Origin of the sequence: Microbacterium meiriae, assembly GCF_025143875.1 — a bacterium.
Classification (GTDB): Bacteria; Actinomycetota; Actinomycetes; order Actinomycetales; family Microbacteriaceae; genus Microbacterium; species Microbacterium meiriae.
Genome location: NZ_JAMBDU010000014.1, coordinates 1 through 92163, shown reverse-complemented (window position 1 = coordinate 92163; position 92163 = coordinate 1). Strand labels below are relative to the sequence as shown.

83 protein-coding genes and 1 pseudogene are annotated in these 92163 nt (G+C 70.9%); 37 read left to right on the top strand and 47 right to left on the bottom strand.

Translation table 11 applies throughout. The annotated features are described in order from the left end of the window. From M4D53_RS10405 to M4D53_RS10395, 3 genes are all read right to left on the bottom strand, one after another. The coding region (locus tag M4D53_RS10405; RefSeq protein ID WP_259953898.1) for an ABC-F family ATP-binding cassette domain-containing protein at window positions 1-1675 on the bottom strand (1675 nt) is incomplete at its 3' end. A gap of 272 nt (window positions 1676-1947) precedes the next feature. Next, entirely contained in the window at window positions 1948-2679 is a 732-nt protein-coding gene (locus tag M4D53_RS10400) for a hypothetical protein (RefSeq protein ID WP_259953897.1), read from the bottom strand. A 1-nt stretch (window position 2680) separates the two neighbouring features. Further along, window positions 2681-4066: a glycine--tRNA ligase gene (locus M4D53_RS10395; protein WP_187662571.1), complete on the bottom strand. Its 1386-nt coding sequence runs from the start codon at window positions 4064-4066 to the stop codon at window positions 2681-2683. Window positions 4067-4182: 116 nt separating this feature from the next. Here M4D53_RS10395 and M4D53_RS10390 point away from each other — a divergent pair, with 116 nt between their 5' ends. Further along, window positions 4183-5652, top strand: coding sequence for a peptide MFS transporter (locus M4D53_RS10390; protein WP_259953895.1), 1470 nt, complete (start codon window positions 4183-4185; stop codon window positions 5650-5652). 15 nt (window positions 5653-5667) lie between these two features. Here M4D53_RS10390 and M4D53_RS10385 read toward each other — a convergent pair whose 3' ends face one another. Both M4D53_RS10385 and M4D53_RS10380 read right to left on the bottom strand, forming a co-directional pair. After that, window positions 5668-6357: a GNAT family N-acetyltransferase gene (locus tag M4D53_RS10385; protein WP_259953894.1), complete on the bottom strand. Its 690-nt coding sequence runs from the start codon at window positions 6355-6357 to the stop codon at window positions 5668-5670. 48 nt (window positions 6358-6405) lie between these two features. Next, the gene (locus M4D53_RS10380) at window positions 6406-7026 is read right to left on the bottom strand and encodes a hypothetical protein (protein ID WP_187662574.1); all 621 of its coding nucleotides are present in this window, start codon (window positions 7024-7026) and stop codon (window positions 6406-6408) included. 56 nt (window positions 7027-7082) lie between these two features. Here M4D53_RS10380 and M4D53_RS10375 point away from each other — a divergent pair, with 56 nt between their 5' ends. Beyond that, window positions 7083-8525 carry an MFS transporter gene (locus M4D53_RS10375; protein WP_259953893.1) on the top strand — a complete coding sequence of 481 codons (1443 nt, stop codon included), beginning with the start codon at window positions 7083-7085 and terminating at the stop codon, window positions 8523-8525. An 87-nt stretch (window positions 8526-8612) separates the two neighbouring features. Here the strand turns inward: M4D53_RS10375 and M4D53_RS10370 are convergent, their stop codons facing one another. From M4D53_RS10370 to M4D53_RS10350, 5 genes are all read right to left on the bottom strand, one after another. Beyond that, window positions 8613-9011, bottom strand: a complete 399-nt coding sequence (locus tag M4D53_RS10370; protein WP_187662576.1) for a hypothetical protein — start codon at window positions 9009-9011, stop codon at window positions 8613-8615. 122 nt (window positions 9012-9133) lie between these two features. Beyond that, the gene (locus M4D53_RS10365) at window positions 9134-10099 is read right to left on the bottom strand and encodes a serine hydrolase (RefSeq protein WP_187662577.1); all 966 of its coding nucleotides are present in this window, start codon (window positions 10097-10099) and stop codon (window positions 9134-9136) included. 112 nt (window positions 10100-10211) lie between these two features. Next, window positions 10212-12197, bottom strand: a complete 1986-nt coding sequence (locus M4D53_RS10360) for a M13 family metallopeptidase (protein WP_259953892.1) — start codon at window positions 12195-12197, stop codon at window positions 10212-10214. A 45-nt stretch (window positions 12198-12242) separates the two neighbouring features. Continuing rightward, window positions 12243-13400 carry a sensor histidine kinase gene (locus M4D53_RS10355; protein ID WP_259953891.1) on the bottom strand — a complete coding sequence of 386 codons (1158 nt, stop codon included), beginning with the start codon at window positions 13398-13400 and terminating at the stop codon, window positions 12243-12245. Then, entirely contained in the window at window positions 13400-14095 is a 696-nt protein-coding gene (locus M4D53_RS10350; RefSeq protein ID WP_259953889.1) for a response regulator transcription factor, read from the bottom strand. Before M4D53_RS10350 ends, M4D53_RS10355 begins: the two co-directional genes overlap by 1 nt. A gap of 157 nt (window positions 14096-14252) precedes the next feature. Here M4D53_RS10350 and M4D53_RS10345 point away from each other — a divergent pair, with 157 nt between their 5' ends. Together M4D53_RS10345 and M4D53_RS10340 are read left to right on the top strand one after the other, a co-directional pair. Further along, window positions 14253-14702 carry a DM13 domain-containing protein gene (locus tag M4D53_RS10345; protein WP_259953888.1) on the top strand — a complete coding sequence of 150 codons (450 nt, stop codon included), beginning with the start codon at window positions 14253-14255 and terminating at the stop codon, window positions 14700-14702. After that, window positions 14699-15175 (top strand): DoxX family protein, encoded by a 477-nt coding sequence (locus tag M4D53_RS10340; protein ID WP_259953886.1) that lies wholly within the window; start codon window positions 14699-14701, stop codon window positions 15173-15175. Before M4D53_RS10345 ends, M4D53_RS10340 begins: the two co-directional genes overlap by 4 nt. Before the next feature lies 1 nt (window position 15176). Here the strand turns inward: M4D53_RS10340 and M4D53_RS10335 are convergent, their stop codons facing one another. Further along, window positions 15177-15722, bottom strand: coding sequence for a DnaJ family domain-containing protein (locus tag M4D53_RS10335; RefSeq protein ID WP_187662582.1), 546 nt, complete (start codon window positions 15720-15722; stop codon window positions 15177-15179). A gap of 94 nt (window positions 15723-15816) precedes the next feature. Between M4D53_RS10335 and M4D53_RS10330 the strand changes: the two genes are divergently transcribed. Together M4D53_RS10330 and M4D53_RS10325 are read left to right on the top strand one after the other, a co-directional pair. Next, window positions 15817-17139, top strand: coding sequence for an MATE family efflux transporter (locus M4D53_RS10330; RefSeq protein ID WP_259953875.1), 1323 nt, complete (start codon window positions 15817-15819; stop codon window positions 17137-17139). Window positions 17140-17258: 119 nt separating this feature from the next. Next, window positions 17259-17576, top strand: a complete 318-nt coding sequence (locus M4D53_RS10325; RefSeq protein WP_187662584.1) for a hypothetical protein — start codon at window positions 17259-17261, stop codon at window positions 17574-17576. Between the two features lie 22 nt (window positions 17577-17598). On the opposite strand, the gene M4D53_RS10320 is transcribed toward M4D53_RS10325, so the two are convergent. Next, window positions 17599-18264, bottom strand: coding sequence for a TrmH family RNA methyltransferase (locus tag M4D53_RS10320; RefSeq protein ID WP_259953873.1), 666 nt, complete (start codon window positions 18262-18264; stop codon window positions 17599-17601). Window positions 18265-18369: 105 nt separating this feature from the next. On the opposite strand from M4D53_RS10320, the gene M4D53_RS10315 reads away from it, so the two are divergent. From M4D53_RS10315 to M4D53_RS10290, 6 genes are all read left to right on the top strand, one after another. Continuing rightward, the gene (locus M4D53_RS10315) at window positions 18370-19653 is read left to right on the top strand and encodes an Nramp family divalent metal transporter (RefSeq protein ID WP_259953871.1); all 1284 of its coding nucleotides are present in this window, start codon (window positions 18370-18372) and stop codon (window positions 19651-19653) included. Window positions 19654-19673: 20 nt separating this feature from the next. Then, the gene (locus M4D53_RS10310; RefSeq protein ID WP_136052938.1) at window positions 19674-19973 is read left to right on the top strand and encodes a hypothetical protein; all 300 of its coding nucleotides are present in this window, start codon (window positions 19674-19676) and stop codon (window positions 19971-19973) included. A gap of 44 nt (window positions 19974-20017) precedes the next feature. Continuing rightward, window positions 20018-20650, top strand: coding sequence for a metal-dependent transcriptional regulator (locus tag M4D53_RS10305; RefSeq protein ID WP_259953869.1), 633 nt, complete (start codon window positions 20018-20020; stop codon window positions 20648-20650). A 95-nt stretch (window positions 20651-20745) separates the two neighbouring features. Further along, a complete protein-coding gene (locus M4D53_RS10300; protein WP_025104898.1) occupies window positions 20746-21555 on the top strand; it encodes an HAD-IIA family hydrolase in 810 nt (269 codons plus the stop codon). A 1-nt stretch (window position 21556) separates the two neighbouring features. Further along, window positions 21557-22126, top strand: coding sequence for a YdeI/OmpD-associated family protein (locus tag M4D53_RS10295; RefSeq protein ID WP_259953866.1), 570 nt, complete (start codon window positions 21557-21559; stop codon window positions 22124-22126). After that, a complete protein-coding gene (locus M4D53_RS10290) occupies window positions 22123-22287 on the top strand; it encodes a hypothetical protein (RefSeq protein ID WP_259953864.1) in 165 nt (54 codons plus the stop codon). The genes M4D53_RS10295 and M4D53_RS10290 overlap by 4 nt, the downstream gene beginning before the upstream one ends. Before the next feature lie 21 nt (window positions 22288-22308). On the opposite strand, the gene M4D53_RS10285 is transcribed toward M4D53_RS10290, so the two are convergent. The 8 genes from M4D53_RS10285 to M4D53_RS10250 form a co-directional block, all read right to left on the bottom strand. Further along, window positions 22309-23940 (bottom strand): ABC transporter ATP-binding protein, encoded by a 1632-nt coding sequence (locus M4D53_RS10285; RefSeq protein WP_187662589.1) that lies wholly within the window; start codon window positions 23938-23940, stop codon window positions 22309-22311. Further along, the gene (locus M4D53_RS10280) at window positions 23937-25019 is read right to left on the bottom strand and encodes a serine hydrolase domain-containing protein (protein ID WP_259953861.1); all 1083 of its coding nucleotides are present in this window, start codon (window positions 25017-25019) and stop codon (window positions 23937-23939) included. Before M4D53_RS10280 ends, M4D53_RS10285 begins: the two co-directional genes overlap by 4 nt. Continuing rightward, on the bottom strand, window positions 25016-26143 hold the full coding sequence (locus tag M4D53_RS10275) for an enolase C-terminal domain-like protein (protein ID WP_259953859.1): 1128 nt from the start codon (window positions 26141-26143) through the stop codon (window positions 25016-25018). The genes M4D53_RS10280 and M4D53_RS10275 overlap by 4 nt, the downstream gene beginning before the upstream one ends. Further along, window positions 26140-27330 (bottom strand): anhydro-N-acetylmuramic acid kinase, encoded by a 1191-nt coding sequence (locus tag M4D53_RS10270; protein WP_259953857.1) that lies wholly within the window; start codon window positions 27328-27330, stop codon window positions 26140-26142. The genes M4D53_RS10275 and M4D53_RS10270 overlap by 4 nt, the downstream gene beginning before the upstream one ends. After that, window positions 27330-28235 carry an N-acetylmuramic acid 6-phosphate etherase gene (murQ, locus tag M4D53_RS10265; protein ID WP_187662592.1) on the bottom strand — a complete coding sequence of 302 codons (906 nt, stop codon included), beginning with the start codon at window positions 28233-28235 and terminating at the stop codon, window positions 27330-27332. The genes M4D53_RS10270 and murQ overlap by 1 nt, the downstream gene beginning before the upstream one ends. After that, a complete protein-coding gene (locus tag M4D53_RS10260; protein WP_187662593.1) occupies window positions 28232-29119 on the bottom strand; it encodes an ABC transporter permease in 888 nt (295 codons plus the stop codon). The genes murQ and M4D53_RS10260 overlap by 4 nt, the downstream gene beginning before the upstream one ends. After that, window positions 29116-30087: an ABC transporter permease gene (locus tag M4D53_RS10255; RefSeq protein ID WP_187662594.1), complete on the bottom strand. Its 972-nt coding sequence runs from the start codon at window positions 30085-30087 to the stop codon at window positions 29116-29118. The genes M4D53_RS10260 and M4D53_RS10255 overlap by 4 nt, the downstream gene beginning before the upstream one ends. A gap of 67 nt (window positions 30088-30154) precedes the next feature. Continuing rightward, window positions 30155-31705: an ABC transporter substrate-binding protein gene (locus M4D53_RS10250; protein ID WP_187662595.1), complete on the bottom strand. Its 1551-nt coding sequence runs from the start codon at window positions 31703-31705 to the stop codon at window positions 30155-30157. A 164-nt stretch (window positions 31706-31869) separates the two neighbouring features. Here M4D53_RS10250 and M4D53_RS10245 point away from each other — a divergent pair, with 164 nt between their 5' ends. From M4D53_RS10245 to M4D53_RS10235, 3 genes are all read left to right on the top strand, one after another. Continuing rightward, window positions 31870-32772 carry a MurR/RpiR family transcriptional regulator gene (locus M4D53_RS10245; RefSeq protein WP_085605640.1) on the top strand — a complete coding sequence of 301 codons (903 nt, stop codon included), beginning with the start codon at window positions 31870-31872 and terminating at the stop codon, window positions 32770-32772. 1 nt (window position 32773) lies between these two features. Continuing rightward, window positions 32774-33916: an MFS transporter gene (locus M4D53_RS10240; protein ID WP_259953850.1), complete on the top strand. Its 1143-nt coding sequence runs from the start codon at window positions 32774-32776 to the stop codon at window positions 33914-33916. A gap of 122 nt (window positions 33917-34038) precedes the next feature. Then, a complete protein-coding gene (locus tag M4D53_RS10235; RefSeq protein ID WP_259953849.1) occupies window positions 34039-34374 on the top strand; it encodes an apolipoprotein A1/A4/E family protein in 336 nt (111 codons plus the stop codon). Between the two features lie 8 nt (window positions 34375-34382). Here the strand turns inward: M4D53_RS10235 and M4D53_RS10230 are convergent, their stop codons facing one another. Together M4D53_RS10230 and pyrE are read right to left on the bottom strand one after the other, a co-directional pair. Then, window positions 34383-35285 (bottom strand): ROK family protein, encoded by a 903-nt coding sequence (locus M4D53_RS10230; protein ID WP_259953848.1) that lies wholly within the window; start codon window positions 35283-35285, stop codon window positions 34383-34385. After that, window positions 35282-35842: an orotate phosphoribosyltransferase gene (gene pyrE, locus M4D53_RS10225; RefSeq protein ID WP_187662600.1), complete on the bottom strand. Its 561-nt coding sequence runs from the start codon at window positions 35840-35842 to the stop codon at window positions 35282-35284. Before pyrE ends, M4D53_RS10230 begins: the two co-directional genes overlap by 4 nt. 37 nt (window positions 35843-35879) lie before the next feature. Between pyrE and M4D53_RS10220 the strand changes: the two genes are divergently transcribed. Both M4D53_RS10220 and M4D53_RS10215 read left to right on the top strand, forming a co-directional pair. Next, window positions 35880-36725, top strand: a complete 846-nt coding sequence (locus tag M4D53_RS10220) for an exodeoxyribonuclease III (protein ID WP_259953845.1) — start codon at window positions 35880-35882, stop codon at window positions 36723-36725. A gap of 28 nt (window positions 36726-36753) precedes the next feature. Beyond that, window positions 36754-37611 (top strand): Cof-type HAD-IIB family hydrolase, encoded by an 858-nt coding sequence (locus M4D53_RS10215; protein ID WP_259953844.1) that lies wholly within the window; start codon window positions 36754-36756, stop codon window positions 37609-37611. Between the two features lie 133 nt (window positions 37612-37744). On the opposite strand, the gene M4D53_RS10210 is transcribed toward M4D53_RS10215, so the two are convergent. From M4D53_RS10210 to M4D53_RS10200, 3 genes are read right to left on the bottom strand one after another with little or no spacing between them, the layout of a single operon-like run. Next, window positions 37745-37939: a hypothetical protein gene (locus M4D53_RS10210; RefSeq protein WP_259953843.1), complete on the bottom strand. Its 195-nt coding sequence runs from the start codon at window positions 37937-37939 to the stop codon at window positions 37745-37747. A gap of 25 nt (window positions 37940-37964) precedes the next feature. Continuing rightward, window positions 37965-38603, bottom strand: coding sequence for a hypothetical protein (locus M4D53_RS10205; RefSeq protein ID WP_259953842.1), 639 nt, complete (start codon window positions 38601-38603; stop codon window positions 37965-37967). Continuing rightward, entirely contained in the window at window positions 38600-39829 is a 1230-nt protein-coding gene (locus M4D53_RS10200) for an MFS transporter (protein WP_259953840.1), read from the bottom strand. The genes M4D53_RS10205 and M4D53_RS10200 overlap by 4 nt, the downstream gene beginning before the upstream one ends. 79 nt (window positions 39830-39908) lie before the next feature. Here M4D53_RS10200 and M4D53_RS10195 point away from each other — a divergent pair, with 79 nt between their 5' ends. The 5 genes from M4D53_RS10195 (at window position 39909) to M4D53_RS10175 (ending at window position 45138) form a co-directional block, all read left to right on the top strand. Continuing rightward, a complete protein-coding gene (locus tag M4D53_RS10195; protein ID WP_259953838.1) occupies window positions 39909-41162 on the top strand; it encodes a sensor histidine kinase in 1254 nt (417 codons plus the stop codon). Beyond that, the gene (locus M4D53_RS10190; protein ID WP_259953832.1) at window positions 41159-41848 is read left to right on the top strand and encodes a response regulator; all 690 of its coding nucleotides are present in this window, start codon (window positions 41159-41161) and stop codon (window positions 41846-41848) included. The genes M4D53_RS10195 and M4D53_RS10190 overlap by 4 nt, the downstream gene beginning before the upstream one ends. 38 nt (window positions 41849-41886) lie before the next feature. Then, window positions 41887-43068 carry a benzoate/H(+) symporter BenE family transporter gene (locus M4D53_RS10185; protein ID WP_259953831.1) on the top strand — a complete coding sequence of 394 codons (1182 nt, stop codon included), beginning with the start codon at window positions 41887-41889 and terminating at the stop codon, window positions 43066-43068. Between the two features lie 106 nt (window positions 43069-43174). Continuing rightward, window positions 43175-44059 (top strand): ABC transporter ATP-binding protein, encoded by an 885-nt coding sequence (locus tag M4D53_RS10180; RefSeq protein ID WP_187664243.1) that lies wholly within the window; start codon window positions 43175-43177, stop codon window positions 44057-44059. Further along, window positions 44056-45138 carry an ABC transporter permease gene (locus M4D53_RS10175; RefSeq protein ID WP_187662608.1) on the top strand — a complete coding sequence of 361 codons (1083 nt, stop codon included), beginning with the start codon at window positions 44056-44058 and terminating at the stop codon, window positions 45136-45138. The genes M4D53_RS10180 and M4D53_RS10175 overlap by 4 nt, the downstream gene beginning before the upstream one ends. Before the next feature lie 85 nt (window positions 45139-45223). Here M4D53_RS10175 and M4D53_RS10170 read toward each other — a convergent pair whose 3' ends face one another. After that, a complete protein-coding gene (locus M4D53_RS10170) occupies window positions 45224-48718 on the bottom strand; it encodes a bifunctional proline dehydrogenase/L-glutamate gamma-semialdehyde dehydrogenase (protein WP_259953830.1) in 3495 nt (1164 codons plus the stop codon). Between the two features lie 139 nt (window positions 48719-48857). Here M4D53_RS10170 and M4D53_RS10165 point away from each other — a divergent pair, with 139 nt between their 5' ends. Continuing rightward, window positions 48858-49766, top strand: a complete 909-nt coding sequence (locus tag M4D53_RS10165; protein WP_259953824.1) for a LysR family transcriptional regulator — start codon at window positions 48858-48860, stop codon at window positions 49764-49766. 99 nt (window positions 49767-49865) lie between these two features. Continuing rightward, on the top strand, window positions 49866-50453 hold the full coding sequence (locus M4D53_RS10160) for a nitroreductase family protein (protein WP_187662611.1): 588 nt from the start codon (window positions 49866-49868) through the stop codon (window positions 50451-50453). A 68-nt stretch (window positions 50454-50521) separates the two neighbouring features. On the opposite strand, the gene M4D53_RS10155 is transcribed toward M4D53_RS10160, so the two are convergent. Next, entirely contained in the window at window positions 50522-52732 is a 2211-nt protein-coding gene (locus M4D53_RS10155; protein ID WP_187662612.1) for an ATP-dependent Clp protease ATP-binding subunit, read from the bottom strand. An 85-nt stretch (window positions 52733-52817) separates the two neighbouring features. After that, window positions 52818-54017, bottom strand: coding sequence for a bifunctional phosphopantothenoylcysteine decarboxylase/phosphopantothenate--cysteine ligase CoaBC (gene coaBC, locus M4D53_RS10150; protein ID WP_259953821.1), 1200 nt, complete (start codon window positions 54015-54017; stop codon window positions 52818-52820). Window positions 54018-54110: 93 nt separating this feature from the next. Between coaBC and M4D53_RS10145 the strand changes: the two genes are divergently transcribed. Beyond that, window positions 54111-54809 carry an NRDE family protein gene (locus M4D53_RS10145; protein ID WP_259953818.1) on the top strand — a complete coding sequence of 233 codons (699 nt, stop codon included), beginning with the start codon at window positions 54111-54113 and terminating at the stop codon, window positions 54807-54809. Window positions 54810-55523: 714 nt separating this feature from the next. On the opposite strand, the gene M4D53_RS10140 is transcribed toward M4D53_RS10145, so the two are convergent. After that, window positions 55524-56492 carry a GlxA family transcriptional regulator gene (locus M4D53_RS10140; protein ID WP_259953816.1) on the bottom strand — a complete coding sequence of 323 codons (969 nt, stop codon included), beginning with the start codon at window positions 56490-56492 and terminating at the stop codon, window positions 55524-55526. An 86-nt stretch (window positions 56493-56578) separates the two neighbouring features. Between M4D53_RS10140 and M4D53_RS10135 the strand changes: the two genes are divergently transcribed. Both M4D53_RS10135 and M4D53_RS10130 read left to right on the top strand, forming a co-directional pair. Next, window positions 56579-56740, top strand: a complete 162-nt coding sequence (locus tag M4D53_RS10135) for a hypothetical protein (protein WP_259953815.1) — start codon at window positions 56579-56581, stop codon at window positions 56738-56740. Between the two features lie 37 nt (window positions 56741-56777). Beyond that, window positions 56778-57374, top strand: a complete 597-nt coding sequence (locus M4D53_RS10130) for a hypothetical protein (protein ID WP_259953813.1) — start codon at window positions 56778-56780, stop codon at window positions 57372-57374. 4 nt (window positions 57375-57378) lie between these two features. Here M4D53_RS10130 and M4D53_RS10125 read toward each other — a convergent pair whose 3' ends face one another. Together M4D53_RS10125 and M4D53_RS10120 are read right to left on the bottom strand one after the other, a co-directional pair. Beyond that, window positions 57379-58605, bottom strand: coding sequence for a glycosyltransferase (locus M4D53_RS10125; protein ID WP_259953902.1), 1227 nt, complete (start codon window positions 58603-58605; stop codon window positions 57379-57381). A 5-nt stretch (window positions 58606-58610) separates the two neighbouring features. Continuing rightward, window positions 58611-59840, bottom strand: a complete 1230-nt coding sequence (locus M4D53_RS10120) for a glycosyltransferase (RefSeq protein ID WP_232089256.1) — start codon at window positions 59838-59840, stop codon at window positions 58611-58613. A 121-nt stretch (window positions 59841-59961) separates the two neighbouring features. Here M4D53_RS10120 and M4D53_RS10115 point away from each other — a divergent pair, with 121 nt between their 5' ends. Continuing rightward, complete coding sequence (locus M4D53_RS10115; RefSeq protein ID WP_187662619.1) at window positions 59962-60549, top strand: hypothetical protein; 588 nt, start codon at window positions 59962-59964, stop codon at window positions 60547-60549. A gap of 12 nt (window positions 60550-60561) precedes the next feature. Continuing rightward, window positions 60562-61329 carry a hypothetical protein gene (locus tag M4D53_RS10110; protein WP_187662620.1) on the top strand — a complete coding sequence of 256 codons (768 nt, stop codon included), beginning with the start codon at window positions 60562-60564 and terminating at the stop codon, window positions 61327-61329. Between the two features lie 75 nt (window positions 61330-61404). Here the strand turns inward: M4D53_RS10110 and M4D53_RS10105 are convergent. Further along, window positions 61405-64419: pseudogene (locus M4D53_RS10105) on the bottom strand (alpha-mannosidase). 135 nt (window positions 64420-64554) lie between these two features. On the opposite strand from M4D53_RS10105, the gene M4D53_RS10100 reads away from it, so the two are divergent. Then, window positions 64555-65580, top strand: coding sequence for a LacI family DNA-binding transcriptional regulator (locus M4D53_RS10100; protein ID WP_259953811.1), 1026 nt, complete (start codon window positions 64555-64557; stop codon window positions 65578-65580). 78 nt (window positions 65581-65658) lie between these two features. Here the strand turns inward: M4D53_RS10100 and M4D53_RS10095 are convergent, their stop codons facing one another. After that, entirely contained in the window at window positions 65659-66963 is a 1305-nt protein-coding gene (locus M4D53_RS10095; protein WP_259953810.1) for a glycoside hydrolase 5 family protein, read from the bottom strand. A 178-nt stretch (window positions 66964-67141) separates the two neighbouring features. Between M4D53_RS10095 and M4D53_RS10090 the strand changes: the two genes are divergently transcribed. The 4 genes from M4D53_RS10090 to M4D53_RS10075 are packed head-to-tail and all read left to right on the top strand — an operon-like array spanning window position 67142 to window position 73498. Further along, window positions 67142-68443, top strand: coding sequence for an ABC transporter substrate-binding protein (locus M4D53_RS10090; protein WP_187662624.1), 1302 nt, complete (start codon window positions 67142-67144; stop codon window positions 68441-68443). A 41-nt stretch (window positions 68444-68484) separates the two neighbouring features. Continuing rightward, window positions 68485-69372, top strand: a complete 888-nt coding sequence (locus M4D53_RS10085; protein ID WP_060922295.1) for a carbohydrate ABC transporter permease — start codon at window positions 68485-68487, stop codon at window positions 69370-69372. Further along, a complete protein-coding gene (locus M4D53_RS10080; protein WP_259953807.1) occupies window positions 69369-70301 on the top strand; it encodes a carbohydrate ABC transporter permease in 933 nt (310 codons plus the stop codon). The genes M4D53_RS10085 and M4D53_RS10080 overlap by 4 nt, the downstream gene beginning before the upstream one ends. After that, window positions 70298-73498 (top strand): GH92 family glycosyl hydrolase, encoded by a 3201-nt coding sequence (locus tag M4D53_RS10075; RefSeq protein WP_259953806.1) that lies wholly within the window; start codon window positions 70298-70300, stop codon window positions 73496-73498. The genes M4D53_RS10080 and M4D53_RS10075 overlap by 4 nt, the downstream gene beginning before the upstream one ends. A gap of 1 nt (window position 73499) precedes the next feature. Here the strand turns inward: M4D53_RS10075 and M4D53_RS10070 are convergent, their stop codons facing one another. Continuing rightward, on the bottom strand, window positions 73500-74378 hold the full coding sequence (locus M4D53_RS10070; RefSeq protein ID WP_259953805.1) for an endo-beta-N-acetylglucosaminidase H: 879 nt from the start codon (window positions 74376-74378) through the stop codon (window positions 73500-73502). A gap of 190 nt (window positions 74379-74568) precedes the next feature. On the opposite strand from M4D53_RS10070, the gene M4D53_RS10065 reads away from it, so the two are divergent. Next, on the top strand, window positions 74569-76431 hold the full coding sequence (locus M4D53_RS10065) for a heavy metal translocating P-type ATPase (protein WP_259953804.1): 1863 nt from the start codon (window positions 74569-74571) through the stop codon (window positions 76429-76431). A gap of 115 nt (window positions 76432-76546) precedes the next feature. Beyond that, window positions 76547-76825: a hypothetical protein gene (locus M4D53_RS10060; protein ID WP_060922290.1), complete on the top strand. Its 279-nt coding sequence runs from the start codon at window positions 76547-76549 to the stop codon at window positions 76823-76825. 12 nt (window positions 76826-76837) lie between these two features. Here M4D53_RS10060 and M4D53_RS10055 read toward each other — a convergent pair whose 3' ends face one another. Continuing rightward, window positions 76838-78472: a fucose isomerase gene (locus M4D53_RS10055; RefSeq protein ID WP_187662628.1), complete on the bottom strand. Its 1635-nt coding sequence runs from the start codon at window positions 78470-78472 to the stop codon at window positions 76838-76840. Further along, window positions 78469-79986, bottom strand: a complete 1518-nt coding sequence (locus M4D53_RS10050) for an FGGY-family carbohydrate kinase (RefSeq protein WP_259953799.1) — start codon at window positions 79984-79986, stop codon at window positions 78469-78471. Before M4D53_RS10050 ends, M4D53_RS10055 begins: the two co-directional genes overlap by 4 nt. Window positions 79987-80188: 202 nt before the next feature. Here M4D53_RS10050 and M4D53_RS10045 point away from each other — a divergent pair, with 202 nt between their 5' ends. Then, on the top strand, window positions 80189-81001 hold the full coding sequence (locus tag M4D53_RS10045; RefSeq protein WP_259953797.1) for a hypothetical protein: 813 nt from the start codon (window positions 80189-80191) through the stop codon (window positions 80999-81001). Between the two features lie 10 nt (window positions 81002-81011). Here M4D53_RS10045 and M4D53_RS10040 read toward each other — a convergent pair whose 3' ends face one another. From M4D53_RS10040 to M4D53_RS09990, 11 genes are all read right to left on the bottom strand, one after another. Beyond that, window positions 81012-81995, bottom strand: a complete 984-nt coding sequence (locus M4D53_RS10040; protein ID WP_187662631.1) for a LacI family DNA-binding transcriptional regulator — start codon at window positions 81993-81995, stop codon at window positions 81012-81014. Window positions 81996-82023: 28 nt separating this feature from the next. Continuing rightward, window positions 82024-82935, bottom strand: a complete 912-nt coding sequence (locus M4D53_RS10035; RefSeq protein ID WP_259953796.1) for a dihydrodipicolinate synthase family protein — start codon at window positions 82933-82935, stop codon at window positions 82024-82026. After that, a complete protein-coding gene (locus M4D53_RS10030; protein ID WP_259953795.1) occupies window positions 82929-83756 on the bottom strand; it encodes an SDR family oxidoreductase in 828 nt (275 codons plus the stop codon). The genes M4D53_RS10035 and M4D53_RS10030 overlap by 7 nt, the downstream gene beginning before the upstream one ends. Window positions 83757-83770: 14 nt before the next feature. Beyond that, on the bottom strand, window positions 83771-84856 hold the full coding sequence (locus M4D53_RS10025) for a mandelate racemase/muconate lactonizing enzyme family protein (RefSeq protein WP_259953794.1): 1086 nt from the start codon (window positions 84854-84856) through the stop codon (window positions 83771-83773). 42 nt (window positions 84857-84898) lie between these two features. Continuing rightward, complete coding sequence (locus M4D53_RS10020) at window positions 84899-85753, bottom strand: carbohydrate ABC transporter permease (protein WP_259953792.1); 855 nt, start codon at window positions 85751-85753, stop codon at window positions 84899-84901. Next, window positions 85750-86703, bottom strand: coding sequence for a carbohydrate ABC transporter permease (locus M4D53_RS10015; protein WP_259953791.1), 954 nt, complete (start codon window positions 86701-86703; stop codon window positions 85750-85752). The genes M4D53_RS10020 and M4D53_RS10015 overlap by 4 nt, the downstream gene beginning before the upstream one ends. Before the next feature lie 8 nt (window positions 86704-86711). Next, window positions 86712-87959: an ABC transporter substrate-binding protein gene (locus M4D53_RS10010; RefSeq protein ID WP_187662637.1), complete on the bottom strand. Its 1248-nt coding sequence runs from the start codon at window positions 87957-87959 to the stop codon at window positions 86712-86714. Window positions 87960-88046: 87 nt separating this feature from the next. Continuing rightward, window positions 88047-88763, bottom strand: coding sequence for a FadR/GntR family transcriptional regulator (locus M4D53_RS10005; RefSeq protein WP_187662638.1), 717 nt, complete (start codon window positions 88761-88763; stop codon window positions 88047-88049). Between the two features lie 182 nt (window positions 88764-88945). Beyond that, complete coding sequence (locus M4D53_RS10000; RefSeq protein ID WP_259953790.1) at window positions 88946-89815, bottom strand: dihydrodipicolinate synthase family protein; 870 nt, start codon at window positions 89813-89815, stop codon at window positions 88946-88948. Then, a complete protein-coding gene (locus M4D53_RS09995) occupies window positions 89812-91482 on the bottom strand; it encodes a tripartite tricarboxylate transporter permease (RefSeq protein ID WP_259953789.1) in 1671 nt (556 codons plus the stop codon). The genes M4D53_RS10000 and M4D53_RS09995 overlap by 4 nt, the downstream gene beginning before the upstream one ends. Beyond that, window positions 91479-92018, bottom strand: coding sequence for a tripartite tricarboxylate transporter TctB family protein (locus M4D53_RS09990; protein ID WP_259953788.1), 540 nt, complete (start codon window positions 92016-92018; stop codon window positions 91479-91481). The genes M4D53_RS09995 and M4D53_RS09990 overlap by 4 nt, the downstream gene beginning before the upstream one ends. Window positions 92019-92163: the final 145 nt, after the last annotated feature.

Below are 92163 nucleotides of genomic sequence, written 5' to 3'. Positions count from 1 at the left end.
TGGTGGCCACCCCCTCCTCGACCTGCACGCGCCGCGCGTGCTCCGCGTGACGCCGCCACCGGCGGTCGTGCGTCACTGTGACGACGGCGGCGGGGTGATCGACGAGGGCGTCCTCGAGCTGCTCCACGAGCTCGGGGTCGAGATGGTTCGTCGGCTCATCGAGCAGCAGCAGGTCGAACCGCGACGCCAGGGCGACCGCGAGATCCAGCCGGCGACGCTGCCCGACCGAGAGTGTCCGCACGTCGCGGTCCGCCTCCGGCCCGCGGAAGAGTCCATGAGCCAGGAGAGCGTCGTGCGCATCCGCCGGCGGCGTCCCCGTCGGCGCCGCGAAGACCTCGATGGCCGTGCCTCGCAAACGGGTATCGACCTCCTGCCGGAGGAACGCGATCCGCAGCCCGTCCGCGTGGCGGATCGTCCCGGACGCGGGGATCAGCTCGCCGACGAGGAGGCGGAGGAGCGTCGTCTTCCCGGCGCCGTTCGGCCCGGTCACGAGCCACCGCGAACCGGCCTCGATCGTCCACTGCGACACGTCGAGCCGTCGTCCCGGTTCACGGAACGAGACGGCATCGAGGGTCAGGAGTGGGTCGTCGAGCGGTGCCCGATCCTCTGCTGCGACCACGAACCGCAGGGGCTCGGGCGGCGCCGGGCACGGGTTCTCCCGCAGCCGCGACAACCTCTCCTTCGCCATGCGGATGCGTCCGACGGCACCGTGGTCGCGGCTCCGCGCCCGGAACGCGCCATGACCGAAGCCGTCGAGCTCGAGCTTCCGCGGGATCGCCTGCAGCCGGAACGCGTTGGCGGCGAGCAGCGACTCGGCCCGGGCGACCTCGGCCTTCCACTCCTCGTGGCGCGCGACCGCCGCACGTCTCTCGGCCTCGCGCGCTCGCAGGAACCCGGCGTAACCATCGCCGTAGCGGCGGATCCGACCGTCCTCCACCTGCACGACAGCCGTCGCGAAACGGTCCAGGAAGTCGCGGTCGTGGGTCACGACCACCAGCGCTCCGCGGTGCGCCGCGAGACGGTCCTCGAGCCAGGTCAGCGCCCGATCGTCGAGGTCGTTCGTGGGCTCGTCGAGGAGCAGCATCTCGGCTCCGGAAGAGAGGGCGACCGCGAGAGCGAGCCGCGCCCGCTCTCCGCCCGACAGCGCGGCCACCGGTCGCGCGCGGTCCACTCCGCCCAGCCCGAGCTGTTCCAGGGCGGTGTCGATGCGACGGTCGACGTCGTATCCCTCGCGGGACTCGAAACGGTCCTGCAACAGGGCCACAGCGGCCATCTGCTGCGCACGCTCGGCGGAGCCCCCGGCGGCGAGGAGCTCGTACGCGTGGCCGAGGTCGCGCTCCAGCACGCGGAGGTCGCCGAGGAGATCGTCGATGGCATCGGCCATCGTCGCTCCATCCGCGAACACGGGGTTCTGCCGGGCATGAGCGATCCCGCCGGGGAGGTCGAGCCGCACCTCCCCGGATGTCGGTGCGAGAACACCGGCGAGCAGATCGAGCAGCGTCGACTTCCCGGCGCCGTTGTCGCCGATGACGGCGAGGCGGTCGGCGGGTCCGACGGCGAGATCGATGCGGTTCAGCACGAGACGGTCGGCGAACCGGACGGAGGCGGCCTGCAGCGCGCACTCGCGATGAACGCGGGCCGGAGTGTCGGAAGGGGGCGAGGGTACAGGGAACATGAGGGGTCCTCTCCGGCGGCGCACGCGCACCGCCGGGATCTGCGTCGATGACGCGGGGAACAGGAACCTCGACCGCACCCTGCTCGGGTGCGGGTCGCTCAGGACCCACCGCGGAGAAGAGCTCTCGACGCGGCGTCCCGATCTAGCGAATCAGAGTACCCACGAGGAGCGACCATAGCAGGGTCACTCCGCGCCCGCCAGACCCCGCTTTCTCGGCGAGACCCCGACCTACCCCCACACGCAGCCCGGGGTCTCGGCGGGAACCCGGGGGCTCAGCGGGAGCGGAGGCGGGAGGAGAGGCGGGCGTGGGCGGCGGGGACGGCGAAGAGGAGGATGATCGCGAGGACGATGCCGCGGACGATCCAGAGTCCGGGCTCCCAGATCACCTCGTAGTTCCCGGGAAGACCGAGGAACGCGGCGATGATCGATCCCCACGACGCGCGGCCGCTGCTGTCCGTGTCGATCGAGAGTCCGCCCACGATGCTCAGCACCCCGAGGCTCAGCAGCACGATCGGCATGATGAGGGCGCCGGGCTTCGCCTCCCCGCGGGCGATCAAGCGGATCACCGTCACGAGCGACACGAGGGGGAACACGAAGAAGAACCAGACGAGGGCGCCGAGCAGCAGCCCCACGACGATGAAGATCGGCACCCAGATCAGCATCCAGGGGCCTTCGTCCGCGATGAAGTAGTCCGGGTCGCGGAGGATCGCGACGACGAAGCCCGCAAGGGTCCCCAGCGGCAGCACCGCGAGCACCCACCAGAACACGGCCTTCGGCACCCGCTTGCGCTCCCCCAGCCGCGCCATCACGATCTGGATGATGACCGCCGCCGCGAGCGCCGGGATGCCGAACATCGCGATGATCGGGCCTGCGCCGTCGTTCTCGCGCAGGTCGAGCACCGTGAGGATCATCCACGACACGGCGAGCGCGCCGAGCACGATGGCCGCGACCGGACGCACGGGCGAGGATTCCACCCGCGCGTCGGCTCCCCCCGGTGCCGTCATGTCAGGCGCCGCGGAGGCGCTCCGCCAGGTAGGCGTGCAGCTCGTCGATCGGGACGCGCTCCTGTGCCATCGTGTCCCGGTCGCGCACCGTCACGGCGCGGTCGTCGAGTGAGTCGAAGTCGACCGTGACGCAGAACGGCGTGCCGATCTCGTCCTGGCGGCGGTAGCGCCGGCCGATCGCACCGGCGTCGTCGAAGTCCACGGCCCACGAGCCGCGCAGCGTGTCGGCCACCTCGCGGGCGAGCGGCGACAGCTTCTCGTTGCGCGACAGCGGGAGCACGGCGGCCTTGACCGGAGCCAGGCGCGGGTCGAGCTTGAGCACGGTGCGCGTGTCGGTGCCGCCCTTGGCGTTGGGCACCTGCTCCTCGACGTACGCGTCGACGAGGAAGGCCATCATCGCGCGAGTGAGTCCGAACGAGGGCTCGATCACGTACGGGGTGTAGCGCTCGCCCGTGGCCTGGTCGAAGTACGTCAGGCTCTGGCCGGAGGCCTCGCTGTGGCTGGAGAGGTCGTAGTCGGTGCGGTTGGCGACGCCCATGAGCTCGCCCCACTCCTTGCCGGCGAAGCCGAAGCGGTACTCGACGTCGATGGTGCCGGCCGAGTAGTGCGCGCGGTCCTCCTCCGGCACGTCGAACTGCCGCATGTTCTCCGGGTCGATGCCGAGGTCGATGAACCAGTTCCAGCACGCCTCGACCCAGTGGTCGAACCACTGCGGCGCCTCGGCGGGCGGCGTGAAGAACTCGATCTCCATCTGCTCGAACTCGCGGGTGCGGAAGATGAAGTTGCCGGGGGTGATCTCGTTGCGGAACGCCTTGCCGACCTGGCCGATGCCGAACGGCGGCTTCTTGCGGCTCGCGGTGAGCACGTTCGCGAAGTTCACGAAGATGCCCTGCGCGGTCTCGGGGCGCAGATAGTAGAGGCCGGACTCGTCATCGACGACGCCGAGGTACGTCTTCACCAGACCGGAGAAGGCCTTCGGCTCGGTGTACTGCCCCTTGGTGCCGCAGTTCGGGCAGGGGATGTCGGCCAGACCGTTCTCGGCCTTCCGCCCCTTGCGCGCCTCGAAGTCCTCGATGAGGTTGTCGGCACGGAAGCGCTTGTGGCACTGCAGGCACTCGACCAGCGGGTCGGTGAAGGTCGCGACGTGGCCGGAGGCCTCCCACACGCGCTTCGGCAGGATGATGCTGGAGTCGAGGCCGACCATGTCACCGCGACCGCGCACGAAGGTCTGCCACCACTGGCGGCGGATGTTCTCCTTCAGCTCCGTGCCGAGGGGTCCGTAGTCCCAGGCCGACCGGGAACCGCCGTAGATCTCACCCGCCTGGAACACGAACCCGCGGTGGCGGGCGAGGGCGATGACCTTGTCAAGACGGGACTGTTCGGCCACGGTGGCTCCAATGGTCGGATGCGGAGAATGCCCGTGAGCACGGGCACCCCCAGTCTATCCGGGGCCGGAGCGCAACCCCTGGCCGCGGGACCCGCGGGAGGAGTACCGTCCCACGCATGAGCACCACCGCGCACCCGCCCGCCTCCCGCGACGAGGACACCCGCTTCTTCGGGCAGCCGTGGTCGCTCGTGCACATCTTCGGCGTGGAGATGTGGGAGCGGTTCAGCTTCTACGGCATGCAGGGCATCCTGCTCATCTACCTATACTTCTCGGTGACCGACGGCGGCCTCGGGCTTCCGGAGGCGGTGGCGGGCGGGATCGTCGGCGCGTACGGCGGCTCCGTGTACCTGTCCACCATCCTCGGGGCCTGGCTCGCCGATCGGCTGTTCGGCTCCGAGCGGGTGCTGTTCGTCAGCGCCATCGTCATCGTCTCGGGCCACCTCGCCCTCGCGCTCCTGCCGGGGTTCGTCGGCGTCGGGGTCGGACTCGTGCTCGTGGCCCTGGGCTCGGGAGGCCTGAAGGCGAACGCCACGTCGGTCGTCGGGACGCTGTACCGTCCGGACGACGAACGACGCGACGCCGGGTTCTCGCTGTTCTACCTCGGCATCAACCTCGGCGCCTTCCTCGGACCGATCCTCACCGGGCTGCTCCAGTCGACCCTCGGCTTCCACTGGGGGTTCGGCCTCGCCGCCCTCGGCATGACGCTGGGTCTCGTGCAGTACTCGTTCGGCCGCCGCGGCCTGCCCGCCTCCTCGCGCGAGGTGCCGAACCCGCTCCCCCGCACGCGCTACCCGCTGGTCGCCGGCATCGCGGTCGGTGCGGTCGTCGTGATCGCGGTGCTCGTGCTGACCGGAGTCATCCAGGCCGACAACCTCGCCACGATCGTGATCGGGGTCACCGTGGTCGCCGCGGTCGCCTACTTCGCGGTGATCCTCGGCAGTCGCCGCATCGACGCCACCGAGCGCTCGCGGGTCTGGGGGTTCCTGCCGCTGTTCCTCACGAGCGTCGCGTTCTGGTCGCTGTACCAGCAGCAGTTCACGGTGCTGACGATCTACTCCGACAAGCGGCTCGACCGCGACCTGTTCGGGTGGGAGATGCCGGTGTCGTGGGTGCAGTCCATCAACCCGGTGTTCATCATCATCCTGTCCGGGGTCTTCGCGGCGATCTGGACGAAGCTGGGGAAGCGCCAGCCGTCGACCCCGGTCAAGTTCGGACTGGCCGCCATCATCATGGGCTCCGCGTTCCTGCTGTTCCTGCCGTTCTCCGGCGGCGGTGCGAACTCGACGCCGCTGCTCGCGATCGTCGGCATCCTGTTCGTGTTCACCGTCGCCGAGCTGCTGCTCTCGCCGGTCGGGCTGTCGGTGACGACGAAGCTCGCCCCGGCCGTCTTCCACACGCAGATGGTCGCACTGTTCTTCCTGTCCATCGCCCTCGGCACCGCCATCTCGGGCGAGCTCGTGAAGTTCTACGATCCGGGGAACGAGGTGCCGTACTTCTCGATCCTCGGCGGCATCGCGATCCTCGTCGGCATCGGACTGCTGCTGAGCGTGAAGCCGGTGCTGCGGCTCATGCGCGGCGTGCGGTGACGGCCGCGTCGCCGATCACGCGGTGAAGAGGTAGCCCCGACCGGCCTCGAAGCCGCCGATCGTGAGACCGCTGCCGAGCAGGCCCTCCATCTGCGCGCGCAGGCGCAGCCGCCACTCGTGCGCGGCCGCGGGGTCGGACTCCCGCATGCCCTCGATGTCGTCCGGGATCTCCAGCGTCTCGACGACCGCATCGTCCGCCGGGGGCTTGGCGATGTCCGCGAGGGCCCACTCGACGTCGAGGCGGTCGCTCTCGTCGCCCGCATCGCCGCCGCCGAAGATGCCGTAGCGGTTCACCGAGTAGCCCGTGGCGCGGGCGCCGAGGACGGTGAGGAAGAAGTGCGCGTTGCGGGCGACCAGCGGGTCGAAGGTCCACGTGATGCGGCCGACCTCGCGGGAGAAGGCCCACTGCCGCTGGTGCTCCTTGAGCTCCCGCCCCCATCCGCGCCCTCGGTACTCGGGCAGCAGGGCCGTGATGTGCGAGTGCATGGCACGGCGGGCCGGTTCGCCGAAGAAGGCGATCGAGGCGCCGACCATGCGCTCCTCGTCGCCCTCGCCGTCGAAGAAGCCGACGACGTAGTTGCCCGACTGCTGCAGGGCGCGCAGGGTCCCGGCGTCCACCACGCGCTGCGGACCCCGGATGGAGTCGAGCAGGCTCTGGGCGTCGAGGATGAGTTCAACGGTGTCGAGATCGCGGATGGTTCGCACGATCCCAGTCTGCCCCTCCTCCGCCCGTTCGCGGAAACCGACCCCGGGTCACCGGTGCGGAAAGGCCTGTCCCCCGCCCGCGGCGAGCGCCTCCGCGACGATGCGGAGGTGGTCCTCGGCCATCTCCGCCGGCAGCGGCGGCAGGATCCCGTCCCAGAACGCGAGCACCGCGCCGCGTCCCTGCATCATGCCGGCCGGACGGCCCAGCGCCCACATGTGCATGTGCGCGGAGCCGTCATTCCAGCGGCCGAAGTGACAGCGGGCGACGCCGGGGATGCTCTTGACCGCCTCCGACACGCGCTGCATCAGCGGTCCGAGAGCGGCGAGCACCTCCTGCGGGGCGTTCTCGAGGAGCCAGTGCTCACGCGGCGCGACCCCGCCGATGAACGGCAGGCCGCCGACATCCCACCCGGCACGCACCTGCCAGAGGTCGTCGTGCCAGATGGTGTGCACGCTCGGACCGCAGTGGCCGCACTCGGCCGGGTCCTGCTCGCCGGCTCGGGGTTCCTCCGGCACGAGCATCGGCTCCAGCGGTCGCATCGTGATGCTCTCGAACGCCCAGGGCAGGCCTTCCGCGAGCGCCGAAGCGTCGAGCACCTCCCCGATCGGGAGCCGTCGGTGGTACGCGGAGTCGGCGGGGTGCTGCACGGGCGCGGAGTCGTCGGTCATCCGGCCATGCAACCACATCGGCCCCTCCACTCCGGGAACGCCGATAGCCTGAGCCGGTGGGTGCGAACGACGACAGAGCCAGGAAACGCCTCTCCCGTACCCCTCCGCGGTGGGCGGTCATCGCCGTGCTCGCGTTCGCGGGCCTGTGCTCGTCGTTCATGTTCACCCTCGTCGTGCCGCTGCAGGCCGAGCTGCCGCAGCTGCTGAACTCCTCCCGCGAGGACACCACCTGGGTGGTCACGATCACCCTGCTCGTGGCCGCCGTCGCGACCCCCATCTCCGGCCGTCTCGGCGACATGTACGGCAAGCGCCGCGTCGTCATCGTGCTCCTCGCGACCCTCATCGTGGGCTCGGTCATCGCCGCGCTCTCCGGATCGATCGTCGGCGTGATCATCGGCCGCGCCCTCCAGGGGGCCGTGACCGGCGTCGTCCCCCTCGGCATCGCCATCATGCGCGACGTGCTGCCGCCGGAGCGCCTCGGCACCGCGGTGGCCCTGATGAGCGCGACCATGGGCGTCGGCGGGGCGATCGGCATGCCCGTCGCCGCACTGCTCGCCGAGAACGCCGACTGGCACATGCTGTTCTGGCTCGCCGCCGCCCTCGGAGTCCTCGGGCTGCTGCTGGTGCTCGCCGTGGTGCCGGAGGACGTACTCCGCTCCCCCGGCCGCCTCGACGTGCTCGGGGCCATCGGACTCGCGATCGGCCTCACGGGCCTGCTGCTGTTCGTGTCGCGCGGCGCCGAGTGGGGCTGGACGGCACCGCTCACCCTCGTCTGCGTGATCGGCGGCGTCGCGGTCCTGCTGCTGTGGGGCTGGTATCAGCTCCGCGCGAAGGATCCGCTGCTCGACCTGCGGGTCGCCGCTCGGCCCGCCGTCCTCTTCACGAACATCGCCGCGATCGGCATGGGCTTCGCCCTGTTCGCCTCCAACGTCACCTTCCCGCAGATGCTGGAGATGCCGGCGGTGGGCGGCGCCGGGTTCGGGCTCGACATGGTGGCCGCCTCGCTCGTCATCATGCCGGCGGGTCTGGTCATGATGGTGATCTCGCCGCTGTCCGGATGGCTGGAGCGCACCGTGGGGCCGCGTCCGCTCTTCACCGTCGGCGCCATCGCGATCGTGCTCGCCTACGTCTTCGTGCTGCTGTGGTCGACCGAGGTGTGGCACATCTTCGTCGCCAACATCTTCATCGGCGTCGGCATCGGGTTCACCTTCGCCGCGATGCCCATGATCATCATGCGCTCCGTGCCCGCAAACGAGACCGGGGCATCGAACGGGCTCAACGCGCTGTTCCGCTCCGTGGGCACCTCGACGGCCTCGGCCGTGATGGGCGGGGTGCTCGCGGCGATGAGCGTCGACGTCGGAGGCGTGGCCGTGCCGACGCGGACGGCGTTCGAGGTGTGCTTCTGGCTCGCGATCGCCGCCGGCATCGTGGCCGTGATCCTGTCGCTGTTCATTCCGCGGCGCCGTGCCACGGAGCAGCACCCCTCGCTCCCCGGCTGACTCGGCTCGTCGCAGATTCGCGTCGGGGTCGCAGGGATTGCCGCAGAACGTGCGACGTGCGGCGGATCTGCGACGCGGCGCCGGGTCTCAGCGGGAGATCGTGCGCGGATCCGGGTCGTCGGCACGCGGGGGCCGGAGGCGGGCGGGCAGCGGCCACGGCAGGGTGAACCGTGCGGTCGCGGGTCGGGTCATGTCTCCGAAGTCGTCGACCTTCACGACGATGCGCCCCGGAACACCTTCTTCGTCTGGTGTCACTTCGAGGATGCGCACCCGGAGCGGGCGGTCCCCCTCGCCCTCGAGCATCCACGGATCGGCGAGCCACGCGATGCCGTGCTCCTCCAGCGCGGCCTCCGCGTCCAGCCACTCGCCGGGGGTGGAGACCCTGCGTCCGAGCACGTCGACGGCGACCCAGTCCGCGCCCTCCGGATGGATCCAGCCGAGCAGCTCCCCGTCGTCGCGGCGGTGCGGAGTCCAGGCGTGAGGCATCCCCCGATGCTAGCCACCCCTGCTCCCGATCAGGCGCTCGCGCGAGACCAGGCTCACTGCCGTTCCAGAAGCCTGATGCCGCGCGGATGCCTGCGTTGACGCGCGGGGACAGGCGTGCGGAGTCAGTGCGTGTACTCCATGAGCTCGACCCCGAGCACGCGGAAGGCGTCGTGCGCACGGAGGCGGTGGCTGATCGAGAGGTCGTCGAAGCACACGATCATCGAGTAGGCGACACCGGCCCGCGGCCCCGCGAGCACACCGGCCTCGGCGCGCACCCCCCGATCGCGGCCGGTCTTGTTCACGAACAGCAGGCCGTGGGCATCGTGCTCGTGGGCGAAGGGGTCGAGCCCCGTCGAGGCGGCCACGAGACTGAGGTCCTGGTTGAGGCTGAGCCACTCCGACACCTGGGCGCTGACCGCGGCATCCACCACCTGGGAGTTGACGAGCGCGGAGAACAGACCCGCGAGCTCGCGCGCCGATCCCACGGCGACCTGCGGGGCGTCGTCCGGACCGCGGCGGTCGCGGAACCGGTCGAGCAGGGCGGTGCGCCGCAGACCCAGTTCCTCGATGCGCTCCCGCACCCGGTCATGCCCCACCTTCTGCAGCAGGATGTTCACGGCGATCGGATCTCCGGCGGTGGCGGCCAGCACGGCGAGATCCTCCAGCGGCAGCGCCGGTGCCCGCAGATGCCGCCACAGGCCGGAGCTCTCCACGGCTTCGACGCTCGAGCGCTCGACGATCTCGAGAGGGTCGAGGGCGCCGGACTCGAACGCCGCCGCCACCTCGATGAGCAGGGGGACCACACCGAGCCCCGCGACGGGCATCGTGACGTGGTCGTCCCCCGCCAGCACGTGCACATGGGAGTCGAGGTCGACCACGTGCACCGACACCTGTGCCCCGGCGTTCGCCAGGCCTTCGAGAGCCTTCAGCGTCGAGGTGAACGACCGCCGACCGACGGCCACGCGACGCGGCAGCCGGCGGGCTCCCGGCCGCTGCGAACGGCGACCGCTGGCCGACTCGGGCGCGCTCCCGGACGCTCCGGGAGCCGAGGCGTTCCGGAACGCGTCACCAGGGTCGGTCGCACCCACGCGTGGTCCTTCAGGAGGGGGAGGGATACTGCGCTTCCGGGAAGGGGCGCCCCGGCGGCAGGGCTATCGTAACCCCACCGCCGGGGCGCGTCTCACAGAGTGCGGAGGTTCGTCACCAGATGGTCACCCGGGAAGACTCCGGAAGCCATAGGGCGTCCTTCTCGGTGACCCCGAAGGCCTCGTAGAACGCGTCGATGTTGCGGACGATCTGGTTGCACCGGAACTCGTTGGGCGAGTGCGGGTCGATGGTCAGCAGACGCAGCGTCTCGGCGTCCCGGCTCTTCTGCTGCCAGACCTGCGCCCACGACAGGAGCAGCCGCTGCACACCGGTGTAGCCGTCGATGACCGGGCCTTCGACGGGCTCAGGGACCGCGGGATCGGCGCGCAGGGACAGCTCATACGCCTTCAGCGCGATGCCGAGCCCGCCCAGATCGCCGATGTTCTCGCCGATGGTGAGGGCGCCGTTCACGTGATGCTCGGCGTCCAGCCCCTCCGGCACGAGGGCGTCGTACTGGGCGATGAGCTCTTTCGTGCGCTCCTCGAAGGCGGCGCGGTCGGCATCGGTCCACCAGTCCTGCAGGCGCCCCTCGCCGTCGTACCGGCTGCCCTGGTCGTCGAAGCCATGGCCGATCTCATGCCCGATGACCGCGCCGATCCCGCCGTAGTTCGCCGCCGCGTCGCGCCCCGCGTCGAAGAAGGGGTACTGGAGGATGGCCGCGGGGAACACGATCTCGTTCATCGAGGGGTTGTAGTAGGCGTTCACCATCTGCGGCGGCATGTGCCACTCGGTGCGGTCGATCGGCTTCCCGACCTTGTCGATGTTGCGGTCGTGCTCGAAGATCGCCGCGCGGCGCACGTTGCCGAGGAGGTCGGCCGGGTCGATCACGAGGGCCGAGTAGTCCCGCCACACCTCCGGGTGCCCGATCTTCGGCGTGAAGGCGTCCAGCTTCGCGAGCGCACGCTGCCGGGTCTCGGCGGTCATCCACTCCAGCGTCTCGATGCTCTGCCGGTACGCCTCGACGAGGTTCGCGACGAGCTCGTCCATGGCTGCCTTCGCCGTCGGCGGGTAGTGCCGCTCGACGTAGACCTTGCCGATCGCCTCGCCGAGCGCCCCCTCGGTGACCGACACGCCCCGCTTCCAGCGCTCGCGGATCGTGGGGACGCCGGTGAGCTGGGTGCCGTAGAACGAGAAGTTCTCCTGCACGAGGTCGTCGGTGAGGTAGGGCGCCGCCGCGTGCACGACCTTCGCACGCAGCCAGGCCTTCCAGTCGTCCAGACGCTCGGGAGTGAGCAGGCCGCCCAGCCCTTCGAAGAAGCTCGGCTGCGCGACGACGACCTCGTCGAACGCCCGCGGGTTCGTCGGCGTCACGGCCTCGCGCCACGGGGTGAGGTCGACGCCGGCGAGGGCCTGGAGCTCGTCCCACGTCTTGAGGTTGTAGGTCGCCACCGCGTCACGGCTGCGCACGTTGTCCCAGTGGTGCCCGGCGAGCTCGGTCTCCAGGGCGATGGAGCGCTCGGCCTGCGCGGCGGCATCGGCGACACCGGCGAGAGCGAGCAGGCGCTCGAGGTGCTCCCGGTACGCCGCGCGGGTCTCTGCGAAGGTGTCGAGACGGAAGTAGCTCTCGTCCGGCAGCGAGAGTCCGGCCTGCACGAGCACCGGGAGGTAGCGCTCCGGGTTCCCGGGGTCGCCGTCGACGTAGAGGCCGATCACCGCCGCCCGGCCCTCCCGGTCGTAGGTCCCCACGGTGCGCAGGAAGGCCGGGATGCCGTCGATCGCGTCGATCTCGGCGAACGTCTCGGCCAGCGGGGTCACACCGGCGGCGGCGATGCGATCGGTGTCCATGAAGCTCGCGAAGAGGTCGCCGATCTTGCGGGCGAGAGTCCCCTCCTCCGCCTCCTGCGACTCCTCGACGATCGCGCGCACATCCTTCTCGGCCTGCTCGGCCAGCAGATGGAAGGAGCCCCAGCGCGCCTTGTCTCCGGGGATCTCGGTGCGAGCGATCCAGGCGCCGTTCACGTGACGGTAGAGATCGTCCTGCGGGCGGATGTCGGGGCTGAGGTCGTCGAGCGCGAGGCCCGCGGGAAGCACATCGGTCATGCGCTCCAGCCTATGGCCGGGGTCCCCCACGGTGTCCAGACGGCGTCACGGATGCCCAGGGGCCCCCACGGGGAGCGAGACGTTCATGCGGAACCCGGCGGCGGTGCGCTCGGCGAAGACGTCACCGCCGTGCGCACGCGCGAGGCCTCTGGCGATGGACAGCCCGAGCCCGGCACCCGACGCGACCCCGTCCTCGTCGCCGGCCGTCGCTCGCGCCGTGTCCTCGCGCCAGCCGACGTCGAACATCCGATCCAGGTCCTCCACCGCCACACCGGCCCCTTGATCCAGCACCCCCAGGACGAGTCGGTCCCGGTCGACCATCGTCGCGGACAGCACGATCTCCGTGCCCGGAGGGGCGTGCCGGACGGCGTTCGTGAGCAGGTTCACCACGATCCTGCCGAGCTGATGCGGATCGGCCCAGAGCACCGGACCGGCGATCCCGCGCTCGACGATGCGGAGGTCGCGCTTCGCCGCGGCGGCCGCGACGTCGGCCACCGCATCGGAGACGACATCCCACAGGACCACCTGCTCGGTCTGCAGTTGCACCGCGCCGGACGTGAGGCGGGACAGCTCGAAGAGATCGTCGACCATCCGGCTCATCGTCTCCACCTGTCCCCGCACCTGACCGGCGAACCGCTCCGGAGCGACCGCAACGCCGTCCTCCACCGCCTCGGCGAGCACACGGACCGCGGTGAGTGGGGTGCGCAGGTCGTGCGAGATCCAGGCGAAGAAGCGCCGACGGGCGGAGTCCAGCCGCACCAGCTCGGCCCTCGCCGCATCCACCTCGGCCGAGACCACAGCGAGCTGTGTCGAGAGGCCCGCGAGCTCGCGGGAGGCCGCCGCGTCCGCCACCGCGTCGTCCGTCCGACCGATCCTGCCCAGCGACACCGAGAAACCCTCGACCCAGGCGCGCACCGTCCGCGCCATGCACCACGCCATGCCCAGACCGAGCACGAGCGAGACCGCGATCACGGTGAGGAGGATCGTCAGGTCGTGGGCGGAGAGGTACATCTCGAGTGCGATCGCCACCACGGCCCCCGCCATCGCGACCGTGCCCGCACTCGCCACGACCATCAGCTGTGCGCGGAGTCCGCGACGCCGAAGGGCTCGCAGGAGAAGTACGGCGATGAGGGCGACGACGATCGCCACCAGCAGGCTCGTGACGACGATCTGCAGGACGACCGCACCGGAGGGCATCGTCATCAGCCGTCCCCTCTCGCCACGAAACGGTAGCCGACGCCCCATTCGGTGAGCAGATGGCGCGGGTCCTGCGGATCCTCCTCGACCTTCTCCCGCAGGCGCCTGACGTGGACCGTCACCGTCGACAGATCGCCGACGGTCCATCCCCAGACCTCGCGGAGGATCTCGTCGCGCCCCAGCGCACGGTCGTCATTGCGCACGAGGAAGACCAGCAGTTCGTACTCCCTGCTCGTCAGGGCGATCTCGTCTCCGCGCACCCACGCGCGCCGCCGGAGCAGATCGATCGCGAAGGCGCCGGCCCTGAGCTCCCCGGACGCGGCCTGCGCGGCGTGCGAGCGGCGGACGAGGGCCGCGATCCGCAGGGACAGCTCCCGCATCGAGAACGGCTTGGCCAGGTAGTCGTCGACACCGAACGCGAAGCCGTCGATACGGTCCTCCACCTCGCCGAGGGCGGTGAGCATCATGATCGGGACATCGGACGCGGCGCGCAGCTCACGACAGAGCTCATCGCCGCTGATGCCCGGCAGCATGCGGTCGACGATCACGACATCGGGCACGGTCTCCCGCAGCGCCGTTCGTGCCGAGACGCCGTCGCCGAAGCTCGAGACCGCATAGCCGTGCGTACGCAGATACTCCCCCACGGCCTCGCGCACCGTGGGGTCGTCCTCCACGACCGCGACTGTGACGACGCCTTCCATGCGGTCGAGGGTAGCTCCCGCGGCCACGGCGGTCGGCGGATCCTTACAGTTCCGAAATGTCTTCCCCGTCCTGCTCCGGTGCTTCCTAGCGTGCTGTGCAGCACGTCCGTCCGGCATTCGCCGGGCGGGCTCTTCCCGCACCGGACAGGAGATCCTCATGCGCAAGACCCTTCTCGCCACGACCGCCGCCCTCGGGCTCGCCCTCGCCCTCGCCGCCTGCAGTCCCCAGGACTCCGGCGCTTCCTCCGCGCCGTCGTCCTCCTCCTCCCAGAGCACCACCAAGAGCTCGGCGAGCACGGACACCGCCGCCAGGACCGGGGAGTTCGCCGGCCTGAACGGCAAGAAGCTGGCCGGCACCGTCTCGGTCTCCGACGCCGAGGTCATGCTGTCGGAGTTCTCCTCGGACGAGGGACCCGATCTGCACGTGTACCTCGCGGACGGCACCGATGAAGCCGCGATCGCCGCCGGCATGCTCGTCGACGCGGTCTCGTACGACACCGCCACGCAGACCTTCACCCTGGACGGCGTCGACGCGGAGGACTACTCGCACGTCGTCATCTACTGCGACAAGGCGAAGGCCGTCTTCGGGGCAGCAGAGCTGTCATGACCGCGCCACGATCCGCTCGCCTCCCGATCGGCTCGCTGCTGGGGGCGGCCGCCCGGGTCGCGGTCGGGGTCCTGTGGCTCATCGAGGGTGTCCTCAAGTACCGGGCGGGCTTCGGGGCCGCTGACATCGAGCTCGTGGCGCAGAGCGCGCAGGGGAACACGAGGGTGCCGGCGTTCTTCGATCCGCTCGGCGCGGCGATGGCCTCGGCGTCTCCGTTCTTCGGGGCGGTGATCCCGGCGCTGGAGGTCGGTCTCGGCATCCTCCTCGTCGCGGGTGCGCTCACCCGAACGGTCGCCTTCATCTCGGCCGGGACCCTGGCGCTCTACTGGAGCGCGGATCAGTTGATCGCGCAGTACCCGGTGATGCTGGTGCTGTCCGCGACGGTGCTGCTGATCGTCACCGCCGGACGATTCGGGGTGGACGGCTGGATGCAGGCGCGGCGGGCGCGTCCGGTGGAGGGAACGGAGGGCTGAGTCATCCCCGGCGCCGACGACCGAAACGTCGGCGCCGGGATGGCGCCTCGGGAGGGGCTGCACGCGTCGCCCGGCGCTCCGCCCATGCGACGACCTCGGCGTCGACATCGCGCAGCGGTGTCACGACGGGTGGCCCGCCCTGCAGCTGCCTGCGCGCCTCGCGCACGCGGCGGTTGAAGTCCTCGAGCACCTCACGGACGTCGGATTCCCTGCCGAGGAGGTCGAGCTGGCCGTCGAGCTCCCGGTCCTCGGTGCGCAGCAGGATCGCGGGAGGGCCGAGCCCGGTCAGCCCCTCCGTCTCGATCTTCCGACGGATCCACCAGTCCGGGTCGTGGTGGTCTCCGAGCCCTTCGAGCGGCTTCCCGGCGCCCGGCAGGTCGTCGAAGTCGCCGCGACGGATGGCGACCTGGATGGCGGACTCGACGAAGGCGGCTCGATCGACCGCCGCCGCGGACGGGGCACCGGTCTCGCCGTCGTCCTCAGCACCACCACCACCCTGCTGCCGTCGGGCCCGATAACGCGCGGCCGCCTCCCGGGGATCCGTCATGATGCGCCTCCGTCCGCTCGGAGCTCCTCCTTCACCCTACGTCCGCTCGAGGCCGGAGGTCTCGGGGGTCGACGACAGGTCATAGGCTCGGAGGATGGCCGCCCGCACCTCCCTGAACCGCGAGATCCTGCGCCTGGCCGTCCCCGCGCTCGGCGCCCTCATCGCGGAGCCGGCCTTCCTCATCGTCGACGCCGCCCTCGTCGGCCACCTCGGCACCGTCCCCCTCGCCGGACTCGGCATCGCCGGAGCCGTGCTGCAGACGATCGTCGGCCTCATGGTGTTCCTCGCGTACTCCACCACCCCCGCGGTCGCGCGTCGGTTCGGGGCCGGGCGTCCGGGAGAGGCGGTCTCAGTCGGGATCAACGGCATGTGGCTCGCGCTCGGCCTGGGTGCCGTGCTCGCCGTCGTCGGCGCTGTCTCCTCCCCCTGGCTCGTCTCCCTGTTCGGGGCGAGCCCCGAGGTCGCGGCCCAGGCGAACGAGTACCTCGTGATCTCGATGTGGGGTCTCCCCGCGATGCTCATCGTGTTCGCGGCCACCGGTCTCCTGCGTGGGATGCAGGACACCATGACGCCGCTGTGGATCGCGGGACTCGGCTTCGCGGCGAACGCCCTGCTGAACTGGCTCTTCATCTACGGACTCGGCTGGGGCATCGCCGGCTCCGCGGCGGGCACCGTGACGGCGCAGTGGGGGATGGTCGCGGCGTACGCGCTCGTGGTCCGGCGTCTCGCGACCCGGCACAGCGCCTCGTTGCGTGCCCAGCGCGACGGTCTGCGCCACACCGCGACGTCGGGCGGCTGGCTGTTCCTCCGCACCGTGAGCCTGCGCGTCGCCCTGCTCGCGACCGTCGCCGTGGCGACGGGGATCGGCACCGAGGAGCTCGCCGGCTGGCAGATCGTGTTCACCATCTTCTCGGCGGCGGCGTTCGCGCTCGACGCGCTCGCGATCGCCGCGCAGGCGCTGATCGGCAAGGAGCTGGGCGCCGGGGACGAGGAGCAGGTGCGCCGCGTGCTGGCGCGGACGGTCGCATGGGGGGCCTGGTTCGGGGTCGTGGTCGGCGCCGTCATCGCCGCCCTCTCCGGGGTGCTCGGCATCGTCTTCACCGGCGACCGGGCCGTGGCGGAGGTGGTGCAGCCGGCCCTGCTCGTGCTCGCGGTGGCGCAGCCGATCGCGGGCGTGGTGTTCGTGCTCGACGGCGTGCTCATGGGGGCCGACGACGCCCGGTACCTGGCGATCGCGGGCGGTCTGAACCTCGTGCCGTTCCTGCCCGCTTTGGGCATCATCGCCGCGACGGGGATCGACGGCACCGCCGGCCTCGTGTGGCTGGCCGTCGCGTTCTTCGGGGTGTACCTGCTCGCACGGCTGGCGACGCTGGGGTGGCGAGTGCGCTCCGGGCGATGGCTCGCCGCGTCCGCATAAGTCCTCCACAACCGACGGAGAGGACGACTTATCCCCCGCCGCCGGGCAGAGCGGAATACAGCACCCCGCACCCCTCGCGCTTCCGACGAACATGGAGCGACACTGAAGGGATGCTGGGGATGAACGACGCACAGGTATGGACGACGATCGGAGTCCTTGCCACGGGCATGTACGCCACGATCACTCTCATGGCGACCATGTTCGTGAGGATCATCAAGACGGAGATCGGCACGGTTCGCACCGAGATCGGCGGGATCAAGGGCGAGATCGTCGGGATCAAGGGTGAGATCGGCGGGATCAAGGGCGAGATCGTCGGCGTGAAATCCGAGATCGGGGATCTCCGGAAGGAGGTGCACGGCCTGAGCCGGCGCATGGACGGCCTCGACCGCGACGTCAGCGCGATCTCGCGACACCTGTTCGGTATCGATCCGGCCTGACGGAGCCGACCGGCCGCGCTGGTCACGCCGCGTGGCGACGGCACCACTCGTACATGATGACGGCGGCGGCGGCACTCGCGTTGATCGAGCGGGTCGAGCCGTACTGCGTGATCTCGATGTGACCCGAGGCGGCCGCCAATGCCTCCGGGGACAACCCGGGCCCCTCCTGACCGAAGAGGAGGACGCAGGAGCGCGGCAGGTCGGCACGATCGACCGGCACGGCCCCGTCGACGTTGTCGATCGCGATGACGGGCAGCCCTTCCGCCGCGGCCCAGGCGGCGAACGCGGCGATGTCCTCGTGGTGCACGACATGCTGATAGCGGTCGGTCACCATGGCGCCCCGCTTGTTCCAGCGACGGCGACCGATGATGTGCACCGTGTCGGCGAGGAACGCGTTGGCGCTGCGCACGATGGAACCGATGTTCATGTCGTGCTGCCAGTTCTCGATCGCGACGTGGAACGGATGACGCCGCGTGTCGAGGTCGGCGACGATCGCCTCCATGCGCCAGTAGCGGTAGCGGTCGATCACGTTCCGCGTGTCGCCCTCCGCGAGGAGTTCCGGATCGTACTGGTCTCCCCGCGGCCAGGCCGACGGTCCTCCCGGCCAGGATCCGACGCCGTATCCGGGCTGCGCCGGAGACCCACCGGGGGCGGTCGGGTCCGAGCTCTCGGGGCGCTGCGCATCCATCCCGCCAGGCTATCGCCGTGTCGGCCGTCTCCCCGTCGGCGAAGAGGTCACCAGAATCATCTCGCAGATATTTAGGCACACCGAAAAATACGCTACGGTTTCGGTGTGCCTAAAAGTTCCGACGCCTCGCTGACCCCCGCTCGCACCGCTTCGCCGCGCCTGCTGTGGCTGCTGGGACCGGCGCTCGTGGCGGGTGTCGCCTACCTCGACCCCGGCAACGTCGCCAGCAATATGACCGCGGGGGCGCAGTACGGCTACCTGCTCGTGTGGGTGGTCGTCGCCGGCAATGTGATGGCCTGGCTGATCCAGTACCTGTCCGCGAAGCTCGGCGTCGTCACCGGCCAGAGCCTTCCGGAGGTGCTGGGCCAGCGGCTGCGCCGCCCCTGGGCCCGCCGTGCCTACTGGCTGCAGGCCGAGCTGGTCGCGATGGCGACGGACCTCGCCGAGGTCATCGGCGGCGCCGTCGCCCTGAACCTGCTGTTCGGCGTCCCCCTGCTATGGGGCGGCCTCATCACCGGCGCGGTGTCGATGGTCCTGCTCGCCGTGCAGAGCCGTCGCGGCGCCCGGCCCTTCGAGTTCGTGATCATCGGCCTCATGTTCGTGATCACGATCGGCTTCATGGCCGGTCTCTTCCTCGCGCCGCCGGATCCGGCCGGCGTGGTGAGCGGCCTCGTGCCGCGCTTCGAGGACACGGGGTCCGTGCTCCTCGCCGCCTCGATCCTCGGCGCGACGATCATGCCGCACGCGATCTACGCGCACTCCTCCCTGGCCCGCGACCGGTTCGGTGCGACGAGCGCCGAGACGACCGAGGAGGCCGCCCGGGTCGAGACCTCGCGGATCCGCCGCCTCCTCACGGCGACACGCTGGGATGTGACGATCGCCATGGTCATCGCGGGCTCCGTGAACCTCGGCATCCTCCTGCTCGCGGCGGCGAACCTCGCGGGGGTCGCGGGGACCGACTCGCTGGAGGGTGCGCACGCCGCCCTCGCCGCAGGCCTCGGCCCGGTCGTGGCGACCTTCTTCGCCGTGGGGCTACTCGCCTCGGGTCTCGCCTCGACCTCCGTCGGCGCATACGCGGGCGCCGAGATCATGCACGGCCTGCTGCACGTGCGCATCCCCCTGCTGGCGCGCCGCCTGGTGACGCTCATCCCCGCGCTGGTGATCCTCGGCATCGGGGTGGATCCGACGCTCGCCCTCGTCCTCAGCCAGGTCGTGCTGTCGTTCGGCATCCCGTTCGCGCTCATCCCTCTCGTCACCCTCACCGCGCAGCGCCGGACACTGGGCGCGTGGGTCAACCGGGTGTGGACGACGGTCGCCGGCGTCGTGGCCTCGGTGCTCCTCATCGCCCTGAACGGCGCCCTGCTCTGGCTGGTGCTGACGGGGGCATGACGGCGGATAGGCTCGACACCATGTCTGCCGCCTCCGCCCGTCGCACCGTCCGCCTCCTCACCTGGAGCGGCTTCGCGACCGGCGTCATCGGCGGTCTGCTCATCGCGTTCCCGAAGGTCATCGGCCCCGCCAGCCCCTGGGTCCAGCTCGCCCTCGGGGTCGCGACCCTGGTCTTCGCCTTCCGTGCCCGCAAGGTGGGCATCGCCGAGGTGGAGGGCTTCGACGGGCGCCTGTCGCTCGCCGCCGCCCTCCTGGGGTTCCTCGTCCTGTTCTTCGCGGGGCAGGCGGCCGTGATCCTGCTCGGCTCCGCAAGCGCCTGACCCAGGCCGCGAGGCAGCCCGACCCGAACGCGTAAGGTTGACGGGTGGCATCCCCGGCAGCTGACGACTACCTGAAGACCGTCTACGCACACACCGAGTGGCAGGATGCGCCGATCACCCCCTCGGTCCTGGCCGCCAAGCTCGGCATCGCGCCGTCGTCGGTCACGGAGATGGTGAAGAAGCTCGCCGCGGCGGGGCTCGTGTCGCACGTGCCGTACGGAGCGGTCCGGCTGACGGAGGCCGGGACCACCCGCGCCCTCGCGATGGTCCGCCGCCACCGCCTCATCGAGACCTGGCTCGTGCAGGAGTTCGGGTACGGGTGGGACGAGGTGCACGACGAGGCCGAGGTGCTGGAGCACACCATCAGCGACCGGCTGCTCGAGGGCATCGACGAGCGCCTGGGGCGGCCGCGCTTCGACCCGCACGGAGACGCCATCCCGGACGCGGAGGGCCGCATCGAACGGGTGCCCTTCGTCCTGCTCGCCGATGCCCCGGAAGGACACACCGGCCGCGTGCTCCGCGTCGACGACCGCGACCCGGAGCTCCTGCGGACCCTGGAGGCCCAGGGCCTCACCGTCGGCACGACCGTGACGGTGACGCCGTTCGGCATCGCCCTCGACGGCACCGAGCCGCCGTTGCCCGCCGCCGCCCGCGACGTGGTGTGGTTGTCGGCCTGACCTCCGCTTCGAATCGCGCGCTTTGCGGCAAATCGGCCGGGGATGGGGCCAATCAGGCGATTCGAAAGGAAAGGTGGGGCCTCTAGGCTGAGCACATGGCACACCGTGACGACATCGAATGCTGGCTCACCGACATGGACGGCGTGCTCGTCCATGAGAACGACGCCATCCCCGGGGCCTCCGAACTCCTCGCCGGATGGGAGCGCAACGAGATCCCCTACCTCGTGCTCACGAACAACTCGATCTTCACCGCCCGCGACCTCTCCGCCCGCCTGCGCGCGAGCGGCCTGATCGTGCCGGAGGAGCGCATCTGGACCTCGGCGCTCGCGACCGCCGACTTCCTCGCGCAGCAGCTCCCCGGCGGCTCCGCGTTCGTCATCGGCGAGGCCGGCATCCTCACCGCGCTGCACGAGGCCGGCTTCATCATGACCGAGACGAACCCCGACTTCGTCGTCGTCGGCGAGACCCGCAACTACTCCTTCGAGGCCATCACGAAGGCCATCCGCCACATCATCAACGGCTCGCGCTTCATCGTGACCAACCCGGACGCCACCGGCCCGAGCGCCGACGGGGTGCTGCCGGCCACGGGAGCGATCGCCGCCCTCATCACCAAGGCCACCGGCAAGGAGCCCTACGTCGTCGGCAAGCCCAACCCGATGATGTTCCGCTCGGCCCTCAACAAGATCGGCGCGCACTCGAAGAAGACCGGCATGATCGGCGACCGGATGGACACGGACATCGTCGCCGGCATCGAGGCGGGTCTGCACACGGTGCTCGTGCTCACGGGCATCAGCGATCAGCGGATCATCGAGCAGTACCCCTTCCGGCCGGATGAGATCGTCGACTCGGTCGCCGACCTGCTGCCGACCATCACCGACTCGATCCCCACCCTCGACGAGGACTGACGTGGGCGCCCTCGACGACGGCGAGCGGGTCACGGCGGCGGACGCCGCGGCCTGGCGCGCCTGGCTCGAGGCGAACCACGAACGCACGGCCGGGGTGTGGCTGCTGAGCGTCCGCGGGCGATCCGCCACCGGCGTCGGCTACGAGGACGCGGTCCGGCAGGCCCTCTGCTTCGGGTGGATCGACGGCCCGGTGCGCACGTTCGACGACGAGACCGGCGGCCAGTGGTTCTCCCCTCGACGGCCGGGGAGCGGCTGGGCGGCGACGAACAAGGCGCGCATCGCGGAGCTGGAGGCCGCGGGGCTGCTCGCCCCTGCCGGAATCCGCGCGCTGGAGACGGCGAAGGCGAACGGCTCGTGGACCGTGCTCGACGGCCCGGAGTCCGGCATCGAGCCCCCGGAGCTCACCGCCGCCCTCGACGCGGTGCCGGCGGCGAGGGCCACCTGGGATGCGTTCCCGAAGTCGGTGAAGAAGTTCGGCCTCACGCACATCGCGATGGCCAAGCGCGCGGAGACCAAGGCCGCCCGCATCGCGAAGATCGTGGCGGATGCCGCGGAGGGGAAGCGCCCATGAACCAGAGCGACCTGCTGTTCCTCGTCCTGATCCTCATCACGCTCACGTCGCTGGTCGTGTTCGTGGTGCAGTTCGTGCGCTCCCGCCGCCGCGGCGGCGAGGACGACGGCCGCGCCGGCTGGTGGGAAGGCCCCTGGGACGACGACGACCGCCGGCGCTGAGCCGACGGCCGCATCGAGGTCTCAGGAGGCGAGCGACGCCCCGGGGATCGCCGCGAGCAGCTCCCGGGTGTACGGATGCTGCGGCGTGTCGAAGATGCTCTCCGGGGTGCCGCTCTCGACCACGATGCCGCGCTGCATGACGTGCACCTCGTCGGAGATCATGCGCACGACGGCGAGGTCGTGGCTGATGAAGAGGTAGCTGAGCCCGAGGCGCTTCTGCAGGTCGGCGAGGAGGTCGAGGATCTGCGCCTGCACCAGCACGTCGAGCGCGGAGACCGCCTCGTCCAGCACGACGAGCTCGGGCTCCAGGGCCAGGGCGCGGGCGATCGCGACACGCTGCCGCTGTCCGCCGGAGAGCTCGTGCGGCAGCCGCTCGGCCATGGCCGCGGGCAGGGCGACCTGCTCCAGGAGCTCCAGGACGCGGGCGTGCCGGGAGGCCGCGGTGCCGATCCGGTGCACGCGCAGCGGCTCGGCGATCGACTGCTCCACGGTGTACCGCGGGTCGAGCGAGGCGTAGGGGTTCTGGAAGACGGGCTGGACGCGGCGGCGCAGCGCGAAGAGCGCCTTGCGGCGGAGGGTCGTCAGGTCGGTGCCGTCGAAGAGGATGGACCCGGAGGTCGCGTCCTCCAGCCCCAGCACCATGTTCGCCGTGGTGGACTTGCCGGAGCCCGACTCGCCCACGATGGAGACGGTCGTGCCGCGGCGGATCGAGAAGCTCACGCCGTCGACCGCCGTGAAGGTCTGCGGCTCCCCGGCCTTCGCGTTCCGGAGCGGGAACTCCTTGCGCAGGTCGCGGATCTCGACGAAGGGCACGGCGTCGGCGGCGATCTCGCGTGAGGGCAGGGCGTCGCGGCGGGACGCCAGGCTCGGCGCGGCCGCGAGCAGCTGCCGGGTGTACTCGTGCTGCGGGTTCCCCAGGACCTGCGCCGAGGTCCCCTCCTCGACGACACGGCCGCGGAACATCACGACTATCCGGTCGGCGCGCTCGGCGGCGAGAGCGAGATCGTGGGTGATGAGGAACACCGCGGTGCCCAGCTCGTCGGTCAGCTGATCGAGCTGGTCGAGGATCCGCCGCTGCACGGTGACGTCGAGCGCCGAGGTGGGCTCGTCGGCGATGAGCAGCCGCGGTTTGCAGGCGAGTCCCATCGCGATGAGCACGCGCTGCCGCATGCCGCCGGAGAACTCGTGGGGATACTGGGTCGCCCGGCGGGCGGCATCGGGGATCCCGACCATCTCCAGAAGCTCGACCACGCGGGCCTTCGTCGCGTCGCCGCTGGTATGCCCGTGGACTTCGAGCGCCTCCCCGATCTGCTCGCCGACGCGCATGAGGGGATTGAGGTTCGACATCGGGTCCTGCGGCACGAGGCCGATGCCGGCCCCGCGGAGGGACACCATCGCGTTCTCGGGGAGGTCGGTGAGCTCGCGGCCGTCGAATCGGATGCTGCCCGCGGTGATGACGCCGTTCTCGGGCAGCAGACGGTTGACCGCAGCCGCCGTGGTGGATTTCCCGGAGCCGGACTCGCCGACCACGGCGACCGTCTCCCCGGCGGCGATGTCGATCGAGATGTCGCTGATGGCGGTGACCAGCTCGGAGCCGGTCCGGAAGGCGACCGCGAGGCCGTCGATGCTCAGCACGGGCGGAGTGGTGCTCATGGGGTACTCGTTCCTTCGGGGTCCAGGAGTGCGGGCAGCGCTGCGCGCCAGAGGGTCTCGGTGGGGGCGACCTCGCTCGCGAACAGCCGGTTCGCGAGCAGGACGACGGCGGCTCCGGTGGCGGGGACCACGCCCAGGGCGCAGCCGGTGTATCCGGGGTGCCAGAGCATCCGGACCGGTCGTCCGCCGGCGGTGACGGTGTCACTGCGCCAGCCGAGCGCCTGACCGGGGTCGGGGCCGTCGCGGAACAGCTCGGCCACGAGTGCCGGGTCCCAGAGGTCCGGGTGCGCGTCGGCATCGGCGAGCGCGACGCCGAGAGTGAGCAGGTCGTCGACCGTGCCGAAGAGGCCGGCGTGCCCGGAGACGCCGCGCAGGGCGTGGAAGCAGTTGCCGTCGTTGACGACACCGGTGATCTCCCCCTCACGCCAGGGGAAGTGCCGACGAGAGGTGAGGATCGGGTAGGGCGTGCCGGTGGCGACCATGCGTCGCTCAGCGGCATCCCCGTCGCCCGCGGATGACGCGACCGGACCGGAGACGGGCCCGTAGCCCGTGCGTGTGAGGCCGAGGGGCTCGGTCACGAGCTCGCGCACGGCCGCGTCGAGGGAGAGGCCGGTCGCGGCGGCGACGATGCGGCCGAGGATCAGGAAGCCCAGGTCGGAGTAGTGCCGCCCTTCATCCACGCCGTAGCGGAGCGGGAGGGCATCTGCGGCGGCCGCGCCATCGGCGTGCGCGCCGTCGAGGTACAGCGGCTGCCATTCCCACAGTCCCGCCCGATGCAGCAGCAGATGGCGCACGGTGGTCCCTGGTGCGCAGGCGGTGCCGGGGACGAAGCGGTCGACCGGATCGTCGAGTCGGAGGTCGCCCCGGGAGGCCAGCCGGAGGATGGCGGTGGTGGTCCCGGCGACCTTGGTGACCGAGGCGAGGTCGAACGCGGTGTCCGTCGTGACCGGCGTCCCCGCGAGGTCGGCGAAACCGCCGGCGGCCGTGTCCCGGCTCGTGCGGGTGGCGACACCGGCGACGGCTCCCCGCGGCGCGGTCGGCCCGGCGAGGACGGCGACGATCGCCTCGGCAGCGCTCATACGAGAACCCCTGTCCGGGAGCGGTCGAGCAGCACCTCGGCATCGGGGGCGATCCCGGTGATCCCCAGTCCTGCGGCCGGGGCGAGGGTGAGCCACTCCGCGTCGGCGGTGAGCCCTCCGGTCACCGGGGAGCGGCGCAGCCACGATGCCGCGTCGAGGTCGTGCACGACGTCCGGAGCGACGGCGGCGGCGAGATGCGCCGCGGCGGCCACACCCACGTGCGACTCCATCATGCAGCCCACGACGACGCCGAGGCCGGCGGAACGGGCGGCCTGCACGCAGGCGAGCGCCTCGCTGAGCCCGCCGGTCTTGGCGAGCTTGACGTTCACGAGCTCGGCAGCCCCGCGCGCGGCGATGTCGCGGACATCCTGCGCGGTGCGGACGGACTCGTCCGCCATGATCGGGGTGTCGACGGCCGCGGTCACCACCGCCAGCGCGTCGAGGTCGCGCGCGGCGACGGGCTGCTCGACGAGCTCGAGACCCACGCCGGCGTCCTCCGCCGCCCGGATGACGCGGATCGCGGTCCCGGCGTCCCACGCTTGGTTCGCGTCCACGCGCAGGGCGATGTCGGGGCCGACGGCGGCACGGACTGCCTGGAGCCCCGCGACCGTGTCGTGGTCCTGGGACGCCTTGATCTTGAGGCAGCGGAATCCCGCCGCCGCATGTTCGACGGCGGTCGCGGCCAGCGCGGCCGGCTCCGCCACCGACAGCGTCATGTCGGTGCGGATGCGCGCGGGCGCGTCTCCGTCCGTGGCGAGCGTCTGTGCGAGCGGCTCGTCTCGGTGCTGCGCGGTGAGGTCGGCGAGCGCGCACGCCACCGCGCTGCGTGCGGCGGCGTTGCCCCAGGCGGCCGCGGCGAGGGCGTCCGGCAGCCCGGGATCGTCGACCGAGCGCCTGAGCGCGGCGTCGGCGAGGGGACCGGCGACCACAGCCGCCACGCTCTCGGGGCTCTCCCCGGTGACGCGCCAGCTCGTCGCGGCCTCCCCGTATCCGCGGCGGCCGTCGGCGTCGGTCACCTCCACGAGCACGACGTCGAGGTGGGCCGTGCGACGGACGGCCGTGACGAAGGGGCGGGCCAGCGGCGAAGGCACCCGCAGCACGCGTATCCGTTCGACGACGGTCACGATCCCGCCGCCTCCGTGAGGGTGAGGGAGTCGATGGCCGCCACCGGCTCGGGCATCTGCAGCGGACCGGCGCCGGGCGTGATCGTGCCGAGGATGCGCGGCTCGCGCGCCCCCGTCCCGCCGGGGACGATCGCGGGGACGCCGTGCAGGGTCGACCAGCCGATGAGCGCGAGGAGGATGGCCTCCTTGCTGTCGGCGGGGGCGCCGAGCTCGTCGGCCAGCACGACCTCGGTCTGCGGCAGCGCGGTCCGCAGCCCCTCCAGGAGCAGCGGGTTGCGGCAGCCGCCGCCGGACACCGCGAGGAACCCGATCCCGGCGGCCTCGACGTCGCGGGCGACCGTGCGGACCGTGAGCTCGGTGAGCGTGCGCACGACGTCGGGGACCGCGATCTCGCGTCCCTGCGCCGCGAGGTGCTCCTGTACGTAGGTGAGGTGGAAGTGCTCCTTACCGGTGCTCTTCGGCGGGGTGAGGGCGTAGTAGGGGTCCGCGAGCATGGCGTCCAGCAGCGCCTCGTCGACCCGTCCGGTCCGGGCGATCGCCGCATCGTCGTCATAGCCGAGCGGGTTGAGATCGTGCGCGACGATGACCGCGTCGACCAGCGCGTTCGCGGGGCCGATGTCGTAGGCGACGAGGCCGTCCGGGCGGACGACGGTCATGTTCGAGATGCCGCCGAGGTTCAGCGCCGCCGAGACGCCGGCGCGGCCGCGGAGCAGCAGCTCGTCGAGGAACGACACGAGCGGAGCGCCGTGGCCGCCGGCGGTGATGTCACGGATGCGGATGTCGGAGACGACCGGCACACCGGTCTTCTCCGCGATCCAGGCGGGCTGCCCGATCTGCAGCGTCCCCAGCGCGTGCGCGCCGTCGACCCAGTGGTACACGGTCTGACCGTGCGAGCACACCGCGTCGACGCCGCCGACCTCTGCCGCGATGTCGGCCGCCACGTCGGCGAACGCCTGCCCGATGAGGGTGTCGAGCTCGGCCACCTCGGCCAGGGTGGTCTGCGCCGGGGGCAGCGCGGCGATGAGGCGTGCCCGCAGCTCGGGATCGTAGGGGATGCTCGTGGAGGCGAGCACCGTGCCCCGGAGGTCGACGCCGTGCGCCGTGAAGCCCCCGTTGGTGGCGAAGTCGACGACGGCGGCGTCGATCCCGTCGTGCGAAGTGCCGGAGATCAGTCCCAGGACGCGCATCAGTTCTCCTCCAGAGCGGTGCGCAGACGGCCGCCTGCTGCCGCGAGTCGGTCGGTGGCCGCGGCGAGGTCCTCCCCGCGGCGGATCATGATCGAGGCGAGCTTCACATCCCACCCGGAGCTCTCCAGCGCGGCGGCCGCCGTGTCGCGATCGACAGCGGCGATCGTCCGCACCATGCGGATCGCCCGCTCGCGGAGCTTGTGGTTCGTGGCCTTCACGTCGACCATCAGGTTGCCGTAGGCCTTGCCGTTCCGGACCATCGCGATGGTCGAGAACATGTTCAGCACGAGCTTCTGCGCCGTGCCGGACTTCAGTCGCGTGGAGCCGGAGAGCACCTCGGGGCCGACCTCGACCTCGATGCCGTGCTCCGCGGTCGCGCTCAGCACGGTGCCGGTATTGCACGACAGACCGATGCTGAGTGCCCCGCGCTCACGCGCCCGCCGGACGGCCGCGACGACATAGGGCGTGCGACCGCTGGACGCGATGCCGATCACGGTGTCGAGCGGGCCGATGCCGGCCTCGTCGATCGCGGCGGCGCCGGCGTCGTCGTCGTCCTCCGCGCCCTCGACGGGGTTCACGATCGCGCCGGGACCGCCCGCCATGATCGCGAACACGAGCTCCGGCGGCGTGCTGAACGTGGGCGGGCATTCGGAGGCGTCGAGCACCCCGATGCGCCCGGGGGTGCCGGCGCCCACGTACACCAGGCGCCCGCCCTGCGCCATGCGCGCGGCCGTCTGCTCGATCGCCGGGACGATCTGCGGGAGAGCGCGCTGCACGGCCGCGGGCACGGTGGCGTCGGCCTCGTTCATGGTCTGCGCGAGCTCGGCCACGCTCATCTGGTCGAGGCGGGCGTACCGGGGATCGCTCGCCTCGGTGGCGAGGGCGCCGAGGTCTTCCGCGATCATCGCTTACCCCGGTTCCGCGGATCGAGGCTGTCGCGCAGCCCGTCGCCCAGCAGGTTCAGGCCGACGACGAGGAGCACGACGATCACGCCGGGGGCGATCATGGTCCACGGGGCGATGGTCACGAGGGTGCGCGCCTCGAAGATCATGGAGCCGAGCGACGGCGCGGGCGGCGGAGTCCCGAGTCCGAGGAAGCTCAGCGACGCCTCCGTCAGCACCGCCCACGAGAGCGACAGCGTGACCTGCACGATGATGATCGAGGTGATGTTCGGCAGCACGTGGCGGAACATGGTCGCCATCCGCGCCTGACCGGTGCTCTTGGCCGCCTTGACGTACTCCACCTCGCGCAGCGACAGCACCGGGCCGCGAGTGACGCGGATGAAGATCGGCACGTAGACGATGGCGATGGCAACGGCGATCGTGAACCAGTTGCGGTCGAACACCGACGCGAGCGACAGGGCGAGCAGCAGCGGCGGGAACGCGAACAGCACATTGGTGACCGCGGTGATCGCCCCGTCGGAGAAGCCGCGGTAGAAGCCGGCGATGAGTCCGCAGACCGTGCCGACCACGGTCGCGAACGCCACGGCGACCACGGAGATGAGGGCCGAGTTGGCGACGCCGGCAGCCACCCGGGAGAACACGTCGCGGCCGAACTGGTCGGTCCCGAACCAGTGCACCGCGGACGGCGGCTGCAGCCGGGACGGCGGGTCCTGCGCGAGCGGGTCGAACGGCAGCAGGCCGAACGCCGAGACGAGGCTCAGCACTGCGAGCAGCACGACGATGATGAGGCCGGCGAGACCGCTGCGGCTGCGCAGCAGGAGACGCACGCGCTCCATCGTGCGCCCGCCGCCGGGAGCGAGGGCCGGGGTCTGAGAGATGTCGGTCATGCGGCACGCACCCGGGGATCGATGACCCGGTAGAGCAGGTCGGTGAGCAGGTTGACGATGACGAAGGCGAGCGCGATCACCAGGACGGTGCTCTGCACGAGCGCGTACTCCTTCTGCTGGATGCCGAGCAGCACCTGGCGCCCGATGCCGGGGAGCGAGAAGATCTGCTCCACCACGACCGCCCCGCCCAGCAGGTAGCCGAACTGCAGACCGGTCATCGTGACGATCGGGACCAGGGCGTTGCCGAGCACGTGACGCACCTGCAGCCGACGCGGGGGCACGCCCTTCGCCCTGGCGGTGCGGATGAAGTCGTTGGCGCGGATCTCCAGGACCGCGGTGCGGGTGGTGCGCATGATGGGCGCGGCGATGCCGAAGCCGAGCACGATCGACGGCAGGAGCATCTGCTGGAGGTTCAGGGCCGGATCGTCGAAGAGCCGCGCGTAGCCCTGGCCGTTCGGGTTGAAGCCGAGCGACTGCGCGAGGATCGCGAGCAGCGCCGTGCCGAGCAGGAACGCGGGGATGGAGAGGCCGGCGAGACCGACGACCTGGCCGACGCCGTCACGCAGCGAGTCGGGCTTCGAGGCGGACAGCATGCCGAGCGGGATGCCGATGGCGAGCGCGATGACGATCGAGAAGATCGCGAGCTCGAAGGTGACCGGCAGCGCGGCGGCGGTGAGCTCGAGCACGCTGGTCTGGGCCCGGGAGGAGAAGCCGAGGTTGCCGGTGAAGATGTTGCCGAGCCAGGAGAAGAACTGCACGATGAGCGGCTGGTCGAGCCCGTAGTACGCCTCGAGCGCGGCGCGCTGCGCCGGGGTGAGGGCCGCCGCCTCGGTGCCGAGGCCGGAGCTGATCTGGTCGCCGGGGATGGCGCGCAGCATCAGGAAGACGAAGACGGCGACGCCGAAGAGGGTGCCGAGGGCTGCGAGGATGCGTCGCAGCACGCTGTTGCGGAGGAGCTGTCTGAACATGCGCGTGGGTGGGGTGCCTGTCGTCGGGGAGGCGAGGGGGCGCGCGTGTCCGCGCCCCCTCGTTCCACTACTGGATGGAGGTGGTCCGCAGGTACTGCAGCGAACCGTTCGCCATCGGGGTGAAGCCGTCGACGGTCGAGGCCGTCGCGGTGTAGGTGTAGCTGGTGAACAGCCAGATCCAGGCGGCGTTGTCCTCGAGGTTCTCGGAGACCTGCGCGTAGATGTCCTTGCGCTTCTCCGGGTCGGCTGTCTCGCGTCCCTCGGCGAACAGGGCGTCGAGCTCAGGCGAGGAGTACCCTGCGACCTGGTTCAGGTTGCCGGTGCTGGTGAAGTAACGACCGTACATGCCGTCCGGGTCCGGGCGTCCGCCGTTGAGGGCGACCGCGGCGTCGAAGTCGGCCGCGATCCAGCGGTCCACGAACGCGCCGGACTCCAGCACCTCCAGGTCGAGCGTGATGTTCGCATCGGCGAGCTGCGCCTTGAGGTTCTGCGCCTCGTTGACGGAGGTGGCGTACTCGCCCTGCGACACGATCGTCTTGACGGTGACGCCGTCCTCCTTGCCGGCCTTCTTCAGGTACTCGGCCGCCTTGTCGAGGTCGCGCTCCGGGCACGGGCGCGCGTCGGGGTCGGACTTGAAGGCGGGAGAGGTGATCGGACCGGTGACCTCGCCCTCCCCGAGCGCGGCGGTGTCGAGCACCTCCTGGCGGTCGATCGCGCACTGCATCGCGAGGCGCACGTTCACGTCGGCGAGGTCGCCGCGCTGTGCGTTCAGCTGCAGGGCGTGGTAGCTGAGCTGCGGGGTGGTGGCGACCTCGACGTTCGCACCCTCGGCCGTCTGCGCGACGAGCGGGTCGTCGAACACCGCCAGCTGCACGTTGCCGGACTGCATCGCCGACACGATGGACGACTCGTCGGGGATCACGCGGAACTCGACGGTGTCGAGCAGCGCGGTGTCGCCCCAGTAGTCGTCGTTCTTGGCCAGGGTGAGCGACTGGCTCGCCTTCCTGTCCTCCAGCACGAACGGGCCGGTGCCGTTCGGAGTGGTGTTGAGCGCCTCCTCGGTGTCGTCCGACGAGAGCATCGCCATGTTGATCACGGCGAGGTTCGCCGGCAGCGCGGCGTCGGGGGCGCTGAGGGTGAGGGTGACGGTGCTCTCGTCGGTGGCCTCGACCGCGGCCACCGAGGCGAGCGAGCTCGCGGCCACCGCGGCGGTCGCCTCGTCGGCGATGGCGTCGAGCGAGTACTTCACGTCAGCGGAGTCGAACGCGCTGCCGTCCGCGAACGTGACGCCCTCGCGGAGGTGGAGGGTGACCGTCAGGCCGTCCTCGGAGACGTCCCACGACTCGGCGAGACCGGGGACGACGTTGAGCTCCTCGTCGAACTCGGTCAGCGTGCCGTACAGGTTCTGCAGGACGTTGACCGCCTGGAACTGGGTGGCCTTCCACGGGAAGAGCGTGTCGGGATCGCTCGTGACGCCGATGACGAGGTCGCCGCCGGCGGCGCCCGATCCACCGTCGGACGGGTTGGATGCGGGCGCGGAACACCCGGTGATGACGAGCGCCGCGGCGAGGCCCGTGGCGGTGAGGGCGCCGAGGGACGCCCACCGTGCTGTGCTCATGCTGTTTCCTCCTGGCTGGGACCGCGTCGCCCTGGCTCGGATCAGGCGGTGCTGCCTGATACCCCGCGAACATCGTCGGTCTGGGTAAGTACCAAAAGTACACGAAAGTACCTACGCGTGTAACAGAAGTTCCTCTAGTGTTATGAACACCGATCGGAGACCCCATGCCCCACGATGCCGCCCGCGACGATGCCGGCACCCACCTCGTGCTCGTGCGGATGCGCGCCCTCCGCCCCGAACTCCGTCCGAGCGAACAGCGCATCGCCGACCTGTTCCTCGCCGACCCCGCCGGAACCGCCGGGCTCTCCGTCGCGGAGCTCGCGCACCGCTGCGACACCTCGACCACGTCCGTCGTGCGGTTCTGCAAACGACTCGGGTACGAGCATGTGCGCGAGTTGCGCAACCACGTGCTGCGGGAGGTCGAGCGCGAGACGTTCGACACCGCAGCACTCCCCGCCGTGTCCGGCGACATCGACCGCAACGACACCCTCGCCGATATCGTCGCGAAGGTGTCGCTCGCCGAGACGCTCTCGCTCGCCGACACCGCCAAGGTGCTCGACACCGACGCGCTCCGCGCCACGGTCGAGGCGATCACCTCCTCGACCCGGGTGGACATCTTCGGCGTGGGCGCGAGCTCCATCGTCGGGCTCGACCTCCAGCGCAAGCTCACCCGGATCGGGCGGACGGCGTTGGAGTGGTCTGACCCGCACGCCGCGTGGACCTCGGCCGCCACCCTCGGGCCGGGGAACGTCGCGATCGCCGTCTCGCACACGGGCGCCACGACCGACACCATCGAGTTCCTCCTGCTCGCCCGGCAGGCGGGCGCGACGACCATCGCCATCACCAACCACGCCGGCTCCCCGCTCGCCGGTCAGGCCGACATCGTGCTGACCACCGCGGCGCGCGAGACGGGCTTCCGCTCCGGGGCCCTGGGCAGCCGGATCGCCCAGCTCATGGTCGTCGACTGCATCTTCATCGGGGTCGCGCAGTCCAACTACGACCGCTCGATGGAGGCCCTCCGCGACACCTTCGCCGCCGTGCATCACGTGCGCGCGGGCGGTGCCTGAGATGAGCGCGAGCCGACTCCGCGTCGGGCTGTTCACGGCGTTCGGCGGCCTCGGCGTGACCGCGGCGTTCGTCCCTGCCGTCCTCCCCTCCGCGGAGCGCACGACGGACGCCGACCTGAGTGCCGCCGTGCCCGTCCTCTTCGCGGGACTCCTCGTGGGCGTGCTGCTGTCGGGTCCGCTCCTCGTGCGACGCGCGCCGCGGACGACGCTCGTGCTGGGCAGCAGCCTGCAGGCGGCCGCCATCGTCGGTGTCGCCCTCGCGACGGATCCGGGCGTCTTCATCGCCTCCGCCGCGCTCGCGGGGCTCGGGTTCGGTCTCGTCGAGGCCGCGGGCTCCGTGGCCGCCAAGGCCGCCAGCACCGAAAGCGCGACCGGGGTGCTGAGCGCCCTGATGGGCACGGTCGCCGTGTGCGCCGCCGTCACACCGCTCGTGGTGGCGCTCGGGGCCGGTTCCCGTCCGGCTCTGGCGCTGCTCGCGACCGTACCCCTGGCGACTGTGGCGGTGCTCGCCGGTGCCACCACTCTCGCCCGTTCGACCGAGCCCCCGGCGCGACGGGACGCCCGCTCCCTGCTCGTCCTCCTCCCCTTCGCGCTGGCTCTGCCGCTCTACGTCGGCGTGGAGACCGTGCTGTCCGGCTGGTCGGCCGTGATCCCGGAGCGGGTGCTCGCTATCGAGCCCGCCGCCGCCGCCCTCGGCACCTCCGCCTTCTGGGCGCTGATGGCCGTCGGCCGCTTCGGCGCCGCCGCGCTCCGGCGCGCGGCGGTTCCGCCGCTCGCGCTGCTGGCGACCGCGACGGGGGCTGCCGCCGTCCTCCTGGTGCTCGCCGGCGTGCTCCTCGGCGATGAGCCGGTCGCAGCGCTGATCATCCTCGCCGTCGTGGTGGTCCTGCTGGCCCCGAGCTACGGACTCATCCTCGGACTCGCGCTCGACCGTCTCGATCCGGTCCGCAGCGCCGCGGTCACCGGGGCGCTCGTGGCCTGCGGCGCGGTCGGCGGCACGTTCGTGCCCACGCTGGTCCTGCTGATCGGGCGCGACCCGGCATCGAGCGTCACGTTCCTCGTGTCCGCCGTGTTGTGCGCGATCATCCCCGTGCTGATGCTCGTGGCGTCGCACTCCGGGCGCGCCGTCCCGGCGTTGCGGTGACCGACTCTTCCTCCCCTATCGAGCCTGCACGCGACCTCTTCACAGATGCCGGAATTCCGACCGGCGCCCGCACGGCGACCACGTATCGTCGAAGCCACAGCCGCACCGAGGAAGGGAGCACCGTGTCCGCGGACACCCTCACGATCATCGTCAGCGCGATCGGCATCGTGCTCACCCTCGGCGCGAGCCTGTTCGCGGCAGGGGCGTGGATGATCCGTCGCATCGACGAGCGTCTCGGCACCGTCGACCACCGGCTCTCCGCGCGCATCGACACCGTCGAAGAGAAGCTCGGCGCCCGCATCGACACCGTCGAGGAGAAGCTCGGCGCCCGCATCGACACCGTCGAGGAGAAGCTCGGCGCCCGCATCGATGCGGTGGCGGCGGACGTCACGGACCTGAAGATCGCCGTCGCCCGGCTCGAAGGGCCCCCGCGACGCCTGCTCGTGTCCGGAAGCTGAGCCTCCCGTCAGCGCAGGACGAGGGCGGCGGCGCCGATCAACGGCCCCTCGTCGCCCAGGCCCGAGCGGACGACGCGGGTGCGACGCGAGTATTCGTGCACGGCGCTGGCGGTGAGAGCCTGCTGGACGAGGTCGATGTAGTCCGCCGACACCTGCGAGAAGCCCCCGCCGATGGCGACGACATCGAGGTCGACGAGGGTGGCGGCATCGGCCAGCGCCTCCCCGACGGCGCGGGCCGAGCGCTCGATCGCCGCACGGGCGACGGCGACACCGGCCGCGGCATCCCGAGCCAGGTCCTCCCCGGTCGCGCCGGGCCAGCCCTGCTCCCGCGCCCAGGCGGCACTGGCAGGTCCGGAGGCGATCTCCTCGAGAGTGAGCCCGCCCTCGCGGCGCACCTGGCCGAGGTGCCCGGCGTTGCCGCTCGCCCCGGGCACATACGCACCACCCACGACGAAACCGCCGCCGACGCCGGTGGACACGACGATCGACAACGAGGCTCCCGCCTGCTGCGTCGCCCCCAGCCACGACTCCGCGAGCGCGAGCGCGCCGCCGTCGTGACCCAGGACCGCCGGGACCTCCCGGCCGAGTGCGGTCGAGGCCGCACGGGCGACCGCGTCGACGAGGCCGAAACCCCGCGCGAGGGGCATGTTCACCGGCAGGATCTCACCGCGGGTCCGATCCACGGGACCCGCGCTGCCGATCCCGGCGCCGACGAGCTCCGCGTCGGCGGGAAGGGCCGCGAGCGCATGCCGCACGATCGCGTCGACCGCCGCCGCCAACGACGCCGACGTCGCCTCACGGCCGGTGGGCTGCCGGCTGCGGCTGCCGGGGACGAGCGCGCCGTCGTCGGCGACGAGGGCGGCCTCCATCTTCGTGCCGCCCACATCGACGGCCAGCGCGTAGCGGGTCACTGCGGGTCGAGCCCGAGGTCGTCGAGGTCGAACGCCGCGCGCCACTCCAGACCCTCGGCCTCGATGGCGGCCTGCGCGCCGGTCTTGCGGTCGACGATCACCGCGACGGCGACGACCTCCGCGCCTTCCTTGCGGAGCGCCTCGACGGCCTTGAGCGCGGACTGCCCGGTGGTCGAGGTGTCCTCCAGCACGACCACGCGCTTGCCCTTCACGTCGGCGCCCTCGATCTGGCGACCGCGGCCGTGGTCCTTCGGCTCCTTCCGCACGACGAACGCGTCGAGCGGACGGTCGGTGCCGACCGAGGCATGCAGGACGGCGTTCGCGATCGGGTCGGCGCCGAGCGTCAGACCGCCGACGGCGACGACGTCGAGATCGGCGATCAGGTCGAGCATGATGCGGCCGATCGCCGGGGCTGCGCGGTGGTCGAGGGTGAGCTTGCGCATGTCGACGTAGTACGTCGCCTTCTTGCCGCTGGAGAGGGTGAAATCGCCGTGGAACACCGCCTCGTCCGTGATGAGGGCGAGGAGGGTCCGGCGGTCTGCGTCGAGTGCGGTCACGGCATCCAGTGTAGGAGGCACACCCTAGGCTGGACGCATGCGCTTGGCCACCTGGAACGTCAACTCCATCCGCACCCGCGTCACCCGCACCGTCGAGTTCGCCGTCCGTGAAGACATCGACGTGCTCGCGATGCAGGAGGTGAAGTGCAAGCCGGAGCAGTTCCCGTATGCGCCGTTCGAGGAGGCCGGCTACCACGTCGAGGTGCACGGCCTGAATCAGTGGAACGGCGTCGCGATCGCGAGCCGTCTGCCCGTCACCGATGTCCGCACCGCCTTCGACGGCATGCCAGGGTTCGCGAAGGGCCACGAGGGCCCCGATGCCCCGCAGGAGGCGCGCGCTCTGGGCGTCATGGTCGACGGCGTGCGCGTCTGGAGCCTGTACGTGCCCAACGGCCGCTCGCTCGATGACCCGCACTATGTCTACAAACTGCATTGGCTCGAGCAGCTCAAGCGGTCCACGGCGGCCGAGCTGTCGGCGAACCCCGACCTCCCGCTCGCCCTCGTCGGCGACTTCAACATCATCCCGTTCGACCATGACAACGGCGATCCCGACATCGTGGTCGGCCGGTCCACCCACGTGTCCCCCGCCGAGCGCGACGCGTTCTTCGCCCTGACCGACGCGGGGGTGACCGATGTGGTGCGTCCGCTGCTCCCCGAGGGCTACACCTACTGGGACTACCAGCGGCTGAAGTTCCCGCGCAACGAGGGCATCCGCATCGACTTCATCCTCGGCTCGAAGACGTTCGCCGATGCCGTCACCGGCGCGTCGATCCACCGCAACGAGCGCAAGGGCGAGCAGCCCAGCGACCACGTGCCCGTGGTGGTCGATGTGGACTTCGGCGGCGACGACGCCGACGACGACCTGCCGATGATCTTCTCCTGACCCTTCGACAGGCTCAGGGACCCATCGCATGGCAGACTCAGGGACCCATTCCGTGCGGCTGATCGCGACCGACCTCGACGGCACCCTGCTCGATAGCTCGTCCACGGTGTCGCCGCGTACCCGCGCGGCGCTCGATGCCGCGCGGGATGCGGGCGTCGCGGTGGTGCCCGTCACCGCCCGCCAGCCCATCGGCCTTCGCGTGATCGCCGCCGACGCCGGATTCGACGGGTGGGCGCTGTGCGGCAACGGCGCGTACGCGACGCACCTCACCGAGGGCCGCATGCTGTTCGCCGAGGAACTGCCGCCCGCGACCCTTCGCACCGTCGCCGACGCGCTGCGCGCCAGCGTTCCCGGCCTGCTCTTCGCGAGCGTACGGGAGGGCGGCGAGACGTTCGTCGCGCAGCACGGCTACGCGACGATCGCGCAGCTGTCCGACCACAAGCGCGACCCCGCGACGATGGGCGGCGTCCCGCTGGACGAGGTGCTGGCCGCGCCGACGCTCAAACTCGTGATCCGGCACCCCGAGCTCGCGCCCGCCGCACTCTTCGAGACCCTGCGGTCCCTCGGGCTCACCGGCTTCGAGGCCACGCTGTCCGGCGCCCCGTTCGTCGAGGTCATGGCGCAGGGCGTCACGAAGGCCACGGGACTCGCGCGCCTCTGCACCCACCTCGGCATCGATCGCTCCGACGTCGTGGCGTTCGGAGACGCCCTCAACGATGTCGAGATGCTCCGCTGGGCCGGTCACGGCGTGGCGATGGCGCACGCGGAACCCGTCGTGCAGGAGGCCGCGGACGAGACCACCGCGACCAACGACGAGGACGGCGTGGCCCGCGTGATCGAGCGCCTGCTCGACTATCGGGCTATCGCCTCTCGGGCGAATACCTGACAAATCGATTCACCCGACACATCGATATTGCGGGCGGAGCATGCGGGTGGTCGTACCCGTCGCGTTCGCCACCGTCTGCACGTTCACCGTCCCCTCCAGGTTCGAGAACCACCACGTCAGCGTTGTGCCACCGCTACCGCAGAAGTGCGCCGACGAGAGTGAAGATGCCGAAGCCGATGAAGAGTATCCCGACGATGAGCATCCTCATCGGCGTCCTCCCGGGCGGCATCGCATCATCAGCTAACGGCTCCCCGTACATCCTCTCCACGCCGTGATGGAAGATCTGGGAAACAGACCTGCGGAAAATCATCAGGGCAAGCCCGATCACGATCAGTATCGGTCCGATCACTGACTCAGCAGACACGTGCAGTCCCGGGAGCGAAGCTCATAGGTGGTGCCATCGGAGAACTGCCACCCCGCACACGCCGTGCGGCAGCATCCTCCGCTTCATCCCGCGATGGACTGAAGTCAACGAAGGTCTCGTCACAGAACGGTTCGCGAAGCTCGGACCAGTCGGAGCCCGAGAACCGTCCTGCCCCAGGCAGGAAGACCGCTTCTCCGTCGACGCTACGAACGTGAAGTACACCGTCGTCGTCCACCTCCCAACGCGCATCGCCAGCATCTCCCTCGCTGGCGTCAGCGACACAAAGCCGGGCGTCAGCAGACGTCTCGATGTGCCCCAATGAGATTCCCGACAGCTGGGCAGTTCCGTCCGCGTAGAGCTCGATGGTTGTGTTGGCGGCATCCGGGACGTCTGGGTCCTTCGATCGCTGCCAGCTGATCGGGAACTCGAACTGATCGCCGGGCCCCGGTGTCTTCGTGAGAGCAGGAATGACCAAGACCGCGCATATCACCACGAGGAAGATGGCCACCCCCGCCCCCACTACTCCCCACAGCACGGTTTTATTCACTTGCACGCGATCTCTCCACAGTGCTTCAGAATGAAGTTGTAGTACTGAGTACTGGATCGTATTGCACTCGGCGCTCTTCATGTCGCTTCATAGTTCTGCCCTTCGCCGTCGTGTCCGTTCGCCCGGTTCTGGTCCGGCCGCGCGTCGACGCGCGGCGGTCGGAGACCGAGGAGCGCCACGGCCCCGGCTCCCGCCGTGAGCACCGCGATGACGCCGATTCCGACCGCCGGCACCGTCGCCGTCGCCACGGCCCCGGCGACCAACGGGCCACCCGCGTCGCCCAGCTCCCGGCCCAGTTCCGCACTGCCCATCGTGCGTCCCATGCGTTCCGCGGGCGTCGATGCCGCCAAGTGCGAGAACGCCACCGGCGTCGCCAGGCCCACCCCGGCGCCGACCAGCACGCCCGTGACGCACAGCACGATCGGCGTCACCCACAGCGCGGTGAGCCCGATGCCGAGGCCGATCAGGAGCAGCCCGCCGACGGCCCCGAGACGGACGGAGAGCCGACCGCGGTCGTGCGCCGCGCCGACGAACGGCTGCACGATGCTCGACACGATCGCCAGCACCGTGACGATCGCCATGCTGCCCACCGTGCCGAGCCCGGCCTGTCGCCCGAGCAGCGGGAGGAATCCCACGGCCACGGCGAGCGCACCGGTCGTGGCCGCCAGCACGAGGGTGGGGACGAGGAACCCAGGGGCGAGGAGCTCCCGGCCGAGGTCGACGAGCGTCACCCGCTTCCGCGGCAGCACGGGCACGGCGGGGACGGCGAGGAGCACCCATCCGGCTGCCGCGAGTCCGAGCACGGCGAGGGCCCAGAACAGGGCAGGGATCCCTCCCACCACCACGAGCACCGCGCCGAGCAGCGGGCCGAGCGCGTATCCGAGACTCTTCCAGGAGCCGTAGCGCCCGAAGTAGCGGCCACGGGACGCGTCGTCCGTCAACCGGGCCACCGCAGCGGACGAGGCCGGCGAGAACGCCGAGGCCGCGGCTCCCTGGCCGAAGCGCGCGATCACGAGACCGACCATGCCGGGGGCCTGAGCTCCGACCACCGAGAACGCGGCGAAGGCCAACAGCCCGCCGATGATCACGGGACGCACGCCGACCCGGTCGCTGAGGGCGCCGAAGAGCGGTTTCAGCAACACCTCGGCGAGGTCGTACAGCGCGAGCGTGAAGCCGAAGGCCAGCAGCGTCCAGCCGATGTCCTCGGTCTCGGCGCCGAGGGCCGCGGCGATGCCGTGCGCGCCGAAGGCGGTGGTGAACCCGGCGAGGTAGAGCGGTGCCAGGCGCGGGCGCGGCGAGGAGGTCACACCTGATCCTGGCAGACGTACCGCCCGCGTCCGTCGCACGGGGGATGCCGCGCGACAGTCCCCGCCCTACGGTGGAGGGATGGCCTTCACCCGGACGCCGACCCTGCGCGACCAGCGCGGCGACCTCCTCCTCGCGCTCGTCCTCTTCGTCGGTGCGATCCTCAGCGCGGCGCTCTCCTCCATCGCCCAGGTCTACGGCGACGAGCAGGCCCCGCTGTGGACCGCGCTCGTCTACGCCGTCGTCGTGGCGGCGCCGCTCGGGTTCCGCCGACGCTGGCCCGGCACCGTGGCCGTCGTGGTGTCGCTGGCCTACTTCACGGCTGTGACGATCCGAGTGCCGGAGATCTACGTCGGCAACATCGCGATGTTCATCGCGCTCTACACGGTCGGCGCCTGGATGAACGATCGCCGGAAGGCCCTCGTCGTCCGCGTCGCCATCATCGTCGGCATGTTCGTGTGGCTCCTCATCACCATGTACCGCGACGCCATCAGCGAGGCCGATAAGGCGGACGTCGTCGCCGGAGCCATGTCGCCCTACGTGGCGTTCATGCTCATCCAGATCCTCCTCAACGCCCTGTACTTCGGCGGTGCCTATTACTTCGGCGAGCGCTCCTGGGCGGCAGCCGAGCAGCGCACCGTGCTGGAAGAGCGCACCCGCGAACTGGAGCGCGAGCGCGAGGTCACCGCGGCGCAGGCGGTGGCCCTCGACCGGGTGCGGATCGCCAGGGAGCTGCACGACGTCGTCGCCCACCACGTGTCGGTGATGGGCGTGCAGGCGGGCGCCGCGCGCCTCGTGCTCGAGAGCGATCCTGCCCAGTCGGCGCGCATCCTCTCCGGGATCGAGTCCTCCGCGCGGGACGCGATCCAGGAGCTGCGCCAGCTGCTGGAGACGCTGCGCACTCCCGGCGGCGACACGACCGAGTCGGCGTCGACCGTCTCCCTCGACGACATCGCGGCGCTCGCGCAGGCATCGACCGAGGCGGGTCTCCCCACCGCGTACACCGTGATCGGCGATCCGGTGCCCGTTCCCTCGCTCGTCGCCGTGAACCTGTACCGGATCGCACAGGAATCGCTGACCAACGCCCGTCGGCACGCCGGACCGGGGGCGACCGCGGACGTGCGCGTGCGCTACGACGACGACGGCGTGGAGGTCGAGGTCGTGAACACCGGCCGCGCCATCGCCCAGCTGCGACCCGGTCTCGGACAGCTCGGGATGCGCGAGCGCGCGGCAGCCTCCGGCGGCACCGTCGAGGTCACTCCGCGCGTCGCCGGGGGTCTGCGGGTCCGGGCGCGGGTGCCGCTCGGCACGGCCGTGCCGGAGGGCGCACGATGACCGCGCCGATCCGAGTGCTCCTCGTCGACGACCACGCCCTCCTCCGCGCGGGATTCCGCACGATCCTCGACACCCAGCCCGACATCGCCGTCGTGGGCGAGGCCTCGACGGGAGCCGAGGCCGTCGCGCAGGCCGCCGCGCTGCGCCCCGACGTCATCACGATGGACGTGCAGATGCCCGACATGGACGGGATCGAGGCGACGCGCCGCCTCGTCGCCGACCCGTCGGTGGGCGCCGCGATCGCGATCGTGACGACGTTCGACCGCGACGACTATCTCTATCAGGCGCTCGAAGCCGGCGCGAGCGGATTCCTCCTCAAGAACGCGGGCGCCGAGGATCTCATCTCCGCGGTGCGCGCTCTCGCGGCCGGGGACGGCATGCTGGCACCCGAGGTGACCCGCCGCGTCCTCACCCGCTTCGCCGGAGCGACCCCGGAAGCCGGCGCCGCTCCCGCCCGCGCGGTGGCGAAAGCGCCCGCGACGGCCGTACTCGCGGAGCCGCTGACCGAGCGGGAGGCCGAGGTGCTGACCCTGCTCGCCGACGCCCGCAGCAACGCCGAGATCGCCCGGGCTCTGTTCATCGGCGAGGCCACCGTGAAGACCCATGTCTCGCGCATCCTCCAGAAGCTCGGTGCCAGGGACCGCGTGCAGGCCGTCGTGCTCGCGCATCGGATGGGGCTGGCCTGACCGGAGGCGGACCGCTCCCCCGCGATACTCTCGGAGCCATGCCCGCCGCCGTCCCCGTAACCCGTCCGATCGTCGCCGGGATCGTCACGGCACTGGTCGGGTTCACGAGCTCCTTCGCGGTGGTGCTCACGGGGCTCGACGCCGTGGGCGCGTCGGCGGCGCAGGCGGCCAGCGGACTCCTCGCCGTGAGCCTCGCGATGGGGCTCGCCTGCATCGTGCTGGCCTGGCGCTACCGGATGCCGATCACGGCCGCGTGGTCCACCCCCGGTGCCGCACTGCTCGTGGCGACCGGCAGCGTCGAGGGCGGCTGGCCCGCCGCCGTCGGAGCCTTCCTCGTGACGGCGTCCCTCATCCTCCTCACGGCGCTCTGGCCCGCGCTTGGCGCCCTGATCGCGCGGATCCCGCCGTCGATCGCGCAGGCCATGCTGGCAGGGGTGCTGCTGCCGCTCTGCCTCGCGCGGATCACCGGGGTCGTCGCGAACCCGTGGGGTGTGCTCCCGGTCGTGCTGACCTGGCTGCTCTTCGCCCGTCTGGCTCCCCGGTGGGCCGTGCCGCTGGCCTTCGCCGCCGCGGCCGCGGTCGTCGCTCTGTCGCTGGTCTCCGCCGGGACCCCCGTCGACCCGGCCGTCCTCCTGCCGCGGTTCGAGCTGACGATGCCGGCCTTCACGGTCGGGGCCCTGGTCGGCATCGCGCTTCCGCTGTTCATCGTGACCATGGCGTCGCAGAACGTGCCGGGTATCGCGATCATGCGCAGCTTCGGCTACAAGGTCCCGTGGCGTCCGGCGATGCTCGTGACCGGTCTCGGCACGGCGCTCGGCGCTCCGGCGGGCGGTCATGCGATCAACCTCGCCGCCATCAGCGCGGCCCTCGCCGCGTCCCCCGACGCCGACCCCGACCCCACCCGGCGCTGGCTCGCCGGTGTCTCGACCGGAGCGTCCTACCTCGTGCTGGGCGCGTTCTCCGCCGCCTTCGCCACGCTCGTCGTGCTCGCCCCGACGGCGGTGATCCCGGCGGTCGCGGGGCTGGCGCTGTTCGGCGCCTTCGGCGCGGCCGTCCAGCAGGCGATCGACGACCCCGGTGAGCGGCTCCCCGCGGTCGTCACGTTTCTCGTCGCCGCCTCCGGCATCGCGGTGCTCGGGGTGAGTGCGGCGTTCTGGGCGTTGGTCGCCGGCCTGCTCGTGCGCACGGTGCTGCACGTCGGCCGTCCGTCCCGCGGCTGATCCGTCGCAGTCCCCCCTGCGGGGGATGCCCCGCCCCGCCCGCACTCAATAGCGTGAAGATCATGCGGATCACCTTCGGACGGAGCACCACGACATGACAACCGGACTGCTGGAACTCTCCGGCATCACCAAGAGCTACGGCAGCCGCCGGGTGCTGGACGACGTGTCGTTCACGGTCGCGCCGGGCCGCCTCACCGGCTTCGTCGGCGGCAACGGCGCCGGCAAGACCACGACCATGCGCATCATCCTTGGCCTGCTGTCGTCGGACGGCGGACGGGTCGACCTCGACGGGGCGCCCCTCACCACCAGCGACCGCCGCCGCTTCGGCTACATGCCCGAGGAGCGCGGCCTGTATCCGAAGATGAAGGTCCTGGAGCAGATCGTCTACCTCGCGCGCCTGCACGGATTCAGCAAGCCGGAGGCGACGGAGCGGGCGACCGCGCTGCTCACGGAGCTCGGGCTCGGCGAGCGCCTCGACGACACGATCGAGTCGCTGTCACTGGGCAACCAGCAGCGCGCGCAGATCGCCGCGTCGCTCGTGCACGACCCCGAGGTGCTGATCCTCGACGAGCCCTTCTCCGGCCTGGACCCCCTCGCGGTTGACGTCGTCGCCGGGGTCCTGCAGGCCAGCGCGGCCCGCGGCGCCTCGATCCTCTTCTCCTCGCACCAGCTCGACGTGGTCGAGCGTCTCTGCGACGATCTCGTCATCCTCGCCGGAGGCACCATCCGGGCGGCCGGATCCCGGGACGGCCTCCGCGCCGAGCACGCCCGCGATCGGTACGAGCTGGTCTCCGCGGGGGACGCCGGGTGGCTGCGCACCGAGCCCGGGGTCACGGTCGTCGACTTCGAGGGCGGCTACGCGCTCTTCGACGCGGACGGCCCCGACACGGCCCAGCGCGTGCTGCAGTCTGCGGTCGCGCGCGGCGACGTCGCGAGCTTCGCACCCAAGCACCCCTCCCTCGCCCAGATCTTCAAGGAGGTCATCCAGTGAACGCCTCGACCCCCGCACGGAACGGGATCTGGCTGGTCGCCGAGCGGGAGATCGGCTCCAAGCTCCGCAGCAAGGCGTTCCTGATCTCGACCGGCATCCTGCTGCTCATCGCCCTCGCCGGCGTGCTGTTCGGCGGCTTCGCGAGCCAGAACAACGACGCCATGCCGGTGGCCGTGACCTCGGAGACCGCGGGCGCCGTGTCCGCCCTGCCCGACGTCGAGGTGACCGAGGTCGCCTCCCGCGCCGAGGCCGAGGAGCTGGTCCGCGAGGGCGACGTCGATGCGGCGGTGCTCGCGGGCGACAACGCCGCGGGCTACACGATCGTCGCCCTGGAGGATGCCCCCGGGTCGCTCGTGTCCGGGCTGTCGCTCTCGCCCGAGGTCGTCATCCTCGAGCCGGTGACCACCAACCCGCTGCTGCGCTACTTCATCGCGATCGCGTTCGGGCTCGTCTTCATGATGGCGGCGGCCACGTTCGGCGGCACCATCGCGCAGAGCGTGGTCGAGGAGAAGCAGACCAGGGTGGTCGAGGTGCTGCTGTCGGCGATCCCCGCGCGCACCCTGCTCGCCGGCAAGGTCATCGGCAACACGGTGCTCGCGATGGGGCAGATCCTCGCCCTCGCGGCCGTCGCCACCATCGGCCTCATCGTGACGGGTCAACGCGAGGTTCTGACCACCCTCGGCGCCCCCATCATCTGGTTCGCGGTGTTCTTCCTGTTCGGGTTCATCCTGCTCGCGGCGATGTTCGCGGCGGCCGCCTCCATGGTCTCCCGCCAGGAGGACATCGGCTCGACGACGACCCCCATCACGATGCTCATCATGGCGCCGTACGTGCTGGTGATCGTGTTCAACGACAACCCGTTGGTGCTGACGATCATGTCGTACGTGCCGTTCTCGGCTCCGGTCGGAATGCCGATGCGTCTCTTCGTCGGTGAGGCGCAGTGGTGGGAGCCGCTGCTGAGCCTCGCGATCCTCCTGGCGAGCTGCGTCGCGGCGATCGTCGTCGGCGCGAAGATCTACGAGAACTCCCTGCTCCGGATGGGCTCGCGGGTGAAGCTCGCCGAGGCTCTGCGCGGCTGACTCCCGAGACCCCGCTTTCGCGCCGAGACCCCCTGCTGCACGCGCGTGCAGCAGGGGGTCTCGACGTGTAGCCGGGGTCTCGGGATCAGAGGATGCCCTCGGAGAGCGTGGTCGGGTTGCCGAAGCGGTGGTTGGTGATCGACACGGCCTGTTCGTGCAGGAACGGGAGCATCTCCACCCGGCCCGCTCCGGTCACGGCGTGCGACCAGACCGCGACGTCGGGGCTGCCGTCGAGGGCCGTGTGCAGCGCGCCGGCGTCGCCGCCCACGAGCCGCACCCGCTGCCACGACCGGGCCCCCTTCGCGTAGCGCTTGGTCCACGCGGCGTCCGACTCGGTCTTCACGGTCACGCCCTGCGCCTTGAGCGCCTTCTCCACCCGGGACGGCAGCGACGCGGCCGACACGGTGAACGGGCTGCCGCTGCGCAGGGCAGCGGCGAGCACCCGGACCCCCTCGGCGAGCGGCGCGTCCTCGGCGACGCGCACGTCGACGGCCACCGGACGGTACCGGAACACGTTGCGCTCGACGCCGAGTCCGGACTTGTCGCTCACGGCGCCGAACTCGTCGATCCACGCGCGCTCGTCGGCGGCCGCGGCACGATGCAGCCACTCGATGCCCGCGGGGTCGAGCTCGGGTGCGGCGGCCTCCAGCAGCCCCGTCACCGCGGGGGTCACCGCCGCCCCCGGAGCCGCGGCGGGCAGCTCGCCCGCACGCCACTCGCCCAGACCGAAGAGGTAGTTCGGACCGCCGGCCTTGGCCCCGGCGCCCACCGCCGAGCGCTTCCAGCCGCCGAACGGCTGACGCTGCACGATGGCGCCGGTGATCCCTCGGTTCACATACAGGTTGCCGGCCTCGACGCGGTCCAGCCAGGTCGCGACCTCGGCGGAGTCCAGCGAGTGCAGCCCCGCGGTGAGGCCGTAGTCGACCGCGTTCTGCAGCCGGATGGCCTCATCGAGGTCCTTCGCGTGCATGATGCCGAGCACGGGTCCGAAGAACTCGGTGAGGTGGAAGTACGAGCCCTCGCGCACGCCGGTCTTCACCCCCGGTGTCCACTGCTTCCCCTCGTCATCGAGCTTCCGGGGCTCGACCAGCCAGCGCTCGCCCTTGTCGAGAGTGGTGAGCGCGGTGAGGAGCTTGCCGTTCGCGGGCTCGATGATCGGCCCCATCTGCGTGGCGGGGTCGTCGGGAAGCCCGACGCGCATCGAGGTGACCGCGTCCACGAGCTGCCGCTCGAAGCGCTTCGAGTCCGCCACCGACCCGACGAGGATCGCCAGCGACGCGGCCGAGCACTTCTGCCCCGCGTGGCCGAACGCGCTGCGGGCGACGTCGGCGGCGGCGAGGTCGAGGTCGGCCGACGGCGTCACGATGATCGCGTTCTTGCCGCTGGTCTCGGCGAGCAGCGGCAGGTCGGCCCGGAAGGAGCGGAACAGCTGTGCGGTCTCGTAGGCCCCGGTGAGGATGACCCGGTCGACCTGGGGGCTCGCCACCAGGCGGGTGCCGAGGTCGCGGGAGGCGAGGTCGACGAGGGCGAGCAGATCGCGCGGGACGCCCGCGGCCCACAGCGCCTCGACCATCACGGCGCCGCACCGCTGGGTGAGCTTCGCGGGCTTGATGATCACGCCGGATCCGGAGGCGAGGCCGGCCAGCACACCGCCGGCGGGGATCGCCACGGGGAAGTTCCACGGCGGCGTGACCACGGTCACCTTCGACGGCACGAACTCGGCGCCGGGGATGGCCTCGAGATCCTTCGCGCGCTCGGCGTAGTAGTGCGCGAAGTCGATCGCCTCGCTGACCTCGGGGTCGGCCTCGGCGATGGTCTTGCCTGCTTCGTGCGCCATGATCTCCAGCAGCTCGCCGCGGCGGGCGGCGAGCTCGTCGCCCGCGCGGTGCAGGACGGCGGCGCGCTCGGCGGCGGGAAGCGCTGCCCATTTCTCGGCGGCGGACGTGGCGGCCGCGAACACGGCGTCCAGCTCGGCGTCGGTCTCGATGCGGGCCGCGGCGATCGCGTCCCGGCCGAGCGTCGAGGAGACCGAGCGCTGCAGGATCTCCCGGCCCCACGCGCGGTTCGCGGCGAGCGCGGGATCGGTGTCGGGCTCGTTCGCGAAGCCGTCCGTCGTGGCGGCGGGGCGCGGAGCCGTGCGGTCCTGCGTGCGGTTCGGGCCCGGCACCGACGGGTCGGCGACGAGCGCGGCGAGCGAGCGCTCGAAGCGCTCCCGCTCGCGGGTGAGCAGGGTCGGGTTCGAGGCCAGCTCGAACACGGCCGACATGAAGTTCTCGGGGCTCGCGTTCTCCTCGAGGCGCCGCACGAGGTAGGCGATGGCGACGTCGAACTCCGCCGGGTTCACGACCGGCGTGTAGAGCAGGAGACGGCCGACGTCCTTGCGGACGGCCTCGGCCTGCCCGGTCGCCATGCCGAGCAGCATCTCGTACTCCACGAGGGCGCCCTTCTGCCCCTGGGTCCCTGAGCCTGTCGAAGGGCCGGTCACACCACGGGCCTTCGCCAGCAACCACGTGTACGCGATGTCGAAGAGGTTGTGACCGGCGACGCCGATACGCACGGCGTCGAGCCGCTCGGGGGTCATCGCCCAGTCGAGCACGCGCTTATAGTTCGTGTCCGAGTCCTGCTTGGTGCCGTAGGTCGCGAGCGGCCAGCCGTGCACCTTCGCGTCGACCTCCTCCATCGCGAGGTTCGCGCCCTTGACGACGCGCACCTTGATCGGCGCTCCGCCCTTGGCGCGGCGCGCGGCCGCCCACTCCTGGAGCCGCTGCATGGCGCCGAGCGCGTCGGGGAGATACGCCTGCAGCACGATGCCCGCCTCGAGGTCCTCCAGGCCCGGCTGGTCGAGGATGCTCGTGAAGGCCGCGATCGTCAGGTCGAGGTCGCGGTACTCCTCCATGTCGAGGTTGATGAACTTCTGCGTCCCGGTGCGGGCCCCCTTCGCCTCGGCCTTCGCCGCGAGCCGGTACAGCGGGGTGAGCTTCTCCACGACATCGGCGACGGCCTCGTCGAACGACCACATGGAGAGCTGACTGACGACGCTCGAGACCTTGATCGAGACGTAGTCGACGTCCGGGCGGGCGAGGAAGTCGTACGTGCCCTGCAGTCGGCGGCCCGCCTCGCGCTCGCCGAGCACGGCCTCGCCGAGGAGGTTGAGGTTCAGACGGTTGCCGGTCTTGCGGAGCTTGGCGATGGCCGGGCCGAGCTTGGACGGCGTCGCGTCGAGCACGAGGTGGCCGACCATGGCCCGCAGCACGCGCCGCGAGATCGGGACGACGACGTTCGGGAGCTTCGGCGCCCAGAACCCGCCGGCCTTGATGGCGGCCCGGAGGTAGCCGGGCAGCAGCGTGGGCGTGATGTCCGACAGCTCGGCGAGCTTGCGGCCGGCGACCCGCAGGTCCTCCGGACGCATGACGCCGTCGACGAAGCCGACGGTGAAGTCCAGTCCGTTCGGGTCCTTGAGCACCTCGGAGAGGCGCTGGGCGGCCGGCTCGACCGGGTGGGTCTCGCTCTCGGCGAGCCAGCGCTGCACGAGCGCGGCGACCTCTTCGGTGCGGGGGGTGGTGTCGTCGATGACGGTCATGGGGCGGGGGTACCTTCCTCGGCCTCGCACACCCGGGTGTCGTGTGCGGCTGGATCATTGTCCAGCCGCTCGGTAGGCTCCGTCTATCAACCGATTCGAGTGGATTCTGTTCACTCATCCCGAACGATTGGGAGCCGTCGTGCTGGACGCCCACCGCCTGCGTCTGCTCGTGGAACTGTCGCGCCGCGGCACGCTCTCCGCGGTGGCCGACGCGCTGTCCTACAGCAAGGCCTCCGTGTCCCAGCAGCTCGCCGCGTTGGAGCGCGATGTCGGAGTGCCACTGCTGCGTCGGGTCGGTCGCGGGGTGCAGTTCACGCCGCAGGGGAACGTGCTGGTCGCCGAGGCCATCGGCATCCTCGATCAGCTCGAGCACGCCCAGGTCGCCGTCGCCGAGTCGCTCACCGAGGTGACCGGCACCGTGCGCCTCGCGGTGTTCCAGTCCACCGCGCACTCCTTGCTGCCCCGCGCCCTCGCGGCCCTCGGCGAGCGCCACCCCGCCCTGCGCGTCGAGGTGACCGAGCGCGACCCGGAATCCGGCCTCGTGGGCGTCTCCAGCCGCGACTACGACCTCATCCTCGCCGAGCAGTATCCGGGGCGCACACGCCCCATCCACGCCGACCTCGACCGTGTCGTGCTCGCCCACGACGCCATCGCCCTCGCCCGGCGCCCCGGAGCTGCGGGAGCTGCCGACCCCGTCGCCGCCCTGTGGGCCACCCGCGCGGAGCCGTGGGTGCTCGAGCCTGCCGGCACGGCGTCCCGCGCGTGGGCCGAGCAGCTCTGTCGCACCGCCGGGTTCGAGCCGGACGTGCGTTTCGAGCTCGCCGACCTCACCGCGCACGTCCGGCTCATCCACGCCGGGCTCGCGGTGGGGCTCCTCCCCGAGCTCGTGTGGGCGGGCGACACCCCGACGGTCGACCTCGCCCCGCTCCCGCAGGAACCGCGCCGGGAGATCTTCTCCTCCGCGCGGCGGGTGTCCGCGGACGCCCCCTCGATCCGCGCCGTCCGCGCCGCGCTCGCCGACGCCGCCTCCCGCAACCTCCTGGATTGACGCGAACCGACCTCCGGGAATATGCATGCACATGCATCGGTTCATCCCCCGTGTACGCGGACGACGGTGTCCGATCCCCTCCGTCCGAAAGGCACTTCCGTGAGCACTCCCGTCATCGACCGCACCGCCCCGACCGAGCACCCCGTCCTCGACGTCCTCGCCGGCCGCTGGAGCCCCCGCGCGTACGACGCGCAGCATCCGATCGACGAGGCCAAGCTCGCCACCGCGCTCGAGGCCGCCCGCTGGAGCCCCTCCGCCAACAACATCCAGCCGTGGCGCTTCATCGTCGCCCGCCGCGGCACCGCCCTGCACGCCCAGATCGTCGACGCGCTCATGGGCTTCAACCAGGCCTGGGCCGGCAACGCGGCCGTGCTCGTCGTCGCGATCGCCGAGACCGCGACCGCCGACGGCACGCCGATCAGCCACGCGTTCTACGACCTCGGCCAGGCCGTGGCGCACTTCTCCGTGCAGGCCCACCACGACGGCCTCGTCGTGCACCAGATGAGCGGCTTCGACCCCGAGGTCGTCCGCGAGTTCGCCGACCTGGAGGCGCGCTTCACCCCCGCCACCGTCATCGCCGTCGGCGAGTTCGGCGACATCGAGGCCCTGCCGGAGGTGCTGCAGGAGCGCGAGGTCGCCCCGCGCGTGCGTCGTCCGATCGCGGAGACGGTCGTCCTCAGCGCCTGAGCATCGACACACGAAATGCCCGGTATGCGTCGCGCATACCGGGCCTTCTCGCTATGTGCCGGTCGGGATCAGTCGTCGAGCAGCTCCGCCTCGATCACGTCGTCGTCCTCGACCTCCGGCTCGGGGGTCGTCGCCGTGAGCACGAGGCCCGTACCGTCGGCCGCCACATCCACGCGGACGGTGTCGCCGTCGTGCACGCCACCCGAGAGGAGGGCGGTCGCGAGCTTGTTCTGCACCTCGGTCTGGATGAGGCGACGCAGCGGGCGGGCGCCGAACACCGGGTCGTAACCGCGCTCGGCCAGCCACGACCGCGCCCCAGGAGTGACCGCCAGCGTGAGGCGACGGTCGCGCAGCCGGTCGTGAAGCTGGTCGACCGACAGCTCCACGATCTGCGCGAGGTCGTCCTCGGTGAGCGCCTGGAACATCACGATGTCATCGAGACGGTTCAGGAACTCGGGCCGGAACGCCTGGCGCACGAGCGCCATCACCTGCTCCCGCTTCTCCTCCACGGAGAGCACGGGGTCGATGAGGATCGGCGAGCCCAGGTTGGAGGTCAGGATGAGGATCACGTTCGAGAAGTCGACCGTGCGCCCCTGCCCGTCGGTCAGCCGCCCGTCGTCGAGCACCTGCAGCAGCACGTCGAACACCTCGGGGTGCGCCTTCTCGACCTCGTCGAGCAGGATCACGCTGTAGGGACGACGCCGCACGGCCTCGGTGAGCTGACCGCCCTGCTCGTAGCCGACATACCCGGGAGGGGCGCCGACGAGCCGGGAGACCGAGTGCTTCTCGCCGTATTCCGACATGTCGATGCGCACCATGGCGTGCTCGTCGTCGAAGAGGAACTGCGCGAGCGCCTTGGCCAGCTCGGTCTTGCCGACACCGGTCGGTCCGAGGAAGAGGAACGAGCCCGTGGGACGACCGGGATCGCTGATGCCCGCGCGCGAGCGGCGCACGGCGTCGGACACCGCCTTGACGGCATCCTTCTGGCCGATGAGGCGCTTGCCGAGCTCGTTCTCCAGGTGCAGCAGCTTCTCGCTCTCCCCCTGCAGCAGCCGCCCGACCGGGATGCCCGTCCAGGCCGCGATTACGGCCGCGATGTCCTCCTCGGTGACCTGCTCGTTCACCATGCGCGGCTCGCTCGAGGCGGTGGCCTCGGCCTGCTCCGCCTCCGCGATGTCGCGCTCCAGGCGCTTGATCGTCTCGTACTCGAGCTTCGACGCCTTCGTGTAGTCGGCGTTGCGCATGGCGAGGTCGCGCTGGGTGATCGCGTCGTCGAGCTGCTTCTTCAGCTCACCGACGCGGTTGAGACCCTGCCGTTCCCGCGCCCACCGGGCTTCGAGTCCGGCGAGCTCCTTCTCGAGCTCGACGAGGTTCTCCCGGAGGGTGCCGAGACGCTCCTTGGACGCGGCGTCCTTCTCCCGCTTGAGCGCGAGCTCCTCCAGCTTCAGCCGGTCGACCTGGCGCTTGAGCTGGTCGATCTCGACCGGAGAGGAGTCGATCTCCATCTTCAGGCGCGACATCGACTCGTCGATCAGGTCGATGGCCTTGTCCGGAAGCTGCCGCGCGGGCAGGTAGCGGTTGGACAGCGACGCCGCGGCCACGAGGGCGCTGTCGGAGATGGTCACCCCGTGGTGCGCCTCGTAGCGGCCCTTGAGCCCGCGGAGGATCGCGATCGTGTCCTCGACGGTCGGTTCGCCGACGTACACCTGCTGGAAGCGGCGCTCGAGGGCGGCGTCCTTCTCGATGAACTCGCGGTACTCGTTGAGCGTGGTGGCGCCGATGAGCCGCAGCTCGCCGCGGGCCAGCATCGGCTTGAGCATGTTCGACGCCGCGACCGAGCCCTCGCCGCCGCCCGCACCCATGAGCACGTGCAGCTCGTCGATGAACGTGATGACCTGGCCGTCCGACTCGGTGATCTCCTTGAGGACCTGCTTCAGGCGCTCCTCGAACTGGCCGCGGTACATGGCGCCCGCGACGAGGGCGGAGATGTCGAGCGAGACGAGCTCCTTGTCCTTGAGGGACTCCGCGACGTCGCCCGCGACGATGCGCTGCGCGAGCCCTTCGACCACCGCCGTCTTGCCGACGCCGGGCTCGCCGATCAGCACCGGGTTGTTCTTGGTGCGACGAGTGAGCACCTGGCTGACACGCCGGATCTCACTGTCCCGTCCGATGACGGGGTCGAGCTTGCCCTCGCGGGCGCGGTCGGTCAGGTTGATGCCGAACTGCTCGAGGGCGGACTGCTGTTCCTGGTTCGGGGATCCGGTCTGCGGGGTGGTCATGCGCTCCTCCTGGAGATGCTCCTTCTGAAAGTTGAGTTTGGTTGACTCAAGTTTAGCATTCGGCGGTGCGCGACTCCACCGCCCCTCACCTCTCGCGGGCGACCTCGTCCCAGACGGCCGCCGCCACCTCGCGCTTGCTCCCCGCCGCGGTCCGCGCCACGACCCCGCCGGGCCCGAGTATGTGCACGGCGTTCTCGCCGCGCTCGAACCCCTGCTCCCAGCCGACCTCGTTCACCACCAGCAGGTCGACCCCCTTGCGCTCCTGCTTGCCGCGGGCGCGGGCGAGCATCTCCGCCTCATCCTCGGGCGTCTCCGCCGCGAACGCGACGATGAGCTGTCCCGCGCCTCGCTTCTCGACGAGCGCGGCGACGATGTCCTCGTTCTCGACGAGCTCGATGGTGCCGACCCCGCCGCGGTCCTTGGTGAGCTTGCGCGCGGAGACCTCGACCGGTCGATAGTCGGCCACGGCCGCCGCCATCAGCACGACGTCGGCCGCCGCGGATTCCTCCTTCATCGCCGCGGACAGCTCCGCGGCCGTGCCGACCCGGACGATCCGGACGTGCGGGTGGCGGGCCTCCGCGAGCACGTCCCCGGAGACGTTCGCCGCGACGAGCGCCACCTCCGCGCCGCGCGCCGCCGCCTCCGCCGCGAGCGCGACCCCCTGGCGCCCGCTGCTCCGGTTGCCGAGGAAGCGCACCGGATCGATGGGCTCCCGCGTCCCGCCTGCCGAGACGACGACCCGCACGCCTGCCAGGTCGCCCGGTGTCAGCAGCGCCTGGGCCGCCGCCAGGATCTCCTCCGGCTCGACCATGCGACCGGGTCCGCTGTCACCGCCGGCCAGCTCGCCGTCGGCCGGTCCGACCACGTGCACGCCGCGTTCCCGGAGCGTCGCCATGTTCGCCTGCGTGGCCGCGTTCCGCCACATCTCCGCGTGCATCGCGGGCGCGACGAGCACGGGCGCCTCGGTCGCGAGCAGCGTCGTGCCGAGGAGGTCGTCGGCCAGCCCCGCGGCCATCTTCGCGAGCGAGTTCGCCGTCGCCGGGGCGATCACGATGAGGTCCGCTCCCTGGCCCAGGGCGACGTGCCGGACGCGGGCAACGTCCTCATGCACGCTCGTCGCCACCGGGTGCCGACTCAGGGCCTCCCAGGTCGGCAGGCCCACGAAGCGCAGCGCGTCCTCGGTGGGCACCACGGTCACCTCATGACCGGCCTTCGTGAGCAGGCGCACGAGGTGCACCGTCTTGTACGCGGCGATGCCGCCCGTGACTCCGACGACGATGTTCACGCCTCGATTCTGCCCCAGGGTCCGGACGCCCGGGTCATCGCGCACGGATTCGTCGCGGGTCCCGCCCGCCTCGACCGACCTAGACTCGGAAGCGTGTGCACGGTGGTGATCGATGTCGAGACCGCGGGATCCGCGCGGCTGCTGGCCGTCCGCGACGAGGACCCGGCTCGGGAGTGGGATGCCCTGGGCGAGTGGTGGCCCGAGGAGTATCCGGGGGTGATCGGCATCCGTGACCGGCGGGCCGGTGGGGCCTGGCTCGCCGTGAACCCCGTGGAACGACGCCTCGCCGTGCTCCTCAACCGCGCCGACGTGCAGGACCTCTCCGCGACCGCGGCGGTCTCCCGCGGCACCCTTCCGCTCGCCGCGGTCACCGGTCGCTCCCCGCAGGGTGCGCCGCCGATGCACGGCTTCAATCTGCTCGAAGTGGGGCCGGACGGCGCCCGGGTGCTCTCCTGGGACGGTGCGGAGCTGCGGGAGACACCCATCGAGCCCGGGACGCACATGATCGCCCACGACGACCTCGACGACGAGGAGACCCCGCGCATCGCCGCCTGGCTCCCGGAGTTCCGCGCGCTGGGTCCCGCCGCGGCGAGCGCCGACTGGGCGACCGAGTGGACCGCGCTCCTCGGAGCTTCGGCCGCCCTGTCCCCGGAAGACGACCGCGCCATCATCCGCGACAACCGCCCGCACGGCTACCCGACGCAGTCCCTCCTCTACGCGGTCGCCACGGTCACGCCCACCGGGGTCGACGTCCGCGACGTCACCCTCCCCTCCCCCGCCCACTGGCACTGACCCCTCCTCGCTTCCCGATCCCGTCCCACCCGGCCCCGCGATCCCCGCGCGGGATCAAAAACGCACCTCCACCCTCCGTCCGCGGCCCCTTTCTGATCCCGCCCGCCGTGTCACTTCTCGCGTGGGATCAACAACGCACCCGGTCTGCCATACTGCGGAGCCTTTCTGATCCCGCGTCGATGCGGCCAGCCCGTCGGCCGCACCGACGAGATCCACTGCGGAGCGCACAATGCCCACCCCCGGCGGCTCGGGCCGGAGTGGGGCGCAACGGAGCGGGACGGAAAGAGCTCCGAATGCCACCCCCGCGCGCGCAGTCTTGATCCCGCTCGACAGACGCGGAAGCGGAACGGAAACCGCTCCGGACGCGGCTCACTCCAGCGCGTTCTTGATCCCGAACGGCAGCAGAGAACGGACGCGGCTGGTAGCGGGACGGAAAAGGCCTCGGGGACGGTCCACGCCCGCGCGTTCTTGATCCCGAACGGCACCGGGGACGGACGCGGGGACGGATGTGGGGACGGAAAAGGCCGGGGACGGTCCCCGCCCCGCGCGTTCTTGATCCCGCAAGGCACCGGGGACGGACGCGGGGACGGATGTGGGGACGGAAAAGGTCCCGGACACGGTCCGCTAGCGGGCGCTATCGATCCCGCACGTTGGCGGGGCCGGTGCGGGCCCGCGGGACGGGTCCGCAGCGGGCGCAGCGGGAGGGGGAGGCGGTCAGGCGGCAGGGACGGCGTCGGCGCAGGAGAAGCGGGCGCGGTAGGCGGTGGGGGTCACGCCCAGCACGCGGGCGAAGTTCTGCCGCAGGACGGCCGCGGAACCGAAGCCGCAGTCGGTCGCGATGTGCTCGAGCGGAAGGTCGGTGCGCTCGAGGAGACGCTGGGCCTGGATGATCCGCTGCCGCCCGAGCCACGCGGCGGGGGTCGCCCCGTACTCGGCTTTGAAGCGGCGCGCGAAGGTCCGCGGCGACATGAGCGCCCGCGCCGCGAGCTGGTCGACCGTCAACTCGTCACGGAGGTTCTCCACCGCCCAGTCGGCCACCGCGGCGAGCGAGTCCGTGGGTGCGACCGGGATGGGCCGATCGATGAACTGCGCCTGACCCCCGTCGCGCTGCGGCGGCACGACCATCCGACGCGCGATCCGGTTGGTGATCTCCGCCCCGAGCTCCTGTCGCAGCAGGTGCAGGCAGGCGTCGATGCCCGCGGCAGTGCCCGCGCTGGTGATGATGCGGCCGTCCTGGACGAAGAGCACGTCAGGATCGATGTCGATGTCGGGGTACATGTCCGCCATCGTGTGCGCGTACATCCAGTGCGTCGTGGCGCGCCGCCCGTCCAGCACTCCGGCCGCCGCGAGGATGAACGAGCCGCTGCACACGCTCATCACCCAGGCTCCGCGCGCCACCGCTTCGCGGGCGACCTCGACGAGGAGCGGATCGATGTCGCCCCAAGTCTCCCGGGGCACCGGGCAGAACACGACGAGGTCGGCCTCCGCGGCGAAGGACAGATCATGCTCCACGTTGATGGAGAAGCCGATCTTGGAGCGCACGACCCCGGGCCGTGGGGCGACGATGCGGAAGTCGAAGTTCGGCACCCCGTCGGACGACCGGTCCAGACCGAACGCCTCGCAGGCGACCCCGAACTCGAACGGCGCGAAGCCGTCCTGCACCACGCACGCGACGGTCTTCATCACATCTCCCGGAATGGCAGTTTTCCTACGAACAGTGCCCGATCCGCCACTCGTGGCAGCATAACACCGAGCGTAGCTTTTCTGCCATGCTACTCCTCATCCTCCTCCTCGCCCTCAGCATCTGGGCGATCATCGCCACGTTCGTCGAACTGCGGCGCGACGGCTACCGTCGCACCCCCACGGACTGGAGCCGCGTCACCGGACAGGACGCCCTGTCGCAGGCCGACCCCGGCCACGTCTACCGCTGACCTCCCGGCCGTCCGCGAGGAGGGCTACGCTCGGGGCATGAGCGACCCCCAGCAGCCCGCACACCCCTCGCGCGACGGTGCCGGCGACCCGGCCGCAGTCCCGACCCCTCCTCCGCTTCCGGCCGAGCCGCAGTACCCCGGTGCCCAGGCCCCCGCCCCCGGGGCCCCCTACGCGCCGACGCCGGGCGGCGGGCACGTGTTCCCCACCGCTGCTGTCCCTCAGGCCTTCCCCACCGCCACCCCTCAGCCGTACCCGACCGCGCCGGGATCCGCCCCCGGATCGGCGCAGGGCGTCCCGCTCTACGGTCCGCCGGTGCCGCGCACTCCCGGCGACTCCCTCGGGCGCGCCGCCTTCATCGTCGCGCTGGTGACGCTGGCGATCGACGTGTTCCTCATCCTCGCGCGGCCGTTCGTCTACATGTCGGACCGGACCTACAGCATGATCGGACTGATCGAGGGGGGATCGGGCATCCTCACCTTCATCGGCTACGGGGCGGCGCTCGTGCTCGGCCTCATCGCGGCACGGCGGCCGGGACCGCGGCTGCTCGCGGGGATCGCCATCGGTGTCTCCGGCGCCGGTCTGCTGACGGTCGTGCTGAGCTGGCTCTCGTCGAACTTCTACGGCTTCCTGTGAGCGCTCAGGCTCCGGAGAGCACCCGCTCGTAGACCTCGATCATGGCGGCCGTCCGCGAGGACTGGCGGAAGGCCTCCGCGACGGCCGGTACCGGCTGCGGCCCGGTCCCGTGCGCGATGTCCGCGGCCGCCTGCCGAAGCGTCGCGGCGAGGGCCTCGATCCGTTGCGCCTCGAGGGCGCGTCCGCGGGCGTGCGGCTCCGCCGTCGGCACAGCCCAGAGCCCGCCCTGCAGCTCAGCGGCGATGTCGGGGTCGCACACGACGGAGGGCGTGCCGAGGGTGGCCGCCTCGAACGGCGTCATCCCCTGGGTCTCGAATCCGATGGACGTCTGCACGAGCGCATCGGCGGCGGCGATCCGCTCCAGGGTCTGCGCATAGGAGAGGCGACCGGCGAACCGCACGCCCGCACGCCCCGCGACGATCCGTTCGGCCGCCGCCCGCTCTCCGCCGCCGCCGATCACCTCGAGGTCGGCGTCGATGTCCGCGTCCACCCAGGCGCGGAGGAACGGGAGCAGGCGCTTCTCCGGACTCATCCGCCCGAGCCAGACGAACCGAGGACGCCCCGGCATCCGCTCGACGGGAGCCGCCGCGAGCGTCTGCGCGCGGACGTCGTCGTCGATGCCGTTCCACACCACGTCGACGGTGCGGGCGACGCCGTTCTGCTCCAGTCGCCGCGCGAAATGCCCGGAAGGCGCCGTCACGGCGGCGGCGTCCGCCGCGAGCCCGCGGAGGTACGACCACCCGTCGCTGCCGCCGACCGGCACACCGATGCCTCGGAGGGCGGTGCGGCGCCAGAGGTTGAGCACAGCGAGCACGGGCCGGTGCAGCGGCGTGACCGCGGCGAGCCCCACGTCGACCCGGTTGTGCATCGTGTGCACGACCGGGATTCCATGGCGGGCGGCGAACCGGTGACCGATGAAGGCGCCCCAGAAGTCGGCCTGCACGTGCACGAGGTCGACCGGAGGCCGATGCGCCATCGCCCGGTCAAGGGCCCGATCGGTCGCCCGACCCGGCCAGGTCATCGCGTACTCCCGGTCCAGGGTGATCGGCAGCGACGGGAGGTCGACGTTCCCGGGGGACGATGCAGCGTCGTCACGCCGTGCGTGCATACGGGGCGCGACGACCGTCACGGTATGGCCGGCGCGCTCCAGGAACGTCCGCTGCAGCCGCATCGACACCTGCGCCCCGCCGAGGGAGTCGAGGTGCTGATCGGCGAAGAAGACGACGTGCATCCGCGTCACTCGGGCAGCGGCTCGTCGCGGTACAGCGCCTCGAAGGTGTCGAGCGTGCGGTTGATGTCGTGGATGGCCACGCCGTCGAGGGACGCCTTCTGCATCCGCTCGTACTCGCCGGGGGAGGCGGTCAAAACAGCGGTGAGCTTCGCGGCGAGCTCGTCGACGTCTCCCGGCGTGAAGAGGTGGCCGTTCTCGCCGTCGTGCACGAGGTGGGGCAGGGCGACGGCGTCGGCGGCGACGATCGGCAGCGCCGATGCCATGGCCTCCATCGTCGCGATGGACTGCAGCTCGGCGATCGACGCGATGACGAAGAGGCTCGCGCGGGACAGCAGCGCCCGCAGCTCCTCGTCGGTGGTCCGGCCGTGGAAGGTCACTCGATCGGACAGGCCGAGCTGTGCCGTCAGGCTCTCGAGCTGCTTGCGCTGGTCTCCGCCGCCGACGATGTCGAACGTCGTGTTCAGCGCCGGGTCGAGCTTCGTCATCGCCTTGAGGATGACCTCGACCTGCTTCTCCGCCGTCAGCCGGCCCACGAACACGAGCCGGTTCTCCTCGCGCGGGGCGATGACCGGGGTGTACTGGGAGCGGTCGATGCCGCAGCTCACCGGGATGACGCCGCGCACCTCGACCGTCTTCTCCAGGAAGTCGGCGGCCCGACGCGTGGGCGTGGTGATCGCCCGCGTCAGGTCGAAGGTGCGCTTCGCGTCGGCCCAGGCGAACTTGAGCACCATGTCGTCGACGAACTTCGGCATGGTCGTGTGGTCGAGGATGTTCTCGGCCATGACGTGGTTCGTCGCGATGACCGGGATACCGCGCTGCTTCGCGATGCGCGCGAGTCCGCGCCCGATGACGATGTGCGACTGGATATGCACGACGTCGGGCTGCACGGCATCGAGCACCTTCCGTGCGTAGTGCTTGGAGCGCCACGGCCACACGAAGCGCAGCCAGTCGTGCGGCGCCCAGCGCACGGAGGGCAGGCGGTGGAGCGTCATCGGCTCCCCCTCGATCACCTCGGTGCGGGGCGCGGTGCGGCGGTAGGCCTGGTTGGGGGCGACGACGTGCACCTCGTGCCCGCGCTGCACGAGCCCGGCGGCGAGACGCTCGGCGAAGCGGGCGGCACCGTTGATGTCGGGAGCGAACGTGTCACAGCCGAGGAGGATCTTCAGCGGACGGGGCTGTGCGGCGGTGGCGTCGCGCGACGCATCGATCGGATCGTCGGAGGAAGTCACAGAGATGCCTAACGGGGTGGCGGCCAAGGAGAAGCCCTGGTCGGGCGGTGGCAACTCTACCCGAGGGCCCTGTCCGCGACGCCGAGCCATACCGGCATCCTTCAGCCTCGGCCGATACCGTGAAGCCATGCGACTGCACGCCGACGCCGACCCCCAGCTGTGGATCCCCGTGACGGACTCGCTCGGGTGGAAGGGGCGCCGGCATCGCAAGGCCGCGATCCGGATGCTGCTCGGCCAGGTGAACGCCGCGGTCGGCGCGACGGAGCGCCCCGGCTCGCGGTTCGGAGCCTGGGCGATGAGCCAGGCCGCGCCGATGCTCATGAAGAAGGCCGACGGCCGGGTCCTCGCGTGGACCTGGAAGGCGGAGCCGGACCTCGTCGTGGCGATGGCGACGGTGCAGGCGCTCACGCCCGACATCCGGATCGCCCGCGCGTCGATGCCGATGGAGTACGACGACACGACCTCCTTCCCGACCCGGCTCGGCGTGGGCGAGAAGCTCGTGGTCCCGACGCCGCCCTCCCCCTCGGCCCCGCCCTTCGCGACCTACACCTGGGACACCGGCACGCACCTGGTGACCCTGACGGCCGTCTGCAGCGACCGCGAACGCTTCGGGACCCTCATCGGCGCGCTCGACGAGCTGGCCCGCAGCCTCCGCATCGCCGACGACCTCACCGGCGGCGAGTCGCCCGAGGTCCTCCGCCTCCCGCCCGCCTGACAGCGGATACCGATGAACACTGTCGCGCGGTCCCCGCGCATCGTCGACGGCTCACGATCGGTCCACCCGAACGGCCGCTTCCCGTCTGCGGCGCTCGGGCTCGTCGGCATCCTTCCTCTACTGCCCCTGCTGCTGGCGATCATGGATACCCGTCCAGGCTTCCGCCTCATCCTGATCGCACTCGCTCTCTACGCCGGGATGCTCGCGGTGGCACTCTGGTTCTGGGTGCGGTCCTTGCGCGAACGCCTGATCCGAATCGAGGCAAGCGGCCCGCTGCGATTCACGCCGTCCACGGGCGTCCGCATCTCCTCATGGCTCGTTCCCCTGACGGGTTTGCTTCCCGCAGCGGCGGCCTTCCTCGTTCAGGCCCTGGACCTTCCGACGATGGGCGGTCGGCTTCTCGAATGGGGCCCGTACGTGCTCGCCGTCGTCTCGCTCGTCGGCCTCGGCCGGGAAGTCCTCGCGCAGGGCCAGCCGCTGGGTCTCGTACTCGACGAGAGGGGCCTGCACGGAGTCCGCAGATCTGCCCGGGTCGATGCCTCCTGGGAGGAGATCGGCACCACCACGCCTGTCGGCCCACACGGGCCGAAGCTGGCGATCTCGATCGCCGGACGCGCCCCCGTGATCCTCGATGCGCATCACCTAGGGTCTGACCCGGCAGCCGTGGCCTCCGTCGTCTCCTTCTTCCGCGACGCCCCCGATCAGCGGCCTGCGCTGGTCGACGGCGTCGCGGCGATGCGCACCGTCGAGGACGCGCACCGATCCCGCCCGGCGGGATGAGAAACGCGCCTCCCGAAGGGCGGGGAGGCGCGTTTCTGATCCGGCACGGAGCGCCGGGCGCGAGGAGGCCGGGGCTCAGCGGGCGATGCGGAGGGTGCGGACCTCGAAGGGGCGGAGGTGGAGCCCGCCCCCGAGACGGGGCGTCTCGATCTCGTCCTCGATCAGGCTCACCTCGCGCACCTCGCGGTGGTCGAAGCCGACCGAGAGCTCGCCGACCGCACGACGCCCGAGCGCCTCGTACACCCGCACGATGACGTCGCCGGAGCCGTCGTCGGCGAGCTTCACGGCCGAGACGACGATCCCCTCACCCGACACCTCCACCAGCGGCTCGACCTCGCGCGTGCCGCGGATCACCGTGGGCACGCTGTTGAGGCGGATGCCCTCGACCGTGGCGATCGCGGCGTCGGCGCCGATCACGAAGCCGACCTCGATCTCGTGGAGCCCGTGATCCGTGTCCGGGTCGGGGAACCGCGGCGCCCGCAGCAGGGAGAGTCGCACGGTCGTGGTGACCCCGTCCTCGCCCACCTCGCGCGTCGTGTCGTACCCGTAGATCGAGTCGTTCACGAGGGCCGCGCCGAAGTCCTGCTCGCGCACCAGCACGAAGCGGTGCATCGACGTCTCGAACTTCGCCGCCTCCCAGCTCGTGTTCGTGTGGGTGACGCGCGCCTGCTAGCCGAACTGCGTCTCGGCTTCGGTGTGCGACGCCTGGATGTCGAGCGGGAAGGCGAGCTTGAGCAGCTTCTCGGTCTCGTGCCAGTCGACCTCGTTGCGGAGGTGCACGGTCCTCGAGCCCGGGGCGAGTGTGATCGTCTGCGTGATCGTCGACTCCGAGAACGGACGCACGACGACGATCTGCGCGACACCGTTCACGAGCGATGCCTCGATCGACGAGACCGCGGTGAGGTCGTCGACGCTGTTGCGGTAGTACCGGTCGATGTCCCACGCGTCCCACATGTTCGGGAAGTCCTGGTGCAGCTGGAACAGGTTCGCGGCCTTGCCCGGGGCGACGGCGTCGCGGCCGGTGGCCTTGTCGACGGCGGAGACGATCAGGCCCTCGCCCGAGACGAGCACGGACACGAGCTCGTTCTCCAGGCGCCAGCCCGGGTGGACCGCTGAGCCTGCCGAAGCGTCCTCGACGAGCGAGACCGCCCCTTCGACGGGCTCAGGGACCCACGAGGCGCCGAGCGCGCGTCCCCGACCGACCGAGGTCGGCTCGAACAGCAGCTCGCGGTCGCCCTCGCCGGCGAGCGACCGGCGCGCGGCATCGGCGATGTCGCGCGCATCCGACAGCACGTCCGACAGCACGGCGACGGCCTCGCGGTGCACCCACGCGATCGATGTTCCGGGCAGGATGTCGTGGAACTCGTGCAGCAGCACGGCCTGCCAGAGCCGGTCGAGCTCGGCCTGCGGGTACGCGGCGCCGGTGCGCACGGCGTCGGTCGCCGCCCACAGCTCGGCCTCCACCAGCGCGTGCTCTGCCCAGCGGTGCAGGGCCTTCGTGGCGTGCTGGCTGGTAAGCGTGCCGCGGTGCAGTTCGAGGTAGAGCTCGCCGACCCACACGGCGGGGTTCGGCAGCTCGGCCTTGGCGACGTCGAAGAACACGTCGGGGTGCTCCCACACGACCTGCGCGCTGCCCTCGAGGTCGCGCAGCCTCTCGGCCTTGCCCGTCATCTCGCGCGTCGTGCCGCCGCCGCCATCACCCCAGCCGACAGGGGCGATCGACCGCGAGCTGAGGCGGTTCTCCTTGAACTGACGAGAGGCCTTCGCGACCTCCATGCCGCTGAGCTGCGAGTTGTAGGTGTCCATCGACGGGAAGTGCGTGAACACCTGCGAGCCGTCGATGCCCTCCCAGAGGAAGGAGTGGTGCGGGAACACGTTCTGCTGATTCCAGGAGATCTTCTGTGTGAAGAACCACTCGAATCCGGCTCGGCGCATCAGCTGCGGCAGGGCCGGCGAGTAGCCGAAGCTGTCGGGCAGCCACACGCCCTTCGACCGGATGCCGAACTCGCGCTCGAAGAACCGCTGCCCGTGCGAGAACTGCCGCACGAGAGACTCGCCCGTGGGCATCACGGTGTCGGACTCGACCCACATGCCACCCAGAGGCAGGAAGCGCCCCGCGGCGACAGCGGCCTTGACCCGCTCCCACACCTCGGGGCGGTGCTCCTTGATCCAGGCGTACTGCTGCGCGCTGGACATGCCGTACTGGAAGTCGGGCTGCTCCTCGATGAGCGTGGTCATGGACGAGGTCGTGCGGGCGACCTTGCGGATCGTCTCGCGCACCGGCCACAGCCAGGCCGAGTCGATATGCGCGTGGCCGACGGCCGAGATCCGGTGCGCACTCGCTTCGGCCGGAGCGGCGAGGACGTCGGCGAGCCGGGCCCGCGCGTCACCGGCGGTCTCCACGATGCGCTGCAGGTCGAGCACGTCGAGTGCGTCGTCCAGGGCCTGCAGGATGCGCATGCGGCGCGGCGACGTGGCGGGGAGCTCCGCCTGCAGCTCGAACAGCACCTCGAGGTCGAGGGACAGATCGAACACCTCGGGCTCGAACACCGCGAGGTCGAGGCGCCGCAGCCGGTACAGCGGCTCCTTCGAGGAGGTGAGGATGTCGCCCTCCTGCGTCGGCAGGAAGGGGTGGTAGTCGAGGAGGACGGGGTTGGACGCGCCCTCCAGGTAGATCTCGACGGCCTCGTCACCCGCGGCGCTCTCGGCGATCGGGACCCACTGGTTGCGCGGGTTGATGCTCTTGATCGGCGTGCCGTCGGGGCGGTAGGCGAGGGCCTCGCACTGGAACCCCGTCATGTTCACGTCGAAGCCCAGGTCGATGAGCGCCTCGACCCGGCGGCCGGCCCATTCCGCGGGCACCCGACCGGTGAGCTTGAACCAGGTGGTGCCCCAGGCCGGACCCCACAGCTCGCCGACCGCGGCCGGGGCGAACGGGAGCGCCAGGCCCTCCGTCGGGGCGATGGGCTCTCCGGGGAGCTGGTGCGCCTCGACCGTGAGAGGAACCGCGGCCGAGTGGATGGCGGGGCGGATGCGCTCTTCGAGGACCCGCTTGACGCGGCCGACGGTGAGCGAGGTGTCGTCATGCATGTGGGGGTTCTCCGGGCTCGACGGTGAGGGAAGGGGTTCGATGCTCGCCGTTTACTAAAACGATCTAGCACGGGAGTCTACGGTACCGTCTCCCGTGCTTACGAGAGGCTAAACCGATCAAGTAGGGTGATGCCTATGACCCCGGGGAAACGCGTGACGATCGCGGACATCGCGCGCATGGCCGGTGTCTCCCCCGGCGCCGTCTCGTTCGCCCTCAACGGTCGTCCCGGTGTGAGCGAGGAGACGCGGCAGCGCATCCTCTCCATCATCGAAGAGCACCACTGGCAGCCGAGCTCCGCTGCCCGCGCCCTCGTCGGCGCCCGGGCCAACGCGGTCGGGTTCGCCCTCGCCCGCCCGGCACGCTCCCTCGGCTCCGAGGCCTTCTTCACCGACCTCATCGCCGGCATCGAGTCCCGGCTCTCCGAGAGCAAGGTCGGGCTGCAGCTCCGCCTCGTCGCCGACATCGACGAGGAGATGGAGGTGCATCGGCAGTGGCGGTCGTCGAATCAGGTCGACGGCATCATCCTCATCGACCCGCGCGACGACGACCCCCGCGGCGAGCGCATCATGGCCCTGGACGCCCGCGCCGTGATGATCGGCTCGAAGCCGTCCCCGGACGGCGCGGTGCCCAGCGTCTGGATCGGCGACGACGCCGTCGCGGAGACGCTCTTCTCCTACCTCGCCGCCCTCGGCCACACCCGTATCGCCTACGTCGCGGGCCCGGCGGAGCTGGAGCACACCCGTCTGCGCGCCGAGGTGCTGGAGCGGATGGCGGCGGACGGCGTCTCCGGCGAGGTCATCACGACCGACTTCTCCCCCGCCCGCGCCTCCGCGGTCACCCGCGCGCAGCTCTCCGGCCGGCAGCGCCCGACCGCGATCGTCTACGACAACGATGTGATGGCCGTCGCCGGCCTCCGGGTGGCGCAGGAGATGGGCCGGGCGGTTCCGCGCGACGTCTCACTCGCGTCGTTCGACGACTCCGTCATCGCGGGCCTCATCAACCCGTCGATCACCGCCATGACCCGCGACACGTTCGAGCTCGGCGAGCAGGCGGCCACGCTCCTGCTGCAGCAGATCGAGGCCGGCACCACGCTGCCGAGCGTCCAGGGCCCGACCCCCGTGCTCACCGCCCGCGAGAGCACCGCGCCACCGCCCCGCTGAGACCCCGCCTCCCCGCCCCCACCCCGGGCTATCGCCGCGCGCACCCCGGGGTCTCGACGACAACCCGGGGTCTCGGCGTCAGACGACGGTGTTGACGGAGGCGTAGCGGGTGACGTCGGACGCGGACGGGGCGGGGTGGATGAGACGGCGGATGCCGCGCGACTCCAGCGCCGCGGGGTCCTGCGCGGTGCGGGAGGTCACCAGGGCGGGGTCTTCGCCCGCGGCGCAGGCGTCGACCCAGGCCTGGAAGACCGCACCGCCGGGGCTCAGGGCCGCCCGGCTCACCGGCACCTCCTGCTCGTCGACGTCCACCACGATCGCCGTCGGGCGGGCCGGAGCCGCGGTGCGGGTGCGCAGCTCGGGGATGAGCTCCGCGAACCGGCGGCCGAGGGGCTTCGCCGCGCCCTCCTGATCGATGAGCCCCAGGGAGTACTCGAGCTCCGGGAAGTCGGCGAGCTCCCGACTCACGTCGTGCGAGCACCACCACGTCACGCCCCAGAGGTTCTCGGTGCGGAGGGCCGAACGCACGGTGGCCTCGAGGAAGCCGGGCATCTCGCTCTCGTCGAGGCAGTTCGAGGGGGCGCCGACCTCCTGTAGCCAGATCGGACGGGCGGGATCGGTCGCGAACGCGCGGGAGAGCTCGATGAGGTACTCCGCGTGGCGGTCGGCGGCGATCGAGCGACCTCCGTAGCGCTGCGCCGTGCCGTTGAAGATCCAGGAGTGGACCGTCGTCATCGCGCCGAGGCGGGAGGCATGCGCCGGCGTGAACCCGTGGTCGTCCATGTACCAGACCGCGTCGTACTCGCTGTGCACGTGCGGCAGCCCCGGGGCGCCCCGTTCCGCCGCGGCGAGCAGCGCCTCGATCCAGCCGCCCGCCTCGTCGGTCGTGACCGGCCACGGCGAGGGGTGGGTGTGCGCGGAGAACTGATTCGTCTCGTTGCCGAGCGTGAGCCCGAGGAAGTTCGGGGCGTCCCGCAGGGCACCGGCGAGCCGCTCCACGAGCTGCACCTGACCGTCGAGGGCCGTCGGATCGGTGAACATGTTCCGGTCGTGCCAGGTGTACAGCCACGAAGGGACGAAGTCGAAGCTCGACAGGTGCCCCTGGATGACGTCGACGCTCACGTCCATCCCGAACTCGGCGGCGATGTCGACCATGGTGCGCACGTCGTCGATCGCCTTCGAGCGGATGAGGGTGCGGTTGGGCTGCAGGACGGTCCAGAGCGGGAACACCCGCACATGGTCGAGGCCGAGCGCGGCGAGGGCCGCGAAGTCGCGACGCACGTCGTCCGGCGTGAAGTCGAGCCAGGAGTGCATCCAGTCCTTCGACGGCGTGTAGTTCGCCCCGAAACGGAGAGGAGCGTCGAGAGCGCCGCGCTGCGTCATGTGTGCACCTTTCGGACCGTGCCCTCCCACGAGGACATGTCGCACCACTATAACGCTTGAGCAACAGCGTCGATAGCGCCCACCTTGACACCGACCGGATCCGATGGTTTCATCTGCTAAAGCGCTGTAGTCCCTTCGTCGGACCACGCCGAATCGCCCGCCTCGAGGAAGAAGCACGATGAAAGTTCCCGCACGCATTGTCGCTCTGGCAACCTTCACGATCGGCGCCCTGGCGCTCGTGAGCTGCACCGGAGGCGGTGCCGCCTCGGACGGCGCCGGCCCCATCGACACCTCCGGCGAGCTCAGCGGAACCATCCAGTTCCAGACCTGGTCGCTGAAGAACGAGAAGTTCACTCCCTACTTCGAGGACCTCATCGCGGCCTTCGAGGAGGAGCATCCGGACGTGACCGTGGAGTGGCTCGACCAGCCCGGCGACGGCTACCAGGAGAAGATCCTGAGCCAGGCGAACGCCGACACCCTCCCCGACGTGCTGAACCTGCCGCCGGACATCGCCTACCCGCTCGTCGCCGCCGGGAAGCTCGTCGACCTGGACACCGCGGATCCCGACCTGAAGTCGACGTACAACGCCGGCGCCTGGGACGCCTACAGCCAGTACCCCGGCGTCGAGGGCACGTACGGCCTTCCCTGGTACCTCTCCAGCGACGCGTCCTGGTGGAACCTCGCCCAGCTCGCCCCGTACGGCGTCACCGAGGAGAACCTGCCGACGACGGTCGACGAGCTGCTCACGCTCGCGAAGGACGTCGCCACGGAGTCCGGCGGCAAGGTCCAGCTCCTCTCCTCGATCCCGGCGCTGGACACGTTCACCGCCGCCGGCATGGAGGTCATCAACGACGAGGGCGAGTTCGACTTCAACACCGACGAGGCGGCCGCGATCATCGAGCAGTACGCGGACGCCTACGCCGCGGGCGCGATGCCCGCCGAAGCACTCACCGGCGACTACGGCGGGAACGCGGAGGCCTACATCCAGGAGAAGGTCGCCTTCACGACCGGCGGCACCGGCTTCACGACCGATCTGCAGAAGGACGCCCCGGCACTGCTGGAGAACACCGTCGCCACCCCGCGCCTCGGTGTCGCGCCGCTCTACGTGCAGGGCCTCAACGTCTCCGCCGACTCCGACAACAAGGAAGCGGCTCTTGCGTTCGCCGAGTTCGCCACGAACGAGGAGAACCAGGTCGCGTTCTCCTCCCTCGCGGTCGGCACCGCCCCCGGCACGGCCGACGGCGGCGACCAGGTCGTCGAGAACATCGCCTCCTCGGTCACCGACGAGAAGCAGCTCGCGGCGATCGACACCGTATTCGGCGCGATGAAGGACGCGAAGGCCCTGCCGTTCCAGTGGACCTCGGACATGGCCACCTACATGACCCAGCAGATCGCCCTGGCCGTGAACGGCGAGGCCGACGCCAAGACGCAGCTCGACAAGATCGTCGAGTACGCCAACGCGAACCGCGTGGACCAGTGACCATGCGCGCGGACACCGGCACCCGGCAGCGGAGGTCGACGATGAGATCCCACAAGTGGTTCACCCCGTGGCTGCTCCTCGCCCCCGCCGTGATCTGGGTGCTGGTGTTCGCGCTCTGGCCGTTCCTCAACACCGTCGTCCTCAGCTTCACGGATGCTCGCCCCCTGCGGACCCCGGAGTTCGTCGGCGGCGCCAACTACGAGCGCATGTTCGGCGACGAGATGTTCTGGAACGCGCTCACCACCTGCCTCATCTATGTGGTCGTGTGCGTGCCGCTGCTCACGGTCCTCCCGCTGCTCCTCGCCCTCCTCGTGCAGAAGAAGCTCCCCGGCATCTCGTTCTTCCGCACCACGTTCTACTTCCCCGTGATCGCGTCGGTCGTCGTGGTCGCGCTCATCTGGACCTGGCTGTTCGACAGCCGGGGCATCATCAACCAGACCCTGGAGTTCCTCGGCCTCATCGACCAGCCGATGGCCTTCCTCGTCGACCGCTGGCTGCTGCTCGGCTGCGCGATCCTGCTGACCGTGTGGAAGGGCCTGGGCTACTACATGGTGGTGTACCTCGCCGCCCTGGGGAACGTGGGCAAGGAGCTGCACGAGGCCGCGATGCTCGACGGTGCGAGCTCGTTCCGCCGCTTCCTCTCCGTCACGATCCCGTCGGTGCGCGGGGCGATGCTCCTCATCGCCGTGCTCATCGCGGTGTCCGCCATGCGGGTGTTCGCCGAGCTCGACGTGCTCTCCAAGAGCACGGGCGGCCCCGGCGGCTACGACATGTCGCTCGTGATGCTCATCCGCCAGGTGGGGTCGGGCCTGAACGGCAACATCGGCTACGCGTCCGCGATCAGCGTGGCGCTGTTCCTCCTCACGCTCGTGCCGCTCGCGGCGATCGCGTTCATGAACCGCGAGAAGAAGGCGAAGGTCTCCGCATGACGACTCTGACGACGCCCCCGGTGGAGAGCACCCCGCCTGGGGAGGAGGCTCCGCGGCCCGGTCGCGAGCGCATCTTCCGCCGCCGCGGCTCCGGCGACTTCAGCAAGCCCACGCTCGGCGGACTCATCGGACGGTACGCGCTGCTGCTGTTCGTCCTCTTCCTCGTGATCGGCCCCTTCGTCTGGCAGCTCTCCACGTCGTTCAAGGGCCCGCAGGAGAACATCTACTCGTTCCCGCCCGAGCTCATCCCCCGCGAGCCGACGTTGCAGAACTACACGAGGGTCGCCGACATCGTCCCCGTCTACCTCTACGCCTGGCACTCGCTGCTCGTCTCGCTCGGCACCGTGCTCAGCAACGTGATCCTGGCCACGTTCGCCGGCTACTCCCTGGGCTGCATGCGCTTCCGCGGCAAGTGGGTCGTCATGGGCATCCTGCTGTCCACGCTGCTGTTCCCGGGCGAGGTCACGGTGACGAGCAACTTCCTCACCATCCGCGCTCTCGGGCTCGCCGACACCCTGTGGGGCGTGTTCCTGCCCGGAGCGATCAGCGCCATGAACGTGCTGCTCGTCGCCACCGCGTGCCGGATGATCCCGAAGGACGTGCTCGACGCGGCCACCGTCGACGGTGCGACCACGTGGCAGCGCATCCGGCACATCGTGTGGCCGAACATCCGCGGCATGGTCTCGGTCGTGGCGATCTTCGCCTTCATCGGCGCGTGGGACGACTACCTCTGGCCGCTCATCGTGCTCTCCGACCCGGCCAAGTACACCCTGACCGTCGGCATGGCCTACCTCAACAGCAGCTTCTCGGTCGATCCGCGACTCATCGCCGCCGGCACCATGATCGCGCTCGTGCCGATCGTCATCATGTTCTCGTTCACGCAGCGCTTCTTCTTCAAGGGCGTGCAGGAGGGTGCACTGAAGGGGTGAGCGCGCCGCTGCTCCGCCCGGCCTCCGGTCCCGCGGATCCTCCGTCGTCGCGCCCACACGCCGGGGTGCTCCCCGGCCCCGTCTACGCCTACACGTTCGACCCCTCCCGCGGGGCGCAGCGGATCGACGTCCCCGGCCTCGACGGCATCGCCCTCACCCCGGACACCGTGCTGCACTGGGCGTTCTACGCCGACGGCCCCGCCGCGACCCTCGCCCCCTGGGCCGCGCTCGCGGTCACCGTCGACGTGCGGACCGCCGACGGCAGCCGGCTGAGCGACATCGCCGCCGTCCGCGACCGGTACGACTTCCCGCTCACGGCCGAGGGGCAGTTCGCCGCCCGGTGGAGCATGCCGGAGCAGTGGAACGCCGACAGCGTCGCCCTCGCACCCCTCGGCACCGGGACGGGCACGGTCGAGCTCGTCTTCGGCACGGCCGAGCTGGCGACCACGCCGGATGTGCCCGCGGAGGTCACCGGTTTCGTGCAGGTCCTCGTCGAGGAGCGCCCTGGCCCCGGCGACCTCCCACCCGTCGAGCGGGTCGACACCCGGCGCGGCTCCCATTCCGGCCCCCGCTTCTCCCGCGGGAACACGGTCCCGGCGGTCGCCGCGCCGCACGGGTTCACCTTCGTCACGCCGGCGACCGACGCCGCGGACGCACGCTGGCCCTACCGCCCGTTCGTGCATGACGATCCGCAGGGACGGCGTCTCGAAGCCCTGCAGTTCTCGCACCAGCCCAGCCCGTGGATCGGCGATCGCGCGGTTCTTCAGCTCATGCCGTTCTTCGGCACAGCACGGTCGGCCAGGGAGGATCGACGCCGCTGGATCGTCGAGGGAAGCGAACGCGCCCGCCCGCACGAGTACACCGCCGACCTCGGCGACGGCGTGCATGTCGAGATGACCGCGACCTCGCACACCGCGGCCTTCCGCGTGCGGTGCGACGATCCGCGCGCCGCCGTGGGTTTCGTGATCGATCAGCTCACGAACGAGGGGCTGCTCACCTTCACCGACATCGGCTTCGAGGGGTGGATCCCCGAGGGTCCAGAGGACTGGGGGAACGCGCCACGCTGCTACTTCGCCGGGACCGTGCATAGCGCGTCGAACGCCGCGCACGGCGCCCTCGACGACGACGGGCGTGCCCGGGTCGCGGGCTTCGTCCGCGCCGTGGGCGCCGTCGAGGTGCGGGTCGGGGTCTCGTTCCTCTCCGTCGCGCAGGCCCGGCACAGCCTCGCCCTCGAGGCACCTCCCGCCGTCCCGTTCGACGAGCTCCGCGCCCGCGCGGCCGCCGCGTGGAACCGGCTGCTCGGGCGCGTGACGATCCCCCCGCTCCCCGAGGCCGAGCGCCCGTTCCGCGGCCTGGCCGACGAGGAGCAGCGCGCCCGGATCGCCGCCGCGCTCCACCGTATGCATCTGTATCCGAACACGGCGGCGGAGAACACGGGCACCGCGGAGGCACCGGCGTGGCGTTTCGCCGACGTGTTCGCCCCGCGGACCGCCTTCGGCGAGTCGGCAACGGGGGCGCCGGTCGCGGAAGGCGAGCTCGTCGTCAACAACGGCTATTGGGACACGTACCGCACCGAGTGGCCCGCGCTCGCGCTCCTCGACCCCGCGCTGGCCGGACGCCTGCTGGACGGACAGCTCATGCAGTATCGCCGCGGCGGCTGGATGGCGCGGTGGAGCGCCCCCGGGTATGTGGACAGCATGGTCGGGACCTCCAGCGACCAGATCTTCGCCGACGCCGCGCGATGGGGAGTGCCCTTCGACCGCGAGGCGGCGTTCGAGAGCGGGTGGCGCGACGCGTGCGAGCCGGGCCCGGATCCGCGACGGGGTCGCAAGGGCATCGGCCGCGGTCGCTTCCTCGGCTTCATCCCGTCCGACGTGCCGGAGGGGATGAGCTGGAGCATCGAGAACGCCGTGAGCGATGCCGCCCTCGGCCGGTTCGCCGCCCAGCTCGCGGCGTCGACGGCGGCGGACGGCGCCGCGCGCTACCGGGCCTTTGCGCGGTACTTCGCGAACCGCTCCCGCGCGGCGCGCGCCCTGTTCGATCCTGCCTCCGGATTCTTCCGCGGTCGCACGGCGGACGGGTCCTTCGCACCGGATTTCGATCCTCGCGTCTGGGGCGGCGACAACGTCGAGACGAACGCCTGGGGGATGTCCGTGGGCACGGTGCACGACGGGCGGGGCCTCGCGGCGCTCCACGGCGGCCCTGCGGGACTCGGTCGGCACCTCGACGCCCTCTTCGCCGAGCCCGAGACCGCCGACGAGCGCTTCGGCGGTGCGTACGGCACCGTCATCCACGAGCAGCGCGAAGCCCGCGCCCAGCGGTCGGGCATGTGCGCGCTGTCGAATCAGCCGGCGCACCACCTTCCCTTCATGTACGCCTTCACGGACCGGCCGTGGCACAGCGCGGGCCTCGTGCACGGCCTCGCGCGCCGCCTCTTCGCCGGTGCCCACATCGGCCAGGGGTTCCCCGGCGACGAGGACAACGGAGAGATGAGCGCCTGGTGGCTCTGGGCCGCGCTCGGCCTCTATCCCCTGGAACTCGCCGCGGGGACTCTGCGGATCGGGTCCCCGCTGTCCGACGACATCCGGGTCGCACGCGGAGACGGCACGTCGCTGCGCATCCGCTCGCGACGGAGCTCCCCCGCCGCGCACGTGTTGGAGGACGCCCGGCTGGACGGACGCCCTCTCCCCACCGCCGATCTGCCGATCGACGCGCTTCGGGGGGACGCGGTGCTCGACCTGGTGTTCGGCACGGACCCGGCGCGGGCGCTCGAGAGCGGTGAGGACGCACTCGACGCCGAGCCGTGGCGGTGCGACCTCACCGCCGACGCGGGAGAGATCGTCGCCTCCGCGGATGTCCTCGATGCGCCACGGCTGTTCGACGACGGCGATCCGCAGGGCGACGCGGGCGTCCGGCTGCCGGAAGGCTCGTGGGTGGGCTGGCGATTCCCCTCACCCCGCGGCCTCACCGACATCACCGTCACGAGCCTCGGGCCCACGGCGGCCGATGCGCTGCGCTGGGAGATGGAGGGTGCCGATGGAGCCTGGCATCCCCTCGCCACCAGACACCGCGAAGACCTGGCTCCCGACCGGACGACGCCGTTCACTCTGGAGATGCCGGTCGTGACCCCGGCCATCCGCGTGCGGGCGACGGTCGAGGTCACGCTTCGTCAGGTCGAGCTCTTCGACCTGGGCTGACTCACCGCGACCCTGCGCGGTACAGAGTCGCCTCCCCCTTCAGCGCCTGGGTGATGCCGGAGAGGTACGCCGACTGATCCGTCGCGGTGAGGTTGTACGCGACGTAGACGCCGTACCCGTCCGCCACCGTGCGCTGGGCGAAGTCGGCGGCCGTCGTGGCGCTGGTGTTCGCGAGGTCGATCGCCGCGGCGCCGAGCCGGCCGCGGTCGTCCAGGCCCGGCACGGTGGGAGCGTCGTAGGTCGGGTAGTACGGGTTCCAGGCGTGATCGAGCACGCTGCCGGCGTCGAAGAGGCCGAAGTCCGTGGTCGTGTAGGACGGGCCGATCGCGTACAGCGTGATGAGCTTGTCCGGTCCCAGGCGATCGCGCAGCGCGGAGGCGAGCCAGCCGAAGGACTGCGGGTTCGGCTGCGGCGTGCCGTTCGCCCCGTAGTTGCTCCACTCGTCGTCGAAATCGATGCCGTCCAGGCCGTAGGTGGTGACGGTGTCGGCGAGCTGCGCGGCGAAGGCGTCGGCTTCCGCGTACGAGGTGAAGTTCGCGAAGCCGGCACCCTGGTGGTTTCCGAGCACCGACAGGAGGACCTTGGTGCCCTGGGCCTGCAGCGGGCGGATCTGGTTCTGCGCGTCCTGCAGCGTCTCGGTGACCCGCTCGTTGAGGTGGAGGACCGCCCGCTCCCCGTCGTAGTTGATGTTCGCGGCGAAGATCATGGCCAGATCGACGGCGGGGCGGCCCGACTCGGCGAGCGTGTAGTCCGCGACATTCGCTAAATCGTTCGAGTTGACCTCGACGTAGACGGCGAGCTGCGGGTCGGCGGCATCCGCATCGGCGACGGCCGTCGTCGAGGCGGCGAGGGCGGCGGCTCCGGCGGCAGCGATCGCCACTGCTGCCGCGACACCTCTTCTCAGGCGGGACGATCGTGCGGGTGAGGAACTCATGACGGTGTCTTCTCCTTCGGCGTCGTTGTCGAGAGCGGGCCGCGACGTCGCGACTCGCGGCCGACTATATCGCTTAAGCACAGGTGTCGGAAGGGGGATGCTGGCGGTGCGCACCGATTCCGACGATGCTGGACGCATGCGCGCCCTCCGACTCCTCTGGCGGTACCCCGTCATCACCCTGACGGTCATCGTCTTCGCCGTGGTCGGAGGGCTTCACGCCGCCGGGGAGGAGACCATCGGCCGGTGGGTCGCCACGGTCTTCGTGGCTGCGGTGGTGGTCTGGACCCTCATCGGCATGGTGCGCGACGTGCTCCGCGGCCACGTCGGACTCGACATCCTCGCCGTCGTCGCCATGGTCGCGACGCTCGCGGTGGGCGAATACATCGCGGCGCTCATCATCGTCCTGATGCTCTCCGGCGGTGAGGCGCTGGAGGACTTCGCGGGCCGCCGGGCGAAGCGCGACCTCTCCGCACTGCTGGATCGCTCGCCCCGCAGCGCCCATGTGCTGACGCATCCCGAGGACGCGGACTCGGACGCGGCGAGGGAGGCGCCGGTCGACGATGTGGCCGTGGGCGACGTGCTTCTCGTGCGCCCGGCGGAGATCATCCCCGTGGACGGTGAACTGCTCACGGACAGCGCGTCGTTCGACGAATCGTCGCTCACGGGCGAAAGTCTGCCCGTGACGCGCGGTGCGGGCGACGAGGTGCTGTCGGGCGCGATCAACGGCAGCCGGGCCATCCGCCTCCGCGCCCTCCGCACCGGCGCCGACAGTCAGTATCAGCAGATCGTCGCCCTGGTCGCCGAGGCCGAGTCCTCCCACGCTCCCATCGTGCGTCTCGCCGACCGGTTCGCGATTCCGTTCACCGCCGTCGCGCTCGTGCTCGCGGGGACGGCGTGGGCACTCTCCGGCGACGCGACCCGGTTCGCCGAGGTGCTCGTGCTGGCGACGCCCTGCCCGCTGCTGATCGCCGCCCCGGTGGCCTTCCTCGGCGGGCTCTCCCGGGCGGCGAAGTCGGGCGTCATCATGAAGAGCGGCGCGGTCATCGAGCAGATCGCCCGGGTGCGCTCGGCCGCGTTCGACAAGACCGGGACGCTCACCCAGGGGAGGCCGGAGCTGGTCGACGTGCGACCGTCCCGCGGTTTCGATGCGGATGAGATCCTGCGACTCGCCGCCTCCGCCGAGCAGTACTCGTCGCACGTGCTCGCCGACGGCATCCGTCGCGCCGCCGCCGCACGGGGCCTGGCCCTGCACGCGGCGACGGAGGCGAGCGAGACCGCGACGAACGGGGTGTCCGCGACGATCGGCGGCCGTTCGGTCGTCGTCGGCAAGCCGGCCTACGTGGCCTCCCTCGCCCCCGACACCGTGCGGGTGGAGCTCGCACCGGGACAGGCCGCCGCGTACGTCGCCGTGGACGGTCGGTTCGCAGGGGCCCTCGTGCTCGCCGACGCCGCCCGCCCGGAGGCGCCCGCCGTGGTCTCCTGGATGCGGACGCACGAGGTCGACAGGCTCGCGATGTTGACCGGGGATGTGGCCACCACGGCGGAGTCGATCGGACGGCAGGTCGGGATCGACGAGATCCACGCCGAGCTGCTGCCTCCCGAGAAGGTGCGTCTGGCCGCCGAGATGCAGCCACGGCCCGTGCTGATGGTCGGCGACGGTGTCAACGACGCGCCGGTGCTGGCGGCGGCCGACATCGGCATCGCGATGGGCGCGAAGGGGGCGACGGCCGCCGGGGACGCCGCCGACGTCGTCATCCTCGTGGATTCGCTCGCCAAGGTCGTCGACGCCGTCGCGATCGGACGGCACACCCTCCGCGTGGCCCTCACCGCGATCTGGATCGGGATCGGTCTGAGCGTGGGACTGATGGTCGTGGCAATGACCGGCGTCATCCCCGCGGTCGTCGGCGCACTGGTGCAGGAGCTCGTCGACCTCGCGACGATCCTCTACGCCCTGCGCGCGCTGAGCGGCCCGCCGAGCGACCTCCGCCCCTCCCCCTGAGGGCTGCTCCTGCACCGACCCCGGTACCGCTTCTCCCGTCCACAGGTCCCGTGTTCGCGGCCCTGCCCCTGCGGAATACCGTGACAGCCTGAGACCCCGGACTCAGACTGGAGGCATGACCGTGGACGACCCGCAGGTATGGACACTGATCGGCGTCTTCGCCGCCGTGATGCTCGGCGGCATGACACTCATGACGTCGCAGCTCAGCCGCGTGATCCGTGCGGAGGTGGACCGCATCGACGGCACGCTCTCCGCACGGATCGATCGCATCGACGGCACCCTCTCCGCACGGATCGACGGCCTCGACGCCCGGCTCGGACGCATCGAGACGAAGGTCGACGATCTCGACAGGGAGCTCACGAACCTCGCGACGCGGTTCTGGCGCTCGCAGTGACGAGCCGCGGCCTCAGATCGACACGTCGCCGACGAGGTTGACCTTGATGCCCATGCCGTCGAACATCGCGGCCTTCGCGATCAGCGCCTTGTCCGCGGTCTCGGCGTCGGGGGCGTAGACGAGCTGCGCGTGGTTCGCCTTGTGCCGTGCCATGAACTGATCGCGCGAGATGCCGTGCAGCACCACGTGGGCGATCGGCCACTCCGGGTTCGTGGCGTCCTTCCGGCGCTGCGTCTCCTCCGCCGGCAGCTCGACGACCGACGCCCGGAAGATGTCCGCCTGCAGGACCCCCTCGGCGATGAAAACCCGCGAGAGCACGACCTCGCCGGGCTTCGAGACGCCGTTGATCGTGGCGCCGCCCGCAGGGAAGAACACGTGCCCCTGGCGCCAGCCCTCCGCGTTCTGCCAGCCGCCGAGGTGGGAGGCCGGCACCGAGCCGGAGATCTCGTACACCCACACGAACTGCCCGTCGTGGTCCTCGCCCCAGCGGACGTCGTGGAGAGTGTTGTCGGGAACGAGCCCCATCGCGCGCCAGACGCGGTCGGTCACGAGCGCATCGACGGCGACGCCCTCGTCGGCCTCGTTGAAGTGCGGGAACGCGCGCCCCTCGTGCAGCACGCGGGAGCCGTCGCGCGAGGTCACCGGCGGGCGCTCGGTGGAGTTGAGGATGCCCTCCGCCAGGTCCGAGGCCGGAACGAGGTCCTTCAACCCCTGCTGGTACTGGATGCCGACCGCGTCGAGCCCGAAGTCGTCCGCGATGCGGAGCGCGGCGATGTACATCTTCAGCTGCCACTGCACCTGCTCACGGGTGAGCTCGGTCGCGGCGTCCTCGCCGTAGCGGAACGTCATCCCCCGCTCGATCAGCCAGTCGTACGCGGCGTCGGCCTCCTCGTCGGTCACGTTCAGCATCTCCGCGTAGAGCGCCGACTGCGACAGGCGCTCCTTGTAGATGCCGGTCTGGTTGAGGAGCTCGTCGTCGAAGATGGCGTTGTACATTCCCATGCAGCCCTCGTCGAAGACGCCGATGATGGCCTTCTCAGCGCGCAGTTCCGCGGCCAGGGCCTCGCCGAGCTGCTTCTCCGGGCTGTCGGGCAGCGCGGGGAGCGGACGCACGTGGGAGGCATCGTGGGTGATGGCGCCGGTCTCGGTCCACTCCCGGATGCCCTCGCGGAACCAGTCGTCGGTGAAGTCGACCGACCAGATCGTCGCGTACGGCTTGTCCATCTTCGTCAGGCCCGCGTTGAGGCCGAGGAGGCCGACGAGGCCGGGCCAGTCGCCCGCGAAGTTCGCCACCGTGAGGATCGGACCCTCGTGCGTGCGGAGGCCCGCGAGCACGTGGTGCGAGTACTGCCAGACGGCCTCGGCGACGATGAGCGGTGCGTCGACGGGGATGTTCTTGAAGACCTCGAGACCCATGCGCTGGCTGGAGATGAACCCGTGACCGGTCTCCGGGTCGACCTCGTTGGCGCGGATGACCGTCCAGCCGAGGTCATTCAGCACGCCGGTGACCCCGGCTTCGAGCTCGACCTGGGTGGGCCAGCCGGCCGTGTTGGCCGACTCACGGAGATCGCCGGACGCGATCAGGTAGGCGGTCTTCGGCGCCGTGGCAGGACGGGGCGCCGGGGTGGGCAGGGTGTAAGCGGTCATGAGTTCTCCGGGGTCGAGGTGGTCGGGGAGCCGTCGCGCTGGGCGGCGGCGAGTTCATGGACGACGTCCTTCGAGCCGTCGTACAGCCGCACGTAACGGTCGAAGAGGGCGTCGGCGAAGGGGCGCAGCGCCTCGTCCGGACGGACGGTGTCGGCGATGGGGTTCCAGTCGGCGATGGCGGGCGCGGCATCCTCGGCGGCCGTGGCCGTCGCCGCGAGGAAGGCGGCCCCGTAGCTCGCGCCGATCGTCGTCTGCGGCACCTCCTGCACGAGCCCGGTGATGTCGGAGACGATCTGCAGCCAGAGCCGCCCTTGCGTGCCCCCGCCGACCGCCACGATGCGGCGGATGTCGGCGCCGGCGGCGCGCATCGTCTCGACGTTGTGCCGCACGCCCAGCGCTGTGGCTTCGAGCGCGGCGCGGTAGAGGTCTCCTCGGGTGTGCCGGAGGGTGAGCCCGGCGATGACCCCGCGGGCATCCGGATCCTGGATCGGGGTGCGCTCGCCGGCGAAGTACGGCAGCATCAGCAGGCCGTTCGCGCCGGGCCCCGACTCCTCCGCCTCGGCCAGCAGCGCCGGGTAGTCGGTACCGGAGAGGTCCTTCAGCCACGCGGTGAGCGCTCCGGATGTGGACAGCCCGCCGGCGAGGTTGCGCGTGCCCGCGAAGGCGCCGGCCGTCGTCCACATCGAGGGCGTGCGGAGGGTCTGCTCCCCGGTCGCGACGAGGAACATCGTCGTACCGTACATCAGCATGAGGTCGCCGACCTCATGGGCGCCGACACTCACCGCCTCGGTCCAGGCGTCGATCGTGCCGGTGATGACCGGCGTTCCCTCGGGCAGGCCGGTCAGGGCCGCCGCAGCGACGGTCACGGTGCCCGCGATCTCCCCCGCCCAGCGCAGCGGCGGCTGCTCGACCGTCCCGGCGAACCGCTGCCACCAGGGCTCGTGCCACTGCCCGCCCTCGATGTCGTACAACGGCGAGACCTGGCTGGCGGACTGGTGGTCGAGGACGTAGGCACCGGTGAGCTTGCGAGCCAACCAGGAGGCGGGCATGTAGAGCCGCCGCGCGCGCTGCCAGGTCTCCGGTTCCTCCTCGGCGACCCAGGCGATCTTGGGCCCGCCGGCCTGCGACGTGAGGGTCGAGCCGCCCACGCGGGTGATCTCCTCGACGCCGAGCTCCGCCGTCATGCGCTCGATCTGCGCGGTGGAACGGGTGTCCACGCCGTAGAGGATCGCGGGGCGCACGGGCTCGTCGTCCTCGTCGGCGAGCAGGATGCACGGGCCCATGCCGCTCACTCCGACCCCCACGACGTCCGCGTCGGGGACCGCGGAGAGAAGGTCCGTGGCCAGCTCGACGAACTCGTCCCACCAGATCCGGCCGTCCATCTCGACCCATCCGGACTGCGGACGGGAGACGTCGTGCGCGCGGGTCGCAGTCGCGAGGATCGTGCCGGCGGGGTCCACGAGGACGCCCTTGCCGCTGGACGTGCCGATGTCCACCCCGAGGGTGCAGCGCATGGTCTCTCCTTCGATACCGACGGGCCGTGCTGACCTGGACCCAGGCTACGCGAAATCGATTTCAGGGCGCAAGGAGGTGACCGCTCCTGCACCGCGATGGCCAATCTCCGAAGATTCCACCATCCCCGCGCCTGACTGGGAAAACGCCGGTTCAGCACCGGAATACCGTGACATCCTGACCCCTCCGATCGAGACTGGAGGCATGCCCTTGGACGACCCGCAGGTATGGACGCTGATCGGCATCTTCGTGACGACGATGCTCGGCGGCATGACCCTCATGACGACGCAGTTCGGTCGCGTGCTCCGTGCGGAGATCGGCGGACTGCGGGGAGAGATGACCGGCGAGATCGGCAGGCTCCGCACCGACATGACCACCGAGATCGCCGGCCTCCGCACCGACATGACCACCGAGATCGCCGGCCTCCGCACCGAGATGACCACCGAGATCGCCGGCCTCCGCACCGACATGACCACCGAGACCACACGACTACGCACCGAGATCGGCACCCTCCGCACAGACATGACCGGCGAGATCGGCACCCTCCGCATCGACATGACCGGCGAGATCAACGGCCTCCGCACCGAAATGACCGGCGAGATCAACGGCCTCCGCACCGAAATGACCGGCGAGATCAACGGCCTCCGCACCGACATGACCGGCGAGATCGGCACCCTCCGCACCGAAATGACCGGCGAGATCAACGGCCTCCGCACCGAGATGACCACCGAGATCGGCAGCCTCCGCATCGAGATGACGAACGAAACCGGTGGGCTGCACGCGGCGCTGGCAGCGCTGCACGGAGTGATGATGAGCGAGATCGGAGCGCTGCGCGCGGCGATGGGTGCGCTGCAGGGAGCGATGATCGGGCTGCGTGGCGAGATGATCGGGCTCCGCGGCGAGATGACCGCACGACTCGACGGCCTCGATCACCGCCTCGACCGATTGGAGGTGAAGGTCGACGATCTCGACAAGGAGATGACGAACCTCGCAGCGCGGTTCTGGCGCTCCCAGTAGCGACCTGCGGTCAGGCGCGTGCGGTCGCGCGCTGCACCTCGCCGGAGAGGACGACCGTCCGAGCCGGCTGCACGTCTCCCCTGATCCGTTCGAGCAGCATCCGCGCCGCCGTCACGCCCATGTGCCGCGCCGGCAACCGCACGACGGTCACAGCGGAGGGAGACAGCGTCGTGAAGGGCAGCGATCCGATCACCGCGACACCGAGTTCCGGAGGGGTGAGGCCGCGCTCCGTGAGGACCTGGATCGCGCCGACGCCGATGAGGTTGTTCCCGGCGACGACCGCGTCCGGCGGCTCCGGCAGCGCGAGGAGTTCCTCCATGGCCGCACGCCCGCCGTCGACGCGGAACGTCGCGAAGCGCTGCAGCGAGGACAGCTCGTGATGGGGATCCATCGCCGAGAGGGCTCCCCGCCAACCTTCCGCCCGCTCGGCCGCGGTGTCGATGTGCGCGGGCCCCCCGATGTACGCGATGCGGCGATACCCGGCGTCGAGCAGGCTCTGCGTCGCTGCGGCTCCCGCCTCCCGGTTGGCCATCACCACGCCGTCGATGTCGGCGGCCGTGCGACGGTCCACGGCGACCACGGGCCGCCCCGTCGCCCGCACCGGCGCGAGATCCGAGTGCTCATCCGCCGTCGCGATGATCACCCCCGACATGTTCTCGGCGATCGCGATCCGGAGGTACGTCGCCTCCTTCTCGACCTGGGCGTCGGAGTTGCACAGCACGACGGAGTACCCCGCCTCGGACGCCGCGTCCTCCACCCCACGCGCCATCTCGGTGAAGTACGGGTTCTCGATGTCCGGGATCACCAGGGCGATGACCTCGGAGCTCTGGGTCCGCAGCGTGCGCGCCGTCCGGTTCGGCGTGAATCGGAGCTCCTCCGCCGCCGCCCGCACGGCCGCCGCCTTCTCCTCCGACACGCTCGTGCCGTTGAAGACGCGGGAGACCGTGGCCGGCGAGACGCCGGCCCGCCGCGCGACGTCGTAGATCGTGGCCATGGGCACCCACTGTAACCGGTTTCAGCCCTCAGACCTCCGCGAGGAATCGATCGAGAGTCACCCCGAGAGCATCGAGCCGGGCCCGAGCCGCGTCCGAGAGCGGTCGGAACGGACGACGGCAGTCGCCCAGCGCTCCGGCGCCACCCGCGCTGCGACCGGAGAGGTACTTCGCCGCAGGGAAGACGTCGATCGCGACCAGCTCGGCGATGACATGGTTGATCCGGCTCTGCACCCGCTGCGCTCCGGCCAGGTCGCCGACGTCGAGGAGGCGACGCGCCGCCTGGAAGAGCTCGACCTGCAGCCCGACGGTCGTGCCGATGGTCCCGCGGGCGCCGGCGGCGAGCGCCGGCACGAACACCTCGTCGAAGCCGTTGATGTAGGCCTTGTCGGGGAAGGCCGTCTTCATGCGCTCCAGGGCGTACATGTTGTGCGCGGTCTGCTTGAGTCCGATCACCCGATCGTCGTCCAGGAGCTCGCCGGCCGTCTCGACCGTGAACTCCGTCCCGGTGAACTGCGGGATGTTGTAGACGATGAGCGGGAGATCCACGGCGTCCAGCACCGCGCGGTAATGGTCGAGGACGGCCTCGATGCCGAATGAGTAGTAGATCGGCGGGATCATCGAGAGCGCGGATGCGCCGGCCTGCTGCGCCCGCCGCGCGAGCTCGATGGCCTCCCTCGTGGACAGCGCGCCGACATGGGCGACGACGGGGATCCGCCCCTCCGCGGCGCTCACCGCGGTCTCCACCACCGCGGTCCGCTCGTCCGCCGACAGGAGGAGGCCCTCCCCCGACGACCCGCAGCAGTAGATCCCCTCGACCCCGCGCGCCACGTAGTCCCCGATGAGCGTCGAGAGCAGCCCGGTGTCGACCGCCCCCTCCGCGTCGTAGGGCGTGGCGATCGCCGCCATCAACACCCCGAGGTCCGCCGCGGTGGTCACCATGCCGTCCACCCCCCGTCCACGACGAGGTTCCCTCCGGTCATGTAGCGCGAGGCATCGGAGAGCAGGAAGACCGCGGCACCGTTGAAGTCGGTCTCCTCCGCCATCCGCCCGATCGGAATGCGCGCCGTGTAGTTCTGCCGGAAGGTCGCGTCCTGCGTGTCTCGGCCGACGCCGGACGGAGTGAGGGTGTTGACCCGGATCCCCTGCCGCCCCCAGTACGTCGCGCAGTAGCGCGTGAGGTTGTAGAGCCCTGACTTCGCCGCCGAGTACGCCACCGGCTTCACGAACGGCACCCCGGTCTGCTCCTCCTTGTAGGCGTAGATGTCCTGCACCGGGGACACCATCCCGTAGATCGAGCCGACGTTGATGATCGAGCCCGGCTTTCCGGCGGCGCGCATCCGGGCACCGGCGGCCTGCGTCACGAGGAAGGTGCCGACGAGGTTCACGTCGACCACCTCCCGGAACACGTCGAGGGGGAAGTCCTCGAACGGGCCGGAGACCTCGGGCGGCGCGCTCGGCTGGGTGTCCAGTCCCGCGTTGTTGATCACGCCGTCCGGCGCCGCACCCCACGCCTCGACGATCGCATCGAGGCCGGCCTCGACGCTGTCCTTCGAGACGATGTCCACGGAGACGCCGAGGAGGCGCGGGCTGTCGGCGATCTCGGGGAACGTCTCCTGCAGGCGCGCGGCGTCGACGGTGCGCGATGCCACGGCCACCCGGGCACCGCGCCCGTGCAGTTCGCGGACGAAGGCCGAGCCGATCTGGCCGAGGCCGCCGGTGACGAGGATGATGCGGTCGGTGAGGTCGAAGATGTCCGTCATGTCGTTCGTCTCCCTCAGCTCACCGCGTGCCGCGCGAGGTTCTCGCGGTCGTACTCCAGGCCGTTCCCCGGCGCTCCGGTCGGGACGAAGAACCCGTTCTGCGGCCGCTGCGGCACGATGACGCCGAGGTCGGTGAGCGTGCCGCCGTCCGTCATCTCGCCGAACAGGGCGTTGGGCACCGCGCAGAGCACATTGGCCGTGAGCTCCATCACGAAGTGCGGCGTCATGGGGGCGTTGTACGCCCGGCCCAGGGCGGCGATGTCCATGTAGGGCGTGATACCGCCGACACGACCGACGTCGGCCTGGATGAAGTCGCACGCGTCGGCGAGGAGGTACTGGTTGAACTGCTGGAGCGTGTAGACGTTCTCGCCCAGGCCGATCGGGATCGGAGAGCGCGCCCGGAGGCGGGCGTGCGAGGCGACGTCGTCCACGCGCAGCGGCTCCTCGACCCAGTACAGGTTGAGGTCGCGGAACCGGGTGACCGCCCGGACCGCCTCTCCGTAGGTCCATCCCTGGTTGGCGTCGACCATGAGCGGGTACTCGCCGACGGCCTCGCGGATCTTGGTGAGCCGGTAGACGTCCTCCTCGAGGTCCGGCTTGCCGACCTTGACCTTCCCGGCGGCGTACCCGTCGGACTTCCACTCCTTGACCTGCTCGACGACCTCCTCGGCGGACAGGTTGAGGTTGATGCCGCTGCCGTACAGCGCGACCCGGTCGCGCACCTGCCCGAGGAGCTTCGCGAGCGGCTGCTGGTAGTGCAGCCCCAGCAGATCCCACAGCGCCACGTCGATCGCGGCGAGCGCGAGCGTGGTGGTCCCGCCGGGGCCGTTGTCGCGGAGATGCTGCCAGGAGTGCTGCCAGACGGCTCGCGGATTGACCTCACGGCCGATGAGCGTGGGGATGAGCTCGCGCAGCGCCGCCATCATCATCTGGCCGCCGACGCCGGAGGTGTGGCTGAACCCGGTGCCGACCAGGCCGGTGTCGGTGGTGATGTCGGCGAGGATGATCTCGATGTGGGTCACCCGATGGATCTGGTCCCCCCACGGCCCCTTGGGGAGGGGGATGCGGGAGAGCTGGAGGTCGATCGATTCGATTTTCATGCGTGGTCCTTCCGGGACGACGAGGAGGGGTCGGAGGGGGCGTCAGCCCTTGACGGCGCCGGCGGCGAGTCCGGCGACGAGGCGCTTCTGCACGAGGAGGAAGCCGACGACGACGGGGAGCACCGAGAGCACGCCGCCCGCGGTGAGCAGATCCCACCGGATCTGGTACTCGCCGATGAACAGGTGCAGGCCGACCGGCAGGGTGCGGGTCGCCGTCTGCGAGGTGAACGTGAGGGCGTAGAGGAACTCGTTCCAGGTGAGGATGAACGCGTAGGTTCCCGCCGCCACCATCCCCGGCCGCAGCAGGGGCAGCAGCAGGATGCGGATGATCTGCCAGGACGAGGCCCCGTCGATCTGGCCGGCCTCCTCGATCTCGCGCGGGATCGAGTCCGCGAAGCCCTTGAGCAGCCAGGTGGCGAACGGCGTGGCGAACGCGGCGTGGACCAGTGCGAGACCAAGCGTCGTGTCCATCAGCCCCATCCCGCGGAGCTGCCCCTGCAGCGAGATCACGAGCAGCACGGCGGGGAACATCTGTGCGAGCAGCAGCCCGATCATGACGGCCCCGCGGCCGCGGAAGTCGAACCGCGACATCGCGATCGCGGCGCCGGTGGAGACGACGAGGGTCACCGGGACGGCGATCGCGGCGACGGTGAGGCTGTTCCGCAGATAGGTCAGGAACGGCGTGGTCGACAGCAGCTCGGCGTAGGAGGCGGTCGTGAACTCCGAGGGGATGAGGCTCGCTCCGGCGCCGGCGAGTTGATCCCGGGGCGTGAGCGACGTCAGCAGCATGACGATGTACGGCCCGAGCACCATCGCGAGGACGCCGAGGAGGGCGATCGCGAAGCCGGTCCTTCCCGCGAAGCGGCCGAAGCGGACGGGGACGGTCGTCGTACTCATCGCGTGGCGTCCTTCCGGGTGAGGCGCACGTAGAGCGCGATGAAGACGGCGAGGAACAGGGCCTGGATGACGGCGTACGCCGCGCCGGCACCGAAGTCGCTGGCCTTGTAGGTCGTCAGATACGACTCGAGCGCCAGCGTCGTCGAGGACGTGCCCGGCCCGCCGCCGGTGAGGATGAAGATGAGGTCGACGTAGTTCGAGGTCCAGATCAGGCGCAGGAGCGTCGTGATGAGGATCGTCGGGAGGATGGCGGGCAGCACGACGTGACGGAACACGCCGACCGGCCCGCATCCGTCGATCTGCGCGGACTCCTTGAGCTCGCCGGACACGCTCTGCAGCGCCGCGAGGATCATGATCGCGAAGAGCGGGATGCCCTGCCAGACGTCGATCATCACGAGGGTCGGCAGCGCGGTGCTGTTCTGCGACAGGAACTCGATCGGGGCGTCGATGACCCCGGCGTTCAGCAGCCACTGATTGAGGACGCCGTTGTTCGGATCGAGGATCCACTTCCACATCAGCGCGACCAGGACGCTGGGCGTCGCCCACGGGATCATGATCAGCCCGCGGTACACGCCCCGCAGCGGGAAGCGGTTGTTCAGCATGAGCGCGAGCGACAGCCCGCCGATCAGCTGGAGGGAGACGGCGCCGAACGTCCAGATGGCCGTGCGGCCGAGCGTGGGCAGGAACTCCGCCGTGCCGATGACACTGGCGAAGTTCTGGAACCCGACGAACTCGAGCACGCCGGTGAAGACGCTCACGTCGTTGAACGAGAACCAGATCGAGCGGACGAGCGGATACCCGGCGAAGACCGCGACCAGCGCGATCGCCGGCGCGAGCAGGACGAGCGGGGCGACCGACCCGCGGCGAGCGCGCCGCCGGGGCCGGGTCACCGGCCGGCGCGGGGCCGGCCGGCCGGTGACGACCGCTTCCGTGAGAGTGGAGCTTGCCATGTCGGTCCTCAGCGCAGCACGTCGGACATCTTCGTCAGCACGTCCTGGCTGCTGATCTCACCCTGGAACGCCTGCTGGATGAGCGGGTTCCACTCCTTGGCGGCGAGCTCCGCCACCCCCTCCAGCGCCGGCCAGGTCTTGGCGGTGGGGATCGCGTCGACCGCGACCGCGAGCTGCGGGTCGGACGAGTACGCCTCGGTGTCGATCACCGACTCGAGCACGGGAAGCTGGCCCTGCGGCGAGGCGGAGATCTTCTCCATCTGCGCCTCCTCGCTCAGCCAGGAGATCCAGGTCCACGCGGCGTCCTTCTTGTCGGAGCCCTCGAGGATGACGTTGCCGCTCATGCTGCCGAGTGTCGCGCCCGGCTTCCCGTCCTCCGTGGGGATCGGGACGACGCCGAGCTTGTCGCCGAAGACGCCCTGCAGCTCCTTCAGGGAACCCGGGTGGTGGATCATCATGCCGGTGAGACCCTCAACGAAGTTCGTCTTGACGTCGGCGAAGGCGGCCGTGATCGATCCGGGGGGCGCGGCCTGCAGGTCGGTGACGATGCTGAGGTAGTCCTCGTTCACCGCGACGCCCTTCGCGTCGTCCAGGACGACCTCGCCGGAGTCGTCGACGACCGACGCGCCGCCGGCGTACATCCATGCGAGCCACTGGTCCTGTCCGCCCGCACCGCCGCGGACGTCGATGCCGTACCGGCCGTCGCCGGTGAGGGCCGCCGCCGCGTCGAGGAGGTCCTGCTGGGTGCGCGGCGCCTCGAGCCCGAGCTCCTCGAAGTAGTCCACGCGGTAGTAGAGGTAGAGCGTCGTGTACTGGTGCGGCAGCATGTAGACGGCGTCCTCGCCGGGCAGCTGCCCCGTCGCCCAGAGCGAGTCGACGACGTCGTCCGAGGCGTCCCAGCCGTCGACGTACGGGGTGAGGTCGGCGATGGCGCCCTGCGGCGCGAACTGCCCGAGCCACCAGTCCTTGCTGCGGGCGGCGTCCGGTCCGGTGCCGTTCATCGCAGAGGACACGAGCTGGTTCTGGTACTGGTCGAGGGGGATCGTCTCCAGCACGACCTCCACCTCGTCCTGCGCGTCGTTGAACTCGTCCGCGAGCTCCGTCCAGGTGGGGTCGGTCGCGTCGTCCTGCCAGAGCCAGTAGGTGATCTCGACGGGACCGTCGCCCTCGCCCGTCGGGGCGCCTCCGGCGCAGCCGGCGGTGAGGGCGACCACGCCGAGGACGGCCAATCCGGGGAGGAATCGGGTGGATCTCATGATGCGTACTCCTTCGTCGATCAGATGAGGGTGATGCGAAATCGATTTCAAAACGGGTGCGGCAGAACGCACCGTTGCGGGGAGGGGTCAGACCGGCAGCGCGGCCGTGGTGCCGAAGTCGATGTCCGGGTAGCGGTTGCGGACGCCGTAGAAGTGGGCGTCGAGCTCGTGGACGGCTCGGCGGGTGTCGCCGGCCTCGATCGCGTCGATGATGCGACCGTGCATCGCGGCGATGGCGGGGTCCTCCTCCACGGGCTCCTCCCGTCGCGCGGCCGCGAAGACGACCCAGAAGGATTGCAGGAACTGGTCCACGAACGCATTGCGCATCGGCGCGAGCAGCCCACGGTGGAACTGCTGGTCGAGCTCCGCGAAGCTCTCGTTGCGCAGGGCTCGCTCCACCATCTCCTCCGAGAGCAGACGCAGGCGGGTCAGGTCGCTCGGCTGCAGGCGCGGGATGACCAGGGGAAGCAGCGAAGTCTCCAGCGCGTGACGCACTTCCAGGAGCTCGCGGGTGGCGGCCTCCGGGTCGTCGACGAAGCCGATCCAGCGGGTGGCGAGATCGGCGGCACGGAACCCGCGCCACACGCGGCGCGCGCCCTGCCGAGAGGCCACGATGCCGAACGCTTCGAGCACGCTGAGGGCCTCGCGGATGCGCTGCCGTCCCACCTCCAGCACGGCGCCGAGTTCGGCCTCGGTGGGCAGCGGGTCGCCGATCTCCAGCCCGGAACGCTGCAGGTGCTGAGCCAGACGTCGAGCGAGCGCGTCTGACAAGTCGGAACCGGTGATCTCGATCTTGTCTGACATGTCCCGTTCGCTCCTTCGCGACATCGGCGGAATTTCCGTTCCTGAGCCTAGACACTGTCCCTGCGTGTCGTCAAGTAGGCTCCTGACTGCGCTCACTTGTCGGACAAGTAAAAGCGAGCCCATGCAGAAATGCCGCGACCCGAAGGCCGCGGCATCCCGCCCGTGTATGTCCCGGAGTCGTGTCAGCGGTGCGTGGCCACCACCTGTGCGACGGCGGCCCGCTCGTCGGCGGAGGGTTCGGCGATCGCCATGCGGCAATGAGTGTCCACGACGTCGAGCACGCGGTACGCCTCCTTCATGCGCGCCATGTCGCCGCCGATGAGCGCGACGACGTCGTCGACGGCTGCCTGTGCCGCCGCGATGGCCTCGGCATCTCCGGAGCGTCCGGCATCGGCGAGGGCGCGGAAGGGCTTCGGCGTCACGGAGGAGACGCCCGAGACGACACCCTGCGCCCCCGCCTCGACGGCCGCGATGAGGTCGCGGTCGGCGCCGGTGTAGAGCTCGAAGCCCGTCGGCACGGCCGCACGATAGGCCGCGATGTCGTCGAGCGACAGCTCGCTCACCTTCGCTCCCACCACGTTCGGAAGCGCGGCGATGCGCACGAGCAGCTCCGGCGAGACCGGGTTCCCGCTACGCGCGGGGTAGATGTAGACGTACAGGCGCCCGTCGCCCACCGCCGCGGAGACGGCGCGGTAGTAGTCGAGGATCGCGTCGTCCGTGGCGCGCAGGTAGTACGGCGTGAGCGCGGCGAACTCGGTGGCCCCGAGCTCCTTCGCGATGCCGACCAGACGCACGGCCTCGAACGTGCTCGGCTGCCCGACGTGCACGATGACGCGCATCCGGTCGGCCAGCTCCTCGAGCGCCGCGGCCACGAGCGCCCGGAACTCGTCCGCGTCCACCGCGGGGAACTCGCCCGTGGTGCCGAGGACGAAGGCGCCCTCGTTGCCCGAGTCGGCCACGAATCGGAAGATCGCGCGCGACCCCTCGAGATCGAGGGTCCCGTCACGGTCGAACGCGGTCGGGACGGCGGTCAGGATGTCGTAGCGGGTCACTTCTCGGTCTCCTCGGAGGTCGTGCTCTTGCGGTTCTTGCGGTCAGCGCGTCCCCGGCGCGTACCCGCGTCGACGTTGCGGACGGTGGAGGTGAGCAGGTCGGGCTGCGCGGCGAGCTCGTCGTGCGCCTTCTCGATCTGCACGATGCTGTCGGTGTGGAGGATCGAGTCCTCCAACGAGGCCCGCTCGGCGCGGGGCGTGCGGGCGGCGCGGATCGCGGGCATCACGATGGACAGCACCGCGAGCGCGAGCAGCACGAGGGCGATCGGGCTGACGACCTCGAAGAACGGCCGCGTCGGCAGGATCGCCAGCGTGCGGGCGAGGTTTTCCTCGGCGAGCGGACCGAGCAGCAGGCCGAGCACCACGGGTCCTGCCGGGACCTGCATGCGCTTGAGCAGCACGCCGATCACCCCGAAGACGAGCATCGTGACGACCGTCGACAGACTGTTCGAGGTGGCGTAGGTGCCGATGATGCAGAAGATGAGGATGCCGCTCCACAGATACGGCTGCGGCACGTCGAGCAGCTTGACCATGCCCTTCATCCGCACGAGGCTCAGCGCGAGCGACAGGAGGGTCGCGACGAGCATGATGCCGACGATCGAGACGACGAGGTCGGGGCGGTTGGTGAACAGCGTGGGCCCGGGGGTGATGCCCCAGATGATCATCGACCCGATCATGACCGCCATCACGGAGTCGCCGGGGATGCCGAGCGCCATCGTGGTGGTGAGCGAGCCGCCGAGCGTGGCGCTGGAGGCGGTGTCGGACGCGGCGACGCCCTCGATCGACCCCTTTCCGAACATCTCCGGGTGCTTCGACGCCTTCCGCGCCCGCTCCCAGCCGATGAGCCCGGCGATGTCGCCGCCGGCCGCGGGGATGAGGCCGACGCCGAGGCCGACCGCCCCGCCGACCGCGGTGGCCCGTCCGCTCTGCTTCAGCTCGGCGCGGTTCGGCCACCACCGGCCGAGGCTCGAGATCGGTCGGACGTGCGACTTCCGGTGCGTGAGGAGCTGATCGAACAGCTCGGCGATGCCGAAGAGACCGATGATGACGGCGATGAAGTTCACGCCCTCGACGAGTTCCAGCACGCCGAACGTGAAGCGCTGGTCGGCGGTGGCCGCGTAGGTGCCGACGCTGCCGAGCATCAGCCCGAAGAGACCGGCCAGGATGCCCTTGAGCATCGACTTCGACGAGATGCCGATCATGATCGCGATGCCGAAGACGACGAGCGCGAACAGCTCGGGCGACTTGAAGTAGTCCCGGGCGAAGCTGGCGATCGGCACGGCGGCGACCGAGAAGAGCACGAGCGAGGCGAGGATGCCGACGGCCGACACGATCGCGGAGATCGTCAGCGCCAGACCGGCCCTGCCCTGCTTCGCCATGGGATAGCCGTCGAGGGTGGTGGCGATCGAGGCGGGCGTGCCCGGCGTGTTGATGAGGATGGACGGCACCCGGTCGCCGAAGTTCGCCGCGACGTAGATCGTCAGGAGCACCGCGAGGCCCTGCACGGGCTCCAGGGTCATGGTGAAGCCGGCGGCGAGTGCGACGGCCATGGTCGCGGTGATGCCGGGGAAGGCGCCGACCATGAAGCCGAGCACGAGGCCGACTGCCATGTACGGCAGGATCGAGATGTCGAGGAGCGAGTTCAGCCCCTCCAGGAGCGCGTTCACAGGGGGATCCTCAGGAGCATGCCGAAGACGACGTAGACGAATGCCGTGACGGCGGCGGAGTAGATGACGAGGCTCAGCCAGCGGCGGTGGCCGTAGAGGAGCATCAGTGCGGCCATGAGCAGGGCACAGGCGATCGGGAAGACCTCGATCCGGTAGCCGAAGAGGATGACCGAGCCGAGGGACCACAGCGCGATGAAGGCGCCGGCGATCGCGATCGTCGCGATCACCCGGAGGACGCCGCCCGGCTGGATGCGCTCGAGATCCTCACGCGTGGGTGCCGGTCGCGTGATCGCCACGGCGAGCAGGGCGATCGCGATCACGACGCCGGTCACGCCGATGACGAGCGGCCAGAAGCGGGCGTCGATCTGTCCGGGGGCGGCCTCGCGGCGCAGCGGGATCTGCGTGGCGAGGAAGAGGTAGCCGGCGGTGATCGCGAGGGCGACGGCGGCGAACGCGATCTCGAGGGGACGGGAGGCGGTCGCTCCCTCGTAGCCGCCCGGCGCGACCGGCTCGGCCGCGGTGTCGGGGCTGGTCATGGTGCTCCTTCGTCGGAGGACCCGGGGGGGGGGGGGGGGGGGGGGCCCCCCCCCGGGGGGGGGGGGCGGGGGGGCCCCCCCCCCCCGGGGCGCCGGGCGGCGCGGGGGGGGGGGGGGGGTTTGGGGGGCGCGCGCGGGGGGGGGG

Bases quoted from the DNA above. Each gene is read 5' to 3' on its own strand.
- M4D53_RS09990 (WP_259953788.1), bottom strand. From the start codon at position 92,018: ATGACCAGCCCCGACACCGCGGCCGAGCCGGTCGCGCCGGGCGGCTAC.
- M4D53_RS10250 (WP_187662595.1), bottom strand. From the start codon at position 31,705: ATGAGCACAGCACGGTGGGCGTCCCTCGGCGCCCTCACCGCCACGGGC.
- M4D53_RS10280 (WP_259953861.1), bottom strand. From the start codon at position 25,019: ATGAGCGCTGCCGAGGCGATCGTCGCCGTCCTCGCCGGGCCGACCGCG.
- M4D53_RS10140 (WP_259953816.1), bottom strand. From the start codon at position 56,492: ATGAAGACCGTCGCGTGCGTGGTGCAGGACGGCTTCGCGCCGTTCGAG.
- M4D53_RS10095 (WP_259953810.1), bottom strand. From the start codon at position 66,963: ATGACGCAGCGCGGCGCTCTCGACGCTCCTCTCCGTTTCGGGGCGAAC.
- M4D53_RS10255 (WP_187662594.1), bottom strand. From the start codon at position 30,087: ATGTTCAGACAGCTCCTCCGCAACAGCGTGCTGCGACGCATCCTCGCA.
- M4D53_RS10205 (WP_259953842.1), bottom strand. From the start codon at position 38,603: ATGAAGAGCGCCGAGTGCAATACGATCCAGTACTCAGTACTACAACTT.
- M4D53_RS10300 (WP_025104898.1), top strand. From the start codon at position 20,746: ATGGCACACCGTGACGACATCGAATGCTGGCTCACCGACATGGACGGC.
- M4D53_RS10400 (WP_259953897.1), bottom strand. From the start codon at position 2,679: ATGACGGCACCGGGGGGAGCCGACGCGCGGGTGGAATCCTCGCCCGTG.
- M4D53_RS10350 (WP_259953889.1), bottom strand. From the start codon at position 14,095: ATGGAAGGCGTCGTCACAGTCGCGGTCGTGGAGGACGACCCCACGGTG.
- M4D53_RS10290 (WP_259953864.1), top strand. From the start codon at position 22,123: ATGAACCAGAGCGACCTGCTGTTCCTCGTCCTGATCCTCATCACGCTC.
- M4D53_RS10335 (WP_187662582.1), bottom strand. From the start codon at position 15,722: ATGACGGATCCCCGGGAGGCGGCCGCGCGTTATCGGGCCCGACGGCAG.
- M4D53_RS10185 (WP_259953831.1), top strand. From the start codon at position 41,887: ATGCCCGCCGCCGTCCCCGTAACCCGTCCGATCGTCGCCGGGATCGTC.
- murQ (WP_187662592.1), bottom strand. From the start codon at position 28,235: ATGATCGCGGAAGACCTCGGCGCCCTCGCCACCGAGGCGAGCGATCCC.
- M4D53_RS10055 (WP_187662628.1), bottom strand. From the start codon at position 78,472: ATGACCGCTTACACCCTGCCCACCCCGGCGCCCCGTCCTGCCACGGCG.
- M4D53_RS10085 (WP_060922295.1), top strand. From the start codon at position 68,485: ATGAGATCCCACAAGTGGTTCACCCCGTGGCTGCTCCTCGCCCCCGCC.
- M4D53_RS10110 (WP_187662620.1), top strand. From the start codon at position 60,562: ATGAACACTGTCGCGCGGTCCCCGCGCATCGTCGACGGCTCACGATCG.
- M4D53_RS10010 (WP_187662637.1), bottom strand. From the start codon at position 87,959: ATGAGATCCACCCGATTCCTCCCCGGATTGGCCGTCCTCGGCGTGGTC.
- M4D53_RS10320 (WP_259953873.1), bottom strand. From the start codon at position 18,264: ATGGATGCGCAGCGCCCCGAGAGCTCGGACCCGACCGCCCCCGGTGGG.
- M4D53_RS10030 (WP_259953795.1), bottom strand. From the start codon at position 83,756: ATGACGGACATCTTCGACCTCACCGACCGCATCATCCTCGTCACCGGC.
- M4D53_RS10100 (WP_259953811.1), top strand. From the start codon at position 64,555: ATGACCCCGGGGAAACGCGTGACGATCGCGGACATCGCGCGCATGGCC.
- M4D53_RS10025 (WP_259953794.1), bottom strand. From the start codon at position 84,856: ATGAAAATCGAATCGATCGACCTCCAGCTCTCCCGCATCCCCCTCCCC.
- M4D53_RS10135 (WP_259953815.1), top strand. From the start codon at position 56,579: ATGCTACTCCTCATCCTCCTCCTCGCCCTCAGCATCTGGGCGATCATC.
- M4D53_RS10285 (WP_187662589.1), bottom strand. From the start codon at position 23,940: ATGAGCACCACTCCGCCCGTGCTGAGCATCGACGGCCTCGCGGTCGCC.
- M4D53_RS10125 (WP_259953902.1), bottom strand. From the start codon at position 58,605: ATGCACGTCGTCTTCTTCGCCGATCAGCACCTCGACTCCCTCGGCGGG.
- M4D53_RS10215 (WP_259953844.1), top strand. From the start codon at position 36,754: ATGGCAGACTCAGGGACCCATTCCGTGCGGCTGATCGCGACCGACCTC.
- M4D53_RS10310 (WP_136052938.1), top strand. From the start codon at position 19,674: ATGTCTGCCGCCTCCGCCCGTCGCACCGTCCGCCTCCTCACCTGGAGC.
- M4D53_RS10050 (WP_259953799.1), bottom strand. From the start codon at position 79,986: ATGCGCTGCACCCTCGGGGTGGACATCGGCACGTCCAGCGGCAAGGGC.
- M4D53_RS10190 (WP_259953832.1), top strand. From the start codon at position 41,159: ATGACCGCGCCGATCCGAGTGCTCCTCGTCGACGACCACGCCCTCCTC.
- M4D53_RS10155 (WP_187662612.1), bottom strand. From the start codon at position 52,732: ATGACCACCCCGCAGACCGGATCCCCGAACCAGGAACAGCAGTCCGCC.
- M4D53_RS10345 (WP_259953888.1), top strand. From the start codon at position 14,253: ATGCGCAAGACCCTTCTCGCCACGACCGCCGCCCTCGGGCTCGCCCTC.
- M4D53_RS10020 (WP_259953792.1), bottom strand. From the start codon at position 85,753: ATGAGTACGACGACCGTCCCCGTCCGCTTCGGCCGCTTCGCGGGAAGG.
- M4D53_RS10240 (WP_259953850.1), top strand. From the start codon at position 32,774: ATGAGCGCGAGCCGACTCCGCGTCGGGCTGTTCACGGCGTTCGGCGGC.
- M4D53_RS10390 (WP_259953895.1), top strand. From the start codon at position 4,183: ATGAGCACCACCGCGCACCCGCCCGCCTCCCGCGACGAGGACACCCGC.
- M4D53_RS10130 (WP_259953813.1), top strand. From the start codon at position 56,778: ATGAGCGACCCCCAGCAGCCCGCACACCCCTCGCGCGACGGTGCCGGC.
- M4D53_RS10035 (WP_259953796.1), bottom strand. From the start codon at position 82,935: ATGGTGACCACCGCGGCGGACCTCGGGGTGTTGATGGCGGCGATCGCC.
- M4D53_RS10370 (WP_187662576.1), bottom strand. From the start codon at position 9,011: ATGCCTCACGCCTGGACTCCGCACCGCCGCGACGACGGGGAGCTGCTC.
- M4D53_RS10330 (WP_259953875.1), top strand. From the start codon at position 15,817: ATGGCCGCCCGCACCTCCCTGAACCGCGAGATCCTGCGCCTGGCCGTC.
- M4D53_RS10005 (WP_187662638.1), bottom strand. From the start codon at position 88,763: ATGTCAGACAAGATCGAGATCACCGGTTCCGACTTGTCAGACGCGCTC.
- M4D53_RS10060 (WP_060922290.1), top strand. From the start codon at position 76,547: ATGACCGTGGACGACCCGCAGGTATGGACACTGATCGGCGTCTTCGCC.
- M4D53_RS10115 (WP_187662619.1), top strand. From the start codon at position 59,962: ATGCGACTGCACGCCGACGCCGACCCCCAGCTGTGGATCCCCGTGACG.
- M4D53_RS10270 (WP_259953857.1), bottom strand. From the start codon at position 27,330: ATGCGCGTCCTGGGACTGATCTCCGGCACTTCGCACGACGGGATCGAC.
- M4D53_RS10170 (WP_259953830.1), bottom strand. From the start codon at position 48,718: ATGACCGTCATCGACGACACCACCCCCCGCACCGAAGAGGTCGCCGCG.
- M4D53_RS10090 (WP_187662624.1), top strand. From the start codon at position 67,142: ATGAAAGTTCCCGCACGCATTGTCGCTCTGGCAACCTTCACGATCGGC.
- M4D53_RS10360 (WP_259953892.1), bottom strand. From the start codon at position 12,197: ATGACCGATGTGCTTCCCGCGGGCCTCGCGCTCGACGACCTCAGCCCC.
- M4D53_RS10045 (WP_259953797.1), top strand. From the start codon at position 80,189: ATGCCCTTGGACGACCCGCAGGTATGGACGCTGATCGGCATCTTCGTG.
- M4D53_RS10325 (WP_187662584.1), top strand. From the start codon at position 17,259: ATGAACGACGCACAGGTATGGACGACGATCGGAGTCCTTGCCACGGGC.
- M4D53_RS10080 (WP_259953807.1), top strand. From the start codon at position 69,369: ATGACGACTCTGACGACGCCCCCGGTGGAGAGCACCCCGCCTGGGGAG.
- M4D53_RS10040 (WP_187662631.1), bottom strand. From the start codon at position 81,995: ATGGCCACGATCTACGACGTCGCGCGGCGGGCCGGCGTCTCGCCGGCC.
- M4D53_RS10015 (WP_259953791.1), bottom strand. From the start codon at position 86,703: ATGGCAAGCTCCACTCTCACGGAAGCGGTCGTCACCGGCCGGCCGGCC.
- M4D53_RS10065 (WP_259953804.1), top strand. From the start codon at position 74,569: ATGCGCGCCCTCCGACTCCTCTGGCGGTACCCCGTCATCACCCTGACG.
- M4D53_RS10380 (WP_187662574.1), bottom strand. From the start codon at position 7,026: ATGACCGACGACTCCGCGCCCGTGCAGCACCCCGCCGACTCCGCGTAC.
- M4D53_RS10260 (WP_187662593.1), bottom strand. From the start codon at position 29,119: ATGACCGACATCTCTCAGACCCCGGCCCTCGCTCCCGGCGGCGGGCGC.
- M4D53_RS10245 (WP_085605640.1), top strand. From the start codon at position 31,870: ATGCCCCACGATGCCGCCCGCGACGATGCCGGCACCCACCTCGTGCTC.
- M4D53_RS10340 (WP_259953886.1), top strand. From the start codon at position 14,699: ATGACCGCGCCACGATCCGCTCGCCTCCCGATCGGCTCGCTGCTGGGG.
- M4D53_RS10355 (WP_259953891.1), bottom strand. From the start codon at position 13,400: ATGACGATGCCCTCCGGTGCGGTCGTCCTGCAGATCGTCGTCACGAGC.
- M4D53_RS10195 (WP_259953838.1), top strand. From the start codon at position 39,909: ATGGCCTTCACCCGGACGCCGACCCTGCGCGACCAGCGCGGCGACCTC.
- M4D53_RS10220 (WP_259953845.1), top strand. From the start codon at position 35,880: ATGCGCTTGGCCACCTGGAACGTCAACTCCATCCGCACCCGCGTCACC.